At 37.2% G+C, this 107,067-nt stretch carries 90 protein-coding genes, 1 tRNA gene, 1 pseudogene and 2 riboswitches (1 of these 94 cut by a window edge); of the genes and pseudogenes, 10 read left to right on the forward strand and 82 right to left on the reverse strand.

What is annotated here, in order from left to right:
* The 4 genes from gatA to pcrA all read right to left on the reverse strand — a co-directional run.
* Positions 1 to 815, reverse strand: partial view of an Asp-tRNA(Asn)/Glu-tRNA(Gln) amidotransferase subunit GatA gene (gene gatA, locus JOD14_RS00295; protein ID WP_204652685.1) — the 5' portion only. 655 nt of this gene lie to the left of the window's left edge; 815 of the gene's 1,470 nt are visible here — the first part of the coding sequence; it begins with the start codon at positions 813 to 815; the stop codon falls past the left edge of the window.
* On the reverse strand, positions 815 to 1,120 hold the full coding sequence (gene gatC, locus JOD14_RS00300) for an Asp-tRNA(Asn)/Glu-tRNA(Gln) amidotransferase subunit GatC (protein WP_204652686.1): 306 nt from the start codon (positions 1,118 to 1,120) through the stop codon (positions 815 to 817). Before gatC ends, gatA begins: the two co-directional genes overlap by 1 nt.
* Positions 1,121 to 1,235: 115 nt before the next feature.
* Positions 1,236 to 3,251 carry an NAD-dependent DNA ligase LigA gene (gene ligA / locus JOD14_RS00305; protein WP_239576009.1) on the reverse strand — a complete coding sequence of 672 codons (2,016 nt, stop codon included), beginning with the start codon at positions 3,249 to 3,251 and terminating at the stop codon, positions 1,236 to 1,238.
* Positions 3,252 to 3,288: 37 nt separating this feature from the next.
* Positions 3,289 to 5,523: a DNA helicase PcrA gene (pcrA, locus tag JOD14_RS00310; RefSeq protein WP_204652687.1), complete on the reverse strand. Its 2,235-nt coding sequence runs from the start codon at positions 5,521 to 5,523 to the stop codon at positions 3,289 to 3,291.
* A gap of 234 nt (positions 5,524 to 5,757) precedes the next feature.
* On the opposite strand from pcrA, the gene JOD14_RS00315 reads away from it, so the two are divergent.
* From JOD14_RS00315 to JOD14_RS00325, 3 genes are read left to right on the forward strand one after another with little or no spacing between them, the layout of a single operon-like run.
* On the forward strand, positions 5,758 to 6,513 hold the full coding sequence (locus JOD14_RS00315) for a DeoR/GlpR family DNA-binding transcription regulator (RefSeq protein ID WP_204652688.1): 756 nt from the start codon (positions 5,758 to 5,760) through the stop codon (positions 6,511 to 6,513).
* A complete protein-coding gene (gene pfkB / locus JOD14_RS00320; protein WP_204652689.1) occupies positions 6,510 to 7,442 on the forward strand; it encodes a 1-phosphofructokinase in 933 nt (310 codons plus the stop codon). Before JOD14_RS00315 ends, pfkB begins: the two co-directional genes overlap by 4 nt.
* Positions 7,432 to 9,327, forward strand: a complete 1,896-nt coding sequence (locus JOD14_RS00325; protein WP_204652690.1) for a PTS fructose transporter subunit IIABC — start codon at positions 7,432 to 7,434, stop codon at positions 9,325 to 9,327. The genes pfkB and JOD14_RS00325 overlap by 11 nt, the downstream gene beginning before the upstream one ends.
* A gap of 106 nt (positions 9,328 to 9,433) precedes the next feature.
* Here the strand turns inward: JOD14_RS00325 and glmM are convergent, their stop codons facing one another.
* The 10 genes from glmM to uvrB form a co-directional block, all read right to left on the reverse strand.
* Positions 9,434 to 10,789, reverse strand: coding sequence for a phosphoglucosamine mutase (gene glmM / locus JOD14_RS00330; protein WP_204652691.1), 1,356 nt, complete (start codon positions 10,787 to 10,789; stop codon positions 9,434 to 9,436).
* Between the two features lie 33 nt (positions 10,790 to 10,822).
* Positions 10,823 to 11,905 carry a CdaR family protein gene (locus JOD14_RS00335; protein WP_204652692.1) on the reverse strand — a complete coding sequence of 361 codons (1,083 nt, stop codon included), beginning with the start codon at positions 11,903 to 11,905 and terminating at the stop codon, positions 10,823 to 10,825.
* Positions 11,905 to 12,789 carry a diadenylate cyclase CdaA gene (gene cdaA, locus JOD14_RS00340; RefSeq protein WP_204652693.1) on the reverse strand — a complete coding sequence of 295 codons (885 nt, stop codon included), beginning with the start codon at positions 12,787 to 12,789 and terminating at the stop codon, positions 11,905 to 11,907. Before cdaA ends, JOD14_RS00335 begins: the two co-directional genes overlap by 1 nt.
* Positions 12,790 to 12,967: 178 nt before the next feature.
* On the reverse strand, positions 12,968 to 13,669 hold the full coding sequence (locus JOD14_RS00345; protein ID WP_204652694.1) for an amino acid racemase: 702 nt from the start codon (positions 13,667 to 13,669) through the stop codon (positions 12,968 to 12,970).
* Between the two features lie 2 nt (positions 13,670 to 13,671).
* Positions 13,672 to 14,925, reverse strand: coding sequence for a carboxylate--amine ligase (locus tag JOD14_RS00350; protein ID WP_204652695.1), 1,254 nt, complete (start codon positions 14,923 to 14,925; stop codon positions 13,672 to 13,674).
* Between the two features lie 104 nt (positions 14,926 to 15,029).
* A complete protein-coding gene (whiA, locus tag JOD14_RS00355) occupies positions 15,030 to 15,965 on the reverse strand; it encodes a DNA-binding protein WhiA (RefSeq protein ID WP_204652696.1) in 936 nt (311 codons plus the stop codon).
* Between the two features lie 18 nt (positions 15,966 to 15,983).
* A complete protein-coding gene (locus tag JOD14_RS00360) occupies positions 15,984 to 16,985 on the reverse strand; it encodes a gluconeogenesis factor YvcK family protein (RefSeq protein ID WP_204652697.1) in 1,002 nt (333 codons plus the stop codon).
* Positions 16,982 to 17,866 carry an RNase adapter RapZ gene (gene rapZ / locus JOD14_RS00365; RefSeq protein ID WP_204652698.1) on the reverse strand — a complete coding sequence of 295 codons (885 nt, stop codon included), beginning with the start codon at positions 17,864 to 17,866 and terminating at the stop codon, positions 16,982 to 16,984. Before rapZ ends, JOD14_RS00360 begins: the two co-directional genes overlap by 4 nt.
* A gap of 187 nt (positions 17,867 to 18,053) precedes the next feature.
* Positions 18,054 to 20,879 (reverse strand): excinuclease ABC subunit UvrA, encoded by a 2,826-nt coding sequence (uvrA, locus tag JOD14_RS00370; RefSeq protein WP_204652699.1) that lies wholly within the window; start codon positions 20,877 to 20,879, stop codon positions 18,054 to 18,056.
* A 14-nt stretch (positions 20,880 to 20,893) separates the two neighbouring features.
* Positions 20,894 to 22,882: an excinuclease ABC subunit UvrB gene (gene uvrB, locus JOD14_RS00375; protein WP_239576010.1), complete on the reverse strand. Its 1,989-nt coding sequence runs from the start codon at positions 22,880 to 22,882 to the stop codon at positions 20,894 to 20,896.
* Positions 22,883 to 23,122: 240 nt separating this feature from the next.
* On the opposite strand from uvrB, the gene JOD14_RS00380 reads away from it, so the two are divergent.
* Complete coding sequence (locus JOD14_RS00380) at positions 23,123 to 25,273, forward strand: amino acid ABC transporter substrate-binding protein/permease (RefSeq protein WP_204652700.1); 2,151 nt, start codon at positions 23,123 to 23,125, stop codon at positions 25,271 to 25,273.
* Positions 25,274 to 26,011 carry an amino acid ABC transporter ATP-binding protein gene (locus tag JOD14_RS00385; protein WP_204652701.1) on the forward strand — a complete coding sequence of 246 codons (738 nt, stop codon included), beginning with the start codon at positions 25,274 to 25,276 and terminating at the stop codon, positions 26,009 to 26,011.
* Positions 26,012 to 26,131: 120 nt separating this feature from the next.
* On the opposite strand, the gene dnaJ is transcribed toward JOD14_RS00385, so the two are convergent.
* From dnaJ to JOD14_RS00475, 18 genes are all read right to left on the reverse strand, one after another.
* Positions 26,132 to 27,295: a molecular chaperone DnaJ gene (dnaJ, locus tag JOD14_RS00390; protein ID WP_204652702.1), complete on the reverse strand. Its 1,164-nt coding sequence runs from the start codon at positions 27,293 to 27,295 to the stop codon at positions 26,132 to 26,134.
* Positions 27,296 to 27,460: 165 nt separating this feature from the next.
* Positions 27,461 to 29,284, reverse strand: coding sequence for a molecular chaperone DnaK (gene dnaK / locus JOD14_RS00395; RefSeq protein WP_204652703.1), 1,824 nt, complete (start codon positions 29,282 to 29,284; stop codon positions 27,461 to 27,463).
* Between the two features lie 30 nt (positions 29,285 to 29,314).
* A complete protein-coding gene (grpE, locus tag JOD14_RS00400; protein WP_338031659.1) occupies positions 29,315 to 29,896 on the reverse strand; it encodes a nucleotide exchange factor GrpE in 582 nt (193 codons plus the stop codon).
* 2 nt (positions 29,897 to 29,898) lie between these two features.
* Positions 29,899 to 30,942 carry a heat-inducible transcriptional repressor HrcA gene (gene hrcA / locus JOD14_RS00405; protein ID WP_204652705.1) on the reverse strand — a complete coding sequence of 348 codons (1,044 nt, stop codon included), beginning with the start codon at positions 30,940 to 30,942 and terminating at the stop codon, positions 29,899 to 29,901.
* Positions 30,943 to 31,073: 131 nt separating this feature from the next.
* Positions 31,074 to 32,231: a radical SAM family heme chaperone HemW gene (hemW, locus tag JOD14_RS00410; RefSeq protein WP_455317195.1), complete on the reverse strand. Its 1,158-nt coding sequence runs from the start codon at positions 32,229 to 32,231 to the stop codon at positions 31,074 to 31,076.
* Between the two features lie 152 nt (positions 32,232 to 32,383).
* On the reverse strand, positions 32,384 to 33,067 hold the full coding sequence (locus tag JOD14_RS00415; RefSeq protein ID WP_204652706.1) for a phosphoribosylaminoimidazolesuccinocarboxamide synthase: 684 nt from the start codon (positions 33,065 to 33,067) through the stop codon (positions 32,384 to 32,386).
* A gap of 159 nt (positions 33,068 to 33,226) precedes the next feature.
* Positions 33,227 to 33,766, reverse strand: a complete 540-nt coding sequence (locus tag JOD14_RS00420) for a methylated-DNA--[protein]-cysteine S-methyltransferase (RefSeq protein ID WP_239576012.1) — start codon at positions 33,764 to 33,766, stop codon at positions 33,227 to 33,229.
* A 93-nt stretch (positions 33,767 to 33,859) separates the two neighbouring features.
* Positions 33,860 to 34,417, reverse strand: a complete 558-nt coding sequence (locus JOD14_RS00425; protein WP_204652707.1) for a DEAD/DEAH box helicase family protein — start codon at positions 34,415 to 34,417, stop codon at positions 33,860 to 33,862.
* Between the two features lie 76 nt (positions 34,418 to 34,493).
* Positions 34,494 to 35,432: a riboflavin biosynthesis protein RibF gene (gene ribF, locus JOD14_RS00430; RefSeq protein ID WP_204652708.1), complete on the reverse strand. Its 939-nt coding sequence runs from the start codon at positions 35,430 to 35,432 to the stop codon at positions 34,494 to 34,496.
* 4 nt (positions 35,433 to 35,436) lie between these two features.
* The gene (gene truB, locus JOD14_RS00435) at positions 35,437 to 36,372 is read right to left on the reverse strand and encodes a tRNA pseudouridine(55) synthase TruB (protein ID WP_204652709.1); all 936 of its coding nucleotides are present in this window, start codon (positions 36,370 to 36,372) and stop codon (positions 35,437 to 35,439) included.
* 113 nt (positions 36,373 to 36,485) lie between these two features.
* Complete coding sequence (gene rbfA, locus JOD14_RS00440) at positions 36,486 to 36,833, reverse strand: 30S ribosome-binding factor RbfA (RefSeq protein ID WP_204652710.1); 348 nt, start codon at positions 36,831 to 36,833, stop codon at positions 36,486 to 36,488.
* A 33-nt stretch (positions 36,834 to 36,866) separates the two neighbouring features.
* Complete coding sequence (gene infB, locus JOD14_RS00445; protein ID WP_204652711.1) at positions 36,867 to 39,293, reverse strand: translation initiation factor IF-2; 2,427 nt, start codon at positions 39,291 to 39,293, stop codon at positions 36,867 to 36,869.
* Positions 39,294 to 39,305: 12 nt separating this feature from the next.
* Entirely contained in the window at positions 39,306 to 39,608 is a 303-nt protein-coding gene (locus JOD14_RS00450; RefSeq protein ID WP_204652712.1) for a YlxQ-related RNA-binding protein, read from the reverse strand.
* Positions 39,601 to 39,897 carry an RNase P modulator RnpM gene (rnpM, locus tag JOD14_RS00455; RefSeq protein ID WP_204652713.1) on the reverse strand — a complete coding sequence of 99 codons (297 nt, stop codon included), beginning with the start codon at positions 39,895 to 39,897 and terminating at the stop codon, positions 39,601 to 39,603. The genes JOD14_RS00450 and rnpM overlap by 8 nt, the downstream gene beginning before the upstream one ends.
* A gap of 12 nt (positions 39,898 to 39,909) precedes the next feature.
* Positions 39,910 to 41,067 carry a transcription termination factor NusA gene (nusA, locus tag JOD14_RS00460; protein WP_204652714.1) on the reverse strand — a complete coding sequence of 386 codons (1,158 nt, stop codon included), beginning with the start codon at positions 41,065 to 41,067 and terminating at the stop codon, positions 39,910 to 39,912.
* Between the two features lie 20 nt (positions 41,068 to 41,087).
* Positions 41,088 to 41,561, reverse strand: a complete 474-nt coding sequence (gene rimP / locus JOD14_RS00465; RefSeq protein ID WP_204652715.1) for a ribosome maturation factor RimP — start codon at positions 41,559 to 41,561, stop codon at positions 41,088 to 41,090.
* Positions 41,562 to 41,814: 253 nt separating this feature from the next.
* Entirely contained in the window at positions 41,815 to 43,749 is a 1,935-nt protein-coding gene (gene thrS, locus JOD14_RS00470; protein WP_204652716.1) for a threonine--tRNA ligase, read from the reverse strand.
* A 583-nt stretch (positions 43,750 to 44,332) separates the two neighbouring features.
* On the reverse strand, positions 44,333 to 44,701 hold the full coding sequence (locus tag JOD14_RS00475) for a DUF488 domain-containing protein (RefSeq protein WP_204652717.1): 369 nt from the start codon (positions 44,699 to 44,701) through the stop codon (positions 44,333 to 44,335).
* 219 nt (positions 44,702 to 44,920) lie between these two features.
* On the opposite strand from JOD14_RS00475, the gene helD reads away from it, so the two are divergent.
* Entirely contained in the window at positions 44,921 to 47,194 is a 2,274-nt protein-coding gene (gene helD, locus JOD14_RS00480; protein WP_204652718.1) for an RNA polymerase recycling motor HelD, read from the forward strand.
* Between the two features lie 111 nt (positions 47,195 to 47,305).
* On the opposite strand, the gene cls is transcribed toward helD, so the two are convergent.
* From cls to JOD14_RS00655, 35 genes are all read right to left on the reverse strand, one after another.
* Entirely contained in the window at positions 47,306 to 48,877 is a 1,572-nt protein-coding gene (gene cls, locus JOD14_RS00485) for a cardiolipin synthase (protein WP_204652719.1), read from the reverse strand.
* A 15-nt stretch (positions 48,878 to 48,892) separates the two neighbouring features.
* Entirely contained in the window at positions 48,893 to 49,543 is a 651-nt protein-coding gene (locus JOD14_RS00490) for a hypothetical protein (protein ID WP_204652720.1), read from the reverse strand.
* A gap of 141 nt (positions 49,544 to 49,684) precedes the next feature.
* Positions 49,685 to 50,410: a YebC/PmpR family DNA-binding transcriptional regulator gene (locus JOD14_RS00495; protein WP_204652721.1), complete on the reverse strand. Its 726-nt coding sequence runs from the start codon at positions 50,408 to 50,410 to the stop codon at positions 49,685 to 49,687.
* A gap of 106 nt (positions 50,411 to 50,516) precedes the next feature.
* On the reverse strand, positions 50,517 to 51,671 hold the full coding sequence (locus tag JOD14_RS00500) for a nucleotidyltransferase (protein WP_204652722.1): 1,155 nt from the start codon (positions 51,669 to 51,671) through the stop codon (positions 50,517 to 50,519).
* A 60-nt stretch (positions 51,672 to 51,731) separates the two neighbouring features.
* The gene (locus tag JOD14_RS00505) at positions 51,732 to 52,460 is read right to left on the reverse strand and encodes a class I SAM-dependent DNA methyltransferase (RefSeq protein ID WP_204652723.1); all 729 of its coding nucleotides are present in this window, start codon (positions 52,458 to 52,460) and stop codon (positions 51,732 to 51,734) included.
* A gap of 2 nt (positions 52,461 to 52,462) precedes the next feature.
* Complete coding sequence (rsfS, locus tag JOD14_RS00510) at positions 52,463 to 52,804, reverse strand: ribosome silencing factor (RefSeq protein WP_204652775.1); 342 nt, start codon at positions 52,802 to 52,804, stop codon at positions 52,463 to 52,465.
* A 7-nt stretch (positions 52,805 to 52,811) separates the two neighbouring features.
* Entirely contained in the window at positions 52,812 to 53,423 is a 612-nt protein-coding gene (gene yqeK / locus JOD14_RS00515; protein WP_379962532.1) for a bis(5'-nucleosyl)-tetraphosphatase (symmetrical) YqeK, read from the reverse strand.
* Positions 53,410 to 54,051 carry a nicotinate-nucleotide adenylyltransferase gene (locus tag JOD14_RS00520; RefSeq protein ID WP_204652724.1) on the reverse strand — a complete coding sequence of 214 codons (642 nt, stop codon included), beginning with the start codon at positions 54,049 to 54,051 and terminating at the stop codon, positions 53,410 to 53,412. The genes yqeK and JOD14_RS00520 overlap by 14 nt, the downstream gene beginning before the upstream one ends.
* A 16-nt stretch (positions 54,052 to 54,067) precedes the next feature.
* Positions 54,068 to 54,379: a ribosome assembly RNA-binding protein YhbY gene (gene yhbY, locus JOD14_RS00525; RefSeq protein ID WP_204652725.1), complete on the reverse strand. Its 312-nt coding sequence runs from the start codon at positions 54,377 to 54,379 to the stop codon at positions 54,068 to 54,070.
* 12 nt (positions 54,380 to 54,391) lie between these two features.
* On the reverse strand, positions 54,392 to 55,501 hold the full coding sequence (yqeH, locus tag JOD14_RS00530) for a ribosome biogenesis GTPase YqeH (protein WP_204652726.1): 1,110 nt from the start codon (positions 55,499 to 55,501) through the stop codon (positions 54,392 to 54,394).
* Positions 55,498 to 56,025 (reverse strand): YqeG family HAD IIIA-type phosphatase, encoded by a 528-nt coding sequence (locus JOD14_RS00535; RefSeq protein WP_204652727.1) that lies wholly within the window; start codon positions 56,023 to 56,025, stop codon positions 55,498 to 55,500. Before JOD14_RS00535 ends, yqeH begins: the two co-directional genes overlap by 4 nt.
* A gap of 102 nt (positions 56,026 to 56,127) precedes the next feature.
* Positions 56,128 to 56,910, reverse strand: coding sequence for an inositol monophosphatase family protein (locus JOD14_RS00540; protein ID WP_204652728.1), 783 nt, complete (start codon positions 56,908 to 56,910; stop codon positions 56,128 to 56,130).
* Positions 56,911 to 56,915: 5 nt separating this feature from the next.
* Complete coding sequence (locus JOD14_RS00545; RefSeq protein ID WP_204652729.1) at positions 56,916 to 57,191, reverse strand: UPF0223 family protein; 276 nt, start codon at positions 57,189 to 57,191, stop codon at positions 56,916 to 56,918.
* Positions 57,192 to 57,307: 116 nt separating this feature from the next.
* Positions 57,308 to 58,714 (reverse strand): dihydrolipoyl dehydrogenase, encoded by a 1,407-nt coding sequence (lpdA, locus tag JOD14_RS00550; RefSeq protein ID WP_204652730.1) that lies wholly within the window; start codon positions 58,712 to 58,714, stop codon positions 57,308 to 57,310.
* Between the two features lie 7 nt (positions 58,715 to 58,721).
* Entirely contained in the window at positions 58,722 to 60,329 is a 1,608-nt protein-coding gene (locus JOD14_RS00555) for a dihydrolipoyllysine-residue acetyltransferase (protein WP_204652731.1), read from the reverse strand.
* 30 nt (positions 60,330 to 60,359) lie between these two features.
* Positions 60,360 to 61,337 carry an alpha-ketoacid dehydrogenase subunit beta gene (locus tag JOD14_RS00560; protein ID WP_204652732.1) on the reverse strand — a complete coding sequence of 326 codons (978 nt, stop codon included), beginning with the start codon at positions 61,335 to 61,337 and terminating at the stop codon, positions 60,360 to 60,362.
* Positions 61,338 to 61,340: 3 nt separating this feature from the next.
* Entirely contained in the window at positions 61,341 to 62,447 is a 1,107-nt protein-coding gene (gene pdhA / locus JOD14_RS00565) for a pyruvate dehydrogenase (acetyl-transferring) E1 component subunit alpha (protein ID WP_204652733.1), read from the reverse strand.
* 457 nt (positions 62,448 to 62,904) lie between these two features.
* Positions 62,905 to 65,499, reverse strand: a complete 2,595-nt coding sequence (gene mgtA, locus JOD14_RS00570) for a magnesium-translocating P-type ATPase (protein ID WP_204652734.1) — start codon at positions 65,497 to 65,499, stop codon at positions 62,905 to 62,907.
* Positions 65,500 to 65,663: 164 nt separating this feature from the next.
* Positions 65,664 to 65,839: riboswitch (M-box (ykoK) riboswitch) on the reverse strand.
* A gap of 187 nt (positions 65,840 to 66,026) precedes the next feature.
* Positions 66,027 to 67,004, reverse strand: a complete 978-nt coding sequence (guaC, locus tag JOD14_RS00575; protein WP_204652777.1) for a GMP reductase — start codon at positions 67,002 to 67,004, stop codon at positions 66,027 to 66,029.
* Positions 67,005 to 67,163: 159 nt separating this feature from the next.
* Complete coding sequence (locus JOD14_RS00580; protein ID WP_204652735.1) at positions 67,164 to 68,078, reverse strand: aldo/keto reductase; 915 nt, start codon at positions 68,076 to 68,078, stop codon at positions 67,164 to 67,166.
* Positions 68,079 to 68,200: 122 nt separating this feature from the next.
* Complete coding sequence (gene purD, locus JOD14_RS00585) at positions 68,201 to 69,454, reverse strand: phosphoribosylamine--glycine ligase (RefSeq protein WP_204652736.1); 1,254 nt, start codon at positions 69,452 to 69,454, stop codon at positions 68,201 to 68,203.
* Positions 69,455 to 69,486: 32 nt separating this feature from the next.
* A complete protein-coding gene (gene purH / locus JOD14_RS00590; protein ID WP_204652737.1) occupies positions 69,487 to 71,028 on the reverse strand; it encodes a bifunctional phosphoribosylaminoimidazolecarboxamide formyltransferase/IMP cyclohydrolase in 1,542 nt (513 codons plus the stop codon).
* Positions 71,025 to 71,606, reverse strand: a complete 582-nt coding sequence (purN, locus tag JOD14_RS00595) for a phosphoribosylglycinamide formyltransferase (protein WP_204652738.1) — start codon at positions 71,604 to 71,606, stop codon at positions 71,025 to 71,027. Before purN ends, purH begins: the two co-directional genes overlap by 4 nt.
* Positions 71,603 to 72,637, reverse strand: coding sequence for a phosphoribosylformylglycinamidine cyclo-ligase (purM, locus tag JOD14_RS00600; RefSeq protein WP_204652739.1), 1,035 nt, complete (start codon positions 72,635 to 72,637; stop codon positions 71,603 to 71,605). Before purM ends, purN begins: the two co-directional genes overlap by 4 nt.
* A 16-nt stretch (positions 72,638 to 72,653) precedes the next feature.
* Positions 72,654 to 74,093: an amidophosphoribosyltransferase gene (purF, locus tag JOD14_RS00605; protein ID WP_204652740.1), complete on the reverse strand. Its 1,440-nt coding sequence runs from the start codon at positions 74,091 to 74,093 to the stop codon at positions 72,654 to 72,656.
* The gene (purL, locus tag JOD14_RS00610) at positions 74,078 to 76,300 is read right to left on the reverse strand and encodes a phosphoribosylformylglycinamidine synthase subunit PurL (RefSeq protein ID WP_204652741.1); all 2,223 of its coding nucleotides are present in this window, start codon (positions 76,298 to 76,300) and stop codon (positions 74,078 to 74,080) included. The genes purF and purL overlap by 16 nt, the downstream gene beginning before the upstream one ends.
* Positions 76,301 to 76,975, reverse strand: coding sequence for a phosphoribosylformylglycinamidine synthase subunit PurQ (gene purQ / locus JOD14_RS00615; protein ID WP_204652742.1), 675 nt, complete (start codon positions 76,973 to 76,975; stop codon positions 76,301 to 76,303).
* 1 nt (position 76,976) lies between these two features.
* Positions 76,977 to 77,231, reverse strand: a complete 255-nt coding sequence (gene purS / locus JOD14_RS00620) for a phosphoribosylformylglycinamidine synthase subunit PurS (protein WP_204652743.1) — start codon at positions 77,229 to 77,231, stop codon at positions 76,977 to 76,979.
* A gap of 257 nt (positions 77,232 to 77,488) precedes the next feature.
* Positions 77,489 to 78,613 carry a 5-(carboxyamino)imidazole ribonucleotide synthase gene (gene purK / locus JOD14_RS00625; protein WP_204652744.1) on the reverse strand — a complete coding sequence of 375 codons (1,125 nt, stop codon included), beginning with the start codon at positions 78,611 to 78,613 and terminating at the stop codon, positions 77,489 to 77,491.
* Positions 78,597 to 79,085: a 5-(carboxyamino)imidazole ribonucleotide mutase gene (purE, locus tag JOD14_RS00630; protein WP_204652745.1), complete on the reverse strand. Its 489-nt coding sequence runs from the start codon at positions 79,083 to 79,085 to the stop codon at positions 78,597 to 78,599. The genes purK and purE overlap by 17 nt, the downstream gene beginning before the upstream one ends.
* A gap of 195 nt (positions 79,086 to 79,280) precedes the next feature.
* Positions 79,281 to 79,862, reverse strand: coding sequence for a xanthine phosphoribosyltransferase (locus tag JOD14_RS00635; RefSeq protein ID WP_204652746.1), 582 nt, complete (start codon positions 79,860 to 79,862; stop codon positions 79,281 to 79,283).
* 66 nt (positions 79,863 to 79,928) lie between these two features.
* Positions 79,929 to 80,025: riboswitch (purine riboswitch) on the reverse strand.
* Positions 80,026 to 80,103: 78 nt separating this feature from the next.
* Positions 80,104 to 80,805 (reverse strand): beta/alpha barrel domain-containing protein, encoded by a 702-nt coding sequence (locus JOD14_RS00640; RefSeq protein ID WP_379962533.1) that lies wholly within the window; start codon positions 80,803 to 80,805, stop codon positions 80,104 to 80,106.
* Positions 80,806 to 81,423: a glycoside hydrolase family 73 protein gene (locus JOD14_RS00645; protein WP_204652748.1), complete on the reverse strand. Its 618-nt coding sequence runs from the start codon at positions 81,421 to 81,423 to the stop codon at positions 80,806 to 80,808.
* Positions 81,420 to 82,232, reverse strand: a complete 813-nt coding sequence (locus JOD14_RS00650) for a M15 family metallopeptidase (RefSeq protein ID WP_204652749.1) — start codon at positions 82,230 to 82,232, stop codon at positions 81,420 to 81,422. The genes JOD14_RS00645 and JOD14_RS00650 overlap by 4 nt, the downstream gene beginning before the upstream one ends.
* Before the next feature lie 27 nt (positions 82,233 to 82,259).
* Positions 82,260 to 82,766, reverse strand: a complete 507-nt coding sequence (locus tag JOD14_RS00655) for a hypothetical protein (RefSeq protein ID WP_204652750.1) — start codon at positions 82,764 to 82,766, stop codon at positions 82,260 to 82,262.
* 126 nt (positions 82,767 to 82,892) lie between these two features.
* On the opposite strand from JOD14_RS00655, the gene JOD14_RS00660 reads away from it, so the two are divergent.
* A complete protein-coding gene (locus JOD14_RS00660; RefSeq protein WP_204652751.1) occupies positions 82,893 to 83,843 on the forward strand; it encodes a Gfo/Idh/MocA family protein in 951 nt (316 codons plus the stop codon).
* 63 nt (positions 83,844 to 83,906) lie between these two features.
* Here the strand turns inward: JOD14_RS00660 and JOD14_RS00665 are convergent, their stop codons facing one another.
* The gene (locus JOD14_RS00665) at positions 83,907 to 84,866 is read right to left on the reverse strand and encodes an aromatic acid exporter family protein (RefSeq protein WP_204652752.1); all 960 of its coding nucleotides are present in this window, start codon (positions 84,864 to 84,866) and stop codon (positions 83,907 to 83,909) included.
* Positions 84,867 to 84,991: 125 nt separating this feature from the next.
* Here JOD14_RS00665 and JOD14_RS00670 point away from each other — a divergent pair.
* A pseudogene (locus JOD14_RS00670) lies at positions 84,992 to 85,480 on the forward strand (FUSC family protein); the annotation flags it as partial.
* A 55-nt stretch (positions 85,481 to 85,535) separates the two neighbouring features.
* Here the strand turns inward: JOD14_RS00670 and JOD14_RS00675 are convergent.
* The 4 genes from JOD14_RS00675 to JOD14_RS00690 all read right to left on the reverse strand — a co-directional run bounded on the left by JOD14_RS00675 (position 85,536) and on the right by JOD14_RS00690 (position 91,838).
* A complete protein-coding gene (locus tag JOD14_RS00675; RefSeq protein ID WP_204652754.1) occupies positions 85,536 to 88,955 on the reverse strand; it encodes an ABC transporter permease in 3,420 nt (1,139 codons plus the stop codon).
* An 8-nt stretch (positions 88,956 to 88,963) separates the two neighbouring features.
* The gene (locus JOD14_RS00680) at positions 88,964 to 89,665 is read right to left on the reverse strand and encodes an ABC transporter ATP-binding protein (protein WP_204652755.1); all 702 of its coding nucleotides are present in this window, start codon (positions 89,663 to 89,665) and stop codon (positions 88,964 to 88,966) included.
* A 112-nt stretch (positions 89,666 to 89,777) separates the two neighbouring features.
* Positions 89,778 to 90,929, reverse strand: coding sequence for an N-acetylglucosamine-6-phosphate deacetylase (gene nagA, locus JOD14_RS00685; protein WP_204652756.1), 1,152 nt, complete (start codon positions 90,927 to 90,929; stop codon positions 89,778 to 89,780).
* A gap of 75 nt (positions 90,930 to 91,004) precedes the next feature.
* Entirely contained in the window at positions 91,005 to 91,838 is an 834-nt protein-coding gene (locus JOD14_RS00690) for a helix-turn-helix domain-containing protein (protein WP_204652757.1), read from the reverse strand.
* A gap of 121 nt (positions 91,839 to 91,959) precedes the next feature.
* Here JOD14_RS00690 and JOD14_RS00695 point away from each other — a divergent pair, with 121 nt between their 5' ends.
* A complete protein-coding gene (locus tag JOD14_RS00695; protein ID WP_204652758.1) occupies positions 91,960 to 92,139 on the forward strand; it encodes a DUF2187 domain-containing protein in 180 nt (59 codons plus the stop codon).
* A gap of 78 nt (positions 92,140 to 92,217) precedes the next feature.
* Here the strand turns inward: JOD14_RS00695 and JOD14_RS00700 are convergent.
* Positions 92,218 to 92,299 (reverse strand) — tRNA-Leu (locus JOD14_RS00700).
* Positions 92,300 to 92,529: 230 nt separating this feature from the next.
* Between JOD14_RS00700 and JOD14_RS00705 the strand changes: the two genes are divergently transcribed.
* Positions 92,530 to 93,747 (forward strand): pyridoxal phosphate-dependent aminotransferase, encoded by a 1,218-nt coding sequence (locus tag JOD14_RS00705; RefSeq protein WP_204652759.1) that lies wholly within the window; start codon positions 92,530 to 92,532, stop codon positions 93,745 to 93,747.
* A gap of 93 nt (positions 93,748 to 93,840) precedes the next feature.
* Here the strand turns inward: JOD14_RS00705 and JOD14_RS00710 are convergent, their stop codons facing one another.
* The 9 genes from JOD14_RS00710 to JOD14_RS00750 form a co-directional block, all read right to left on the reverse strand.
* Positions 93,841 to 94,566 (reverse strand): hypothetical protein, encoded by a 726-nt coding sequence (locus JOD14_RS00710; protein WP_204652760.1) that lies wholly within the window; start codon positions 94,564 to 94,566, stop codon positions 93,841 to 93,843.
* A gap of 79 nt (positions 94,567 to 94,645) precedes the next feature.
* Positions 94,646 to 96,475 (reverse strand): glycoside hydrolase family 13 protein, encoded by a 1,830-nt coding sequence (locus tag JOD14_RS00715; RefSeq protein ID WP_204652761.1) that lies wholly within the window; start codon positions 96,473 to 96,475, stop codon positions 94,646 to 94,648.
* A 12-nt stretch (positions 96,476 to 96,487) separates the two neighbouring features.
* Positions 96,488 to 98,896 carry a glycogen/starch/alpha-glucan phosphorylase gene (locus JOD14_RS00720; RefSeq protein ID WP_204652762.1) on the reverse strand — a complete coding sequence of 803 codons (2,409 nt, stop codon included), beginning with the start codon at positions 98,894 to 98,896 and terminating at the stop codon, positions 96,488 to 96,490.
* Positions 98,897 to 98,988: 92 nt separating this feature from the next.
* Complete coding sequence (gene glgA / locus JOD14_RS00725; protein ID WP_204652763.1) at positions 98,989 to 100,419, reverse strand: glycogen synthase GlgA; 1,431 nt, start codon at positions 100,417 to 100,419, stop codon at positions 98,989 to 98,991.
* A 4-nt stretch (positions 100,420 to 100,423) separates the two neighbouring features.
* Positions 100,424 to 101,569 (reverse strand): glucose-1-phosphate adenylyltransferase subunit GlgD, encoded by a 1,146-nt coding sequence (gene glgD, locus JOD14_RS00730; RefSeq protein WP_204652764.1) that lies wholly within the window; start codon positions 101,567 to 101,569, stop codon positions 100,424 to 100,426.
* Positions 101,559 to 102,701 (reverse strand): glucose-1-phosphate adenylyltransferase, encoded by a 1,143-nt coding sequence (locus JOD14_RS00735; RefSeq protein ID WP_204652778.1) that lies wholly within the window; start codon positions 102,699 to 102,701, stop codon positions 101,559 to 101,561. Before JOD14_RS00735 ends, glgD begins: the two co-directional genes overlap by 11 nt.
* Before the next feature lie 21 nt (positions 102,702 to 102,722).
* Complete coding sequence (glgB, locus tag JOD14_RS00740) at positions 102,723 to 104,639, reverse strand: 1,4-alpha-glucan branching protein GlgB (protein ID WP_204652765.1); 1,917 nt, start codon at positions 104,637 to 104,639, stop codon at positions 102,723 to 102,725.
* 325 nt (positions 104,640 to 104,964) lie between these two features.
* On the reverse strand, positions 104,965 to 105,810 hold the full coding sequence (locus JOD14_RS00745) for a DUF1803 domain-containing protein (RefSeq protein WP_204652766.1): 846 nt from the start codon (positions 105,808 to 105,810) through the stop codon (positions 104,965 to 104,967).
* Positions 105,811 to 105,861: 51 nt separating this feature from the next.
* A complete protein-coding gene (locus tag JOD14_RS00750) occupies positions 105,862 to 106,791 on the reverse strand; it encodes a manganese-dependent inorganic pyrophosphatase (protein WP_204652767.1) in 930 nt (309 codons plus the stop codon).
* Positions 106,792 to 107,067: the final 276 nt, after the last annotated feature.

Here is a 107,067-nt window from a genome sequence, read left to right on the forward strand (position 1 = left end):
TGAATGCCTTCACCTAAGTATTCTTTTGGTAAAGCAATTTTCATCCCTTTAATGTCACCCGTTAACTTTGCCGTAAAATCAGGTACACTGTGTCCTGCTGACGTACCATCTTTGGCATCAAAGCCACTAATGGCATTTAACACATGTGCATTGTCTTCAACATTACGGGTTAATGGCCCAATTTGGTCAAGAGAAGAAGCAAATGCAATGACACCATAACGAGAAACACGTCCGTACGTTGGCTTCATTCCAACAATTCCGTTAAATGCAGCTGGTTGACGAATCGAGCCACCGGTATCTGTTCCTAAAGAAACGGGAATTTGTCCAGCAGCAACCGCCGCCGCAGAACCGCCTGAAGACCCTCCCGGAACTTTGCTATGATCCCAAGCATTTTTCGTCTTCTTAAAGTAAGACGTTTCTGAACTGCCACCCATCGCAAACTCATCCATATTGAGTTTACCAACTGGAATCATGTCAGCTTGATAAATTTTATCCATTACCGTTGCATCGTAAATTGGATTAAAGTTATATAACATTTTTGAAGCTGCGGTCGTTAATAAGTCTTTCGTGACAATATTGTCTTTGATCCCGATTGGAATCCCCGCTAAAACATTACTTTCAGTTACTCCTTTTAAATCGATCGCTTTTGCTAGTTCTAAGGCTTTTTCTTCATTTAAAGTAATAAAACTATCCACTTTTGGCTCTGTGTCTTTAATTCGATTGAATGTTTCGTGTGTTAAGTCACTTGCCGTAATTTCTTTTGAAACAAGTAAGTTGTGTAACTCAACTAAACTTTTTTTATACAATTCAGTCATTAGGCGCCGGCCTCCCCATCATCCATAATTGCTGGTACCTTAATAAAGCCATCTTCTGACTCTGGTACGTTCTTCATTAATTCTGCGCGGTCCCACCCTGGTTGTGCGACGTCTTCACGCATGACGTTAATCGTTTCTACCACATTTGAAGTAAATGGAACACCCGTTGTATCCACTTCTTCTAAGGTTTCAACCATCTCAATAATTTTGCCTAATTGAGTGGTAAATTCTTGTAATTCATCTTCATTAAATGATAATTTGGCTAAGTTTGCCACGTGTTTCACTTCATTTTCAGTAATTGCCACTTTTATCCCCTCGATCCTTTCATGCCATTTGCATTTTAATTTTCAATCTATTGTATCATTATTTTAGCTATCTTTAAATGCTTAGCCCGTTTTTTATTCCTGAATCTCGGTTTACTTAACGATTTTCATTCGTTAAGGCAGCCACCAAATCATCTTCCGTCCAAATCGTAATTCCTAAACTTTGGGCTTTGGTTCGTTTGCTGCCAGCGTCTTCGCCTGCCACGACAATATCGGTTTTTTTCGACACGCTGCCGGTTACTTTCCCACCGAGGTTTTCAATTTGAGCTTTGGCTTCTTCACGATTAAAGTGCGTTAGCTTCCCAGTTAAAACAAGCGTCTTATCTTTAAAAGGTGAAACAACCGTGCTTAATTCTGCGCTTGTCTTCCCTAAATAAGCGAGATTGACTCCAGCTGTTCGTAACTCGTCCATTAGTTCATGAACCTCATGGTTACTAAAATAGGTAGTCACACTACTTGCAATGGTTTCTCCGATAGAATACAGATTGGCGATATCTTCTTTTCCAGCTTGGCTTAAAGTTGGAATGTCGCCAAAATGCTCTAATAATATTTTAGCTGCTTTCGCGCCAACATGACGAATCCCTAAACCAAATAAGAGTCGTTCTGCCGAATTGCTTTTACTCTTTTGGATAGCGGTTAAAAAGTTTTGGGCGGATTTTTCTTTCACTTTGTTTAATGTTAAAAAGTCACTTTCGGTTAAGAAATATAAGTCTGCTACGTCTTTCACTAAGCCCTTATCAAACAATTGCTCCAAAACTTTTGGTCCTAAGCCATCGATGTTCATCGCATTACGTGAAACAAAATGGTTCAAACCTTCTTTGATTTGTGCTGGGCATTTTGGATTAATACAGCGTAAGGCTACTTCCTCTTCTAAATGGACCAATTCACTGTGGCAGATGGGGCAATGCGTTGGAATCAGATAAGGTTGGCTATCTTTGGGCCTTTTGTCAAAAACGACATACGCGACTTCTGGAATGATGTCGCCGGCTTTATAAATGACGACCGTATCGTTTAAGCGAATATCTTTTAGCTCAATATAATCACGATTATGCAAACTCGCCCGGCTAACGGTCGTCCCTGCAACTTTAACAGGCTGCATAACTGCTGTTGGCGTCACGACTCCCGTGCGACCAATCGTCCATTCGATGTCTTCGATGGTTGTTTCGACTTCTTCTGGCGGGAATTTATAGGCGATCGCCCAACGTGGGGCTCTGACTGTAAAACCTAAGTCTTCTTGATATTGAAAATCATTGACTTTGATCACGACCCCGTCGATTTCATAGGGCAGCTCACTACGTCTTTCATGATAACGTTCAATATATTGCCAAACTTCCTCCATCGTCTGACACAATTGGTATTCGTGATTGACTTTAAAACCTAAGTCGGCCAATTCTTGTAGTGCGTCTTTTTGATTGGTTACGTGTAGCGTCCCAGCATCAGCCACTGTATAAAGAAAACTGCTTAAGTTTCGACTAGCGGTTACTTTTGAATCAAGTTGGCGAACGCTACCTGCTGCAGCATTTCGTGGATTGGCAAAAACATCTTGTCCGGCTTCTTCTCTTTCTTGATTTAATTTCAAAAAAGATTCTTTAGGCATATAACATTCTCCGCGGACTTCCATCGAATATGGTTGCGTCAGCGTCATTGGAATTGAGCGAACGGTTTTTAAATTTTCGGTAATATTCTCACCTTCTTCACCATTCCCTCGTGTGGCACCCCGAACAAATTGTCCTTCTTCATACCGAAGCGAAATAGATAACCCATCAATTTTCAATTCACATGTATACGCAACTGCTCGCCCTAATGCATTTGTGACGCGTTGGTCAAAAGCGAATAAATCTTCTTTACTAAAGGCATCATTCAAACTGTACAAGGGTATTTCGTGCTGGACTTTTTCAAAGCCACTGGCAATTATACCGCCGACTCTTTGGGTAGGTGAGTCGGCTGCAATGAGTTCAGGGTATTGTTTTTCTAGTTCAACCAATTCCGTATATAGGCGGTCATATACAAAATCTTCAACGGTTGGTTTATCTTGCACATAGTATTCATGGGCATATTGATTTAACTGCCTTTTTAAGTCAAAAACTCGTTGTCTTACTTCACTATTCGGCAAAAAAATCACTCCTCTTAATCTAATTTATAAAGCGAATTTAAACTTTTTCAATCGGGGCAAAGGCTGCTAATAAGCGCTTGATGCCTTGTTGGGCAAAAGCGATTGATAATTCGGTTTTTTCTCCTTGCCCACTCACTTGAACGACCGTTCCAACGCCCCAAACTTTGTGCGTGGCTTTATCTCCGACGCGCCAATCTTGGTTTTCGCCACCGGTTGCTTGTTTGTGACTAACGCCAACTTTAGTCGTTTGGTGATACTTGGGTTTTAAATACTGCGGCTGGGCAACTTTTTTAGGGGCTGTTGAATGCGCGCTTGTTTGTACCAAAAGATCTTCATCGATTTCACGGATAAAACGTGACGGTTGATTTGATTGTGCCCGGCCATATAGCATACGGTAAGAAGCATTGGTTAGATAGAGCTTTTCTTCCGCACGTGTAATCCCAACATAAGCTAAACGACGCTCTTCTTCCAAATCTTTTTCTTCAGTCAATGAACGTGAAAGCGGGAAGATATTTTCTTCCATTCCGATTAAAAAAACAATCGGAAATTCAAGACCTTTGGCTGCATGCAAAGTCATTAATGTTACTTGGGAAGTCACTTCTTCATACGAATCAATATCCGATAATAAGGCCAATTCATTTAAAAATATGACGAGTTTTTCTTCTGGTGACGCCTCATTGTCTTGTGCTTCCAATTTAAATCGTTTATCAAATTCAGTCGTTACGGTTAAGAATTCCTCTAAGTTTTCCATTCTGGTTTGCGCCTCTAACGTGTTTTGGATACGCAAATCATTCAGGTAACCACTTTTTTCTAACACTTCTTCCGTTAATTCCGTAACAGATAAATAGGGAATCATTTGAGTGAAACTTGCCATTATTTCACCGAAAGCTTTTAATTCACGACCAGCTTTACCAGAAATATTGGCAAGATCAGCATTCTGAGCTGCTTCTAATAGCGGCCATTCATGCAAAGCAGCAAAGTGGCGTAATTTTTCGACGGAGCTTGCGCCAATGCCTCTTTTGGGGACATTAACAATTCGTTCTAAACTCAAAGAATCACTTGGATTCGCAATGGCACTCAAATAAGCTAAAATATCTTTTATTTCTTTGCGGTCGTAGAACTTGTGGCCCCCAACCATTGTATAAGGCACATTGGCTCTTAAGAGCGCGTCTTCAATGGCACGCGATTGGGCATTGGTTCGATACAAAACCGCAAAATCTGAAAATTGACGATTTTGCGCTTGCATTTCTTGTCCAATTTGGCGCACGATAAATTGCCCTTCATCGCGTTCACTTTCCCCACGATAATAAGTAATTTTAGCGCCTTCCTCTTTATCGGTCCATAGTTTTTTGGCACGACGATTCCGATTGTTTTGAATGACTTGATTCGCTGCTGTTAAAATGGTTTTACTTGAGCGATAGTTTTGCTCTAACAAAATTACTTGAGCTAATGGGTAGTCTTTTTCAAAATCTAAAATATTTTGCATATCGGCCCCACGCCAACCATAAATACTTTGATCCGCATCTCCAACGACACAAAGATTACGAAAACGAGCCGCTAATAAATTGACTAATGTATATTGTGCATGGTTCGTATCTTGATACTCATCGACGTGAATATATTGAAATTTATTTTGATAATAGCCTAAAACTTCGGGTACTTCGTTAAACAAACGAATCGTATTCATAATCAAGTCATCAAAATCCATACATTGATTGAATTGCAATTCTTTTTGGTAACGTATATAACACTTCGCGACGATTTTCTCAAAAAAATCACCTTGCTGTGCTTCATATTTTTTTGGTGTTAATAAACTATTTTTTGCATTTGAAATAGCCGCTAAAATACCACGAGCTTCGTATTTTTTTGGATCAATGTTCAATTCTTTTAAAATTCTTTTCATTAATGTTAGCTGTTCAGATGAATCAATAATCGTAAAATTCCGTTCATAACCAATTCGATCAATTTCGCGCCTTAAAATGCGTACACACATTGAATGAAACGTTGAAACCCAGACATCATCGCCTTGTGCACCAAGTAATTGGCTAACTCGTTCTTTCATTTCACGAGCCGCTTTATTCGTAAAAGTAATGGCTAATATGTTCCAAGGGTTCACCATTTTTTCTTCAATTAAGTAAGCAATACGATGCGTTAACACACGCGTTTTCCCACTACCTGCTCCAGCCATGAGCAATAAAGGTCCCTCAGTCGTTTGTACTGCTTTTTTTTGTTGCTCATTCATTCCGTTTAATAATGATTTTTTGGACGACATGAAATTCCAACATCCTTTCTTTTTTCAATCTTAACAATTATAGCATTTTCTCCTTCACTCTCAAAGAGAACAACGACTGTTAGACATTGAAAATAAAAATAGCCTTTGAAACAAATCCTTTTTTTAACTAAAAGGATTGAAAATACCGCTATGATTGTTTATGATTGATTTTGGTTGTTTTTGATTGATTTATTTTTCATACCATGCTATTATACATTCGAAGGAGGGATGTAAATGCTTACAACCGAGAGGCATCTATTAATTCTTCAAATACTAGATGCACAAGAGATGGTTACTATTCATGAATTGCTCGCCACCTTAGGTATTTCTGAATCCACTTTACGAAGAGACTTGCAGACACTAGAAGATCAAGGGGCTTTAATCCGCGTTCACGGAGGTGCCCAAAGAAAAGATCCACTTACCTATGAAGCTTCTTTAAAAGAAAAGACGCAAAAAAATCACGATGAGAAACAAGCCATCGCGCAATTTGCCGCACGATTTGTTCAACCAAATGAAATTATTTATTTAGATGCCGGCTCAACAACGCTTGAAATGATCAACTACTTGCCAAAAGATGCCAATTTAAAGATTGTTACAAATGCGATTTCTCACGGTGTTCATTTAACCGAATTAGGTTTTGAAGCAATTATTCTAGGCGGAACGATTAAATCTTCCACTTTGGCAATTATCGGTGCGACAGCCTTACAACAAGTTCAAAAGATGTATTTTGATCGTGTCTTTCTAGGTACTAACGGCATTGACCTCCAAGCTGGTTTTACTACTCCTGATTCCGAAGAAGCTTACTTAAAACAAATGGCCGCTACTCAGGGTACTCATACTTATGTCTTAGCTGATTACTCAAAATTCAACCGTAGAAGTTTCGCGCAATTTCTTTCATTAGATCAAGCACACATCATCACGAATAGTTGTCCAAAAGAATTGCTGAAACCAATTGAAAAACAAACAAAAATAATGGAGGTAACAAAATGATTTACACTGTAACGTTAAATCCATCGATTGATTATATTGTGCACGCAGACCATTTGAAAATGGGCGAAGTCAATCGGATGACTAAGGATTTAAAACTACCAGGTGGTAAAGGGATTAACGTCTCAAGAATTTTACATCGTTTGCAAACGAATACGACGGCTTGGGGATTTCTTGGTGGTTTTACCGGAAATTTTATTGACGATTGGTTAAAACAAGAAGGTGTTCAAACGGACTTTACTAAAATTTCGCAAGATACGCGTATTAACGTAAAATTAAAATCCGATCTTGAAACAGAAATTAACGGACTTGGACCAACCATTAACGAAGAAGAAATTCAACGATTTTTGGAACCTTTCGATCAATTAACAAAAGAAGACTTAGTCGTTCTTGCCGGTAGTATCCCAAAAAGTCTTTCAACTGACTTTTACGAAAAACTAATAAAAAAAATTATTGAAAAAGACGCACAGTTTGTTATCGACACAACAGGAGACGCTTTACTTGCTGCCGTTCCTTACCATCCTCTTGTAATTAAACCAAATAAAGATGAGTTATCAGAAATGTACAATACAAGCATTTCTTCCATCGATGAACTTGTTTATTACGGAAAAAAACTTTTAAATGACGGCGCGCAACATGTCATTATTTCAATGGCCGGTGACGGAGCATTACTTTTTACGAATGAAGGCGTTTATCGTTCAAACGTTTTAAAGAGACCTTTAAAAAACTCTGTCGGTGCGGGCGACTCTATGATTGCTGGTTTTGTCGGGCGTTATAAACAAACGAATGATCCTATTGATGCTTTTGTTTGGGGCGTTGCTTGTGGAAGTGCTACTGCATTTTCAGATGATTTAGCAAAAGAAGATTTGATTTTAGAGTTGGTAAAAGAAGTAAAAATCACCCAAATTGAGGAGAATGAAAATGGAAATTAACGAATTATTATTAAAAGACTTAATGATTCTAGATTTAAAAGCAACAGATAAACGCGGAGCAATTGATGAAATGGTGCAAAAATTGTTTGATAAAAACATTATTTCTGACATTGACGTTTTTAAAGAAGGGATTTTAGCTAGAGAAGCACAAACTTCAACCGGGTTAGGTGACGGTGTTGCGATGCCTCACGCAAAAAATTCAGCAGTAAAACAACCCGCTGTTTTATTTGCCAAAAGTGCGCAAGGTTTAGATTATGAAGCGCTTGATGGGCAGCCAACTTTCTTATTCTTCATGATTGCTGCCCCAGAAGGAGCCAATAACACGCATTTACAAGCTTTAGCTGCTTTGTCTGGCCGTTTGATTGATCCTACTTTTATTGCTGAATTAAAAAAAGCGGCTTCTCCTGAAGAAGTTCAAGCGTTATTTAGCGAAGTCGAACAAGAAGCAGAGACAACCGAAGTAAAAGCAACACCAAGTGACACACCTCGTCCCTTTATTGTTGCAGTTACTGCTTGTCCAACTGGAATTGCCCACACTTTCATGGCCGCAGATGCCTTAAAGAAAAAAGCGGCTGAAATGGGGGTTGAAATTAAAGTCGAAACAAATGGCTCTGAAGGAATTAAAAATAAATTAACCAAAGAAGATATTGAGCGCGCTCAAGCGGTCATTGTTGCTGCCGATAAAAAAGTTGAGATGAATCGTTTTGATGGCAAACCATTAATCAATCGGCCAGTAAGCGATGGGATTCGTAAAACAGAAAGCTTGATTAACGAAGCGGTTAATGGCAACCCACCTCTTTTCCATGGTGATGGTAGTGCCGTTGAAGAAGCGTCAACGGATGAATCATTTGGCCAACAAATTTATAAAAATCTAATGAACGGCGTTTCTCATATGTTGCCTTTTGTAATTGCTGGTGGGATTTTAATCGCGATTTCATTTATGATTGACCAATTTATGGGTGTACCCGTTGACTCACTAGGACAATTAGGTTCTTATCATGCACAAGCTGCTTGGTTTAACCAAATTGGTGGGGCCGCATTTGGCTTCATGTTACCAGTCTTAGCAGGTTACATCGCGATGAGTATTAGTGATCGCCCTGGACTTGTCGCAGGTTTTGCAGCCGGCGCTTTAGCTAGTTCTGGTGGCGCTGGTTTCCTTGGTGCTCTAGTCGGTGGTTTCCTAGCTGGTTATGTCATTGTCTTCTTAAGAAAACTATTGAAAAACTTACCAAAATCACTTGATGGTATCAAAACAATTTTATTTTATCCATTCTTTGGTCTATTAATCACTGGTTTATTAATGTTATTAATTAATGTCCCTATGAAAATTATTAACGATGGTTTAAATAACTTCTTAAGTGGTATGGATGGTACCAACGCTGCTTTACTTGGTGTTTTATTAGGAATTATGATGGCTGCTGATTTAGGCGGACCGATTAATAAAGCTGCCTATGTGTTTGGTACAGGTACTTTGGCTGCTTCCGTTGCAACAGGTGGTAGTGTCGTGATGGCTTCTGTTATGGCTGCTGGAATGGTTCCTCCTCTTGCCATCTTTGTTGCTACTCGTTTATTTAAAAACAAATTCACCCAACAAGAACGTGAAGCAGGTTTAACCAATATTGTCATGGGTCTATCTTTTGTAACAGAAGGTGCCATTCCTTTTGCGGCTGCTGACCCATTACGTGCTATTCCAAGCTTTATGGCTGGTTCTGCTTTAGCGGGTGGATTAGTTGGTGCTTTTGGTATCAAGTTATTAGCGCCACATGGTGGAATTTTCGTTGTCTTGTTGTTAAGTCAACCAATTCTCTACTTAATCTTCATTTTAGCAGGAGCCGTTGTTTCAGGCGTTATTTTCGGTCTATTGAAAAAAGAATCTACAAAATAACAACAATCAAAAAACTCGGTCGTGACCTCAAGTCATTGCCGAGTTTTTTTGATTGTTTTATTTAGAGTGAAAAACAGTGAAGAATCGTAATTCCTCACTGTTTTTATTAATTTAACCCAATTTCTTGACGAACAACTGCTGCTATTTTTTCAACATAATATTCCACAAGTTCATCTGTTGGTGCTTCTGCCATGACGCGTAGTAATGGTTCGGTCCCTGAAGGACGAACTAAAATCCGGCCATTGCCAGCCATTTCTGCTTCTGCTTCTTCAATAACTGCTTTAATCGCAGGAACTTCCATCGCACCTTCTTTGTCCGAAACGCGAATATTGACTAATTTTTGAGGATAGATTGTCACTTCGCCAGCTAATTCGGATAATTTTTTACCTGTTTGTTTCATGACGTTTAACAATTGGATCCCAGATAACATCCCATCGCCAGTTGTATTAAAGTCTAAAAAGATCATATGGCCAGATTGTTCCCCACCAAAGTTATAGTCATTTTTACGCATTTCTTCAACTACATAGCGATCACCAACTTGCGTAATGACATCTTTCAAACCAATTGCTTCTACCGCTTTATGGAAACCTAAGTTACTCATCACTGTCGTAACAATCGTATCTTTTTTCAAGCGCTTTTGCTGCGCTAAATATTTAGCACAAATATACATAATTTTGTCGCCATCCACAATATTCCCTAATTCATCGACTGCAATAATCCGGTCACCATCGCCATCAAAAGCTAGTCCCACATCCGCTTGTTTTTCAACTACAAACTCAGCTAATTTTTCAGGATGAGTTGAACCAACCCCATCATTAATATTTAAACCATTAGGCGATGTCCCCATCGTATAAAACTCCGTATCCAAATCCGCAAACAAGCGATTAACGATTGGTGTCGTTGCCCCGTTTGCACCGTCAACGCATACTTTTAGACCGGCTAAATCACCTGTAATCGTCTGCGTTAAAAATTGTGAGTATTTTAATAATCCTTCTGGAAATTCTTCTACTGTCCCTAACCCTTGAGCAGATGGTCTAGGCAAGATATCTTCTTTTGCATCAATTAAGGCTTCAATTTCTAATTCTTGTTCATCAACTAATTTAAAGCCATCATTACCGAAAAATTTAATCCCGTTATCAAGAGCTGGGTTGTGTGAAGCTGAAATCATTACCCCCGCACTTGCTTTTTGTGTTCGAGTTAAGTACGCCACACCCGGAGTAGAAATCACTCCTAATTGGAATACTTCAATTCCAACCGATAGCAAACCTGCAATTAAGGCACTTTCTAATAATTGTCCTGAAATTCGAGTATCTCGCCCAACTAAAACACGTGGTCTTCTTTCACCAGTTTCATGCTGGCTCAAAACATAGCCCCCACAGCGACCTAATTTAAATGCTAATTCTGGTGTTAATTCCTTATTCGCTTCACCGCGTACACCATCTGTTCCAAAATACTTACCCATTATTTCTTTCTCCTTTGTGTTTCAAGTTTTTAGTTATGTTGAAGAGGACGTGCTTGGCTCCGTTTCTGTCAGCTTTTTTGTTTCACTGTCTTTTGAAATATCAGTCGACTCCGACGAAGCAGGTGCTTGTGTCGAGGAACTGGTGGAGTTTGCAGGTTCTTCTTGTTTAATTATATTTGGTGTAATCGTTACTTCGACTTGTTGTGGTTGAATAATCAAACCTGAAATGGCCGGCATACTTAACGTTTTCTGCGTTTTTTCCCTAATATTGGTAATATCTAATGGAATGCCCAAACTAGAATAATGATCAAGTAATTCTGAAGAGCCATATAATACGACACTTAATTGATTTAACTCATATTCAAAATCTTGCACGTCTTCAGGAACAATCCCTGTTTGCTCTATATATAAAGGTATTTCCTTACTTGGCATTTTTACATTTAATGTTACTTTGACTTTATTCGGTGATAAAACAGCATTTATAATTTCGCCTTTATCATTTAACGCATTTACGGATACTTCTTTTGTCAAACGCTTATCTAAGTCCGTTAAATTTTCTAGATTGGCTGTTACTTTTTTAATTTCTTCCATGCTTTGATCACCAGTCGTTACTTCGACTTCCATTGGCGAACTTGATATCTCCGTTAATTCATACCCTGTAGCTAAGTTTTCATCTGCAACGTGAACATCAACTGGAAATTTTTTAGTCACTAACTGTTCGATTGTAACAGTAATGCTCGTTGGGTCAATCAATGCGGTCACGCCGGTTGTTAAGTTTTGAACTTTCAAAGGAACCACATGTGTCCCTTCTGTTAAACCCGTTAAGTCAGCAACCACTCGAAAAGAGCGTGTTTCTTCATTGGCTTCACCATTTAATAAAATCCGATTCAAACTGCTTAGTCGAACCGTCGCCGTTGGTTGATAACCTTGGACAAAGTACTTTTCAGTATCATAAATCGGCTGAATAACAACATCACTTATTGTTTCTTCAAGCGTACTCGGTGACGTAATTGGATTAGAAACACTTGAACCATTTGCGTTAAAGTAAAGTAACACACTAAACAACAACGCCAAAATGCCATACAATAAGTTGGATTGCCGTTCCTTAGTAAACATTACTTATCACCTCGATTGACTTTATTAAATTCTTGCCAAATCGTAGCAAAGAAATTCTTCTTTTCTTGATCTTTTTCTTCTAGTACAAATGCTTCTTTTAGCATTAACAAATATTCTTCTTGTGATAAATTTGAATAAAGATGATTATTATAGGCGATACTTACCTCACCCGTTTCTTCTGAGACAATTAAAGTCAGCGCATCACTTACTTCTGAAACACCTACAGCCGCTCGGTGACGCGTACCAAAATGTTTTGGAATGATTAGACTTTCAGATAAAGGCAAGTACGCACACGCCACCGCAATCTTATCTTGGCGAACAATTACGGCTCCATCGTGTAATGGTGTATTTGGTATAAAAATATTAATTAATAATTCGGCTGAAATATCTGCATCTAAAGGAATCCCCGTTTCAATATACTCATCTAGCAACGTGTTTTTTTCAATTGTAATCAGTGCGCCAATTTTACGTTTTGCCATGTACTGCAAAGCTTTATCAAAAGCACTCATAATTTGTTCGCCATTGTCGCGTTTCGCCTTACTTGTTGTAAACATCGGTGTTCGGCCTAAATGTTCTAAGCCTCGGCGAATTTCTGGTTGAAAAATGACAATCCCAGCGATTACACCATAAATAATCACTTGATCCATCAACCAAGAAAGAGTATGTAAGCCAATAATTTCAGCAACCGCTCGAATTGCGATGAAGACCGCCACACCTTTTAGCAATTGGATCGCTTTTGTTTTCCTCAATAATTGAATAAGCTTATAAATAATAAACCAAACAACCAAAATGTCTAATAAATTAATAATTAGAGGACTTGATAACAGGTCTGTAGAAAAAAATTGTCGCCAATATTCAAAACTAAATATATGCAGCCAATTCATTTGAGGACCGCTCCTTCCTTTTTTGGTAATATCATTATATCATACGTAAATATAAAACTTCGTGCCTTTTTTTGTTTTTTGAATAGTAAAAATAAAAATAAGACGTTGGTTATTCACCATTACCTAAGCACTCTGGAATCAATCAGGCTTTTTATGAATGGTCAACCACGTCCTATATTTATTTTCTTAGTGCCAAAGCTTCCTCAATTGTTCGATCGACCAGGACTGATTGCGCGTCAACGACTGTATAACCATGATTTGGAAATTGCGCTTCAATCAAAGACAGTTCGGTACAACCTAAAATTGCTTGACTACAACCTGCTTTTTTTACCTCAGCTAAAATTTCAAAATACAAATCTTTATTTAAACGACTATTTTCTTTTATTTCATGATAAATTAAATAGTTGATTTTTTGTTGCAAAGAAGCATCCGGCAAATAAACTTCCAATCCAGCTTGAATTAATTCATTTTCATAGATTCCAGACTTAAGACTTCCTTCTGTTCCTAAAAAAGCAACTTTGCCAGTTTCTAACTGCTCACGAACTTTTTTTACTGCTTCTTTTGGCATATGTAAAATAGGAATAGCCGTGCGACTTTGTAGTTCTTCAAAGAAATAATGCGCGGTATTACAAGTCAAAACAATAAAAGCTGGGTTTAGTAAATTTTGTTTTTCAATATCAGCAATTAAATAAGGTAACGGGTTTGGCTGACTTGGATCAAGAATATAGGCAGTACGATCTGGAACGGTTGCATGATTAAATAAAACATAATTTAAATATTCTTGATCGCAGTGAGCGTTCACTCTTTGATTTAGCAAATGAATAAAACTTTCGGTTGCCATCGTTCCCATGCCACCTAGAATACTAAAAAAGTTTTCCATTATTAACCTTCTTTCACTTGAAAATACTTTTTGAAACGTTCATGGTAATTATAAAAAGCACGTTTCATTAATAAGTATCGGCGAAGGGATTTATCCTTTGTATAAAAAAGTGTCGTCCCAACTTTGCCAGCATCCAGTAGTGCGATGCCTCTTTTTTTATCATCATTCTCTTTTGCGTATTTCAAAAAGATTTTCTTAGGAACTCCTAACCATATTTTCGAGTCCTGTGTTTCTTTTTTCCCATAAATTGTTTGAACAAAAGGTTTATGGAAAACTAAATCATTGGTGATTGCTTCTGCTAAATTTAGACCATTTAATGTTAAGAAATAACTACTTCGACCTTGTCGTAAATTAATTTCAAAAAGTTTATACTGACCATCACGTACATCGTATTTCATATCGAAGTTCGCAAAACCAACATAGCGAATGTCTTTTAAAAACTTTTCCATTAACTGATAAAGAGCAGGATTTTCATCGGGTAAAATCACAACATAATTCCCAACCGAACCAGGAGTTGGATCTTCTAATAAAGGATGTCCTAGCCCCATCATGCGAACTTGGTGATTCTGGTCTACATACGCGTTTAACACACGCATGTAGCTATCATCGCCAGGGATAAAATCCTGAGCAATCATTTCACTTTGATAGCCAGCTTCATAAATTTTTTGAATAACTTCTTCAAACTCAGCGCGTTCTTGAATAACATACGCCTTTTTTCGTCCTTCAAATTCAATTGAAAGCCACTCAACGCTATTAGCTGGTTTTAAAGCAATGGGAAATGAAAACGGCAATTCTCCGACAAATTTCCCATTTACTAAAGACGTTTGACTAATAATCAATGTTTCAGGATACGGCAGGTCATATTGATCACAAGTTTCATAAAATGCGACTTTGTTTACTAATTGCTTAAATAAAGAAAAATCATTGGCAATAAAAGTATAATAAGGTGCTAAGATTTCTTTATTTTTTGATAATAATTCTGCATAGCCATCGCCACAAGGAATTAATAAATATTTAACTTTAGGATCTTGATAAACTGATTTAGCTAACTGAACTAAAGTATCAGTAAAGACTGGGTCTTGCGAAAAGCCTGAAATGGTGTGCACAGTCACAATCTTGCTATATTTTGTTGGTGCTAAAATATGGTCTGCATAGGCAACACTTTGAATGCCATATGCTTCATGAAAAGCCTTTGCCATTCCATAAACATTCATATCACTACCTAATAAAATAGGGATAAATTTCTTTTGTTCCATGTAAATACACTCTCTTTTTCACGATTTTTCAATAAAAATATCTTACCACAAACAAATATGGGTGCATAGTGTTCCATGATAAAACGCAAAGAAATCTTACTTTATCATTTCATACTCTCCCGTAATTTATCGGCAAATTCGTTAATTTTCCGAATTCGGTGGTTAATACCGGATTTTGAAATGGCACCAGAAGGAATCATTTCACCTAGTTCCTTCAAGCTAACTTCTGGATTTTCTAACCTTAACTCTGCAATTTCTTGTAATTTATCTGGTAATGCAGACAACCCCACTCGATTTTCGATAAATTGAATATTTTCAATCTGTCTGGAAGCCGCGTCAATCGTTTTGTTCATATTGGCATTTTCACAGTTTACAATGCGATTGACTGAATTGCGCATGTCTCGTACAATTCGAACGTCTTCAAATTTTAACATTGAATTGGTTGCTCCAATTAATGTTAAAAAATCAGCAATTTGCTCGGCCCCTTTTAAATAAGAGATATAGCCATTTCTTCGTTCTAAGGTTCGTGCATTTAAATTATAATAATTTAGCATATCACAAATATCTTGATTATGTTCTTCATAAGTTGAGTAAATTTCTAAATGGTAACGGCTTGTTTCAGGGTTATTCACGGAACCCGTTGCCATAAACGCCCCTCTTAAATACGAACGCATCTTTTGAACGTTCCCCATAATTTCATCTGAAACATGACTATGAACCATCATACCTTCTAATATTCCTAAATCATCTAAGACTTCTCTTGTTTCTTGTTTTAATCGAACAATATAGACATTATTTTTCTTTAGTTTCATTTTTCGTCGAACAAGCAATTCACTTCTAACCTGATAATGATCCTTTAATAAAGAATAAATTCGACGAGCAATCGCTGCATTTTCTGTTTGTACGTTTAATACGAGTTGTTGATTTGTAATACTAACAGAACCATTCATACGAATTAAAGCGGCTAATTCGGCTTTCGCGTGTTCACGATGCACCTCTAAAGTGGTCAGTTCTTTTTTTACTTCTGCCGCAAAAGACATTTCATCACTTCCTTTAAATCATCCTTTTGCACTAGATACTAGGCGTAGCAACTCTTCAATCACTTTATCGCCATCATGGAAGACGCCACCGTCTCTTAATTCAAGGAAATCCGTCGAAATAACGCGGCACCCCTCGTCTCTTAACCCTTGAAAATCATGCGCAACTTGAACTAAATATTCATCATAAACTTCAAAATCCATGTATCCTTCAGGAACTTTTTCTGTATTTACCAAAACGGTATCAATTACTTTTTTGTTCAAATGTTGATGCAATACTCGAACATGATCCGTATCTGTAAAGTGCTCAGTTTCCCCTTTTTGCGTCATAATATTGCAGACATAAGCGATTTCAGCTTTTGTTTCGGCTAGTGCTTCACCAATTTCAGGAATCATTAAATTTGGTAAGATACTCGTAAACAAGCTACCTGGTCCAAGCACAATTAAATCCGCTTCTAATATTGAGGAGACTACTTTACGAGAAGCTTTTGGCGGACAACCATTTTTTTGGCTCGTCACGTAGACACGGTCAATCGTTTTGCGAGCGGCAGCAATTTTAGATTCGCCCGATATGCTCGTCCCGTCTTTAAACACCGCATGTAGTACAAGTGGTTCATCACTTGATGGGTAAACATTGCCATTCACGTGCATCATCTTCGTTAATAATTGAATGGCCTCGTACGTACTTTCACGCATTTCAGCCATTGCAGCAATAATTAAATTTCCTAAAGCATGGTTAGCTAAAAACTTATCTTCTTTTTTAAAACGATATTGAAAGATATCCGAATAAAATTTAGGCATATCTGATAATGCCACCAAAACATTACGTAAATCACCAGGTGGAGCGATAGTCGTTAGAGACTCTCGCAGCTCACCGCTACTGCCACCATCATCGGCTACCGTTACAATTGCTGTAATATCTACCCCTTCATGGCGCAAGCTTTTAAGAAGAACAGGCAAACCGGTGCCACCACCAATTACAACAATTTTAGGCTTTCTAATCCGGTAGGTTTTCATTTTCATGAGCGATTAACCGTCTCTTTCCGCTTGTCTTTGTCGCGATGGGTGGTATTCACTTTGTATTTTTGTGCTAAAGACTCTTCAATCCTTTTTGTTAAAGCAACCGAGCGGTGTTGTCCACCTGTACAACCAATCGCCACGGTCAAACTACTTTTACCTTCTTTAATGTAACCAGGCATAATGCTAAGTAATAAATCATTAAATTTTTGATAAAAACTTTCTGTTTCGGGAAAACTCATCACATAATCATAGACTGGTTGATCTAAGCCGGTTTGAGGACGCAATTCTCCAATATAATGTGGGTTTGGTAAAAAACGTACGTCCATGACAATATCTGCATCAATCGGCAAACCATATTTAAATCCAAAGGAAACCATTTCAATACGAAAGCCGGTTTCTTTGGACGAACGAAATTCTTGATTAATTTGTTCTCTTAGTTGTCTTGGTGTTAAATTTGTTGTATCAATCACGATTGAGGCACGTGTTTTTAGTTCTGCTAAAATACCTCTTTCTTTGCGAATTCCTTCGGTTACTAAACCATCCATTGCCAATGGGTGCGTTCTTCTTGTTTCTTTGTAACGTGAGACCAATTCACTGTCTGATGCTTCTAAAAATAAAAGACGAGTATCAATAAAAGCTGTATTTTCAATGTCTACTAACATATTTTGGATTTCTTCAAAAAATGAACGCGAACGCAAATCAACAACTAAAGCAATTTTCGTCACCTTCCCAGATTCTCTAACTAATTCCCAAAACTTTGGTACCAAGTTAGGTGGCATATTATCAATACAAAAATAGCCCATATCCTCAAAACTTTGGATAGCAACGGTTTTTCCTGCGCCGCTCATTCCAGTGATGATGACTAATTCTAAACTTTCAGCCATTGTTATCACTCCTTCTTAATCAATTAAACCATTATAACATTCCAGGCGTATCATATCTAGTTTTTTTCTTTTTATTTAACAGTTTAGTAAAAAAAGACCATTAAAAAGACAAAGTACGATTCGATTAAAAATCGAGGTACTTTGTCCACAGTCTGAGTGACAGTAATTATGGTAACTTTTTTTCTTTTTAGGATGGATGTAATACTTTTTTTAAATATTGCCCCGTATAACTTTCTTTTACTGCGGCAATTTCTTCTGGTGTACCCGTTGCTATAATCATCCCACCTCCGTCACCACCTTCAGGGCCAATATCAATGAGGTGGTCGGCGGTTTTAATGACATCCAAATTATGTTCAATAACCAAAACAGTATTTCCTTGATCAACAAAACGTTCAAGCACCGTTAATAACTTCGCAATATCTTCTGAATGAAGGCCTGTTGTTGGTTCATCCAAAATATAAAGACTTTTTCCGTGCGATTTTTTATGTAGTTCACTGGCAAGCTTCATTCGTTGTGCTTCTCCACCTGACAAAGTCGTCGCTGGTTGCCCTAAAGTAACATACCCCAAACCTACATCAACAATCGTTTGCAGTTTTCTTTGGATTTTAGGGATTGCTTTAAAGAACTCAACGGCATCCTCAACAGTTAAAGCTAAAATCTCAGCAATATCTTTGCCCTTATAACGAACTTCTAAAGTTTCAGAATTATATCGTTTTCCTTGGCAAACTTCACAAGGAACATAGACATCTGGCAGAAAATGCATTTCTATTTTAATGATTCCGTCGCCCTTACATGCCTCACAACGGCCGCCTTTTACGTTAAAGCTAAAACGCCCTTTTTTATACCCTCGTACTTTTGCCTCATTTGTTGAAGCAAATAAATCACGGATATCATCAAAAACACTCGTATAAGTAGCGGGGTTACTTCGTGGGGTGCGTCCAATTGGGCTTTGATCAATATCAATTAAGCGCTCAATCTGTTTGTAGCCCGTTATTTTTTTAAATTTACCTGGCTTAGCAGAATTTCGATTCATCTTTTGAGCCAATGCCTTTTTTAAAATACCATTCACTAAGGTTGATTTCCCTGATCCAGAAACCCCAGTCACTGCAATGAAGGTTCCTAACGGAAATTCAACTGAGAGGTTCTTCAAATTATTTTCAGCTGCGCCAGTAATTTTAATGGCTTGTCCGTTGCCACTACGTCGTTTTTCCGGGATCGGGATTTTTCTTTTGCCCGATAAATATTGCCCGGTTATCGAATTGGGATTTTTCGCCACGTCTTCTGGTGTACCCGCTGCAACGATTTCACCGCCCGCATGTCCAGCTCCTGGCCCAATATCAATCAAATAATCGGCCGCACGCATCGTATCTTCATCATGCTCCACAACAATCAACGTGTTGCCTAGGTCACGCATTTTTTGCAATGATTGAATCAAGCGGTCATTGTCTCTTTGGTGTAGCCCGATGGAAGGCTCGTCTAAAATATATAAAACTCCCGACAGATTTGAACCAATTTGCGTTGCTAAACGAATTCGTTGTGCCTCCCCTCCCGATAAACTTCCTGAAGAACGACTCAATGTTAGATAGTCCAAGCCAACGTTTTGTAAAAAAGATAAACGGTCATGAATCTCCTTGATAATTGGGCGTGCAATTGCTGTTTCTTGCTCCGTTAATGTTAGATTCGTTATAAAATCTAACACGTGCTCAATTGATTTTGCACTAATTGCTCCTATGTGTGCCTGGTTAACTTTAACACTAAGCGCTTGTGGATTTAAACGATAACCTTGGCATGAGTGACAAGTCAATTCAGTCATATACAAACGCATTTGTTCACGTGTAAAATCGCTATTTGTTTCATGATAGCGGCGTTTAATATTCGTCATAACGCCTTCAAAAGGAACTTCTACATCACGGACGCCACCAAAATCATTCTCATAATGAAAATGGAACGTCTCCCCATTTGAGCCGTATAAAATGATTTCTTTTTGTTCTTCTGGTAAATCTTCATAGGGGGTATCCATATCAATATTAAATTCTTGGCATGCTTGTTCTAGCATCTGTGGGTAATATTGTGAGCTAATTGGGTTCCAAGGCACAATCGCTCCTTCTCTTAACGTCTTTCCTTGGTCTGGAACAACTAAATCAATATCAACTTCTAATTTTATTCCCAAACCATCACATTCAGAACAAGCACCAAATGGGGCATTAAACGAAAATAGACGCGGTTCAAGTTCGCCAACTGTAAAACCACAGTAAGGACATGCATAATGCTCGCTAAATAAGAGTTCTTCTTGCCCAATTACATCAACTAGGGCATAGCCATTTGCTAGTCGTAGTGCACTTTCTAACGAATCAAATAACCTTGAGCGAATACCTTCTTTAATCACGATTCGATCCACAACAATCCCGATATCGTGCTTTTTATTCTTATCTAACTCAGGAACCTCACTAATGTCAAACAATTCTCCGTCAACACGAACACGTACATACCCTTCTTTTTGAACCATTTCAAAAATCTTTTTATGTTGCCCTTTTTTTTGTTTAACAAGCGGTGCTAAAATTTGGATGCGGCTCTTATCGGGTAATGCTAAGACTTGATTGACCATTTGTTCTACTGTTTGACTGGATATTTCAATCCCATCATTCGGGCAAATCGGATGACCAACACGTGCGTATAACAATCGTAGATAATCGTTAATTTCAGTCACCGTTCCAACTGTTGAACGCGGGTTTTTACTTGTTGTTTTTTGATCAATTGAAATAGCGGGACTTAGACCGTCAATACTATCAACATCCGGTTTCTCCATTTGGCCTAAAAATTGACGAGCATATGCAGATAGGCTTTCGACATAACGTCTTTGCCCTTCTGCATATAAGGTGTCAAAAGCTAAAGAACTTTTTCCAGAACCCGAAAGCCCTGTAACTACAACTAACTGATCACGAGGAATGGTAACATCTATATCTTTTAAATTATGTGCACGCGCTCCACGAATAACTATTTTATCATTTGCCATGCTATTACTCCCTTTTATTTTGCCTTTAATTCTAATACAGTGTCACGCAAGGTTGCTGCTTTTTCAAAATCAAGCGCCTTAGCTGCTGCGCGCATTTCTGCTTCTAATTTTAAAATAAATAATTCTTTCTCAGCTTTTGTCAACTGATTATAATCTGTTCCAACATATTCTTCTGAGTCTTCCGCCACTTTAGAGATTTTTATCAAATCACGAATCTCTTTGATAATTGTTTTTGGAACAATTCCGTGTTCTTGATTATATGCTTCTTGTATTCCTCGACGACGAGCGGTTTCATTCATTGCTCGTTCCATTGAATCCGTGATACGATCGGCGTACATAATGACTTTCCCTTTTGAATTTCGAGCTGCTCGCCCAATTGTTTGGACTAATGAACGCTCACTTCTTAAAAAGCCTTCTTTATCTGCGTCTAAAATCGCAACCAGGGACACTTCGGGAACATCTAATCCTTCACGCAGCAAATTAATGCCAATCAAAACATCAAATTCACCTAAACGCAAATCGCGAATAATTTCCGTCCGCTCCAAAGTCTTAATATCGCTATGCAGGTATTTGACTTTGATTCCTAACTCTTTTAAATAATCGGTTAAATCTTCAGACATTTTCTTTGTCAGTGTCGTAATAAAAACTCGTTCATTTTTTTCAACACAATCATTAATTTCACCAACCAAGTCATCAATTTGTCCCATAATTGGTCGGACTTCGATAATCGGATCTAACAAACCTGTCGGACGAATGATTTGTTGAATCACGCGGTCGGTTTGTTCATATTCATATGGACCTGGCGTGGCAGAAACATAAATAATTTGATGCACATGTTGTTCAAATTCAGCCAATTGTAATGGACGGTTGTCTAGAGCAGACGGCAAGCGAAAACCATAATCGACTAACATTTGCTTTCTAGCACGGTCACCGTTGTACATCCCGCGAATTTGCGGCATCGTCACGTGCGATTCATCAATGACAATTAAGAAATCTTCTGGAAAGAAGTCGATTAACGTATAGGGTGGCTCGCCTTCTTTTCGACCATCTAAATGACGCGAGTAGTTTTCAATACCTGAAGTGTAGCCCATCTCACGCATCATTTCGATATCATAGTTTGTTCTTTGCTCCAGTCGTTGCGCCTCTAATAGTTGCTCATTTTCTCTTAAAATACTTAAACGCCATTCTAATTCTGCTTGAATAGCCGTGATGGCTGTTTCCAAATGTTCTTCATCCGTTACAAAGTGTGTGGCTGGGAAAATCGAGACATGATCGACTTCACTCATCGCTTCTCCTGTCAAAGCATTCACTTCACGAATTCGATCAATTTCATCGCCGAAAAACTCAACACGCAAAGCACGTTCATCTCTGGAAGCCGGAAAAATTTCCACAACGTCCCCACGGACACGAAATCGCCCCCGCTGAAAATCAATATCATTGCGTTCAAATTGAATTTCAATTAGCGCTTTTAAGACTTGGTCGCGGGAAATCTCCATCCCTGTCCTTAAAGAAACGACTTGTTTTTGATATTCCATTGGCGACCCTAACCCAAAAATACAAGAAACAGAAGCCACCACAATCACATCGTTTCTTTCTAACAAAGCAGAGGTGGCTGAGTGGCGTAATTTATCTATTTCATCATTAATACTTGAATCTTTTTCAATATAAGTATCACTCGATGGTACATAAGCTTCTGGTTGGTAATAATCATAATAACTAACAAAATACTCGACCGCATTTTCTGGAAAAAACTCTTTGAACTCGCTATACAATTGACCGGCCAAAGTTTTATTGTGCGCCATAATCAGTGTCGGCTTATTTACTTGCTGAATAACATTTGAAATGGTATACGTCTTACCGGTTCCAGTTGCTCCAAGTAAAATTTGTGCTTTTTCTTTATTTTGAACACCAGCTACGAGTTCTGCGATTGCTTGTGGTTGATCACCAGCTGGTTGATACTTTGATTTTAGTTGAAATTGACGAGAGATATCTTTTTCTATCATATGGTTCCCCACTTTCTGTTCAGGCTTTCAACAAAACTATTTTACCACACGAACATATTTTCGTCATTTTTTACTGATTATTTTAACGGGATCTTTTAAATTTTAATTAATGTTATATTTTATTACATCGTTTGTTACGAAAACGGAGAAAATTCTCTCATAAAAAGACGATTCTCTTGCCTAACCTCTTTTTCATACGTTATAATTCAAAAATATAGTTTATGAAGGAGGATTCATCACATGAAAAGACTTATTGCCACCCTTTCACTCTTTTCAATTTTTGTATGTGGCTTACTATTTTCCACAACCAAAGTATTGGCAGAAGATAAAATTTATCAAATCGGAACGGACGTCACTTTCGCACCGTTTGAGTTTCAAAATGAACAAAACGAATATGTCGGAATTGACATTGATTTGTTTAACGCGATTGCTAAAAATCAAGGTTTCCAAGCAGAGTTCCGCCCATTTGGTTTCAACTCTTCCATCCAAGGTGTCCAATCAAACCAACTCGATGGCATGATTGCCGGCATGAGTATTACGGAAGAACGAAAAAAAACGTTTGATTTTTCTGACCCTTATTTTGATAGCGGAATTCAAATGGCCGTCAAAACAGACGACGAGACTACTAAAAGTTATGCAGATTTAAAAGGAAAAACCGTTGGCGCTAAAGTTGGTACTGAAAGCGCGACGTTTTTAGAAGAAAACCAAGCTGAGTATGGCTATAAAATCAAAGTTTACGAAGATGCAACAGGTTTATATGGCTCTTTAAAAAACGACACATTGACTGCTATTTTTGATGATTTTCCTATTTTGGGTTACGCCATCAACCAAGGCGAAGCATTTAAATTAATTGGCCAACCTGAAAAAGGTAATTCCTATGGTTTCGCTGTTAAAAAAGGTGAAAATACTGAATTACTAACCATGTTTAACGCCGGCTTAAAAGCACTAAAAGAAAGTGGCGAATACGACAAGATCATTGATACTTATATCGTTAAAAATAACGATACGAATACACAGGATTTCAAAAAAATTACTCCTAAAAAAGAACTTTATTTGATTGCTAGTGATTCGGCTTTTGCACCATTTGAATTCAAAAATGACCAACAAGAATATGTTGGGATTGATGTCGATCTATTAAAACGAGCGGCTGAAATGCAAGGTTTTAATGTTCAATTTAATCATATTGGTTTTTCAGGTGCCGTTCAAGCCGTCGAAAGTAATCAAGCAGATGCGATGATTGCCGGTATGACGATTACCGAACAACGAAAACAAGCTTTCGATTTTTCTACTCCTTATTTTGATAGCGGGATTCAATTAGCTGTCAAAGAAGGAAATCGTTCAATTGAAAGTTACAAAGATTTAAAAAAGAAAAAAGTTGGTGCCAAAGTTGGAACTGAAAGTGCCGATTACCTGGAAGAACATAAAGACGAATATGGCTATACCATTAAATACTACGACGCCGCAGATCAATTATACGACGCTTTAAGAGTCGGTGCCATCGACGCTTTAATGGATGATTATCCAGTAATTGGCTATGCGATTGCCCAAGGTCAAAAAATAGAAACACCAATTGATCGTGTTTCAGGTGGACAATATGGGTTTGCTGTAAAAAAAGGACAAAATCCTGAATTAATTGAAATGTTCAACGAAGCAATCGCTGAAATGAAACGAACTGGTGAGTATGAAGAAATTTTAGCACGCTATATTCAAGATGGGAACCCACAAGTAAAAACCGTAGACGAATCAACTTTTTCTGGTTTACTAAAAAACAACTACAAAATTTTATTAGTTGGTCTTGGTAAAACCATGCTACTTGCACTCATTTCGTTTGCGCTAGCTTTAATTGTCGGGATTATCTTCGGCTTGATGAGTGTTTCCCCTATTAAACCTTTGCGTGTAATTGCTTCAATTTATGTCGATATCATTCGTGGAATCCCAATGATGGTCCTTGCACTTTTCATTTTCTTTGGACTTTCTGATGCAATTGGTATGACTATCCCTGATTTTACTGCAGCTATCATCACTTTAACCTTAAACGCGAGTGCTTATATTGCTGAAATCGTGCGAGGAGGAATTAACGCTGTCCCTGCTGGGCAAATGGAAGCAGCCCGCAGTCTGGGACTTCCTTACATGCGAACAATGCAAAAAATTATTTTACCACAAGCCATTAAAATCATGATTCCTTCATTTATTAACCAATTTGTTATTTCATTGAAAGATACGACGATTATTTCTGTGATTGGTGTCGTTGAATTGTTACAAACTGGTAAAATCATCGTCGCTCGTACAATGCAAACAACACACGTTTATCTGATTATTGCGATTATGTACCTTGTCGTTATTACTGCACTAACAAAACTTGCAAAAAAATTAGAAACGAAGGTGAATTAATTGACAGAAAAAATCAAAGTACAAAATTTAGTCAAAAAATACGGTGAAAATACTGTTTTAAATGATATCAACGTTTCGATTAACGAAGGAGACGTTGTGTGCATTATCGGCCCATCCGGTTCAGGAAAATCAACTTTTTTAAGATGTTTAAATCGTTTAGAAGAAATTTCAGCAGGCTCTATTTTAATTGATGGCGAAAATTTAACAGGTGAAAAGACAAATTTAAATCAAATTCGCCAACACATTGGGATGGTTTTCCAACACTTTAATCTTTTCCCCCATCTTTCTGTTTTAGAAAATATCATTCTAGCACCTATGGATTTAAAAAAAATGTCTCGTAAAGAAGCAGAAGCACTCGCTTTAAAACTTCTCGATAGCGTCGGTCTAGCCGATAAAAAAGACGTTGCTCCTGACAGCCTTTCTGGCGGGCAAAAGCAACGAGTAGCGATTGCTCGCGCTTTAGCCATGCAACCTGATATCATGCTTTTTGATGAACCGACTTCCGCTTTGGACCCAGAAATGGTCGGTGACGTTCTAAACGTAATGAAACGACTCGCCAAAGAAGGGATGACCATGGTTATCGTGACACATGAAATGGGATTTGCCAAAGAAGTAGCTAATCGCGTAATGTTCATTGATGGCGGAAACTTTTTAGAAGATGGTACACCGGAACAAATTTTTAATCACCCAACAAATGAACGAACAAAAGACTTTTTAAATAAAGTTTTAAATATTTAAGTTTTAAAAAAAGGGATCTTCACAAATTTTGTGTCGATTCCTTTTCGCTCTTCGCAAAAAGACTAAGGAAATAACGCTTTTTCCTTAGTCTTTTTTGTAATTATTCATCCTTTATTTATGCTATTTCTTTTTGCTACCGCCGAATGCATCTTTCACTTTATCAAAGAAACCTTCTTGATTTTGCTCTTGTGGCTCATGTCCACTTGCTTTTGCAAATGCACGTAACGCCTCTTTTTGACTGTCGCTTAAGTTTTTCGGTGTAATCAACTTCACGGTTACTTGTTGGTCACCTGTACCACCACCACGCAATCGTGGCGCTCCTTTGCCACGTAAACGGAATTTTGTACCTGTTTGCGTGCCTGCTGGAATTTTTAGTTTCACTTCTCCATGAACTGTCGGAACATTCACTTCATCACCTAAAGCAGCTTGAACGAAATTTAAAGGCAATTCATAATAAATCTCTGAACCTTCCCGATCAAAAATGGAACTTTCTTCGACATAAAAGACTACGTACAAGTCTCCATAAGGGCCGCCGTTTACACCCGCTTCCCCTTGGTTTGCCAAACGCATTTGTTGGCCATTTTCAACGCCTGCAGGAACATTGACTTTCACTTTATGAGTTTTCTTTTCATGACCCGTTCCATGACAAGTTGCACATGGCTCTTTAATTTCTTTTCCACTTCCATGACAAACGTCACAAGTTTGACGGCTCATCACTCGTCCTAGTGGTGTCTGACGTTCGACGTTAATCGTTCCTGAACCGTGACACTTGTGACATGTTGTCGGTTCTGTTCCCGGTTTTGCCCCGTTACCGTGGCAAGTGTGACACGTTTCTTCGCGTTTATACTGGATTTCTTTTTCTACACCAAAAATCGCTTCTTCAAAAGATAGATTAATGGTGTACTGCAAATCATCCCCTTGACGAGGTGCGTTCGGATTTACCCGTCGACCACCGCCACCACCAAAGAATGATTCAAAGATATCTTCAAAACCACCGAAGCCGCCACCACCTGAGAAGCCACCAAACCCGCCACCAAAGCCACCTGCGCCAAAGTTCGGATCTGTTCCTGCATGCCCATACTGGTCATAGGCTGCGCGTTTTTGTGCGTCACTTAAAATTTCATAAGCTTCTGTCACTTCTTTAAATTTCTCATCGGCATCCGCTTCTTTATTAATGTCCGGATGGTATTTTTTTGATAATTTTCGATAAGCTTTTTTTATCTCATCATCTGAAGCGCCTTTTTGAACTCCAAGGACTTCATAATAATCACGTTTTGTTGCCATTGGCTACCCCCACTTTTAATCTCTTATTCATCTTATGTATTCTAGCATAAATTTAGCAGTAGCAACATCATTTAATTTTTTTAATCAGAATTTGAGATGCTTGTTTTATATTTCAATAGAAAAAGCCAAAGTAAATAGACTTTGGCTCCTTCACAAGTTACATCATTAGTCGTTATCGACTTCTTCAAAATCAGCATCAACGACATCATCGGCTCCACCTTGTGCAGCTTCAGGGTCTTGTTGCGCTTGTTGTTGAGCGGCTTGTTCATACAATTTAACCGTTAAGTTTTGAACGATTTCATTCAAAGCGTCACGTTTTGCTTTCATTTCTTCAATGTTGTCTGCTTCAACTGCCGCTTTTAACTCATCACGAGCAGCTTCCGCTTTTTGAACATCTTCTGCGTCAACTTTTCCTTCTAATTCTTTCAATGTTTTATCCACAGTGAATAATAAAGAATCAACATCATTTCGTAAATCTACTTCTTCTTTACGTGCTTTATCCGCTTCTGCATTCGCTTCTGCATCCTTCACCATGCGTTCGATTTCTTCATCTGTTAAACCTGAAGATGATTTAATTGTAATTGTTTGTTCTTTTTGTGTGCCTAAATCTTTCGCTGACACGTTCACAATTCCGTTTTTATCGATATCAAACGTTACTTCAATTTGAGGAATACCACGTGGTGCTGCTGGAATATCTGTTAATTGGAAACGACCTAAAGTTTTGTTGTCTGCAGCCATTGGGCGTTCCCCTTGCAATACATGAATATCTACGGCTGGTTGGTTATCCGCAGCAGTTGAGAATACTTGTGATTTGCTTGTTGGAATCGTTGTATTACGATCGATTAAACGTGTAAATACGCCACCCATTGTTTCAATTCCTAAAGATAATGGTGTTACGTCAAGCAATACAACGTCTTTTACATCCCCACTAATTACGCCACCTTGAATCGCTGCACCCATTGCAACTACTTCATCAGGGTTTACTGATTTATTTGGTTCTTTTCCTGTTTCTTTACGAACCGCTTCAACAACTGAAGGAATACGTGTTGAACCACCAACTAAGATTACTTCATCAATTTCAGATTGAGAAATGCCAGCATCTTTCAAAGCTTGACGAACTGGAATTTTTGTTCTTTCAACTAAATCAGCTGTTAATTCGTCAAATTTCGCACGAGTTAAGTTCATTTCTAAGTGTAATGGACCTGCTGCTCCGGCTGTAATAAACGGTAAGCTAATTTGTGTGCTTGTCACGCCTGATAAGTCTTTTTTCGCTTTTTCAGCAGCATCTTTCAAACGTTGAACTGCCATTTTATCAGCAGATAAGTCAATACCATTTTCTTTTTTAAACTCTGCTACCATGTAATCAATGATTTTATTATCAAAGTCATCGCCACCTAAATGGTTATCGCCGGCTGTTGACAATACATCAAAGACACCATCGCCCAATTCAAGAATTGAAACGTCAAATGTACCACCACCAAGGTCAAATACTAAGATTTTTTCTTCGCGGTCTGTTTTATCTAAACCATAAGCTAATGCTGCTGCTGTTGGCTCGTTTACAATACGTTCAACTTCCAAACCAGCAATTCTACCTGCATCTTTTGTTGCTTGACGTTGTGCATCGTTGAAGTAAGCTGGAACAGTAATAACCGCTTTTTCAACTTTTTCACCTAAATACTCTTCTGCAAAACCTTTTAAGTATTGTAAAATCATTGCAGAAATTTCTTGTGGTGTATAAGTTTTCCCATCAACGTCTACTTTATAACCTGCTTCACCGATATGACGTTTAATTGAGGATACAGTATGCGGATTAGTTACTGCTTGGCGTTTTGCCACTTCTCCGACTTGAATCTCACCACTTTTGAATGATACAACAGATGGCGTTGTACGATTTCCTTCTGGGTTTGTAATAATTTTTGCTTCGCCGCCTTCTAAAACAGAAACAGCTGAGTTTGTTGTACCTAAGTCAATACCAATAATTTTACTCATATTAAAAATCTCCTTTAAATTTATGTATTTTTATTGTGCTACAATGACCATGCTTGCTCGTAAAACACGGTCATGCAATTTGTACCCTTTTTGCAAAACTTCAACGACCGTATCTGTCGGATAGTCTTCTGTTGCCGGAATAGTTTGAACCGCTTGATGAACATTCGGATCAAAAACTTCTCCTTTTGCCGGAATTTCTTCAATCCCTTCTTCTTTTAAAGCATGCTGGACACTTTCAAGGACCATCTCAACACCTTTTTTCAAGCTAAGGCTTTCTTCCTCGGTCACTTCCGCTGCTAGTGCACGTTCCAAATTATCAATCACTGGCAATAGGTTTTTGCCTAAATCTTGCGATCGGTAACGTTGAAGCAATTCTCGTTCGTTGCGATTGCGTTGAACAATATTTGCCATTTCAGCTGAAGCTCGTAAAAACTTATCTTCCATTTCGTCGAGTTTTTTTTGCAATTCTTCTGTTTCCGAAACAACTTCTTCTGCCAACTCTTCAATAACTTGCTCATCTGCAACTTCTTTAACGGGCGTTTCTTCTACTAATTCTTTTTCTTCTTTTTCTGACAATTGACGAACTTCCCTTCTCTTATCGAAACTTTCTATCGTTACTCACCTGTCGAGTCTAACGCTCGGTAATAGTCAGCTAACTTCATTGCTAATTCTTGACTAAAAACATCCATCAAGCCAAACATTTTTGAATAAGGCATATTGGCTGGACCCAATAGTGCAATGGTTCCTTTACCATGACCATGAATCTCATAATTGGCTTGAATTAAACTCATATTATCAAGCAACTCGTTTCCAAGTTCTGCGCCAATTTTTATTTGAATCATCGAGTGGCGTGGCGCAAGCAATTGTGTTAACTCATCGGAATTTTTCATGAAAGAATAAATGGATTCAAATTGCCCCTTATCTTGCATGGCCCCAAAATTAATTAAATTCATTCGGCCACCCACATAAATCTTCTCTTCAAATAAATGACCTAACAAGTGATTAAATAAATCCAAAATCCCTTCTGTCGTTTGAAAATATTTGTGCAAAATCATAGGGATTTCTGTACGTAAACGTTGATAAACAGTAATTAACGGCTGACCAACCAAGCGATCATTAATCATATTGACCATCTTTTGTAAATCGTCGCTATGAATGTTTGGCGGTAGTGTAAAGACTTGATTTTCAACGTTTCCTTTGTCCGTAACGATAATCGCAATAATTTGCCGATGATTCAAAGGGATAATTTTAAAACTTGTCAATTTTCTTTCACTTACATCTGGACCTAGCGATAACGCCGTATAACTGGTCAAACTCGATAAGATATCGGCAGACTCTTGAATGATCTCGTTAATTTCATGAAACTCTTGACCAAACGCTTGCCGAATCGTTTGAATCTCCGTCGGCAAAACTTGTGCTGGTTGCAACAAATGATCCACATAGTAGCGATACCCTTGCATTGATGGCACTCGACCGGAAGAAAAATGAGTTTTACTTAGTAATCCTTCTTCTTCTAATCGCTTCATTTCATTTCGAATCGTTGCCGAACTTGCTGAAATGCCATTTTCCATTAAGGTTTTTGAGCCTACTGGTTGTCCAGTTGTCGTATAGTGTTGAATAATTAACTTTAAAATATCTCCTTGTCTTTGTGTTAACAAATTTATCACCCCTTATTAGCACTCTTTTGTTTTAAGTGCTAATACGATTATAAATATATCATATTTTCAGGAGTTGTCAAGATTTTTACCTAAAAAATTAGCACTCTTTTGACAAGAGTGCTAATCCATTTTTATTCATCTGTTAACAAGAACTTTTCAAAGACTTCATTCCCAATAAATAGCCCTTTTTTGGTCAAACGAAAATACGTTTCATCCATTTCAGCTAAGCCTTGTGCAATTAATTCTGAAAGTGGCTTTTCATAAACGTTCGTCAAATCTTGTCCAAATCGCTGCTTAAATTTTTCTAAATGAACACCTTCAATTTTTCTTAAACCTAAAAACATTTCTTCTTCCATTTGATTCTTTTCAGAGATTCTTTCTGTTTCATAAATTGGCAAACGCCCTTCTCTTAGTGGTTTCAAGTAATGTTGGATAGGCCCGTAATTTTTATAACGTTCATTTCCTAGATAACCACTTGCACCGGCACCAAAACCAAAATATTGTTCATTATTCCAATAAATTAGATTATGTTGCGATTTTAGTCCACGTTTGGCAAAATTACTAATTTCGTATTGATGGTGCCCACTTTGTTCCATCGCTTCAATTGCTTCTTCAAACATTTGTGTTTCCAATTCTTGATTCGGCAAGACCATTCGCCCTTGTCGAATCCAATTCATAAACATTGTTTTATTTTCTAATATCAAAGAATAAAGGGAATAGTGAGGCAAATCAAACGCTAAAGCTTTCGTTAATGTATCGCGAAAACTTTCAATACTTTGACCAGGTAAAGCATAAATTAAATCAATACTTACATTCGTCAATTGATTTTTCTTAATCAATTCGAGTGTGTCATAGACATCTTGAGCGGAATGCTTACGACCAATTTTTTTCAAAAGGCGATCGTCAAATGTTTGCACCCCCATCGATAAACGATTAAGCTTATGATTTTTAATCACGTCTAATTTATCTTGTGTTAAGTCACCTGGGTTGGCTTCAATTGTGAATTCTTTTGTCGTCTGCGTAGGCAACACGTCATGGATGCCACTTAATAATCGATCAAGCTGCTTAGCATTTAGCGATGTTGGGGTCCCACCGCCAATATAGATGGTATCGCAAGCTGAAATGGGCTGATTCGCCAAAGTCAGTTTCATTTCTTTTAATAGCGCTTCAATATATTCATCGACTGGCTGACCTTCCAAAAAAACTTTATTAAAGTCGCAATAGTAGCAGATATGCTCACAAAACGGGATATGAATATAAGCTGAAATATTTTTAGGTGGCGTTTGTATTATTTTATTCAAATTCGTAACTCCTTGACATTCTTGCTGTAGGTCGTTCTCCAGAAAAGATTATAACACAAAACAACAAGAAGCGATGTATTTTCTCATTAAAGAGAGAAAACACATCGCTTCTTGTTGAAAACAGTGAAAATCAATCTACTTTACGCAAATAAATACTTACCAAAATCTAACGGATGAACAGGAGTGGTCCCGTCAAAAACACGCATGTTTCCACCAGAAATTTCATCAATTAAGATGACTTCTCCCGCTTTTTCACCACGGCCGAACTCGAGTTTAATATCAAATAATTCTAACCCTTTGTCAGCTAATTCTTTTTTAATAATTTCTGAAATTTTCTTTGTTTGTTCTTTAATAATTTCATATTCGCCTTCTTTTAAAATCCCCAACAAGACAAGCGCGTCTTCATTAATTGTTGGATCTTGACGCTCATCATCTTTTAGTGTGATTTCAACAAACCCACCTAAGTCAGCACCTTCTTCTACATACTGGCCATAACGACGAACAAAACTTCCTGTTGCTTTAAAGCGACAAATGACTTCGATTCCATTGCCAAAAACAACTGCTTTTTTTACATCCATTGTTTTCTCATCTAAATTGGCGCCTAAGAAATGGGTTGGAACGCCCTCTTTATTTAATCGTTCAAAAAAATGTTGGCTAACAGCAAGCCCTGAGCGACCTGACCCTTCCACTGTTAAGCCAATTTGGTTTTCACCTGGATCAAATACGCCATCTTTACCAGTCATTTCATCTTTAAAAAACAAGCGTACATTGCCATCTTCCAATAAATAAACATCTTTTGTCTTTCCTTGATAAATTCGTTCCATAACGCACCCCTTAATCATATTTGTTAATTTCTTAACAGCAATAGATTACCATATTATTATGTGAATTTAAATAGAAAATAACAGTTTTTTATTCGTTTTTTTGATAAAAAACAAATAAATGATTTTAATTACTTGTTAAAAACAGTTAAAATCCGAACATTAATCATTTTCTAACGACTTCGGCACAAAATAAGTACTCTGATCTGTTTTTTCAATATCGAGGAGGGTTAATTTACGTGAAATGCCACCACCATAACCTGTCACACTCCCGTTTTTACCAATAACACGATGACAAGGCACGATAATTGAAATGGGGTTACTTCCGACGGCCCCTCCAACTGCTTGCGCTGACATTCGTTCTTTTTTCAAATCTTGCGCTACTTCAGTTGCAATTTGTCCGTAAGTCGTTGTCTTACCATACGGAATAGCGCTAATTTTTTGCCAAACCAATTTTTGAAAGGGCGTACCGTTCGCTTTTAATGGGAAATCAATCGGTGGTTGTTTGCCATTAAAATAGTCGTCTAACCAAGCAGTTACTTTGGACAACACTTCTGTTTCTTCTTCGCTATAAATTAACGGTTCTTTTTGATTTTGCCATTCTTGTTCGCCAAAATACAAGCCGGTTAAGCTTTTCTCATCGCTGGTTAAAATCAAATCACCCAAAACTGAAGGATAGATTTTTTTATAATTTATTTGCATATTTCCCTCCTAGATCAACTTAAAAAGTATTCTTTATTTTTAATAGGTAGATGGAGCATACGAGTTCATGTTTTGATTTTGCCAAGCCGACAATCACAAATGAAATTTATCGATAATTAAGTCGGCCACTTCTTGTGCTTCTAAATGGGTGTTATTAATTCTTAAGTAATTTTTATTTTTAATTTCGCCTTCAAACGAATGCAAGCGATGGTTTTCTATCGTTTTTTTCAACTCATTTTCAGACCGTTCAATATTTCTTTTAGTTGGCTTATGCGCCAAACGATGCGGACTTTTATTTCGCTCAAGTCGTTCGGTTAAATCGGCTTCTAGTTCTACAAAATATACGGTCGCATTTTTTGACTCAAATAGCGCAGTTACTCGATTCACAAAATCCCAATCGGCTTGTAAATCAAATGCCCAGACATAAGTAAAAATCAAACCTGCCTCTTTGCTTTCAGCCATCTTTTTAAAAATTTCATATCGAAATAAATCGGATAGCTGCCACAACTCCGAGCTAAAACCAAATAAAGGTTCAAGCAATTCAATCGTCATATGGTTGTGAAATAACTTTAAACTTGTTTTTTTAGCTAATTCTTGTCCTACAGTCATTTTACCAACGGCCTGAGGACCAATAATCATTACAAATTTCATCGCTTTTTCCTTTCTCTAGCAAATATTAAATTCCATAGCTCTACAAGCCTAAATGATCATTCTGTCGTTCGGTTGGTTAACTCGAAAAATAAGCCCGCGTTTCTCTTTCGTCTTGATTAAGTTGTGCAATCAAAGCTTCAACGCCATTAAATGCAACTTGATCTCTTAAATGGTGACACCAACGAACCGTAACTTGTTCACCATAAATATCTTGATGAAAATCTAGAATATTAACTTCAACTGTAACTGGCCGATTTTTTTCAAACGTGTCATTGCGCCCAATCGAACCCATTGAGGGATACCAATGATCGCCAACTTTAATTTCGGTAATATAAACGCCTTCTTTGGGTAAACGGACGCTACTCTTCGTTTTTATGTTTGCGGTCGGAAACCCTAATGTCCGACCTCGAGCATCTCCATGAATCACGGTTCCTTCAATTTCAAAAAAATATCCGAGTAAGTTTTTTACGCATTCCATATTGCCAGCATCTAATTCTTCGCGAATTCGTGTTGAGCTTACTTTTACCCCATCAAGGGTTTCTTTTGGAACCGTCACAATTTCAAATCGTCCCTGGCTATAATTAGGTAGTTGAGCCATATTCGCAATTTCTCTAGGACCATAAGTATAGTCAAAACCAGCAACGACATACTTGGCTTGCAAACCAACAATATACTGATCGACAAAAGCTTGTGGTTTCAAACTAGCAAAATCGGAAGTAAATTCAATAATATACAAATAATCAATCGCTAATTCGGCCATCAAACGTTTTTTTTGATCCAAACTAGTTAAATAACGCATTCGTTCATTTGTTGCTTTTTGAAACACGATTGATGGATGTTGATTAAAAGTCATTAATGCTAGTTTTAACCCTTTTTCTTTTGCAATTTTCCGCCCTTCTTCGATGACCTTTTGATGCCCTTTATGAACGCCATCAAAAAAACCTAAAACTAAAACCACTGGCTCATTCGGGATTTCAGATATATGATATGGATGACGAATTTCAATAATATCCATTGACTTACTCCTCTTCTTCTAACGCTGTACGTAAAACTTTTAAAGGTTTTAATACGCCATTTTTGCTTGGATGTTTTTCATAAATGCTCACCAAATAGTCTTTATAAAAAACAGCCAGATGTGCACTCGGCATTGCAAGCAACCCTAACTCTTGATACATCAGGCGAGCGCCATTTTTTACTTTTACCCATTGGCCTTCTGATAAATCAACTCGTTGGAAATCTTTTACTACAAATTCTATCGGTAATAACGCTTGATCCATTTGATTTTTTTCCATTAACTGTGCCACTTGATCTAAAGTGAGTGCTTGTTTTTTTGAAAATCCACCACTCGCTAAACGTGTTAAATCAGACATATGTGCTGGGACTCCAAGTACTTTACCTGTATCAACCGATAATGTCCGGACATAAGTCCCTTTCCCACATTCGACTTCAAAGCGCCATTTTTGCGTTTTCTTTTCCGCATCCCAAATCGGTTCGCTCGTTCGTTGAAAAGAAGTGATGAACGCTTGACGTTGTGGGCGTTCTACTTCTTCATTATTTCTAGCATATTCATACAATCTTTTCCCATTAACTTTAACGGCTGAATACATTGGTGGGATCTGAGTAATTTCCCCCGTTAAACGTTGCATCGCTGCATCAATTTCTTCATTTGAAAAAGGCTTTTCTAGTGACATTTGTTCGACGATTTCGCCAGAAGCATCTTCCGTCGTCGTGCTATAGCCAAGCGTAATTTCCCCAGCATAAATTTTTCCAGAATCGGATAAAAACTCAATTACTTTGGTTCCTTTGCCAATACAAATTGGTAAAACGCCATCTACATCAGGATCAAGGGTACCCCCATGCCCCACTTTTTTTGTACGCAAGATTTTTCTTAGTTTAAATACGCAATCATGACTAGTCATGCCACGTTCTTTCCATAATGGTAAGATTCCATCCATTTTTTTCACACCTTTACAATACTTTCAACTGAACTATTATAGCATGTTTTTCAGTAAATTTTCTAAAAAAAGAAACAGTCACCAGCGCCAAGGCTGAAACTGTTTCTTTTTCATTAATCTTTATGTAAGTTCCGAATCATTTCATCAATTTTATTTCCATATTCAACCGATTCATCAATTTCAAAAATTAATTCAGGTGTTTTGTAAATTGATAACGCACTCCCTAATTCTCGGCGAATTAAGCCGGTTGCTTTTTCTAAACCGGTTTGAGCCGCTTTTTTATCTGAAGCTAAATCGGATAAAATACTGTAATAAATCGTCGCTTGTTGTAAGTCACCAGTGACATGAACATCGGTAATATTTACATTTTCGACGCGAGGATCTCGAACTTTCTTTCGAAGAATTTGGTTTACTTCTTTTAAAATTTCTTGCGCGACACGGCGATCACGGTAATTAGCCATCGAAAAAACCTCCTCTAATGTTCTTTTTATGCATTATTTTTGTTTGATTTCTTCCATAATGAAACCTTCAATTACATCGTCAACTTTCAAGTCATTGAATTTTTCAATCATTGCCCCACATTCAAAACCTAATTTAACTTCTTTGGCATCATCTTTAAAGCGTTTCAAGCTAGCTAACTGGCCTTCAAAGATTACAATGCCTTCACGAATCACACGAACACCACTATCACGACGAATAAAGCCTTCTGTCACGTAACACCCAGCAATGGTGCCCACTTTTGAAACTTTATAAGTTTCACGAACAAGCATTTGTCCTGTAATTTTTTCTTCAAATTCAGGATCAAGCATCCCCTTCATGGCTGTTTCAATTTCTTCAATCGCTTTATAAATGATACGGTGTAAACGAATATCTACTTTTTCTGCTTCAGCTTGTTGTCTTGCTTGCGGTGTTGGTCGCACGTTAAAGCCAATAATAATTGCATTACTTGCTGCGGCTAATGTCACGTCACTTTCATTGATTGCCCCTACTGCTGAATGGACAATATTTACACGAACACCTTCGACATCAATTTTTTGTAAAGAAGCAGCTAAAGCTTCTGCTGTTCCTTGCACGTCTGCCTTAATAATAACGTTAACGTCTTTAATTTCACCATCTTTTAAGCTAGCAAAGAGGTTATCTAAGGTTACACGAGTATTGCTACCGCGTTGTTCCAGTAACGCACGTTTGGCACGCTCTTCACCTGCTGCACGAGCTGTTTTCTCATCTTCAAAAGTAACAAAACGATCACCTGCTTGTGGCACATCATTTAATCCTGTAATTTCAACTGGTGTCGCTGGTCCAGCTTCTTTGTCACGACGACCTAAATCGTTCGTCATCACGCGGACACGACCAAACGTGTTCCCCACAACAATTGGGTCACCAATTTTTAACGTTCCTTGTTGAACAAGTAAAGTGGCAACCGGCCCTTTACCTTTATCTAAACGAGCTTCAATCACTGTTCCGATTGCGCGTTGTGTTGGGTCTGCTTTTAAATCTTCTACTTCTGCTACTAATAAGACCATTTCAAGCAACTCTTCGATATTTTGTCCAAATTTCGCAGAGATTTCAACAAAAATGGTATCGCCACCCCATGCTTCAGGAATCAAGCCATGTTCACTTAACTCTTGCATGACATGTTGCGGATTCGCTGCTGGTTTGTCGATTTTGTTTACTGCAACAATAATTGGAACGTGCGCCGCTTTCGCATGGTTAATCGCTTCGATTGTTTGAGGCATTACTCCATCATCTGCTGCAACGACTAGAATTGTAATATCGGTAATACTCGCCCCTCGAGCACGCATACTTGTAAAGGCCGCGTGTCCTGGCGTGTCCAAGAATGTAATTGGTTTACCATCAATATCAATTTGATACGCCCCAATATGTTGCGTAATTCCACCAGCTTCTCCGCTTGTAACGCGTGATTTTCTTAGTGTATCAAGTAACGTTGTTTTCCCGTGGTCTACATGCCCCATAATTGTTACAACTGGAGGACGAGACACCAGTGCTTCTTCGTTTGCTTCTTCTGGCTCAAAAAACTTATCAATATCTGCAATATCAATTTGAACTTTTTCTTGCGCTTCAATTCCATAATCCGTTGTTAATAATTCAATCGTTTCTTTATCTAATGGTTGGTTTTGATTCACCATCACACCTAATAAGAATAGCTTTTTAATGATTTCTGCTGGCTCGCGATAAATTTTCTTCGCAATATCAGCAACGTTCATTCCATCGGTGTACTCCAAAACTTCTGGTAATTCACGGAATTTACGTGCAGGTACAGCTGGTTTTGGTGCTTGTTGTTGCTGTTGACGTCCTTTTTTCCCTTTTTTATTATAACGGGAATTTTGATTACGATTACCAAATCCTGTATTGCCACCTTGGTTACCGCGATTTTGGTTTGAACGATTTTGGTTGTTACTACGCTCTTGTGTTGTCCCTTGCGCCGTCCCTTGTGTTGGTCGATTCTCACGGTTTTGGTTAGTGGTTTGGTTATTATTTCGTTTTTGTCCTTGATTTGTGTTCTGGTTAGCCGAACGATTGGCTCCTTGCGTGTTCCCTTGATTTGTCGGGCGATTTCCGCCTTGCGTATTAGGACGGTTGCCTTGTTGTTGGTTTCCGCCACGTTGCTCATTATTTTTTGGTGCGTCGTTTCTAGCACCTGCGTGATTTGAGTTACTTGGTTTTGCCCGATTTTGGAAATTAGGGTTATTTCTTTGTGTTTGGTATTTCTTTTCTTGTGGTTTTCTTTGAGTATCATTGCCTTTACTTGTAAAAGCTTGGCGCAAGACTCTTTCTTGTGATTCTGAAACAACACCCATATGGTTTTTCACATCAATTCCCAAAGTGTGCGCTTTATCAATAATATCCTTACTTGATTTGTTTAATTCTTTTGCAATTTCATAGACTCTTTTATTCGTCATGCAATCACCTTCCTAACCTAATAATAGTTCCTTCATCTTCTTGGCAAAGCCGGGATCTTTCACTCCCACAACCATTCGATTTTTTCCAATTGCTTGACTCAATTCAGCTGACGTAAAGCAAGCAAAGCAAGGAACTTCGTAATATAAACTTTTATCTTTAATCTTTTTTTGTGTATTTTCACTGGCATCATTGGCAACAAAAACCAATTGGACTTTTTGAACACGAATGTCTTTTAGAGTTAACTCTTCACCTGTTATTAATTTACCCGCTCGCATCGCCAGACCGAGCAAATTCAACGCTTTTTCTTTATTCATTGGCAAATAACTCGCGACGAGCTTTTTGATGAGAAACATATGCCAATAGTTCTTCATAAAAAGCATCTGTAATTTTTGTTTCTAGTACGCGATCCAAGATTTTTTTATCCCAAGCTTGTTGTGCTTCAGTTGGTTCAATCGCAATATACGCGCCTCGACCAGGTGCTTTTCCAGTTGGATCAATCGAAACAACACCTTCTTTTGACTTTGCAATTCTTAGTAAATCTTTTTTAGGGAACATTTCACCGGAAACAACCGATTTTCTTAAAGGAATTTTTCTTTTTTTCATTCAAGCTTCCCCCTAGTTTTGTTCTTCATCAAAAGCGACATTTTCATAATCATCTGCCGTCATGTTTACTTCTTCCATAATCAATTCATCATCTGTTTCATTTGCTTCTTCTTGCTCTAATTGCGCATAAAAATCTTTCATATCAGATTCTGATTTAATGTCGATTTTAAAGCTCGTTAATTTTGCAGCTAAACGTGCATTTTGACCACGTTTTCCAATTGCAAGAGACAATTGATAATCTGGCACAACAACGGTGCAAGCTTTTGGATTACTTGTATCAAAAATAACATCTGTAACTTCAGCAGGGTTCAAAGCATTCGCAATGTAGATAGCTGGGTCTTCATTCCATTCTACAATATCCATGTTTTCGCCTTTTAGTTCATTCACTAATGCTTGAACACGTTGGCCTTTTGGTCCAACACAAGTTCCTACAGGATCAATATTAGGGTCAAAAGAGCGAACGGCGACTTTCGAACGATCACCCGCTTCACGAGCAATGCTAACAATTTCAACCGTGCCATCATAGACTTCAGGTACTTCTTGTTCAAATAAACGACGCAACAAATCTGGGTGACTGCGACTAACAAAAACTTGTGGGCCTTTTGATGTATTTTCTACTTTTGAAACATAAACTTTAATACGGTCATGCGGTTGATAAAATTCATTGGCCATTTGGTCTTGTTTTGATAACACTGCTTCAATTTTACCTAAGTTGACATAAATATAACGATTGTCCTGACGTTCCACAATCCCTTGCATAATGTCGTTTTCATACGCACTAAATTCATTGTAAATGATATTGCGTTCTGCTTCACGAACACGTTGTAAAATAACTTGTTTGGCTGTTTGAGCCGCAATTCGACCAAAATCTTTTGGCGTTACTTCAAAACGGATTTTATCACCAATTTCATAAGCTGGATTCAATAAAATCGCGTCTTTTAAAGAGACTTCTAATTGCGAATCCATCACTTCTTCCGTGACTTCTTTTACCGCATAAACATGAATGTTGCCTTTTTTCTGATCAAAAACAACTTCAACGTTTTGTGATTGACCATAGTGACGTTTATAAGCTGAGATTAAAGCCGCTTCCAATGCTTCAATCACGATTTCTTTGGCAATCCCTTTTTCTGCTTCTAAAGCATCTAAAGCATTTAACATTTCTTTACTCATTTTCTTGATTTCCTCCGTGATTAAAATTGAATGGCTAAGCGTGCAAGCGCAATATTTTTTCGATCAAATGTGATTTCTTTTTCTCTAGTTTTAATGCGAACTTTCAGTACCAGTTCTTCTGTGTCAAAAGACTGTAAAAAACCTTCGTATTGTTTTTCGCCATCAACACCTTGATATAAAGAAACATGAATGTAATTTCCAATTGCTTTTTCATAATCTGTTTCTTTTTTCAAAGGACGTTCCGCACCTGGAGAAGAAACCTCAAGAAAATAGGCTTGTGGAATTGGATCAGGTTCAATTGTATCCAGTTTTTCACTCAAACGTTCGCTCACAAAGGCGCATTCTTCAATATCAATACCCTCTTCTTTATCAATGAACACACGTAAAAACCAGTTCTTACCTTCTTTTACAAACTCTACCTCAACTAATTCAAAATTTTCCGCCTCTAAAATAGGTGTTACTAATGCTGTAACAGTTTCCACAACCGTACTCAAATTGTGATCCCTCCTCTAATTCTTGTAACGAGATTCTTGTTTCATGCCATAAAAAGAGTGAGGGAAAAACAACCCTCACTCACCTCTAGTATCATTACAATAAGAAATATAGCATATTTTTTCAGAAAACTCAAGTCATTCACTTTTTTTAGCCTTTCTCTAATGGAATTCTTTCCCTACTTGTAAACTTTTACCTTTAAAATGAACAAAAAAGCTTGAAGGTCGGTCTAATTCCTTCCTTCAAGCTTTTTTATTAGCGACTAAAATTAGCAATATCAGCGACAATCGCATCAATAAACATGTCTAAAGACTCTACGCGCGTTTCTTTTGAACCATAGCGACGAATATTAACCGTTGCTTCTTCGACTTCTTTATCTCCTACCACAATTTGGTAAGGAATCTTTTGCATTTGAGAAGCACGAATTTTATAGCCCATTTTTTCATTACGATCATCAAGCTCTACACGAATCCCTTTTGCTTGCAAACGTTCTTTAACAACCGAAGCATAATCGTAGTGTGCATCCACTGATACTGGAATGATTGTTGCTTGAATTGGTGCTAACCACGTTGGGAACGCGCCTTTGTAAACTTCGGTTAAATAAGCCACGAAACGCTCCATTGTTGACACAATCCCACGGTGAATAACAACTGGACGATGCGTATTTTCACCATCTTCACCAACATAAGTTAAGTCAAAGCGTTCTGGTAATAAGAAATCAAGTTGAATGGTCGATAATGTTTCTTCGTTACCTAATGCGGTTTTTACTTGTACATCAAGTTTTGGCCCGTAAAACGCCGCTTCTCCTTCTGCTTCAAAGTATTCTAATCCAATTTCATCCATTGCTTCTTTCAGAACTTTTTGGGCATGATTCCACATTGCATCATCATCAAAATATTTTTCGGTGTTATTTGGGTCACGATAGCTTAAACGTAAACGATAATCAGTAATATTGAAATCGGCATAAACCGAAGTCATTAAATCTAAGGTGCGTTTAAATTCCTCTTTGATTTGATCCGGACGAACAAAGGTATGGCCGTCGTTTAATGTCATTTCGCGAACACGTTGTAGACCAGATAATGCCCCCGATTTTTCATAACGATGCATTTGGCCTAATTCGGCAATTCGAATTGGCAATTCACGATAAGAGTGAATATCGTTTTTATAAATCATCATATGATGTGGGCAGTTCATTGGGCGTAAGACAAGCATCTCGCCATCTCCCATATCCATTGGTGGAAACATATCTTCATGGTAATGTGCCCAGTGACCAGAAGTTTTATAAAATTCAACGTTGGCCATAATTGGTGTGTACACATGTTGATAGCCTAGATTAATTTCTTTATCCGTAATATAACGTTCAATCGTACGACGAATTGTCGCGCCTTTTGGTAGCCAAAATGGTAGTCCCGCACCAACTTCTGGCGACAGCATAAACAAATCTAATTCTTTTCCTAATTTACGGTGATCGCGTTCTTTCGCTTCTTCACGCGCCTTAATAAATGCTTTCAGGTCTTTCTTGTCAAAAAAGGCTGTACCATAAACACGTTGCATCATATGGTTATCGGAATTCCCACGCCAATACGCACCGGCAACCGAAAGTAATTGGAAAATTTGAATGCGACCGGTGGATGGGACGTGCGGACCACGACATAAATCAACAAAGTCCCCTTGTTCATAAACCGTAATTACTTCGTCAGCTGGTAAATCATTGATTAACTCTTCTTTGTAAGGGTCGCCAGCAAATAACTCTAATGCGGCATCTTTGGATAAGACACGACGAGTAATTGGGTGGTTTTCTTTCACGATTTTCATCATTTCTGCTTCAATGGCGGCCAAATCTTCCGCTGTTACTGGATTTTCGCCATTATCGGTATCATAATAAAAACCAGAATCAATTGCAGGACCGACACCAAAATGAATTTCAGGGTATAAATGACGCATTGCATGTGCCATTAAATGCGCGGCTGAATGGCGTAGTAAACCTAAAGCTGCTTCATGGTCAGGCGTAACAATTTCAATTGCGCCATCCTCTTCTAACTCGCGCTCTAAATCAATTAATTCCCCATTGAATTTTCCAGCAAGGGCTTTTTTGGCTAAACCTTTTGAAATGCCCTCAGCAATTTCTTTGGTTGTGATTCCAGCTTGGTATTCGCGAATCGCGCCATCTGGAAATGTAACTTTAATCATTTAAAATTCCTCCTTAGATTTTGACGGTTGACTCCTCTTTACTTTAGATGACAGGGCCTGTTTGCGTGATTGTTCTTGTCACAAATTCCTGTTTTGCTAGAAGCAATTTTGCAACAAAAAAAGTCCTAATGTCAAATAATCGACATTAGGACGTATCATCGTGGTTCCACCTAAATTCAAATACAAAAAATGTATTCCTTCCATGCGTTAACGGGCTACCCGCCTTTGTTTCAACAAAGGTTTGAAAAAGTGGTCATTCTTTGGTTTTCTTCTGGAAAAGTCTCAGCCTAGCTTTCCCTCTCTGATTGAAGACTCTCAAATGCAGGTGTCTTTTTCATAAATCAACTATGGCTTTATTTAAGCACCTCTTTTGAAAAAATGCAAGTCTTTTTTTATTAAAAGGCAAATATATCGATGGTCAGGATTCCTCTTTTATTTTAGTAATAAGAAAACTCGTTATTTAATGCGATATTCTTGCTTTTCATAATTAAAAGACGATTAAAACAAACGGCGTAGCTTACGATAGGACGCATTTACAAAAAATAGAATTATAACAAATTATTTTTATAAAAGTCGCTAGCTCTTACTTTTCAAACATTTCTTCGAGGCACTCTTTAAGCACCACCGCTTGGTTATGTACTTCATCTTTTGCACCATAAATTAAAATGACATCGGCTGTTTCCAACCACGACTGTACTTGTTTAATAAATGCTGGCAATGCAGGGTTATTTTTCAACTCTTGACGGTATTCTTTTTTAAACCATTCATACTTTTCAGGAATATGGTTAAATTCATGGCGCAACGCATTCGTAGGCGCTAGTTCTTTTTCCCACAAATCTAGAGCCAGCGTTTCTTTTTTTATGCCGCGTGGCCAAAGCCGATCCACTAATACACGGTAACCTTGTTCATTTGACAAATCGGTGTAGGCTCGTTTTAATTTTATAACTCCCATCTTCAATCGCTCCTTTTCTTTCATTGTCTTGTTGTCTTTTCTTTAGTTTACGCCGTTTTCTTTTAAAAAGATATCATTTTGCTCTGTGAACAGAACCCTATTCAAAATTTCTCTTTCAGCGTAATTCTCATGACGATTTAAGAATCTTTTGTTTTTTTATCTTTTTTAATTTTTCTATGCTATAATTTTAAAGTCTAATTTTTAGAGGGGGCCGATCAGATGACTACTCGCGATTATGAAAAAAAACAACTACAAAAAAACATTCAACGAATCCGCAATGAAAAAGAAATGCTTGAAGCACAACAGCAACAAGGTTCACAAGATTTGCAAGAACAGCTAAAAGAAGTGGCTGAAAAACGGATTAATGCTGGCTCTGAAGAAGCTTTTTATGAATCCGTTGTAGAATATCAACAACATCAACAAGATTTAATGATTCGTTATCAAACGACCGAAGCACAAGCAAAGCGAATTCACGCACTAACCGTGATGGAAAAGACACCTTATTTTGGTCGAATTGATTTTAAAGAAGGCATCGAAAATCCAGAAACACTTTATTTAGGGATTGCCTCATTAAGAGACAAAAAAGAAGAAACGATTATTATTGACTGGCGTGCACCCATTGCAAACTTGTATTACGAAGGAGAAATTGGTCCGGCTTTTTATGCAACGGATACGGACCAGTTTGAAGTCGAATTACTTGGTAAACGTCAATTTAAAATTCAAGATGGTGAACTTGTTTCAATGGCTGATACTTCGGAAGTTATCAATGATGATTTCTTATTAGAAATTTTAGATGAAGCTTCTTCTGGCCAAATGAAAAATATTGTGTCGACGATCCAAAAAGCACAAAATGCGATTATTCGTGACACAACAAATCGATACTTGTTAATTGAAGGAATTGCCGGGAGTGGAAAAACATCCGCTTTGTTACAACGGATTGCCTTCTTAATGTATCGAAACCGAAAATGGTTAGAAGACGATCAAATTTTACTGTTTTCACCTAACCATTTATTTTCTGATTATATTGCACAAGTTTTACCATCTCTGGGAGAAAGCGAAGTACCAACTCGAACCTTCCATGACTTTTTGCAACAGCTATTACCAGCCTATCAAGTTCAAAAAGAAGTCGCAGAAGAAGCACACTTTTTAACTGGTACTGACGACCGGATTCAACGCCTAAAAAATAGTTTGGCTCTCGTTCATTTACTACCAAATTACATTGAAAAAATCACTGCTTTTGGACCATTATTTAGAGATTTAAAAATTAAAGGAACGACTTATATTAGTAAGGAACAAATTCGTAATTGGTACCAAGAAACAAATCCTAATCTACCTTTATATCAAAGAAGTCAACTACTTCAAACAAAGCTCCTAAAAAAAATTGGGGGACTTGAAAAAGACGAACTTAGAAAGGCTTGGGTAAAAGAAGAAGCAGAAGAATTACTTCACCAGTTATTTGAAGAAGATCCTCATCAAGAGTCAAGCGAAGAAAATGAAAGACGCTTATTAAAGAAGTTCCGTCAACAAATTGTTCGAAAAAAATTCCGCAGCTTAACAATTGGTGTGAAAAGATATCGTTTTATCAATCGACCAAAGCAATATCTACACTTCTTATCTCAAGTTTCTGAGCAAAAGCTAGCTGACTTTGACTTAGATTGTACAACGTGGAATGAGCACTTGGCCAACTTAAAAAGTGATTTACGGCAAAAAGAGCTTCGTCAAGAAGATGGCTTGCTATTCTTTTTATTAACACAAAGTCTTTTTCCAGTGAATATCCAACAAAAGGCGCGTTTTATTTTTATTGATGAAATGCAAGATTTTCCGCCAGCTCAAGTTGCTTTACTACGCACACTTTATCCAAAAGCTGGCATAAGTCTGTGTGGCGATTTAAATCAAAAAGTCTTTGGAAATGAAACGATTGTTCAATCACTAGACCAACTTTTCCCAAATGAAGAAGTCGCACGCTACCAGTTAACAACTAGTTACCGTTCGACAAAAGAAATTACCGATTTTGCGAATCATTTCTTATCTCAGGAAGAACAAGTTCGAACAACCGCACGAAACGGGAAAAAACCAACGATTTATCAAGCAAACAATCAAAAAGAGCGAATTCGCTTACTATTAAATGAAATTGAAATCACTCGTAAAAATCATCCCTATTGGCGTTTAGCGATTATTGGAAAAACGAGTGCCGAGTGTCAAGCTTTATACGACGCTCTCGATGAAAAGAGTCAAGAAAAAATTCAATTAATTACGTCTGAAGAAGATTATATGAAACGACCAGTCATGATCATACCGGCTTTCTTAGCCAAAGGATTAGAGTTTGATAGTGTTTTCGCCTGGGACATTGGCTATAACTTCTCCACTCCTCAAGATCGCTTGATTTTATATACCATTGCCACCCGCGCGATGCATGAATTGACCGTTTTTGTCCCTGAGCAAAAGAGCCCTTTTTTAAAGAACTTAACCACGGAAATGGCTGATTATAAATAATCTGAAACAATCTATTAAGAAGCTTGCACACGTTCTTTATCTGGGGCTTAATAAATATGAATAAAAACTCGTTTCACTTTTACACAGTGTGTTCAAGTGAAACGAGTTTTTTTACATGAGTGGCGCAAATATTTTCAAAAACCAGCCTAATAAACGAGTACTTTTCTTTTCACGATAAACATCTTCTAGCGTCACCTGTTGACTTAATGCTCGGGTTTGATTAAAATCTTTGACCATCTCACCAATAGCAGGAACATCTTCTAAATAAACGCCACATTCAAAATGATGATAAAAACTTCGATAATCTAAATTAATTGTACCAATTGTCCCTTTATAGCCGTCAACTACAAAACTTTTGGCGTGGACAAATCCAGGTGTATACTCGTAAATTTCAACGCCGGCTTGAATCAAGGTGGCATAATGACTTTTGGCTAAAGCAAAGGCATATTTTTTATCAGGAATATGTGGTAAAATAATTTGAACTTTTACGCCTCTTTTAGCCGCAAAAGTCAATGCGGTCTCCATCTCACCATCTAGTATTAAATAAGGAGTCATGATTTGCACAAACGATTGGGCTTTGTTTAACAAATCAAAATAAACCATCTCACCCACGCGCTCTCCGTCAAGCGGCGAATCGCCATAGGGTAGGACAAAACCCTTCCCATGAGCTTTTATTCCTTCTTGTTCAGACAATTTTAACCACTTTTCAAAGTCTGTCGTATTACTATCTAACGCCCACATTTGCAAAAACATCAGTGTAAAACTTTGAGCGGCACCTCCGCGAATTTTTACGGCTGTATCCTTCCAGTGACCGAAACGTTCAATTTTATTAATATATTCATCGGCTAAATTTACACCACCCGTATAAGCGACTTGTCCATCAATGACACAAATTTTACGATGATCTCGAAAATTATAAACTGTTGAGATAAAAGGTTGAATTGGAGCAAACACTTTACATTTAATGCCGTATTTGGCTAATTCTTTCGAGTACGAACGAGGAAGTAAAGAGAATTCACAAAAGCCGTCATACATAAAACGCACTTCAACACCTTCTTGCGCTTTCTCAATTAAAATTTCTAAAATTTGTCCCCACATTTCGCCCTTTGCTACAATAAAGTATTCCATAAAAATAAAATGTTTTGCCGCTTTTAATTCTTGTAATAAATCCGCAAATTTTTCTTCTCCCAAAGAAAAATAAGTCACTTCACCATTATGGTAAACGGGACAATTCCCTGCTTGGTTTATGAAAGTTGCTAGTCCTTTTAAATCTGGTCGTTCCTCTAGCTCTTTTTTCACTTCTTCTTTTGTCTTAATTAATTCTCTAGACGCTTCTTTTATTTGAATTAAACGACTACTTTCAAGACGGTGCCCAAAATCTAAACGGGTATAAAAATAAAATAAAATACCTATAACCGGTAATAAAGTAAAAATTAACATCCAAGTCAATTTTACACTGTTATCACTTTTGCTATTAAATAAAATTAAATAGCCTACTATCGAAAAGACAATAAAACTATAATAAAATAAATGCGCATAATTGACGGTAATGTACTGATACAAACCAAATATCAGCCAAACTTGAACAAGTAACAAAAATAAAACAATCCCAAAGCGACTGAAAACAAGTTGTAAGAAGCCTTGCTTACTTCTTTCAAACAAATCATTTTCTTCTGATTTCATAAGCATGCTCCTTTTTTAAGCCAACGATGCTAAAGTCGTTGGGTATTTTAATTGAATTATCTTTAAAATAACGGCTAATTCTGACATATTTTGCTGATTTTCCTCATCAAAAATACGACTATGACGTCCAATCCCGCCATTATCAATTAAGCGATTGACTCGATTCCAATCCACAAATTCTTCTAATCGTGTAAATTTACTCAACGGAAAGCCCGCACCATCTAAAATTTCAGCCAAACGAAACGTTAAAAAGGCGGTATCGATTATTTTTTCACGAGTGCTTGTTAAACGATTGGTACTTTGCGTATCTTTTACAAGAATCGCTGCTGGACGATTGGCTAAAAACCAATCCAATAAGTAGAAGAAGCCTTCTAAACGTAAGCTTTCTTCAAACAAACGAAACGTGTCTTCTGATTGGCGAAAAACTAAAGGAATTAAATATTTATCGCGATAGATTAGCATCGGTGCTTGTGTTACCGAGCAATTCAAATAACGATTTAAATAGGTAACTCCGCGAAAATCACCTAAACGATACCCTTGTACTCCTAAGTGTTGATATCGTTGGCACAACTTCGAGCAATCATTAATTGAAACTGAAATTTCCGTAATTTTATCGTAACCACTTAATATACGATCAAATGGAATTAATATGGTCCCTTCGCTCATCTTATTCCTCCTTACCGTTTTTATTGATGCTTTATTATAACATATCTCATTGCATTATCCCTTAATAAAAAAACGCTTTCTTTTAATTGTTACAATTAAAAAAGAGGCGGCTTTTGCCCAACCTCTTTCAACTTTTTTGATTTACGCTTCATCTTCCAAAGAAACGTTATGAAAAACCATCTGCACATCTTCTAAGTCTTCTAACGCGTCAATCATTTTCTCAAACTTAACTAAGTCGTCTCCTGTTAGCGTAACTTCATTTTGCGGAATCATTTGCATTTCTGCTACTGAAAAATCTTCAATTCCTTTTTCTTTTAACGCTTCTTGAATCGCATGAAAATCTTCAGGCTCTCCGTGAACAATGATTTGACCTTCTTCTTCTTCAACATCACGCACGTCAATTTCTTTTTCCATTAAATATTCTAAAATTTCATCTGCATCTTCACCGGCAAACCCGAATAAAGCAGTATTATCAAACAAATAAGCAACAGAACCAGAAACACCCATGTTCCCCCCGTTTTTACCATATGCAGCCCGTACATCAGCGGCTGTTCGGTTAACGTTATTTGTTAAGGTGTCAACAATTACCATTGAACCGTTCGGACCAAATCCTTCGTAACGTAACTCAGAGAATTGTTCGTCACTTGAGCCCTTTGCTTTTTCAATTGCACGGTCAATAATGTGTTTTGGCACGTTATAGGTTTTTGCACGATCAATAACAAATTTCAACTTTTGATTACTATGGGGATCAGGGTCACCTGATTTTGCTGCCGCATAAATTTCAATTCCAAATTTTGCGTATACTTTACTATTGTTTGCATCTTTTGCCGTTTTTTTAGCGACAATATTTGCCCATTTTCGTCCCATGATTCATTCTCCTTTTTTTCTTGTCTAAGTAAACCAATTTGGTCAAACTTCCTTTGTTATTATACTCGTCTAAAGCCAATCTGTGAAGTATTTTTCAGCAAAAATATTACTGGATTGGAAATCGTCCGAAAATTTGTTCAGGGATGTTCGAATGCCCCATTTGGTAAATTTGGTTACTTCGAATCATCAAAGGGTAGTTTTCAACGATTTTTGCATCAACTTTTGAAATAATCGGCAAGGAAGACTCCTTTTTAATTGTTTTTAAATATTTTTTTCCCGCTGGTGTAAAACCAAGTAATTGAATCGACTTTTGTTGCCAAGCTTGTGTCATTTCGGTTGTTTTAATATTTAAAAGTACGTAACACAATAGGCGTTGAATACGCGTTTTTGTGTATCGTTTTGTTTGAAGCAAAGACAAATAATGACTCCAGCTCGTCGCTTCAAGAATATATTTTTTCAATCGATATTCGAGTCCTTCTGTCATTTGATACATTTCTTTTAATTCACTTATTGAACTACTTATAATTTTATATCGTAAAATGGTCCAATAATCTGACCAGTCAACCGTATAGTCCTTTATTGCTTTTTGTGTTGCAGCTGGAACTACCTGACTCACATCCAAACCTTGACGAAGACCTTGGCGAATGGCTGTCGCACTAGCAATATCACCTACCATTTCCAATGAATGGTATTGACTATTTTTTCGTGGCAAAGCAATAAGTTCCATTGGTTTAGTTAAATGAGCATTTTGGTACGCATAACTCATCCCTAAAATATGATTTGGTGAAAATTTTCCTGTCCCTAATTGAGGGAAAAAAACTGGTAGAATTTGCGCCATTTTTTGCGAATAAGATAAATTTTTTGAATCAGTTTGTTTAAACATGGCATCAATTTTTTCTTTTTGCGCATGATATTGTTCACCAAATTCGTTGTAATTAAATGAACTCGTGGCATCTGTTCCAAAACACACCGACTGACAACCGAGGGCACTTAATATTTGAATACCGCCATATGCAAAATAATCGGCTGCTTGCACGGCCCATTCTACTGGTAATTCAACAACTAAATCGACCCCATTTGCTAAAGCAGCTTGCACTCGTTGCCACTTGTCGATCATCGCCGGTTCCCCTCTTTGTAGAAAATTACCACTCATGATTGCTACGATAATTTCTGCTTGTGAAAGTTCACGCGCTTTTTGTACATGGTATAAATGCCCATTATGAAACGGATTATATTCAACGATTAAGCCGCAAGCTTTCATTTTTTTCACCTTCTAACAAAAAAGAGATAAAAGAGGACTTCACTTTTATCTCCTTGAATCTTATTTTTGACAAACAAAGAACCAGCGACGACTTTTTTCGTTTGGTTCGCTATCAATAAAATCAGCATAGGTTGCGATCTTTTGAAACCCTGCATTTTCTAGCATCATTTGATAGGTAGCTAGGGGATACGTTTTTTCTTGATGCAATTCATCTTCTCGAATAAAAAGACCTTCTTCATTTTCGACAAAAAAAGTGAGAAAATGTTCGATGCTGTATTTTTCTTTGCCTTGATAACTATCCCATAAAAAAGCAAAATCATCTGTTTGATAATGATAACTATAATTAGGGAAAACTTCCGTCATCTGATAAGTTGAGTGCACATCAAATACGAAAATCCCATTTTCTTCTAGTAATTTATAAACGCCATCAAAAACCTCTTGCACTTGGATTTCATCTTCCATATAACAAATTGAGTCTGAAAAACAAGTGACGGCTTCATAAGTCCCTACCTCAGCTAAATCAAGCATATCACCGATAACAAATTGAATCTCTACTTCGCTTTCTTGGGCACGCTCACTTGCAATCATTAACATTTCTTCTGATAAATCAAGTGCGGTTACCTCAAAACCTTCTTTTGCAAACGCCACCGCTAAAGCTCCAGTCCCACAAGCAAGTTCTAATACTTGTTTTTTATCTTGCAGGTGTCTGATTGAAAAATCAAGCCAACGTTGATAAAGACTTGTATCCATGACTTCATCGTATACAAAAGCAAATGTTTCATACGCCATAATTAATCAACAATCCATTCGGTTAATGATACGAATGGTGCATCTGACCATAACTTCTCTAAGTTGTAAAAAGCACGTTCATTTGTATTAAATACATGAACAATCACTTCACCTAGATCAATCAAGATCCATTTACCACCATCTTTTCCTTCAATTCGTTTCACTTCAACTTGCGCTTTTTCTTCTTGCTCTATAATTTCATCGACAATGGCTGAAATTTGGCGATCCGTATTGGCGGAACAAATCATGAAATAATCGGCTAGTAATGAAATTTCTTTCACTTCTAACGCTATAATATCTTCAGCACGCTTACTATCAGCTGCTTTTACTGCTATTTCTAAAATCTTTTGACTATCTATGAGAATCTCCTCCTTGAAATTTGGCGACCCAACGATTATAGGTCTCGATTGTTTTTGGGTAAATTACTTGTTCTTTTTCAATTAAATGTTTCAAAGTTTGTTTGGTTGCAAATGCTACCGCTTGGTCTAAATCAATTTCTGCAAGTTGTCGTGCCTCGTTCACACCAGGAAAATCGCGTCCTGGCTCAATGTAATCCGCCACATAAATGATTTTATCAAGCAAGGACATTTTAGCTGCTCCAGTTGTATGGTAGGCAACTGCTTGTAAAATTTCTTTATCCGAAATCCCTAACTCTTTTTCAATGAAATACGTGCCAACTACTCCATGCCAAATTGCATTGTTCCAATTTAGTAATTCCAAATCAAAATTCTGAGTTCGTATGATTTGCCGAAACTCTTCGTCGCTACGTTCTTTCGCATAGTCATGCACAAGTGCGGCTATGCGTGCTTTTAAAAGGTCTCCTTGAAACCGTTTAGCCAAAGCAACTGCTGTTTCTTCGACTCCTAGAACATGGTTAAACCTTTTTTCACTCATATTTTTTTTGATTTTTTGAAGTAACGTAGCTCGTTCGGAAAATATTTGTCCTTCTTTACTTTGTTCCAAGATACAACCCTTCTTCCTTGATATAGTTTATCACTTGATCAGGTAGGAAGTAATTCACTGAACAGCCCTCTTGAACTTTGTTACGAATCATGGTTGAACTCAAATCAAGCCAAGGAATGTCGACCCAAATGACTGGATAATTCGTTTCAACAGGGTATCCCGGCCTTTTTACACCAACAAATTGAACTAGAGTAAACAATTCCTCTAAACGATACCAAGTTGGCAGATAATCAACCATATCACCACCAATAATAAAATAATAATCGGTATCAGGGTTTTGGTCAACTAAAGCAACCATTGTATCGTAAGTATAACTTTTTCCTTGTCTTTGTAACTCAATGGTTTCAACATGAAGCAAAGGATTATCTTGAATCGCTAATTCAATCATTTTTAAACGATGAGTCGCATCAATGGTTTCTTTTTCATCCACATGTGGAGATGAAAAAGAAGGCATTAAACGAACTTCATCTAAACCAAGCGCTTGACCAACTTGATCAGCAACAATTAAGTGGGCAACATGAATTGGGTTAAAGTTCCCACCTAAAATTCCAACTTGTTTTCTTTTAAACGATTTTATTGGCATTTTTTGCTCTTTTGTCTCAATAAATTGATCCTTCTGTGTTTTCATGAACCACACCTACAATTTAAATTCCACGAACTTGAGTGGAAATATTTTGAAACTTCTCTTTTGACGACGGCTTATATACGACTAGAATTTTCCCAATAATTTGAACAACTTGACAAGCTAATTGCTTTTCTAAAACAGTTGCAACCTCTTCTGGCACTTCGTCGGTATTTTGTAATAAAGTCACTTTAATCAATTCACGTTTTTCTAACGCTTCGCCAATTTGGTGAATCATCGCATCATTTAATCCGCCTTTACCAATTTGAAAGATTGGTTTCAAATGATGTGCTTCACTTCTTAAAAAACGCTTTTGTTTTCCTCTTAGTTCCATTTTTTATACCCCTTAAATTAATGCTTTTCTTTTTAATACGGCAACCCCTTTTGGAGCCCACCCTGCGACAACGCATGGATTTGTAATTGTAATCCAGCCTAAGCCAGAAAACACGATATCGGTTTTTTCCTTAATTGAAAACTCATAGCGGACCAATTCCGGAAACGCTTTGACCTCTTCTGGACGAGGCGGCTGCAATAATCCGCCCACATGCTTATCGTAAAAATCCGTCGCTTTTGCTAACTTTGTCCGATGGATTTCTAAATCATTTGATAAGTAGGCAACGAACGGGCTTCTTTCACCTTGGATAAAATCAAACCTGGCCAAGCCACCTAAAAACAGTGTCTGTTCAGCATTTAATTGGTATGTTTTTGGTTTAATCTCTTTATGTGGCGCAACAATTTTTAAGTCTTTGTCACCTAAGTAATGCGCCATTTGATGTCGGTGGATAATTCCTGGCGTATCAATTAAAAAATGCCCATCATCTAATGGAATTTCAATTTTATCTAGCGTTGTCCCTGGAAAGCGTGAAGTCGTAATCAATTCTTGAACACCCGCTGTTTGTTTAATAATTTGATTAATTAAAGTAGACTTTCCTACGTTTGTTACACCCACGACATAAACATCTTTGCCTTGTCGATGTTTTTCAATTGCATCCAGTAAACTAGCTAATTCATTCGTTTTTTTAGCACTTGTTAATAAGACATCGACTGGGCGCAAACCCGCTTCATGTGCACGCTCTTTCATCCATTGTGTCAATTTTGAAGCTTTTAACGACTTAGGTAAAATATCGACTTTGTTGCCAACTAATAAAACAGGATTATTGCCCACAAAACGATGTAAGCCTGGAATCAGTGAACCATTGAAGTCAAAAATATCAACGACGTTCACAATTAGAGCTTCTTTTTCACCAATTTCATTTAATAAACGTAAAAAATCATCATCCGTTAACGAAACATCTTGAATTTCATTGTAGTGACGCAAGCGAAAACATCTTTGACAATAGACTTCTCCTGACTCAAGGCCTTTTTCTAGCGCTGATTTTGGTGTAAAACCAAGTTTATTTTTATCTTCTGTTTGAATCGTTACGCCACAGCCGATACATTGAATTTTCTCCGTCATTTTAATTCTCCTTGCCATTTCATTTCAGGATTATTTGCGAGTAAATGTTTCATAATTTTTCTTTCCATAAAACGGTTAAATTTCGTATTCCAAGCATCGGTTGTCACAATTGGTTTTACTAAAACACTTTTAACACCTGCACTGTTTGCTGCTTTAATATCCGTCATAATTTGATCACCAATCATCATTACTTCTGTTGGCTTTAAGTCTAATTTTTTTAGCGCTTGATGAATCCCTCTTGGAAATGGTTTTAACGCGCGCGAGATAAAATCAAGTTGCAAAGATTGCAAAGCTTTCTTAACTCGGGCATGGCTGTTATTTGAAATTACAATTACAGGAATTTCAGCCTCTTTCATTGTTTGTAACCACTGCTTTAACTCTTTCGTTCCATCAGGATTATTCCAAGCAATCAGCGTATTATCAAGATCGACAAAGACCGCTTTGATTCCTTGTTCTTTGAATTGATCTGGCGTGATTTGATAAATCGCTTCAATCATCCAAGTTGGTTTGTATTTTAAAAACATACTTTCTCCTTTGATTAAAAAATCAAGGAGCACGAATTTGTACTCCTCAACCGATTATTATACAACAATTCTGATACAAAAAAAAGTTATTGATCCAAATATTTAGTAGCCTTCTTTATTTTCTAACGATAGCTTTAAAATTTGTGTATAAGCTGCGGGTCCAGCAGCGACACAAAATTCTCTTTCATCGAGATTTAAAGATTCGCCATCAAATTTCGTTACCGTCATCCCTAGTGTTTCAACCAGAATTTGCCCTGCTGCATAATCCCAAGGTGCAAGATTTGAAATATAGCCGGCACGACGTCCTAAAGCCAGATGAATAAATTCGACTCCCGCACAGCCACACATCCGAATCCCCATCGAAACATCACCAATTGCTTGTAAATTACCAATATTATGAGTATACATTTTAGCATTTACGCCAAGTAAGCCTTCTTCTAAAGAAAGATATTTGGTTTGTTGAACACGCTCTTCATTAACGTAAACACCAATTGAAGGTCCGCCCCAAAGGAACTCATTTTTCATTACATCATAAATAAAACCTAAAACCCCTTTCCCTTCTTCATAGATGGCAACCATAATACAGAAATTTTCGCCTTCTAAAACAAAATTCATCGTTCCATCAATCGGATCAATCACAAAAACACGTCCTGAAAAATCTTCAAGTTTATCTTGCCCATTTTCCTCACCTAAAATCTTAGCTTTTGGATCAAAGGTCATAATCTTACCTACTAGAAAGTCTTGAATTTCTTTGTCTAAGTTCGTCACTAAATCGGTCCGACTCAGTTTTGTATCGACTTGTAATTTTTCGTCTAACAAAGCTTCTTTTAAGCGTTCACCCGCTTCAAGTAGCCAGCTTTTCACTTCACTAATTAAAATTTGCACTTTTCTCAACCTTTCATTTTTAAAATCTTCTTTTCATTTTTCTTGGCATTTTGAAGTGTTTGGTATAAAGAATACCCTGCTGTTTCTTCAAACTCACGACCCAGTCGGCGTTCTTCTCCAATGCTACGAACCACTTTTTTAAATGCTTGATATTTTTCTAAAAATTGTTGATTGTCAATTCCTTTTTCATAAGCTTGTTCCAGTGCTTGCCAAAGCGCCATTACTTGAACCATTTCCTCGGTTGACCACTCTAAGTCAAGGGGGTACTGATAATCTTTCATTTTATTCATACGTCCTTTTTAGTATTTACTACTTTTAGTTTATCATACTTTTATCGTAAAAAAAATAAAAGACGCCTCCTCCCAAAAGGAAAACGTCTTTTATAAGTTCATTTATCTTAAGCGTGAATTGGCAGACCTAAAGCTAGTTCCGCTGCGTCCATCACGATTTCACCTAATGATGGGTGTGGATGGATCGTTAAGGCGATATCTTCTGCGTTCATACCAGATTCAATGGCTAGCGCTAATTCAGAAATAATATCTGAAGCACCAACACCTGCAACTTGCGCCCCAACGATGACATGATCTTCAATTGTTGTAACTAGGCGAACAAATCCTTCTGTCTTACCTAATGACAACGCACGGCCATTACCAGCAAATGGGAATTTAATTGCTTTCGCTTCAATTCCTTGGTCTTTTGCTTCAGCAATTGTAAGGCCTACAGAGGCAAGCTCAGGGTCTGTAAAGGCAACAGCAGGCATTGCTTTGTAGTCTACCTCAACTTTTTTACCAGAAATTGCTTCTGCCGCAACTTTTGCTTCATAACTTGCTTTATGAGCAAGAGCAGCACCTGGAACAATATCCCCAATCGCATAAATATTTGAAACATTTGTACGACCTTGTTTGTCTACTGGAATCAAGCCGCGTTCACCAATTGTAACACCTGCTTGTTCTAGACCCATATCATCCGTATTCGGACGGCGACCAACTGTAACCATTACGTAATCAGCCGTGATACTTTCTTGTTTACCATCAACTTCATAGTTAACCGTTACGCTATCACCATTGTCAATTGCTTCTTTAGCCATCGCTTTTGTCACGATTGTTACTGCTTTTTTAGCAAAGTCTTCTTCAACGATTTTCACCATGTCTTTTTCATAAGTTGGTAAAATTTGTGGAGAACCTTCTAAAATCGTCACTTCTGCTCCTAGGTTTGCATACGCACCACCTAGTTCTGCACCAATTACACCGCCACCAATAATGACTAATTTTTTAGGCACTTCTTTTAAGTTTAAACCGCCTGTTGAATCAAGTACGCGTCCAGCAAATTTAAATCCAGGAATTTCAATTGGACGAGAACCAGTCGCAATAATAGCGTTATTGAACTCATAAGTTTGAGCAGAATCTTCTTTAATTACACGTAAAGTACGATCATCTACAAAGAATGCTTCCCCTTCAATGACTTCAACTTTATTTTTTTTCAATAAGAAGCTAATACCTGATGTTAATTTATTAACAACGCCATTATCTTTCCAATCTTGTGTTTGTGCAAAATCAAGTGTCACGTTATCAGCTGTCACACCAAACATTTGTGAGTGTAACGCTTCTTGATAATGGTGACCAGCTGCAATTAGAGCTTTCGATGGAATACAACCAACGTTTAAACAAACGCCACCGATGTATTCACGTTCAATAATTGCTACTTTTTGTCCCATTTGAGCAGCACGGATGGCAGCTACATAGCCACCAGGTCCTGCTCCGATTACAACTGTATCTAATTCTAAGGCGAAATCTCCAACTACCATTTGTTTATCATCCTTCCATCAATAGTAACTCTGGATCTGCTAACAGACGTTTAATGTTGTTCATTGCTTTTTGAGCAGTCGCTCCATCAACAATGCGGTGGTCAAAGCTTAATGATAATTTCATTACGCGACCAACAACGATTTCGCCCTCTGCATTGACTACTGGTTGTTGTGCAATTGTACCGACACCTAAAATCGCTACTTCTGGGTAGTTGATTACTGGTGTGAACCATGCGCCACCAACAGAACCAATATTCGTAATTGTAACAGTACCGTTACGCATATCTTCTGCTACTAATTTACCTTCATGTGCTAAAGCAGCTTTTCCGTTAATTTCATCCGCAATTGCAAATAATCCTTTACGGTCAGCGTCTTTCACGTTTGGTACGTATAAGCCGTGATCAGTATCTGTTGCAATACCAATGTTATAGTAATTTTTATAAACAATTTCTTGCGTTGCATCATCAATTGACGCATTCATCACTGGGAATTTTTTCATTGTTGCCGTTAAAGCTTTTACAACATATGGTAAGAAAGTAAGTTTTGTGCCGTTTGCTGCAGCAATGTCTTTAAATTTCTTACGTTGATCCCAAAGGTTTGAAACTTCCACTTCATCATGTAACGTAACATGTGGTGCGGTGTGTTTGCTGTTAACCATCGCTTTAGCAATTGCTTTACGTGTTGGTGTCATTTTTTCGCGTGTTTCTAATTCCGCAACATTTGACACGAATGGTTTTGGTGCTGCTTTTGGTGCCGCTGTTTCTTGAACTGGTGCTGCCGCCACTTCAGCTGCTGCTTCTGGAGCAGACGCTGTTGGAGCTGCAACAGGTGCGCCACCTGCTAAGAATGTTTCGATATCCGCTTTTGTTACACGGCCACCTTTACCAGTTGGCGTTACCAAAGTAATGTCAACTTCTTTTTCACGCGCAAATTGACGAACTGAAGGCATCGCTAAAACGCGCTTGCTTGGGACACCCGTTGGAGCGGCTGGTGCTGCGGCTGTTACTGGTGTTGATGCTGCTGACGCTTGTGCTACAGGTGCAGCTGGTGCGCTAGCCGGTGCGGAATTATGGCCTGGTGCATCAATTTCAACTAAAACATCACCAACGTTCGCTACAACGCCTTCTGCAACTAAAATACTTTTCACTGTTCCAGTAACTGGAGATGGAATTTCTTCTACTGATTTGTCATTTTGCACTTCTAATAATGTGTCATCTTCATTAATTGTATCGCCTGCTTTAACAAACCATTTAACGATTTCGCCTTCTGCAATTCCTTCACCAATATCTGGTAATTTAAATTGGAAGACCCCTTCGCCACTTGCCTCTACTACTGGTGCAGCAGGTGCAGCAGCTGCTGGAGCGTCATCTTCATGGCCTGGTGCGTCAATTTCAACTAGAACATCACCAACGTTCGCTACAACGCCTTCACTTACTAAAATATTTTTAACTACCCCAGTAACTGGAGATGGAATTTCTTCTACTGATTTGTCATTTTGTACTTCTAATAATGTATCATCTTCATTGATTGTATCGCCTACTTTGACGAACCATTTAACGATTTCGCCTTCTGCAATCCCTTCACCAATATCTGGTAATTTAAATTGAAATGCCATGTTTAATATCTCCCTTTCTCGCTTCTTTGATTAGAAGTTTGCGATTTCTCTTACTTTTTCTTCGATGTCTTTTGCATTCGGTAACCATGCACCTTCTGCTTGACCAAATGGGAAAACAGTATCTGGAGCAGAAACACGACCAATTGGTGCTTCTAATGAAAGAATTGAGCGTTCAGCAATTTCAGCTGCAACTTGTGCGCCAACGCCAGCTTGTTTTTGAGCTTCTTGTACAACAACAACACGGCCTGTTTTCTCAACAGAAGCAATAATTGTTGCAATGTCTAATGGAGCAACTGTACGTAAGTCAATAATCTCAACATCAATATTTTCTTTTGCTAATACATCGGCTGCTTTGATTGCTTCACGAACCATTGCACCATAAGTAATAATTGAAACATCTTTTCCTTCACGTGTAATTCCAGCTTTGTCTAATGGAACAACGTAAGATTCTTCTGGCACTTCCTCACGGAAAGAACGGTATAATTTCATATGTTCTAAGAAAACAACTGGGTCATTACTTCTAATTGAAGCAATTAACAATCCTTTTGCATCATATGGATTTGATGGGATAACAACACGGATACCTGGTGATTGAGCAATTAAGCCTTCCAAGTTATCTGAGTGTAATTCTGGTGTATGAACCCCACCACCAAATGGTGAACGAATCGTAATTGGTAATTGACGAGTGCCACCCATGCGGTAACGAGTACGCGCCATTTGTGCAACTACTTCATCCATTGCTTCAAAAACGAAACCAAAGAATTGTAGTTCAGGAACTGGACGGTAACCTTCTAATGCTAAACCAAACGCTAAACCAGCGATCCCTGATTCTGCTAATGGTGTATCAAATACGCGGTCTTCACCAAATTTTTCTTGTAAGCCTTCAGTAGCACGGAAAACCCCACCGTTTTTACCTACGTCTTCACCGAACATAATTACATTTTTATCATCAGCTAATTCACAAGCAAGTGCATCGGTAATTGCTTGAATCATCGTTTTTTGTGCCATGTTTTATTTCGACTCCTTCGCTTCAAAAATTTCAATTTGCTCTTTAATGCTTTGTGGTTGTACTTCAAACATTGATTTTAAGAAATCAGAAACTTTTTGTTTTGGTTGCTTGTCTGCTTCAGCAATCGCTACTTTAATTTCTTCACGTGTTGCTTCAATAACTGCTTCTTCTTTTGCTTCATTCCATAATCCTTTTGCTTCTAAATATTTACGGAAGCGAATTAATGGATCTTTTGCTACCCATTCATCGTCCATATCTTTTGAACGGTAACGAGTTGGGTCATCCCCTGATAATGTATGTGGACCATAACGGTAAGTCATTGTTTCAATTAAAACAGGACCATTTCCTGCAATTGACCAATCACGTGCCATTTTAGTTACTGTATAGATTGCTAGTGGATCCATTCCATCTACTTGAATTCCTGGAATACCTGCAGCAACTGCTTTTTGTGCTAAAGTAACAGCAGCAGATTGTTTTTCACGAGGAGTTGAAATCGCAAAACCATTATTTTGAATAAAGAACACTGCATTTGCTTTATATGCTCCAGCAAAGTTAATTCCTTCGTAGAAATCCCCTTGTGAAGAACCACCGTCACCTGTATAAGTGAAGACAACGTTTGGTTTATTGCGCATTTTAAGTCCTAAAGCAACGCCCGCTGCTTGAACGTATTGTGCTCCAATAATAATTTGTGGTGGTAAAGCTTGTAATGTTTCAGGGTAAAGGTTACCTGCAACGTGACCACGTGACCACAAGAACGCTTGTGATAATGGTAGGCCATGTTTAATTAATTGTGGTACATCACGATATCCTGGTAATAATACGTCTTCTTTTTCAAAAGCAAAATGACTTGCTAATTGACTTGCTTCTTGCCCAGCAGTTGGTGCAAAGAAACCTAAGCGACCTTGGCGGTTTAAAGCAGTTGAACGTTGGTCAAGTACACGTGACCATACCATACGAGTCATCAACTCTACTAATTCTTCGTCTGTTAAATCTGGAACTAATGCTTCGTTTACAACGTTCCCATCTTTATCTAATGCTTGATACATTGGAAAATCCGAATGTGCCTTGTCAAGTAACGCTTGGAAGTCAATTGTTTTTTTCTTTGCCATCTTGTCACACTTTCCTCTCTTAATTCAATTCTTTCTAGTTGGTAAATTGCAACAGCGACTTATTCTGTATCACTGTTATTGCCAATCACAATATTAAATTATCACTTTTATTCGATAAAGACAAGTAATAAGTTTCAAAGTTATAACTTATTTCATTTAAAAAAAGGTTGATACGTAAAAGGTTCGTTAGTGAAATGCATCACATTTTATAAATCGTTTTCATTTTTAACCTAAAATAATAATACAGAATGGCTAGCCAATCATACACAGAGCGTTAAACTTGCTGTTTTTGTCGACGAACAATCTCATGTGAAAACCCTATCGATGACTAAAGTTTTCGAAAAACTACAACAGATAAAATAAAAAAAGGAACAGATTTTCTTTTTTAAAAAAAGTAATCTGCTCCTTTTATTTAATAAAAGAATGATTTCGTAAAAGCTGTTTTATCTTTTATTGATTATAACCATTCACCAGTTACACGAATATAAATTCGTTTTGCCCCTTCTAAAGCCAATAAGTAAGCTATTACGATTCCAACAAACCAGAACCAATAGCTTGTTGGTAATGAGGTAAATTCAAAAAAGTTCGCTAATGGTGTACTTACGATCGTAAACCCAACCAGAACAACAGCAAGGCTTGCTAACACAACTGGCATTGATGGGCGACTTTGGATAAATGGAATTTTTCTTGTCCGAACCATCGGAACAACTAAAGTTTGAGTCACTAATCCAACCATAAACCACCCTGTCTGGAAAAGAGCTTGTTCTGCAATTGTATTCGCAGAAAATACATTCCACATCACAATAAAGGTTATAATATCAAAAATACTACTCACTGGACCGATAAAAATGGTAAATTTAAGTAATCCTCTAATCCGCCACTTAACGGGTGTTGCTAATTCTTCCTCATCAACGTTATCCCACGGTATCGTTAGTTGAGCCATGTCATAGACTAAGTTTTGAATTAACAATTGAATCGAAAGCATTGGTAAGAACGGTAAAAAAGCACTCGCCGCCAAAATCGCAAAGACGTTACCGAAGTTTGAACTGATGGTGATTTTAATATATTTCATCATATTACTAAATACTTTTCGACCTTCAACAACCCCATGGTCTAAAACATTTAAGCTTTTTTCCAAAAGAATGATTGAACTGGCATCTTTTGTAATATCAGCTGCTGTATCAACTGAAATCCCTACGTCAGCAGTGCGGAGTGCCGGAGCATCATTAATCCCATCACCCATAAAACCGACTGTATGGCCTTTTGACTGTAAAGATTCGATAATACGTGATTTTTGCATCGGATTTAATTTTGCAAACAAGTGAATTTGTTCAACTTGATTTTTTAACTCTTCGTCTGTTAACGCATCAATTTGTGTACCTAACAAGTATTCGTTGACTTCGATTCCAACATCATTACATACTTTTTTTGCTACAATTTCATTATCGCCAGTCAATACTTTGACTGTTACCCCATGTTGATGCAAGGAATGAATCGCTGTTTTAGCAGAGGCTTTCGCTGGATCTAAGAAGCCCATAAAGCCAATAATTGTCATTTCATTTTCGTCTGCAACTGAATAGACTGCATCACTGTGCGCATCTTTTTTTACCGCTACCGTCAAAACGCGCATCCCTTGTTCGTTTAATACTCTATTCACTTTGCGCATTTGCTCGCGTAGTAAATCAGTAATTGGTTGAACGACGCCATCAATTTCTACATAAGAACACACCGCTTCCATTTCCTCAACGGCTCCTTTAGTAATCATCAATTGATGCTCGTCTGCTTTTACAACGACTGTCAATCTTCTTCTTGAGAAATCAAAAGGGATTTCATCAATTTTTTGGATTTCTTTAAAAGGCAAGGCTCTTTCATTTTCTTCATAATAATTAATTACGGCAATATCCATTAAGTTTTTCCAACCCGTCTGATAAGAAGAGTTTAGGAACGTGTAATCTAGTACATCTTGATTATTTTCTCCTAAAGGATTTAAGTGTTGCACTAAAACAACGCGATCTTCAGTAATCGTACCTGTTTTGTCTGTACAAAGAACATCCATACTACCTAAATTTTGAATCGAAGGTAATTCTTTTACAATAACTTTTTGTTTTGATAATGCAATCGCACCTTTAGCTAAGTTACTTGTTACAATCATCGGTAACATTTCAGGAGTCAACCCTACTGCAACGGCAATCGCAAAGAAAAATGCTGCCGTCCAATCGCCTTTGGTTAAGCCGTTTAATAAAAAAACAATTGGAAATAAGACAACAACCATTCGCAAGAGTAACTTACTCACTTTAATCAACCCTTGATCAAAAGAAGTTTTCCCACGACTTTTGGTTGCGTTTTTAGCAATATCTCCAAAAAAGGTATTTTGTCCTGTTTTTAAAATAATTGCTTTACCTTGACCACTCAAAACATCCGTTCCCATAAATACCAAATCTTGCATATCGATTGCTGAAATGTTTTGATCGTTTTTTTCAATCCCCGCTTCAACGAATTTCTCAACAGGCATTGATTCACCCGTTAAAGACGATTGGTTAATAAAGAGGTCATTCGTCCAAATCAAAACGGCATCTGCTGGGATCATATCTCCTGTAGCGAGTGTTACGATGTCTCCTGGTACCACTTCATCCATCGGAATTTCTTCAGTAATACCATTTCTAGTAACGGCACACGTATTCTCAATTAATTCTTTTAACGCCTCGCTCGCTTGCTGTGAGCGGTACTCTTGAATAAAAGTGATAATAACACTCGCTAAAATCATCAAACTCATAACGATTGCTGCTTCATAGTCTTTCGTTAAAGCTGAAACAAGCATTAAACCAAGCAACACTAAAACAAAGGGGTCTTTAAATGCTGATAGAAAAATTAACCATGGTGGGGTTGGTTTTTCTGCATCTACTTTATTGGGACCAAATTCTTCTAAACGTTCTAAGGCATCTTCTTTTGAAAGTCCTTGTGCCGACGTTCTTAGTTCCATATACAACTCACGCTCAGAAAGAAGCGCTAATTTTTTTAACTCTTGTTCTTTAAAATCTGTCTTTTTCATCATGTTCATTCCTCCTCGAATTTATGCTAGGAATGAAAGTTGACATCCTCCTAGCATTTGGGTCATTTTTTTATTTATCTGGGGACTGGGACAATCCATTTGTTTACCGCCTTTCTGGTTTTGCTCAACAAAAAAACGCACACTCAACAATGAGTATGCGTCAAACAATCCATAGTCATCGTTGAGCTTTAGCACTATAAAGCGTAGACAAACAACTTATTGTTCATCAGCTACATTATGAATAACCTTCGCGATTATTCCTGTTCAACCAACTAAGAGTCTCTCGATTCTTTCGCGGCAGCAGCTTATTTCTTTATAGGAGCCTCACCTAACAATTATTTAATTCATCTATTACTATAGACTTCTTTCTAGCCGATGTCAACTTATTGAAAAAAACATAATTTATGCAAACAAGAATAAAGCTAATTTACATAATCTAGATACTGGCAACTTATAGCAGATAAATGAAAAGCAATATTCCTTTAAAAAAAAGCTAGAAAAGGCAATCTATCCTTTTCTAGCTTTTTTAGTTAAATTGTATCACCATTAAAAATTGAATTTTTCACAATTACATAATCTACTTTACGAATCGCTTCTAAGTCGTTCCCACCTGCATAAGAAATGGAAGATTGTAAGTCTTGTTGCATTTCAACCAAGGTATCTTTTAAAGAACCTTTGTGTGTTACCCAAATCTTCTTACCTTCAACATTTTTCTTTTCACCTTTTTGGAATTCAGAAGCTGAACCAAAGTACTCCTTATAAACAACACCATTTTCAACTTTTGTTTCGCCTGGTGATTCTTCGTGACCTGCAAATAGCGAACCGACCATAACCATTGACGCACCAAATCGAACCGATTTCGCGATATCACCATGGTTACGAATACCACCATCCGCAATAATTGGTTTACGAGCTGCTTTGGCACACCATCTTAAAGCAGCTAATTGCCAACCACCTGTTCCAAATCCTGTTTTTAGTTTCGTAATACAAACTTTACCTGGGCCAATACCGACTTTCGTAGCATCCGCACCAGCATTTTCTAATTCGCGAACCGCTTCTGGCGTGCCAACATTTCCAGCAATGACAAATGTTTCAGGAATTACTTTTTTAATGTGTTGAATCATACGAATTACTGAATTTGAATGCCCATGAGCAATGTCTATTGTAATATAATCAGGAATCACGTTTTCTGATGCTAATTGTTCAACGAAACCATATTCATAATCTTTTACACCTACACTGATTGAAGAAATGTAACCTTTTTCTTTCATTCTTTTAATAAAAGGAATGCGACTTTCTTCATCGAAACGGTGCATGATATAGAAATAACCGTTTTCAGCTAAAAATTCTGCAATTGATTCATCAACAATCGTTTGCATATTGGCAGGAACCACTGGCATTTTAAAAGAATGTTTCCCTAAAGTGACAGTCGTATCACACTCCGAACGGCTATTCACAATACACTTATTAGGAACCAACTGAATATCCTCATAATCAAAAACTTGCATATCAAACATCAAAAAACATCCTCTCAGATTTCTTATTAAAGATATTTAAGCGTTTTTCAACGCCCAAACTACTTTAGACGATTTACAAGAAAAAAGCAACTAAAATAAAGATAATTCAAAACATAACCACTCGAATGTTCGTGTTTTATTATTTCACCCTTATGGTAATTGGTTTCCTGCTGCTAAATAAATCGCATACCAATCCTCACGCGACAAAACAATTTCAGAAGCTTTCGCCACTTCTATCATTCGATTTTTATTCATCGTCCCTAAAATAACTTGCATTTGAGCGGGGTGGCGTAAAATCCAAGCAGATGCTAGTCCTGTTGGTGTTGTATTGTATTTTTCTGCAAGTATTTTCAACGTTTTGTTTAACTCTGGAAATTTAAGTGAGTCAATAAAAACACCTTCAAAAAAACCATATTGATAAGGCGACCATGCTTGAATCGTCATCTTATTTAGACGTGAGTATTCTAAAATGCCCCCGTCTCGATCGATTGCAAACCCATCATTCATATTCACGTGCAACCCTTGATCAATCATTTCTGTGTGCTTAATACCAAATTGTAATTGATTAGCAACTAACGGCTGACTAACCGCTGATTTCAACAAATTAATTTGACCTGGATTTTGGTTACTTACACCAAAGTATTTTACTTTTCCTTGTTTTTCTAACAGATAGAAGGCTTCTGCGACTTCTTCTGGTTCAAAAAGAGTATCGGGACGATGCAATAATAAGGCATCTAAATAATCCGTTTGCAAGCGAGCTAAGCTTCCTTCAACAGATTCAATAATATGTTCTTTAGAAAAATCATACATTTTACCTGGTACAATACCACATTTTGATTGAATAAATAAATCATTTCTATTTAAAGTAGATTTCTGTAAAGCGCTACCAAAGATTTCTTCACAAAGTCCTTCACCATAAATATCAGCATGATCAAAAAAAGTAATTCCTTGATCAACACTTGTTTCAATTATTTCTTGCGCATTATCAGCGGAACGAATGCGCATACAACCCAAAACAACAGCCGGTACTTCTTGCGCTGTTGGGCCAAATTTAATTTTTTTCATTTTTTCATCGTCCTTTCTTATTCGATAGATTTATTTTACCACAGTCCGAATAAAACATTCATTTTTTAAACTAAAAAAACTTCGCCAAAGAAGGAGTCTTTCGCGAAGTTTTATTTAAATAACTAACTCAAGGCTTTTGATCCAATATCTTGACGGAAATGAAGAGAAGCGTTTTGAGCAACTTTTAATGCTTCATAAACTTTTTGCTGTGCTTCAACAATCGTTGGTGCACTCGCTTCAACTAGAAAAATCCGGCCACCGTTCCCAACTAGTTGCTGATTTTTTTCTGCTACGCCAGCGTAAAAAACTTGCACCGTTTCATCTGTTATTTCAGGTAGAACCATGTTTTTTTCATAAGCTTCAGGATAACCTTTCGCTGCAACAACCACGCCGACACTCGCTTGGTTATTCCAAACAATTGTTGGTTCTTCATGATGAATTAAAGCCGTAATAATATCGGCTAGACTACTATCTAAGCGTGATAAAACGACCTGTGTTTCTGGATCGCCAAAACGAGCATTAAATTCAATGACTTTTGGTCCTTCCTTAGTTGCAATTAAACCTGCATATAAAATGCCGCGGTAAGGTGTTCCTTGGGCAATCATCCCTTGAATCGTCGGATACAAAACTTTTTCAACCGACTCATCGACCATACTTTGAGGAATTTGTGGAACAGGTGTATAAGCGCCCATTCCGCCTGTATTTGGTCCTAAATCGCCATCAAATACTCGTTTATGATCTTGAGCAATCACCATTGGGTACAAGCGATCACCATCCACAAAGGCTAACAAAGAAAATTCTTCGCCGTCTAAAAACTCTTCAATCACGACACGCGCGCCACTTTCACCAAATTTATTTTCCTCTAGCATTTCGCGTAAAGCTTGGACTGCTTCTTCGACCGTTTGTGCAACCACGACACCTTTTCCAGCCGCTAACCCATCAGCTTTGATCACAATTGGTGCGCCTTTTTCTAATACATAGGCTTTTGCAGCTTCAAAGTCCGAAAATGAAGCATAATCGGCTGTTGGGATTGCCATTTTCACCATTAATTCTTTAGCAAATTCTTTTGATCCTTCAATCATAGCCGCTGCTTTGTTGGGACCAAATATTTTAAGGCCAGCTGCTTCAAAGTCATCAACAATGCCATTTAACAATGGAATTTCTGGGCCAACAAAAGTCCACTCAATCGCGTTTTCTTTTGCAAAACGAATCAAATTTTCATGATCATCTTCGGCAATATCTACTGTTACTACACCATCGCGTTTCATTCCAGGGTTGCCCTTGGCACAAAAAACTTGTTCGACTTTTGGATCTTCTAAAAGTTTTTTAGCTAACGCGTGTTCTCGACCACCGCTACCGATTACCAATAATTTCATATGAATCTCCCTTTTAAAAAAACTTTTACTTTTTAGTGTTTAAAATGACGAATGTTTGTAAAGAGCATTGTCACGCCATACTTATCAGCCATCGCTATTGAATCTTGGTCTTTAATGCTTCCGCCAGGTTGGATGATGGCTTTAATACCATGTTCAGCTGCGTATTTAACACTATCATCCATCGGGAAAAAGGCATCACTGGCTAAAACAGCACCAGCGATTTTGCCAGCTGCTTCGGCTTGTTCAATCGCAATCTTTACAGAGCCTACCCGATTCATTTGACCTGCACCAATTCCAACTGTTTCGCTTTGGTTTGCTAGTAAAATCGCATTTGATTTCACATGTTTGACTGCTTTCCAAGCAAACGTTAAGGCATCCAATTCTTCTGCTGTTGGCTGTCTTTTTGTTACAACTTGCCAGTCTTGTGTTTCTTCAGCCACGTTATCGATATCTTGTACCAATAGCCCACCTAATACTGAAACGGTCTCTTTTTTCACTTGATTGGCTCCAGCAAAGTCTAACGTTAATAAACGAAGGTTTTGTTTTTTAGCTAATAACGCAAAGGCATCTTCATCAAAAGCTGGCGCTATAATAATTTCTAAGAAGATTTTTTTCATTTCTTCCGCTGTAGCTAAATCGACTGGACGATTTAAAGCAACGATACCACCAAAAATTGAAACCGGATCTGCTTCATACGCACCTAAGTAAGCATCTAAAGCGGTCGCTCCTTTACCTAAACCACAAGGGTTCATATGCTTCACCGCAACCGCCGTTGGGTGCTCGTATTCACGAACAATACGAATTGCCGCATCGGCATCGCGAATATTGTTATAAGATAATTCTTTACCGTGTAATTGTTTCGCTTGGGCAATCGAAAATCCACTAGGTAAAGCATCTTGGTAAAACGACGCATTTTGATGACTATTTTCGCCATAGCGTAACGTTTGTTTTAACTCATACGTCAAGGTTAACTTTTCTGGTTCTGCTTCCTCTACAAATTCAGTTAAATAATTGGCAATTAAAGCATCATAAGCCGCCGTATGACGAAAAACTTTAGCGGCTAAACGTTGGCGAGTAGTAATATTTGTCGCTTGTTGTTCTTGATATTCTGACAAAACAAGGTCATAATCACTTGGGTCAACGACGACTGTTACAAATGCATGATTTTTTGCAGCTGAACGTAACATACTTGGGCCACCAATATCAATATTTTCAATTGCTTCTTCGTGCGTTACATCTGGCTTTAAAATCGTTTCTTTAAACGGGTATAAATTGACAACAACTAAATCGATTGGCACAATGTCATGTTCGGTCATCGCATTCATATGCGTTGGTAGATCACGTCTACCTAAAAGTCCTCCATGAATTTTTGGATGAAGTGTTTTTACTCGCCCGTCCATCATTTCGGGGAATTGCGTCACTTCTTCAATTCCAACTGTTTGAATTCCTGCTGCTTCTAAAGCAACCTTCGTGCCTCCAGTTGATACAATTTCAAAGTTTAAATCAATTAATTTTTGAGCAAAGGCAACGATGCCTGTTTTATCTGAAACACTAATTAAAGCGCGTTTAGTCATTTTCGGTCAGACTCCTTTTTTCGGGTAATATCAGCTAGTACTTTTGGATACCAGTGGTGTTCAAGTTGATGAATTTTCTCTTCTAAAGATTCAAGCGTATCTTCTGGTAAAATCGGTGTGGCTGCTTGTGCGATAATTGGTCCCGTATCAACTCCTGCATCAATATAATGGATCGTAATCCCTGTAATTTTCACACCATAATCATAGGCATCTTTAATCCCATGCAAACCAGGAAAACTCGGGAGTAAAGACGGATGAATGTTAATTATTCGATTGGGAAAAGCATCCAGTAATGTCGGTCCAATAATACGCATATAACCCGCTAAAACAATTAAATCAATTTGATGTTCTAGCATTATTTTAGTTAATTCTTTTTCATATTCTGTTTTATTATTAAAATCTTTAGGAGAAAAACAGAGCGTTTTTACGTCATGTTTTTCTCCTCGGTTTAAAACAAATGCTTTTGGATTATCACAAAATAACAAGGTTAACTCTGCTTCAATTTGACCGGCAGCAACTGCTTGCGCAATCACTTCAAAATTACTTCCATTCCCTGAAGCAAAAACCGCTATTTTCATAATGTTTCCTCAACAAATGCAATCGCTTCTTCTGCTTTTTCAACCACTTGTCCAATGATATAAGCTTCCTCATTTAATAGCGCTTGAACTTGAGCCACTTGTTCGGGGGCAACAGCTAAAATCATACCAATTCCCATATTAAAGATTTCATACATTTCTAATTTTGGAATTTCACCATAAGCTTCTAAATCTTTAAAAATCGGTAATACTGGCCAAGAACCTAATTGAATTTTAGCACTTAAGCCTTCTGGTAGCATGCGAGGAACGTTCTCAACAAAACCACCACCAGTAATGTGCGCAATCCCATTCACTAAGCCGGCTTTTACTAGTGGCATCAATTCTTTCACATAAATCTTAGTTGGCACAAGTAAAGCTTCGTGAACACTAAGATTGGTTTCTTTTAAAAGATCCTCACCAGTTAGACCGTGTTTTTCAAAGAAGATTTTGCGGACTAGTGAGTAACCATTTGAGTGAATTCCTGAAGAAGGTAAACCAATCAGAACATCGCCTGGGCGGATTTTTTCGCCGGTAACTAGTTGACTTTTTTCAGCAATACCTACAGCAAAACCTGCTAAATCATAATCATCTTCTCCGTACATTCCTGGCATTTCAGCTGTTTCGCCACCAATTAAGGCGGCACCTGCTTGTAAACAACCTTCTGCGACACCGGCCACTACGGCTTCTAAGCGTGTCGGGATGTTTTTTCCTGTTGCGATATAATCTAAAAAGTAAAGTGGTTCTGCTCCTTGAGCGATAATATCATTCACACACATTGCAACACAATCAATCCCAATCGTATCGTGTTTATCAGCCTGGATTGCGACCATTAACTTAGTTCCAACACCATCTGTTCCAGAAACAAGGACCGGCTCTTTGACGTCAAGTAAACTTAGATCAAAACAACCACCAAAACCACCTAATGCTCCCATTACTCCTAATCGTTCTGTTTTTTTAACGTGTTTTTTAATGCGTTCAACAACTTCATAACCAGCTTCTACGTCAACGCCTGCTTTGGCATATGCATTTGGCACTTATGATTCCTCCAATTTAAAAACGTGATTTTTTGTCTAATAATGAGGCCTGATAATTGGCTTCATAATCGTATAAGGGGGTGGGAAAATCGCCATTGAAATAAGCCATACAAAGGCCTGTATATGGCGCGTCAAATTTCAAACCGATTGCATCAATCAAACCTTCTTCACTTAAAAAAGCCAATGAATCTGCTCCTATACGCTCGCGCATTTCTTCAATTGATAAATCAGCTGCAATTAATTCTTTGCGCGTTTGAATATCAATTCCATAAAAACAAGGGTATTTTAATGGCGGTGAAGCAATGCGCAAGTGCACTTCCTTCGCACCGGCCTCTTTTAGTAATTGAACAATTCTTTTACTTGTTGTTCCACGAACGATGGAATCATCCACTAAGATTACTTTCTTTCCTTCAACGACCCCTCGTACAGCTGAAAGTTTCATTCGGACACCTTGCTCGCGAAGTTCTTGTGTCGGTTGAATAAAAGTTCGAGCAACATATTGGTTTTTTACTAAGCCTAATTCATATGGAATTCCCGAATATTCTGCGTAGCCACTGGCTGCTGAAAGCGAGGAGTTAGGCACTCCAATGACCATATCCGCTTCAATTGCCGCTTCTTTAGCTAAACGTCTGCCCATGTTCTTACGAGCCGTATGAACATTGACACCGGCAATATTAGAATCTGGGCGGGCAAAGTAAATGTACTCCATTGAACAAATCGCATGCTGAGTTTCAGTTGTAAAGGTATCAACTTTCAACCCCTCATCATTAATCATTACCACTTCACCAGGTTGCACATCACGAACAAAAGCTGCCCCAATGGCCTCTAATGCGCACGTCTCAGAAGCAATTACGTAAGCGCCATTTTTCATTAAACCAATAGACAATGGTCGAAAACCATTTGGATCTAGCGCCCCATATAAAGCATCTTCCGTCATTAAAATATACGCAAAACCACCATGAACTTGTTTTAGACTCGCTTTTAGGCTTTCTAAAAAAGTTGGCGCTTGGTTTTTACGAATTAGATGCATTAAAATTTCTGTATCCGAATTCGAATGGAAAATCGCACCATTTTCTTCTAATTCACGACGCAACGTTTTCGCATTCGTTAAGTTCCCGTTATGAGCAAGGCCAACTTGCCCATCAAAAAAGCGAAATAAAAAAGGTTGAATATTATCGACATGTCCATTGCCTGAAGTAGCGTAACGAACATGACCAATCGCTGCATTCCCTTTTAATTTATTAATTTTTTTCTCATCGGCAAAAACTTCAGAGAGTAAGCCTAAACCACGGTATCCTCTAAGGTAGCCTTCTTCATTTGAGACAATCCCAGCACCTTCTTGACCACGGTGTTGTAAATTATGTAGACCAAAGTAGGTGACGTGGGAGGCTTCACTATGCCCCCACACCCCAAAAATCCCACATTCTTCATTTAAACTTCTTACTTCAGTAGGCATGCAATTGCGCCCTCCCATAGTTGTTTCGCCGTTTGTGTCTTAGTTTGAATTACGCCATCTTTTGCTTGAATGTTTAGTTCACCGCTGGCAGTAACTTCACCCACTTTTGTTGCAAAATCTCCTGCTAAAGCTTCAAAAGCAACTTGATTTTCTGGTTTTACACTAAGTACAAAACGTGATTGTGTTTCTGAAAACAGTTCTTCTTTAGGTAAATCAAAAGTTACGTTAACACCTAAGTCTTTACCAAAAGCACTTTCTGTCACCGCGACTGCTAGACCACCTTCTGCACAATCATGCGCACTAGCAATCAAACCTTTTTGGATTGCATCTAAGACAAAAGCTTGATTTTTCTTTTCTGTTGCTAAATCAAAGTCCATTAATTTCCCTTCAATTTTACCAATTTGCATTTTTTGCAACTCGCTACCGTTAAAGTCTGCTTTTGTTTCTCCGACAACATAAATCAAATCACCTGGCGCTTTAAAGTCTTGCGTTGTAATATGGGCAAGGTCTTCAATTAAACCGACCATACCTATCACAGGTGTTGGGTAAACCGCTTGTCCATCGGTTTCGTTATACATGGAAACATTTCCTGAAATGACTGGTGTATCTAATACACGACATGCTTCAGCAATCCCATCTGCAGAAGTCCACAGCTCCCAGAAAACTTCTGGTTTATCTGGTGAACCATAGTTCAAACAGTCGGTAATCGCTAGTGGACGACCACCAGAAGCGACAATATTACGAGCTGCTTCAGACACTGCAATTTGACCACCGATTTCTGGATTTAAAAACAAATAACGACTATTACAATCAGTTGTCATTGCTAATGCTTTATTTGTACCACGAACACGCAAGACAGCCGCATCACTACCTGGGCGAACAACTGTATTTGTTCGCACTTGACTATCATAAGTTTCATAAACCACTTTTTTCGAAGCGATTGTTGGTTGTTGTAGCAAATCAATTAAAGTTTGTGTCGCATCCGTCACTTCTGGAACAAAATTAGCCATCTCCGCAAATTCTTTGATTCGAGCAGGCTCTTCGTAAGGTTTGTAATAGGTTGGTGCATCTTCTGCTAAAGCATCAACTGGTAAGTTCGCTACTTCTTGTCCGCGATGGTATAGACGATACAAACCGTCGTCGGTTACTTCACCAATGGTTACGGCATCCAATTCATATTTTTCAAATAAATCAACGACTTCTTGTTCGCGACCTTTATGCACACAAATTAGCATCCGTTCTTGTGATTCAGAAAGCATCATTTCATAAGGGGTCATATTCGTTTCGCGTTGTGGCACGTCATCTAGATAAAGTTTTAAACCAGAACCTGCTTTTGAAGCCATTTCTGAACTTGATGAAACAAGGCCGGCCGCTCCCATATCTTGAATCCCAACTAATAAATCACTGTAATCTAAAATCAGCTCTAAACAAGCTTCCATTAATAGTTTTTCCATAAATGGATCGCCCACTTGAACCGCTGAACGTTGTTGTTCTTCACCTTCAGTAAATTCTTCTGAAGAAAAAGTCGCTCCGTGGATACCATCGCGTCCTGTTTTGGCTCCAACATACATAATTGAGTTACCGACACCTTTGGCTTGACCTTTTTGGATATCTTTATGGTCAATTAAACCAACACACATTGCATTAACTAATGGATTTTTTTCATAGCAAGGATCAAATTGAATTTCACCGCCGACCGTTGGAATACCGATACAGTTCCCATAGCCACCAATTCCGGCAACGATTTCTTCAAATAAATATTTTGTTCGATCGTTGTCTAATTCACCAAAACGTAAAGAATTTAACATCGCAATCGGACGGGCTCCCATACTAAAAATATCACGGATAATTCCCCCAACACCCGTTGCAGCGCCTTCGTAAGGTTCAACCGCAGATGGATGGTTATGACTTTCAGCTTTAAATACAACCGCTTGTCCGTCACCAATATCAACAATCCCAGCGCCTTCTCCCGGTCCTTGTAAGACTTGTGGGCCAGTAATTGGAAACTTTCTTAAAACTGGTTTTGAATTTTTATAAGAACAATGCTCACTCCACATGACAGAAAAAAGACCCGTTTCTGTATAATTTGGTAAGCGACCTAAAATATCTTCTGAAATCATACGGTATTCTTCGTCTGTTAGGCCCCATTCCGCATAAATTCGTTTTTCTTTAATTTCTTGAGGAGTTGGCTCCATTACTTTCATCATCTATTCCGTCACCTTTCCAAAATTCTTCAGCATCGAAGCAAAGAAACGCTTGCCATCAACTGATCCTAATAATTCTTCCATCGCACGCTCTGGGTGAGGCATCATGCCTAAAACATTGCCTGCTTTATTCGTAATCCCCGCAATGTTTTCTAAACTACCATTGACATTTTCAACATATTTAAAAACAATTTGATTATTTTCTTTTAATTCAGCTAATGTTGTTTCATCGCAGTAGTAACTACCCTCGCCATGCGCGATTGGCAATTGAATGATTTCATTTTCTGCATATTCTGTTGTAAAACGTGTTTGATTGTTCACGACTTGAATCGGTGTTGTCTTACACATAAAATGAAGAGAGTCATTTCTTTTTAACACGCCTGGTAAAAGACCCGCTTCTGTTAAGATTTGGAAACCATTACATGTACCAAATACCGGCTTCCCTTCTTCAGCAAAACGAATCACTTCATTCATAATATTTGAAAAACGAGCAATCGCACCACAACGTAAGTAATCACCATATGAGAAGCCTCCTGGAAGAAGTACCCCATCAAATCCCGCTAAACTAGTTGCATCATGACGAACATATTCTGCTTCTGCGCCCATCACATCTTTGATCGCCCATAGTAAATCAAGGTCACAATTCGAACCTGGAAAAACAATGACAGCAAATTTCATGTTAAGCTTCCTCCATTTTTTGAATTTCATAGCGATACGTTTCCATATTGACATTCGCTAATAACTTGTCACATACTTCTTCAACCATTGCTTCGACTGGCTTATCACTTGCAGCAACCTTCATCTCAAAATATTTACCAATCCGGATTTCTTCTACTTCTGTGTAACCTAAACGATGAACCGCCCCTTTAACTGCTTCTCCTTGAGGATCCAATACTGATTCTTTATACGTTACATATACTTTAACAAAATGCATTTTCCATTCTCCTTCATAAATAAATATTTTATCAGTGATGTTTAATCAAGTTGATTGTAACAACTAATTTTTTTATTCACAATTAAATATTTACATTTTAATCAAATTCTCTTATTAATGTTCGTGTTTAAGTGGATATAGTTTGTTATATTCACTTATAACCTTAGAAATAAGATATAAACCCTAAAAAAACAAAAAAACAATTAGTAAGTAATTTTATTTACTTACTAATTGTTTTTAGGAAATTAGTATTTGTTTTACCAAATTTTTGTTGCTTTAATTTCTTGTAATGTTTGCTCGATGTTCTCACTCGTAATCGTAATGTGCCCCATTTTTCGACCAACTTTACTTTCTGACTTACCGTAGTAATGGAATTGCCAAGCTGGCTTTTCAGCAATTAAAGCATACGTCTGCTCTAATTCTTCCCCTAAAATATTAACCATTACAGCACTTGATAACAAATGGGCATCCGTCAGTGGCCAACCACAAATACCACGAATGTGCGCGTCAAACTGACTCAGATTACACGCTTCAATTGAATAGTGACCTGAATTATGCGGTCTTGGTGCTAACTCATTAACATAAATGCTACCAGATTCTGTCAAAAACATTTCAATGGCAAGCACCCCATGGAGATTTAAGGCCTGAGCGATAACTTTAGCGATCCGATCAATTTCTGTTGCTACTTCCTGTGAAATTTTAGCAGGAGCAAGCGTCATTTGTAAAATATTATTTTTATGAATATTTTCAACAATTGGAAACGTCGAGAATTCACGACCATTCCCCGCCACAATAATTGATAATTCTTTTGTAAATGGAATCCAAGCTTCTAATTCACAAGTTCCTTCACGTAACAAATTCATAGAAGGTGCTAAGTCAGACATCGTTTTTAAGACATACTGCCCTTTGCCATCATAGCCCCCACGAGTTGTTTTCAAGACACATGGGTAACCAATACTCTCAATTGCATCTTGAATATCCGTTGGGCTAATAATCGTTGCGTAAGGTGCTATCACAATATTATTATTTTCTAGAAATGATTTTTCTAACAGGCGATCTTGGGTAATCGCTAATAAATCTGTCCCTTGTGGAACGGGAACAAGATTAGCAATCGCATTTAAAGCTTCGACGTTGACATTTTCAAACTCATAAGTAATCACATCGCATCTTTTAGCCATTTCTTCTAAAGCAAGCACATCATTATAATCTGCTAGAATATGCCAATCCGCAATTTGACTCGTTGGGCAGTCTTGAGCAGGATCTAAAACCCCCACACGAAAACCCATCTTCTTAGCACTTATCGTCATCATTTTACCTAATTGTCCCCCACCGATAATTCCAATGGTTGCACCTGGCATTAATGGTTTATTCAAATTGATCACTACTTTCTAAAACAGTTTCAGCCATTTTTTGACGTTTTTCTGCTATTTTATCCGCGAGATTTAAATCGTTCATGGAAAGCATTTGTGCCGCTAAAATACCGGCATTGCTTGCGCCCGCCTTACCTATTGCGACCGTTGCAACAGGAATTCCAGCTGGCATTTGAACAATTGATAATAACGAATCTAGTCCACTTAAAGCTTTTGATTGAACGGGTACACCAATTACAGGTAACGTCGTTTTTGCTGCAACCATTCCAGGTAAATGTGCTGCACCTCCTGCTCCTGCAATAATGACTTTAATGCCACGATCGCGTGCTTCTTGCGCAAAAGTAAACATCAAATCTGGTGTACGATGGGCCGAAACAACTTTTTTTTCATAAGGAACGCCTAATTCCTCTAATTGTAAACAAGCTTCTTTCATTGTTTCCCAATCGGAAATGCTTCCCATAATTACAGCAACTAATGGTTTCATGATAATCTCCTTTTCATTCAGTAATTACATATTAGCAACTTCTATCAAGCTAGTCAAAACAAAATTCGAATAATTATTTAATATTTGATTATAATGTTCGCTTATTATAAAAAAGCAAGCGACTCCCCCTTCTTTTCAGGAAATTCGCTTGCGTCTTTTCATTTATTCAAAATAAAAACAACTAATTTTAAACTTTTAAGCATCCGCCTCTAAAAAAGTTACTTCGCCTTCTTTTAGTGATGCAATTCTAGCTAAAGAAACCACTTCTAAGCCCATTTCTTCTAGCAGTTGGCGCCCATCTTGGAATGATTTTTCAATTAAAATTCCAATTCCCTCAACACTTGCTCCTGCTTGTTGGCAAAGTTCAATCAAGCCTTTTGCCGCTTGACCATTTGCTAAGAAATCGTCAATAATTAACACGCGATCTGATTCATTTAAAAATTTTCGTGAAATCGAAATCGTACTCGTTACTTGCTTTGTAAAAGAATAAACAGAAGCAGTCAGCAACTCCTCATTCATTGTCAAACTCTTTGATTTTCGTGCAAAAATCATTGGTACACCTAATTGACGTGCGCAAAAAATCGCAGGTGCAATTCCAGAAGACTCAATTGTGACCACCTTTGTAATTTTACGATTGGCAAACACTTCAGCAAAAAGATGCCCCATTTTCTCCATCAGTTCGGGATCCACTTGATGGTTAATTAAACTATCAACCTTTAGGACGCCATCTCCTAACACGTCCCCATCTTGCTGAATTCGTTTGACTAACTCTTCCATTATAATAACGACTCCTTTATCTCAATATATAAAAAATACCTTTTTGCGCTATAGCAAAAAGGCGTTTGAAACACATTTTTAACTTATAGTCCAATATTTACGGTATTGGGTAGAAACGGCCGACCAATTACGGCATTATATAAGCAATGACTAATTATGAAAAACACACAGTTAATTATGCGCTTTTATTATTAAAAAAACAAGCTTTTAGAGCAATTCTCCCCTGTTTTTCATCAAAATATTATTTTTCAAATTCTAGTCGTTCTTTTTCTCGATAGACTTCCATTTTTTTACTAAACAATTTCCCATTTGATGGTGGAGTAAAGGTAATGGCATTTGCTCCTGCTTCAATCACAGCTAAGATTGTTTCATCTGTCGGTCCACCTGTTGCAATAATTGGCAATTCTGGATAATTTTGGCGAAAATGTCGAACAACTTCAGCCGTTTCTTTTCCAGCACTAATATTAATTATTTTTACGCCACAGTTAATTTTTTCGTCAATCGGAGTATACTTACTTGTAACCGTACTAACAACAGGAATATCAACAACTTGACACACTTCGCAAATAGTCTCTACCGGGGTTGGTGCATTTAATACGACCCCAATTGAGCCTTGGGCTTCTGCAAATAGACTCATGTACGCCGCTCGACTTCCTTGTGTTAAACCACCGCCAACACCAGAAAACACAGGAATATCTGCTGCCTCAATAATACTCTTTGTAATCGCAGGATGCGGTGTAAAGGGATACACTGCAATGACCGCGTTGGCATTCGTATTACGGATAATGGCAATATCCGTTGTAAAAATAATTGAACGAATCTTTTTACCAAAAATAATAATCCCACTTGCTTGATTAATTACTTCAGGCACTTTAACAATATCTTTACGTAACTCGGTAGTAATATTAGGGATAAAATCTGAACTCAAAAAAAACACTCCCATCTAATCATATTGATATAATTGATATGTCTCAATTACGTGAATTACTTTTTCGGCATAATTCGGGTCCGTCGCATAACCTGCTAATTGTAGCGCATGAGCGGCCTCTTGATAATTCGTCGCTGTTAAAACACCCGCATATTTATTTGGGTCCCAATCTACCCCATTAATAAATAATTTTGTATGATCATCCATTGACTCTTCCCACGAATCATACACACGAAAGTCACCTTGAATCACAACCCATTGTTCGTTGAAGAATTCCTGGGTGTCCAAGGTCACTTTTCTTGCATCACCATACGCTTTAATTCCAAATAAATTAAAATAGTGACTGGCTAATTGACTCGTACCCCAGTTAGACTCTAAAATAGCTTGACCAATAATAATACTCGGCAGCACGCCATAACCTGCTTGTAACTCTTGTGCATGGGGAAGTAATCGCGAAATAAACTCCTCTTCTGAGTAACTACTTGCTACTTGTTGCCCATAAGCATTGTCTGGGCTTCTTTGGTCTGACAATGCACGCAAAGACAGTACGAAGGAAAAAGAAATTAGTAAAAGACCACTGATTATAAAAGGAATTTGGCGATTTCTTTTCATTCTTTTCTTTTTTTTCTTCATTCTATCCCTACTTTTTCTATTTCTTTTAATTGTTGAAGATATTCTTCTAAAGTTAAATGGTGTTCTTCGATATATTTCGCATTTCCCACGCCTACATAACGAAAATGCCAAGGTTCATAAGTAATTTTAGTCATACTTTCTTTTTCTTTTGGATAGCGTAAAATAAAACCATATTCTCTTGCATGTTCCGCTAACCATTGCCCTCCTGCTGTCTCACCGAATTTTGTTGATAATGGCTGATCTGTGTAATTATTATTCCAGTTTTGGTCAATCACATCAAAGGCCAATCCCGTATGGTGCTCACTATAACCAGGTTCTGTAGATGTTTCTTTCACTTGTTCAATTGCTTCTGCTTCACTAACGCCTTGACTCGTCAAGTCGTTTACATACCCTTGAAAAATTTCTTCTTGGTAAGAAATTGAACGATATGCTGAAATTAAAACAAGTGGAAAACCCGCCTGTTCCGCTGCTTGCGTGAGTTCCTGGTACGCGTCTATTATTTTTTGGTGTAACAACATCCCATTTTCTAAAGTGATCAATTCACTCGCTGGCACTTCTGCTGCTAACTTGTGCTCTGGCCCAACTAGAACAAGTGACCAATCTGTCGTTTTTACGGCAGGTAGCGATGGTGTACTCGTTTTTTCCTCATTGCTTACTTGCGCTGACTTCGTCTTATCACCGTTAACTTTGGCTTGTTGCGTCACATCTTTTGCCTGTGCACCTTGATAAGGTTGTGTAACAAACAAATTAATTCGATACACAACAAAAATTGCTAAGATTGATGCAAAACTTATTTTTAATACTTTCATCAAACGACCTCTTACTTATTTATAGATTTATACATAATTTTCTGCTAACTCTTGATTAATCCAATCTAATAATGCCACTTCTTGACGAACTATTTGATTTTGGATTTCTGCTGGTAACCTAAAATTTAAAACATCGTCAAAACCCCATTCGCCATATTCCAAACTAACCCTTAAATCAATAAAAGCTTCTTCAGGAGAATCATTTAATTGCTTTATTTCAACAACTCCACCACTTGAGTTCAACCATTTTTTTGCGATTTTTATTTTCATTTTTTTATACTCTAAAACCGCCACTTGTCGTTTTTCAGGATAAATAATTGTTTGACGCAATATTTTTTGTAATAGCATCCACTCATAGTCACTAAATATATTTTTTACTTTTTGGTTTTCTTCAGCTGATAATTGGGTTTTCCCTTTTTTCCAGTTATCCCAACGTTCTTTAGAGATTCCCAATTGTTGTTCGTAAAACTCTGCTTCTGACTGGTAAATTTCTCTCAATCCACCTAAAATCAAAGTGATATAAATTTCATGCATAAAAAAAATACCTCCTATTTAATGTAATTGATTTTTGACCAAAGAAGAAGTCTTCTATTCAAATATTGACCAAAACTTAACTTCTTTTGTTATACTATAATATATTATAACCTAGGAGGCTTCATTATGGAAAAATATAATTGGGGAATTGTCGGGACTGGAGACATCGCCGAACAATTTGCACATCAATTTAATCAAACGGATAGCCATTTATACGCTGTCAGTGCACGCGATTTTGAAAAAACAAAAAGATTCGCCAATAAACATCAGATACCACATGTGTTTTCAGATTTTGAAGCGATGCTTGAAGACCCTGCATTACAGATTGTTTATGTCGCTGTTCCGAATCAATTACACTACAGCTACATCAAAAAAGCCTTACTGGCAAATAAACATGTCCTATGTGAAAAAGCAATGACATTAAATTACCAAGAGTTAATGGAATTAGTTCAAATTGCCAATGAGAAAAAACTTATCTTGCAAGAAGCAATGACTATTTTTAATATGCCTTTATACGCTCACTTAAAAGAGCGAGCAGCTGCCAACGAATTTGGGCGTCTGAAAATGATTCAAGCTCCTTTTGGTAGTTACAAAGAGCCTGACCCAACCAATCGGTTTTTTAATCCTGATTTAGCTGGCGGCGCGTTACTAGACATTGGAACGTATGCCGTTTCATTTGCACGTTATTTTATGTCGACAACGCCAAAAGTACTTTTCAGCGAGATGTTACCATTTGAAACAGGTGTGGATGAGCAGTCTATTACTGTTTTAAAAAACACCCAAGATGAAATGGCCACCGTCGCTTTAACTTTCCAAGCAAAAATGCCAAAAACGGGTATTGTTGCCTATGAAAAAGCTTATTTAACCATTCCTGAATACCCTCGCAGTGATTTTGCAACGATTACCTATTTAGATGGGAAGGTCGAATCTGTCCAGCTAGGCGAAACCGAGCAAGCCCTTAATTATGAAATCGAACAAATGGTCAAAAGCATCCAATCAACGCATAATTCCACACTGCCACTGACCATTGACGTAATAAAAATCCTTGATACCATGCAAACTTTATGGGCCAAATAACACACGATAAAAAAACAAACCTAGTAAAATTTGACTCTAGGTTTGCTTTTTTTGCTATAAGGGTTAATCGCCATGGTACTTTATATTTGAAAATTCTGTCTTAATTTCAATGAAGTTTTTATACGTTTGTAGAAATTGAAATAAACGGGCACGGTTTTCAAACTCCAATCGATTACTAGGCATCGGCTTTAGTCGATAGCTTTCCAAAACCCAAGAAATTTCTTTTAAAATTTGGCGTCCATCATTTTCTTCTGATAAAGTTTGACTCGTGTTGCTTAGCAAAATCCGCAAATCTTCGACTAATTCTTCTTTTGTTTGGATTTTTTCAAGCAAGGCTACCATCTCTTCAATCAACCTTAACTGAGACTTACGCATTAGGAAATAATTTTCATAATAATAATTTGATCTTAACCAATGATTTTCTTGGTGAACCATGGCTTCATTTAAGCCAAATTGAATCGCCTTGGATAATTGATCGGTTCGTTCAAGTAAGTCTTTTTGTGATTTTTTATTTAAAGAGTTCGACATCTCTTGAAAAACTTGACGAAAGCCTTCTTCAATTTCATCTTGTGCTCTTTTTAATTTTTCTTCTAAATTCGGCATATACAAGTTCAAAAGCAAAGACATCCCTACTCCAATTGTCATCAATAAAAACTCGTTTAAAATTAACCATCCTGAAAAATGTTTTTCAAGCATATAATGCGTAACTAAAACCGACGTTACAACAATGCCATCTGTTAGTGAAAATTTTACTGTAAGAGGGATAAATAGTAGTAAGAATAAGGCAAAACCATAAGCATTAAAACCTAATAAGCCAAAAGTAAGAAACGAAAGGATCGTTGCTAAGATTAACGCAAAAAAACGTGCTAAACCGACACTAAGGGATTTCTTTTTTGTGTTTCCAAGACTTAAAATTGCAATAATCCCAGCGGAAGGGGCATAAATTAAATTAAGGTGACTCGCTAATAACATCGCCAGTAAACAAGCAACGACTGTTTTTAACGTGCGCAAACCAATTTTCATAAAAATTTACTCTCTTTCTTTTTTTATCTTTGTCTAGTAACCAAACCTTGTGGTAACATAATAACTAATTATTCATTGTGAAGCTAGTCTATCAAAAAGAAATATAGGAACGGGGGATTTTACGAATGCGCTTTGGGAATTTTCGTTTTGGGATGCGTACTTTTAAATCAGCACTTGCTGTTATGCTGTGTATTTTAATTTTTCATCTAACTAATCGCGGGGAACCCATGATTGCGGCCTTGTCTGCTGTTTTTTCAATGCGCCAAGACTTACCAACAACTTTAAGTTTTGGGAAATCTCGTATTTTGAGCAATTCACTTGGCGGGAGCCTGGCAATTATTTATATTTTGATTCAAAACCAATTTCAGTTTCAGTTTGCTTTTGAATTAATTTTGGTCCCGGTTTTTGTTGCACTTGTGATTATTATCTCAGACGGCATAAAGAATCAAGCAGGAATTATTTCTGGCGTCTCAACTTTGCTTTTGATTACTTTAAGTATGCGTGGTGAAGAGTCATTATCTTACGCTATTGCGCGGGTCATTGACACTTTCATTGGGACTATGATTGCGGTTGGTTTAAACTACTTCATTCCTTTAAAAAACACGACCAAAGAAAATTAAAGAAACAAGCCAAGCACAACGATGGCATCATTTTTGTGCTTGGCTTGTTTTATTCATTTGATTTTAACGCTTCAATCATGTCGACATTTTTTAACTTATAATACATTACAATTCCTACCACGATGGTAAAGAAGATCGTAATTAAACTTGCGAAAACATAACTAGTGAGATGAATGGTAGGCGAAAACATTAGCATATCTAATTCTACCGTCTGTAACACGTATCGGTGAAGAATCTTCCCAAAAAACAAGCCAAAGCCAATTCCAAAAATCGTCAAGATGATGTTCTCACGGTAAATATACATCGTCACTTCTTTGTTATAAAAACCTAACACTTTAATGGTCGATAATTCACGAATTCTTTCAGAAATATTAATATTGTTCAAATTATATAAAACAATAAACGCTAATAAACCTGCTGAAATAATTAAAACCCAAACGACAATATTTAAAACATTCGTTGTATCGTCTAGAGCAGTCGAGGAGTCCGATAAGAAAGTGACATTCACGACTTTATCTAACGCCATCAACGAATTAGCCACCTTTTTTTCTTCAGATTTGGTTAACGATTCTTCAAATAGTAATAGTTCGCTATTATATTGTGGCGCTTTGCCAAAAATAGTTTCATAAGACTTCGGCGTTAAGTATGCAAAGTGCCCGACATAGTTCTCGACAATAGCAGCAACTTTTATTTTAAATACTTCTTTATCCGCATTTTTCAACTCAATGGACTGGCCGATCGAAACATTTAATATTTTGGCTAGCTTTTCATTGATGACAGCCCCCTCATCCGTCAATTCATAAGTATTACCGGACTTACGGTCGTTCATTAAGAAAAATTGCGGTAATATTGCGGTGTTTTCAGGGACATAAACCGTCACGTCTTGCATATTTTGCCCTTTTTTTTCAGCAGTAAAGACTTCTGAAGCTAACGCTAATGTCGCTTCTAAGTGACTAAATTTTTCAAGTGTCGTTTGATAAGCTCTTGTTTGTTCTTCGGTTGCTTCTTTGTCAAAGCTTACAATCCCTTGATATGTCCATATTTGACTAAATTGAATTGGAACAATGTCGCCAATGGAGTTTTTCAAACCATAACCCGTCAAAATCATGGCCATACAGCCGGCAATACCAAAGATTGTCATTAACATACGTGCTTTATAGCGAAATAAATTCCGCATCGTCACTTTTTGATTAAAATTCAAACGTCGCCAGATAAACGTTATCCGTTCAATTAAAATTCTTTTACCTGCTTTAGGTGCTTTGGGGCGAAGTAGCGTTGTAGGCGTGCTTCTTAAATCAACTCGTAAAACAATCAAAGAAATACCAACTGTACAAAATAATCCGACCACTAACCCAATTAGTGAGTACGACCAATACCATGGAGTGGAAAATTCTGTAATACTGTAAAGTTGTCCATAAGCATTAATAATAATCATGGGAAATATATAAAACCCAAAAGCGAGCCCTAAAAAGGTACCTGACACTCCAGCTGCAAGTGCGTAAATTAAGAACTTCAAGGCCACTTCACGATTACGATACCCTAAAGCCTTATACGTCCCAATTTCAACACGTTTTTCTTCAATCATCCGACTCATTGTTGTCAAACTAACCAAAGCGGCAATCAAAAAGAAAATCGTTGGAAAGACCGTCGCAATCGAAGTAATTCGATTGGCGTTTTGTTTATACTCAATATAACCAGGATTACTATCGCGGTTGACAAGAGTATACTCTGCAGCTTTTAATGCCATTACTTTCTCGCGTTCTTGATTTAATTTCTTTTGCGCTTTTTTTAACTCAGGCAATTTCTCATTTTTTAATTTTTCAAATTCGGCTAAGTTGGTCTCATAAAGTGCCCGGCCCTCCGCTAAGTCACTTTTAGCAGTTGTTAATTGCTGTTGTCCCTTTTGTTTTTCAAGTGCTAAGTCAAGTTTCCCTTGAGCTAGTTGTGTTTGTCCAGACTTGATTTGGGCTTGGGCCGTCTCTAATTCTACTCGACCCGCATCAATTTGAGCCTGTCCTGCCGCAAGTGTCTCTTTTGCATTTGCTAACTCATTCATCTGGACTTCTAATTGGGATATCGTCGTTTGCGCTTGAATATACTGTTCATTCATTAATTTTTCTAATTGCTTTAACTGTTCTATCGCCAAATCAAGATTTTCAACCGTTAAGCCGTCAAGTAAAAGAGTGATTAAATTTTGTAATTCCGAAGTTGTTGGTAACGTTTGACCAAGTAGCACTAAGTAACTTTTTAAGCCTTCAAGCGCAACGACTTTTTCTTCTGGACTTAAATTTGCCAGTTGATTCGCATATTGCATCATCTCTTGATAGAGAACCATTGATTCTTGTAGCTGTTGTACAACGGCTTCTAGCTGTTCTTTTTGTAAATTTAGCTGGGTAAGTTGTTCCGTTAAGGCCTCGACTTTTCCTTTATTTACATCCAATTCACGTTGTTTTTCTTCCAACATTTTTTTTTGTTGGTCAAGTTCTTCTTGCGCTAAAATCAATTGTTTTTCTTGCGAGGAGATTTCCGTTTGTGCACGCTCAATTTCCAAATCAAACTTGCTTTGATTGGTGGCAAGTTCTACTTCACCGGATTCTAATTGTTCTTTTGCATCAGCTAGTTGCTTGCTTCCATCTGTAATTTGTTCGTTCGCGTCATCTATTTTTTTTTGATTTGCGAGAAGCTCCTTCATGGCTTTTTCTTGAATTTCTTTTAATCGCTCTTTTTTACGCGGTGCTAAGAGTTGTTTTAATTGTGTTTCATTTTTAACCATTAACTCATCATACGTTGTCGTGTAAGCTACTTGGTCATTTAAATTACGAAATCGAATAAGCATCCGACCGTATGCATCCATATTAAAAGCTTCCGTCGGTAAAAAAGCAAAATAATCAATTGAACCATTCCCAACATTGGTGTTTCCTCGTTTTGTTTGATCGATAAATTCAGAGGTGTTGACAAAACCAACAATTTTGAAGCGATGTTCTTTTAATTGTTCATCAGGATCATCTTTTAATAAAATATCAAATGAATCCCCTATTTTATATTTTTGCCCAATTGCTGCATTATTATCTAGAAGTATCTCGTTTTTTTCTTGGGGGAATTTTCCATCGATGAGTGTTAGCTGGTTTGATGGATTGTTTGATTCATAATTCATTAAACGAAAAACTTGATTTTTATCACTTAAATAAATATCAAATAAATATTGTAAAGTTGCAGATTCTACAAAATCAGCTTTTTCTGTTAACTTTTGATCTTCTTTTGAGAAGCCCAAAGAAGAGTAGAGCGTCAAATCCGCTAATTGGGTTTCTTCATAATAGTTATTTGAAGCCCGTAACATATCTGGTCCAGTTGCCCCAATGCCAACAAAAAAGGCTACTCCTAAAAAAATAATGCCTAAGATTGATAAAAATCTACCTGGCGAATTTTTAATTTCCCGTATACTTGTTTTTAATAATGCTTTTTTTTGCATTTAATCACCTACCATTCAATCGCAGAAATAGGCGTTGGATTTTCGTTTATTTCGATACTGCGAACTTTTGCATCATTAATCCGAATCACTCGATTAGCCATCGGTGCAATTTGGGAATTATGGGTAATAATCACAACGGTTGTACCCGATTTATGAGCTGCCTCTTCTAAAATTTGCAATATCTGTTTTCCCGTTTCATAATCAAGTGCTCCTGTGGGTTCATCACAAAGTAACAGCTTCGGTTTTTTTGCCAATGCTCGAGCAATCGTTACGCGTTGCTGTTCCCCACCTGAAAGTTGGGCAGGAAAATTGTTCATTCGATGACCCAAACCCACGTCAAATAAGACAGATTCCGGGTTTAAAGCATCTGGCACAATTTGAGAAGCTAGTTCAACATTTTCACGTGCCGTTAGATTAGGAACCAAATTATAAAACTGAAAAACAAAGCCAACATCGGTACGCCGATACCCTGTAAGTTGTTGATCACTAAAATCAGCAATATCCGTCCCATCAACAATAATTTGTCCACTATCACAACTATCCATTCCACCTAAAATATTTAAAACAGTCGATTTCCCTGCACCACTTGGTCCTAGAATAACCGCAATTTCCCCTTTTTCAACTTCAAAGGTTACATGGTCATTTGCAATAATTTCAGTGTCACCCATTTGATATTTTTTTACTACGTCATTTACTTGTATATAACTCATGTTCTCAAACGCTCCTTGTTATGCTTTCACTTCTTATTGTATCATTGCAAGGACTTTTTTCCTAAATAAAAAAAGAAGAATTCAAATGCCTTCTTCCTTTTTTATCGAATTATTAAGCTTTAAAACGTTCAACACCATCTAAATAAGTAGCTGCTAAAGTCATATCCGGATTTAAAACAATGAAATCGGCTGCTCGACCAGCTTTGATCATGCCACAAGTATCCTCAATTTTACAACTCAGAGCCGGAACATAACTTGCCATTAAAATTGCTTGTTCGGGCGTTGCGAGTCCCCAATCAACGACATTTTTTATCGCTTCTTTTAATTTTAAAATACTGCCTGCAAGATTTCCTTCAGCCATTCTTGCTGTGCCTTCTTTTACAACGACTGGAAACTCACCTAATATGTAATCTCCATCAGGCATGCCACCGGCCATCATACAATCGGTAATAAGTGCTACGTGGTCATGTCCTGCTTTTTCAATTAAGACTTCTGCTGCATGTGGGTGCACATGATGCCCATCACAAATTAATTCTGAAAAGACGTCATTTAAAGTTAACAGTGCGCCTACCATCCCTGGTTCGCGGTGGTTTAGACCACGCATCCCATTAAACGCATGCACAAAAACGCTAGCACCGGCTTCAACAGCTACACGTGCTTCTTCTAACGTCGCATTGCTGTGACCTAAAGAAACAACGACCCCTTCTTTCGTGACTGCCTCAACAAATTCCTTCACTCCTTTTCTTTCTGGAGCTAAAGCAATTTTCTTGATTATTCCACCTGAAGCGTTTTGCCACTCATTGAATGTTTCTAGGTCTGGGTCACCAAAATAGATTGGGTTTTGCGCCCCCTTGTGTTCTTCTGTAAAGAAAGGTCCTTCGAAGTAGATTCCTTGAATTTTTGCACCAGTCACTTGCTCTTTGACTTCACCAATTGTTGTAGCAACCTTGGTTAATAACTCTTTACTTGAAGTTAATGTCGTCGGTAAAAATGACGTAACGCCACAAGCCAATAATGCGTCAGACATTACTTTGATTCCGTTTGCATCATTGTCCATTACATCATGGTTCATATAACCATGAATATGCGTGTCAACTAAACCCGGCGCAATCCATTGGCCGCTATAGTCAAGGACATTGATTTCACTTTCTTCAGGTAAAGTGTGCGTATAATCCCCGAATTTTCCATCAATAATTTCTAAATAGCCTTTTTCTTTTGTTGCTGCTTTAAAAAAGAATTTATCTGCGAATACAAATGTTCTCATCTTTAATAATCGCTCCTTATCTACTAATCTACATGTAAAATTACTCCTAATAGCAAGTAAAGTCAAGTTGGTTTCTTAACCGTTTTCAATCTTTTTAATCATTTCAGCTAATTCAAAGTATTCAGAAGCCTCAAGCATTTTTTCTTTTTTTTGTAAAATCAATCCCTTTAATAAAAATAATTCTTTTAAATAGTAATAACTGCTGAACTGCTGACCTAAGAGGAATCCTTCTTCGATTGCTTCCAAAGCCAAATCCAACTCTTTTAATTGAAATAAAATATCTGCATAGTTATAAGCAACTTTCACAAGTTCAAATGTTTTTCGCTCGTTTGGCATTTCTTTAAGGCAGTTGTAACAATAGCGCGTGCACTTCAACGCTTCTTCTAATTGCCCACTTTCACCATAAACACGGCCCAAGCAACTAATCATTTGAATTTCAATTGTTGAAATATTGCTCTTATTTTGACCATAAGTATACAATATTCCACGTTTTAAAGACTCAATTGCAAATTGATTTTGGTTTTTAGCATAATATTGACAACTTCCTAAATAATAGTAGTAACGTTGTAAATCAACCTCTAACTGTAGTTGGTTAATAAAATTTTCATCATGGATTAATGTATAGACTTTTTCATAATTCGTTTGAATAAAATGCGTATGAATCTCATCAAATTTACGATTAAGCTCTGTAATTTCTTCAACTTGAGACAACATCAACTGATCCATGGTTACTTCTAGTCGTTGACATATTTGCTGCAAAACCAACGCATTTGGTAACTCCTCATCATTTTCAACTCGACTAATCAGACTTTGAGCACAAATCCCTTCTGCAAGCATTTTTTGTGTTAATTTTCTTTGTTTCCTTAACGTCTTTAATGTTTGACCAAACGTCTGTACCGATTCTTCCATAAATCCTCCAAATATGCGAATTTGCATTTTCCATTTCACTTATTTTAGCACATAATAACAAAAAAGGTTATTTATCAATAAAATACTTGGTTATTCAGTCAAATGATTAGGAGCGATGTAAATGGAAGCGCAAACAAAGGTTATTTTTAAATGGAACAACTACACGTATTTCGGTATCATTGAAAGGGAATATGAAAACTCCGTATTAGTTCAAGTCAACGAACCTTCTGCTGAAATGATGGAAAAATATAATGGCCGAATGGTTATTAGTAAGAAAATTTGTGAATCGGTGAATCAATAAAATCATTTACTTAAATTTTTTATTTTTAACAAAAAAAGTTGAGGAAGAGACGTAACAGACTCTTCCTCAACTTTTTTATGCAGACGATGGGATTTGAACCCACACGAGCCTAGCTCACACGCCCCTCAAGCGTGCGTGTCTGCCGTTCCACCACGTCTGCGTTTATAACATAACAAATGAATTTTACCGACAATTGCGAGTAAAGTCAATATAAAAAAATAAATTTCTATCCATAATTAAATGCCCTCTTCTATTTCGCTAAAAAAAGATAAGGAATTGTTAGAAAATTACTTTTTTATACGTATGAAGTCGTTTTATTTGGTATAATTAACAATCATTTATAACTAATAAATTGGATATTCAATCATAACGCAAGAAAGAGGATGGCCTATGAAAAAGTTCGAAAAATCAAGCAAACTTGAAGGAGTTAGCTATGACGTCCGTGGACCTGTTTTAGAAGAAGCTGAAAAAATGCAAGATGAAGGGATTAGCATTTTAAAATTAAATACAGGCAATCCAGCTACGTTTGGTTTTGAAGCGCCAAATGAAATTGTCCGGGACTTAATTTTAAATGTTCGTGACTCTGAAGGATACTCTGACTCAAAAGGAATTTTTTCAGCCAGAAAGGCCATTGAACAATATTATCAACTAAAAAACTTCCCTAACTTATCTATAAACGATATTTATACAGGTAATGGTGTGAGCGAGTTAATCACAATGTCTATGCAAGGTTTATGTAATAATGGGGATGAAGTTTTAGTGCCCATGCCCGATTATCCACTTTGGACAGCTTCTATTTCACTAGCCGGGGGAAAAGCCGTTCATTACATTTGTGATGAAGAAAGTGAATGGAATCCTGATATTGCTGATATTCGTGCAAAAGTCACTTCAAAAACAAAAGCAATTGTTTTAATTAATCCCAATAACCCCACTGGCGCTGTCTATCCAAAAGAAATTTTAGAAGAAATTGTTAAAATTGCACGCGAGTTTGATTTAATTATTTTTTCTGATGAAATTTATGATCGCTTAGTTATGGATGGACATCAACATTATCATATTGCGACGCTAGCACCTGATCGGCCGGTGATTACGTTTAGCGGTTTGTCAAAATCTCACCGTGTTGCTGGTTTTCGTGTGGGATGGATGGCAATTAGTGGTAATAAGAAAAACATTAAAGGCTATATCGAAGGATTAAATATGCTATCTTCTATGCGCTTATGCTCTAACGTACTATCGCAACAAATTGTTCAAACAGCTCTAGGAGGCTATCAAAGTATTGATGAACTTTTACTACCTGGGGGAAGAGTTTATGAACAAAGAGAATTCATTTATAACGCAATCAATGATATCCCGGGATTGTCAGCCGTAAAACCTAAAGCAGCCTTTTACATCTTCCCTAAAATTGATACAAAGCGTTTCAACATTTTAGATGATGAGCAATTTGTTTTAGATTTCCTACATGAAAAACACGTTTTATTAGTTCATGGCGGAGGCTTTAATTGGCATAGTCCTGATCATTTTCGAATTGTTTATTTACCTAATTTAGAACAATTAAAAATGACTAGCCAACGGATGCGCGATTTTCTTTCTAGTTATCGCCAAAAATAAAAAATTATTTTTCTAAAATCTAAATACACCAATCACGCAAGAATCGATTGCATGATTGGTGTATTTTTATTGATTTGACCACCTAGAAGTTCGCTATAACGACTTAAAATACGATTTTTCGGCAGTTGCACTTTGTTCGGTTTCAATTAAATTTTCTAAAGAGTGGTCAAGAACCGTTCTTTTTTTTTCAGTCGGAGCAGAAGATACTTCATTTCCGTAAAATTTCCTAACACTTGGGTCTTGCTCTTTTTTTTCTTGATAAGCAGCCATTCCATGATCAAAAAGCATATAACTTTCCTTGCTTTTCTCCATGGAAGCCATTAGTTCATTTTCACTAATTGTTGTTTTTTCTTCATCTGGAATAATCGAAGCTGGCACATATTTCGGTGTAAAACGTGCACGCCCTGAAAAATCTTTTCTAGGAGTAGCAATTGTTTCTGCTTTTTTCTCCTTGACTTGGTAAGAAGCTTGACGTGTCGTTTCACCAAAAAGTTGTCTTTTTCCTGTATCCGTTAATTCGAACGTCCCTCTTTTAGAATAATCCGGTAAATTTAACCGATGGCGTTTTAATTCTTCTTTTTGCTCAATTGATTGTCCGGTTTTCGCAGCCGCAACTCGCGGAGAACGACGCAGTTCTTTTTTTTGTTCAGTTGCTGTTTTCTTTGAATAATAAGGTGTTTCAGACAGATTAGTGATAATCCAATCCTCGTCATCTGAGAAAGGTTTTCTTTTTTTCGAGGAAGTTATTTTCACCCCTTGATCGTCTGAAAAAGCTGGAAAACGAGCATGTTTTCGTTTAATGTTTTGATTATCTATCATTATGATTCATCCTTTAATACAAGATTTCTTCCATAGTAACACAATTTACACCAAAACAAATAGCAATTAAAAAAGATTATTAGATGTTTACACTTTTTCCATTTACAAGGAACAAAAAATCATTGTCTAAGATTCGCTGATTCAATAGTCTTTGATTTAAATCCTCGCTTATTTTAGTTTCTTCTGCGATAAAGGTTAATGGTTCTTCAATCAAAAAGGCGTTGCTATTTGGATTAATAACTAGTGCAACATACTCTCCTTGATATGAACGTAAAATACCAAATAAAGAATCATTATAAAAGAGACTTAAATCACCATAAATAAGTGGCAGATGGTTTTTCCGCGTGTGAATCCATTTTTGACATAAATCATAAATTTCTTGTTGCCCATTTTCCCAAGGATGAAAGCGGCGATTATCGGGATCTTTCCCACCGAGTACTCCTGATTCGTCACCATAATAAATACAAGGCGAACCTAAAAAACTCATTAAAAAGCCAAAAGCAAGGTTTAATTTTTTTGTTTGTTGGTTTAAAACCGTTAAAATCCGTTCAGTATCATGCGTGCCGATGTTGTTAAAGCTATTCATAAATACTTCTTTGGGATAATTTTCGTAAAGCTTCATTAAAGATTTGGCAATTTTCTCTGGGGGCAACTCATTGTTTAATAAACTAATAATCGCATTGCGCAAAGGATAATTCATCACACCGTGCAAGTGATCACCAAATATATAATTACGCCGAATGCGATATGAAATTTTATTTGACGCATCTTCCCAGACTTCGCCAATCAGAACTTTTTCTTTTGAATAATCCAATGTCTTTCGAATCCCTTGAATAAAATCATCTGGCAACTCATCGGCTACATCTAAACGCCAACCGTCTACCCCCATTTGGGTCCATTTTGAAATGACACTATCTTTTTCCCCATAAATAAAAGCACGATAGCTTTCGTTTGCCTTATCAATCGTTGGGAGGTCTTTAATCCCCCACCAAGAATCATACTTATCAGGATAATCGGTAAACTTAAACCATGAATAGTAGGGGCTATGGATATTTTGATAAGCTCCTTCTTGTTCACCGTAGCTACCATCAACGTTAAAATAACGGCTCCTTTGTCCGACATGACTGAAGACGCCATCTAAAACAAGGCGCATGTCATTTTTATGCAGCTCATCAATCAATGCTTGAAAATCCGCTTCTGTTCCTAACACAGAATCGATTTTCAAAAAATCCCCTGTATCATACCGGTGATTACTCGCTGCTTCAAAAATCGGATTTAAATATAACGCCGTAATTCCTAATTTCTTTAAATAAGGTATTTTAGCTTGAATTCCTTTTAAGTTTCCCCCAAAGAAATCCCAACGTAAAATTTCCCCCTGATTATCTTTAATATAAAGTGGTAAATCAGATTTTGTCCCATATAAAAAAGAATTTTTTTTAGGATGATTAACAACTTCATTTGGATTACCATTATAAAAACGATCAGGGAAAATTTGGTAAAATACGCTTTCACGATACCAATCTGGTGCCGTTTCTTCTTTTTCATAACAGGTAATTTGAAAGTCCCAAGTCAATGTCTCTGAGGAATAAAAAACTCCCGCACCGCCATCTTCGGAAGCGCCAAAAAATTCATTAATTATTTGATCCCCAATAAATGATTGAATTTCAAAATGATAAAAATACAATCCTTTTCCCTGATTGAGAAAATATTCATATGTATAGAAATGACCTTCTCCATTTTCCATTTTTATTTTTTGTGTTTCTTGAAAATCTTTATGAATAACCAAATAAACTTCTTTATTAAATTCAGAAACAACCTCGATTGATAAGTGAACGAGGCTATTAACAAGGAGTGCACCAAAAGGTTTTTTATGATTACTCTGCCATGGATTAAAGCGAACAAATGTCATCCTATCACCTTCTTATTTTCTTTTACGCGCAAATAATGGTTCGATTTGCCAAATATCTTCTGCATATTGTTTAACGGTTGTGTCAGCTGAGAAATGGCCAGCATTCGCGATATTAATTAAACTAATTTTTTCCCAACGTTTACGATCTTTATAAGCCAAATCAATTTTAGTCTGTGCTTCACAATAAGAGTTAAAATCGCGTAATAAGAAATACTCATCATTATAAAGAATTAGAGAATCAAAAATCTCACGGCCCTCTTTTCCAATATTTGGAATTGTCCCGTCAATTAAAGTATCTAATATGCGTTTAATCACTGGATCATTTTCATAAATTTGATTAGAAGAGTAATTTTTGTTTTCATAATAAGCATACACTTCTGCTTCTGTTAAACCAAATATATCAATATTATCATCGCCAACAGCATCGCGAATTTCAACATTCGCACCATCTAAAGTAGCAATCGTTATCGCTCCATTTAGCATTAACTTCATATTACTCGTTCCCGAAGCTTCTTTTGAGGCTAAAGAAATTTGCTCACTCACGTCAGCTGCTGGAATAATAATTTCTGCTAACGTTACGTTGTAGTTTGCTAAAAAGACAATTTTTAATTTATCTTGAATTCGTTCGTCATGATTAATTAACTGGGCAACCTCATTAATCACTTTAATAATTGACTTCGCATACGTGTAACTAGGGGCAGCTTTTGCACCAAAAATAAAGACACGAGGCTCAATGTCCAGTTTTGGATTTTCTAGTAAGTCTAAATAAAGTTTTATAATGTGTAGTAAATTCAATAGTTGACGTTTATAAGCATGCAGGCGTTTGATTTGTACATCAAAAATTGCCTCAGGATTTATGACAATTCCGGTTGTTTCTTCTACGTATTGTGCGAGTGCGATTTTTTTAGTCTTTTTCGCTTCAAAAAGTCGCTTCAACACCGCTTCGTCATCTTGATAATTTATCAGTAATTTTAAATCCGCAGGGTCTTTGCGCCAAGTTTTACCGATTGTCTCATCTAGTACTTGGCTAAGTTCCTCATTGGCAATTTGCAACCAACGTCTTTGCGCAATCCCATTCGTTTTATTATTAAAACGTTCTGGATAGATTATATAAAAATCATGTAAAACAACTGATTTTAATAAATCGGAGTGTAGTTTTGCGACACCGTTTGTGCTATGACTGCCAATAATAGCTAAATTCGCCATATGAACATATTCGCCCTGAATAATTCGCGTCCGTTCGATTAAATCATTTGGATGAATATTTTGCATCGATAAGACATACCGACGATCGATTTCTTGAATAATTTGATACATCCGTGGGACCACGCGTTCCAATAAGTAAATCGGCCATTTTTCTAGCGCTTCTGCTAAAATAGTATGGTTTGTATAACTCATAACTTTTACAGTAAGATCCCATGCTAATTCCCAATTTAGATCACACTCATCTAATAAGATTCGCATTAGTTCTGGAACACAAAGCGCCGGGTGCGTATCATTGATGTGGATAGCGACTTTCTCACTTAAATCGTGCCAAGGACGATTTAGCTTGCGATAATAGCGAATAATGCTCTGGATTCCCGCTGAAACAAAAAAGTATTCTTGCGCTAAACGAATTAAACGCCCGGTTTCATTTGAATCATCTGGGTACAAAACAGCTGTTAGATCTTCAAACACGCGACGTTCTTCAATTGTTCGATACTTACCTTCTTGAGAAACTGGAATTTCAACGCCCCATAGACGCATTGTATTCACAATACCATTTTGGTAACCAACCATTCCGGTATCATATGGCACGGCTTTTAAAACAATTTCATTTTCATAAATTGGTTTTAGCTGGCCATTGGCTTGTTTTTCCATATAAACTTTGCCACCATAATGCACATTCACCGCCTTACTTTCGCGACGAATCTCCCAAACATTGCCATCTTGCAGCCATTCATCAGGCAATTCAACTTGATAACCATCAACAAATTGTTGTTTAAATAGGCCGTAATCATAACGAATACCATTCCCATTTCCGGGTAAACCACACGAAGCTAAGGAATCCATAAAGCAAGACGCTAAACGACCTAAACCACCATTTCCTAAAGCCATATCTTTTTCAACAGCTGCCACATCTTCTAAATCAATGTTGTAATCATTTAATGCTTCACGAACGATTTCAAGGAGACCTAAATTTAGTAGATTGCTCTTTAACATTTTCCCAGGCAAAAATTCTATCGAAAAATAGTAGACTTGCTTTTGCTCTTCTATAATATAATCCTTCCAAGTTTTTTGCCAATCTTGGTTATATATCGCTTTAATTGTTTTACCTAAGCTATAAAAGATTTCTTGCGGTGTCGCATCTTCTAATTCCATTGCATAACTTTGTTGAATATTCCTTTTTAACTCTTTCACTATTTGTTTTTTTGTAACCATTGAGACTCCCCCTTTTTTTAATAACAACAATATTCCTATATAAACAAACAGACTGAAACAAGCCTTACTCGTCCCAGTCGATTGTTTAATATTTATTTTATTTGCTCATATAAATCAAGATACCCTTGACAACAAGTCTGCCAGCTAAAATCTCGACTCATTGCATTCTTTTGGATTTTTAACCACGTGTTAGGGTTGGACTCATAAAGTTCAATACCTGCTTTGATTGCTTGCATCATATCAAAACCTGTAAAGTTTACAAAACCAAAGCCTGTCCCGGTTTCTTCATAGAGATTAAATGGTTCCACCGTATCCCTTAATCCTCCGACTTCGTGAACGATCGGCAAGGTGCCATAACGCATGGCAATCATTTGCGAAAGTCCGCATGGTTCAAAAGCAGACGGCATCAAGAACAAATCTGAACCTGCATAAATTTTTTGAGCTAATTTAACATCAAAGCCAATTTGAATCGCGCATTTTTCTGGGTATTGATGCGCTATTTTTCTAAAGCCTTCTTCAAACAATGGATCGCCTGTTCCAAGTAAGGCAAATTGGACATTAAATTGTAAAAGATTTTCCAATTCTGCTAGAAGTAGATGAAACCCTTTTTGATAAGTTAGGCGGCTAACAACTGAAATAAGCGGAACATCTGCTATTTGGGGCAAGCCCATTAAACGTTGCAGTTCCTGTTTATTCTCTTTTTTGCCATCAAGATTATCAACTGAATAATGACTAACTAGAATTGGATCGGTCGCTGGATTATTAATCGCATAATCAATTCCGTTTAAAATACCGACTAATTTTTGACTTTCCATCTGTAAAACAATTTCCAAGCCCGAACCAAAGGCGGTTGTTTTAATTTCTTCTGCATAAGATGGACTTACTGTGTTTACTCGGGTCGCATACAAAATACCTGTTTTCAAGAAATTTAAAGCTTCATTCCATCGAACCGTGCCATCTTCGTACCGTTCTGTGCCCATTCCAAATAAATCAGGTAAAACACTTGCGGCATATTGTCCTTGGAACTCAATGTTATGAATCGTTAAAACGGTTTGGATTTTTTCGTAAGCTTGTATCCAACGGTATTTTTCTTTAAGTAAAAAAGGAATCATCGCCGTGTGATAATCATTTGCATGAATAATCTCTGGAATGAAGTTGATTTTCTCCATCATTTCAATGATTGCCATTTGAAAAAAGGCAAAACGTTCCCCATCGTCATAGTAACCATATAAGTCTTCTCGGTCAAAATAGTATAAATTGTCGATAAAGTAGTAAGTCACTTGATTTAAAACAAGACGTTTAATTCCACAGTATTGTTGACGCCAGCCTACATGAACTGTAAATGAAAAGAGGTCCTCACACTGTTCTTTGTATTCATCAGCCATTTTTGTAAAATAGGGTAAGACTACTACCGTTTCAATTCCACGGTTGGCAAGTTCTTTTGGTAAAGCACCTGCAACATCACCTAATCCGCCTGTTTTAAAAAATGGTGCACATTCTGCCGCAGCAAATAAAACTTTCATGCTATTATCCCCCAATCACATCTGAGGTCACGTGCGCAGATTTTTCAATAACTACCGGATGATCAGGTGTTCCTTCAATACGGACGCCTTCACCGACAATCACATTTTTATCTAAAATAGCATAACGAACACTTGCCCCTGCTTTAATTTCACAACTTGCAAATACTAATGAGTCTTGAACGCTGGCTGCTTGTTCAATGATCGTTCCCCGACTAACGAGAGAATTTGCTACAGTTCCTTCAACGATACAGCCCGTTGCAAATTGGCTATTTTTCACGTCTGAAGTTTCAGTATAGTAAGTTGGCACTTCATCTTTCATCTTTGTATAAACTTTTTGGCTAGAATATAACAATGAATTGAATTTTTTAACATCTAACATATCCATGTTGGCTTCATAATATGATTTTGTATCAAAAATATTATTTAAATAACCCGTATATTCATAGGCAGTCGTATTAATGCCTGATGCGATATAATCTCTAAGTAAACTTTCGATATTTGCCGCAATACCAGCCGCTTGTTTTTGCTTTAACAATTCAATTAAAGTTTCTGTTTTAATAATAAAGATATCCGTACATAAATTGACTAACTCTGTCGGCTCAACATCACAAACAGAAGCTTTTTCCACAACGATATTTTCATCGTCTAATTTTAATAAAATATCAGATGGGTGTAACTTATCTTTTGGCATACGTTTGTAGACAACCGTTAAATTGGCTTTTTTTGTTCGATGAATTTGTAATACCGCTCGTAAATCAATGTTACATAAGAACTTACTGCCCATTAAAACAGCATAATCTGATTTTGATTTCGTTAAAAAATCAATGATTAAATCATAATAGCTCCGATTATTATCCGCACGACGAATATAATCTTGATAAATATGAATGAAGAATCGGTTTTGAACACCATCTAAATTCCATTCTTTCCCCCCACCAATATGATCAAATACGGAGCGTGTTTCACCTTCATTAAACACCATGAAAAGTTGTTTAATATTTGCATTGGCTACATTCGATAAATTAAAGTCAATTAAACGATATTTACTATCAAACGGCAAAGTGGCCAATGGACGAATATCAGTTAAAGGAGATAATTCGTCAAAGCGATGCGTATTTCCAATTAAAGCACACATTTTATTAGTCTTCATCTATCGTCACTCCAATCACTTCAGAATAACCCACTACGGCAATTTCATCGGTACCATTTAATTCAACATTATCTCCAATTACAGCGCCTTCTCCGACAATCACTCGATTCAATTGAACGTTTTTTCCAATTGTTGCTCCAGACATAATCACACTATCAACAATTCTAGTCCCTTCTTTTACTTGAACGGCATCTGACAAAATGCTGTGGTGAACTTCGCCTGCCACATAACAGCCATCAGAAATTAAAGCCCGTTCTGCTGATCCTGTTGCCGCAATAAAGTGAGGAGGTGCGATACGGTTTTTCGAGTAAATTCGCCAACCTTTGTCTCGAATATCCAATTCCATTTCAGGATCTAAAAATTCCATATTCGCTTCCCAAAGAGAGTCGATTGTGCCAACGTCTTTCCAGTACCCATCAAAGCGATAGGCAACAACATTTTCTCCACTGTCAAGATACGCTGGAATAACGTGTTTCCCAAAGTCATTCATTGATCCTTCTTTTGCGTAGTTGCTAGTCAAAACAGCTCGCAGGCGTGCCCAGTTAAAAATGTAAATCCCCATTGAAGCTAAATTATTTTTAGGTTCTTCAGGTTTTTCTTCAAACTCAATAATTCGATCATTATCATCCGTATTCATAATTCCAAAACGTGAAGCTTCTTTCATCGGGACTTCAATTACGGCAACTGATAATGAGGCATTTTTTTCTTTATGGTTGTGTAACATTTCTTCATAATCCATTTTATAAATATGGTCACCTGATAAAATTAAAACATATTGAGGATTTTGTTGATCAATATAATCAATATTTTGGTATATTGCATGGGCAGTTCCCTCGAACCATTTTGTTCCTTCCGAGCTAGAATAAGGTTGAAGAATGGTTACGCCTGAATCAATACCATTTAAACCCCAGTTGGCGCCATTTCCAATATGTGAGTTTAAAGCTAACGGTTGGTACTGGGTAACGACACCAACATTCGTAATACCTGAGTTTGAACAGTTACTTAAAGTAAAATCAATAATACGATAACGACCGCCAAATGGAACAGCTGGCTTAGCGATGTTCTTGGTCAACTTACCCAATCGGGTACCTTGTCCTCCTGCTAAAATCATTGCAATCATTTCATTTCTCATCACTTTGGGATTGAGCGCGTGTCACAATCCCTTCCCTCCCTTCACTACTCTTTTTTTCACCTTTATTTTCGTGGGTTTAAGTATCAATACACCCAAAGCTGGCACAATTGTCTGAATTTGATAATCAAACGCTTTAAAAGGAATGGCTAAGGTTTTTTGATTCGGATTATTTTCTACCCATGTTCCACCAAATTCTTCTAGTTCGGTATTGAAAATCTCTTGATACTCTCCTTCATAAGGAACACCAATTGCAAATTTTTCCCTTTCAACCGGAGCTAAGTTCACAACTACAATAACAAAGTCTTTACGTGTTTTTCCTTTTCGCATAAACGTTAAAATCGAATCTTGCTTATTATCTGCATCAATCCATTCAATCGTTTCCGGCAAGTAATCTAACTCCCATAATGATCGTTCCGTTTTGTATAATTCGTTTAAAGTTTGGGTAAAATGTTGCATTTTTAAGTTCATTGAATCATCTAAATCTACCCACTCTAACCCGTGGTCATACTTCCACTCTAAAAATTGTCCCCATTCGCTTCCCATAAATAATAGTTTCTTACCAGGGTGTGCAGTCATAAAAGCATATAGATTTCTAAGATGAGCAAACTGTTTATACCGATCTCCCCACATTTTATGCATTAAACTTTTCTTACCATGAACCACTTCGTCATGGGATAAAGCCAATAAGTAGTTTTCATTAAACATATACATGAATGAAAAAGTAATTAAATTAAAATGGTCTTTTCGGTAGAGAGGATCCATTTCATAAAAACGTAAAATGTCATTCATCCAACCCATGTTCCATTTATAATCAAAACCAAGAGCTCCAGTTTCAATTGGACCAGTGATTTGCGTTTGGGAAGTGCTCTCTTCTGCCATCATAATCACTTCTGGATGTGCTAGTTTGATTACCGCATTTAGCTTTTGTAAAAAATAATAACCTTCATAATTTCGATTGCCACCTTCATGATTTGGTGTCCATGGCCCATCATCGTAATCTAAATAAAGGACACTCGAAACAGCATCTACCCGAATCCCATCAATATGGAAAAACTCAATCCAATGTAACGCACTTGAGATTAGGAAACTTTGAACTTGCGGCTTACCAAGATCAAAATGCAGCGTTCCCCAACGGTTATTTACCGCTCGATTGCGATCTGCGTATTCAAAAGTTGGTGTCCCGTCGTAGTAAGGAAGCGTGTCTTCATTTGCACAATAATGACCTGGAACCCAATCGACAAAAACGCCAATATTCGCTAGATGACAAGCTTCCACAAAGTCTTGAAGTTCTTCTGGTGTACCATAGTAAGAAGCTAAAGCAAAAAAACCAGTTAATTGATAACCCCAAGAGGCACCTAGAGGGTGTTCCATTAAAGGCATAAATTCAACGTGTGTATAATTCATTTTCTTTAAATAAGGAATTAATTCTTCTTTTAAATCGCCAAAAGTATAGGGACGACCATCTGAGTGGTGTTTCCATGAGCTAGCATGTACTTCATAAATACTCATCGGACGATTAAAGTGATTGCTACGTTTTTGGCGTCCTCGCCATAATCCGTCTTTCCACTTTTTTTGTTGAACCGTATGAATAACGGCTGCTGTTCCAGGGCGTGCTTCAAAACGTATCGCAAAAGGATCAATTTTCATAATTTCTTTGCCATCTGCTTGTTTTACTTTGAACTTATAAAATTGCCCTTCTTGCGGGAGCTTGGTCTTTACTTCCCAGACACCTGAAATTTCACGTCTTGTCATAGGTAATGAATCATCCCATTGATTAAAATCACCGACCAACCAAACTTGTTGCGCATTTGGTGCCCAGACTCGAAAGACATAATTGTCGGTTTCTTTTTGTACACCTAGGAAGTGTTGGACATAAAAGTTCTCGCCCGTCAAAAATCTTTCTTCTGCTGTAAAAGTTTTTTCTAACTTCCCTACCATAACAACCCCCCCTAGTTTTCATTCTATAACTTTTTTATCATTTAAGATTAATTTAATTATAGCATAATTTTAATAATAAGAAATCAAGTTCCTAGAGATTATCTTTTAATCAGTTTATATTTTTTCTTGATTTCACAAACTTTTAAAGAATTTATGCGATTTTCCGCTTACAATTTAGATAACAACAAACGGCAAACGTTTACAATGTATTAAATGCAAAAAATTATTGTTAGGCAAAGTTATCATCCTATTTTTCTATGGGGAAAAGGATTGAAAAATAACAACAGGAATGATACTCTGCCTACTTTTAAGACATTCTATTAATTTAAATCTTCTCATGATAAAGTTGAAGCAATGTTGCATCCGTTAAGTTCAACCGGTCTAAAATTTCTCCGATAATTCTTCGTTGCATATAATAATCTAATTTTGAAAACAAATAGGGGATATCGGGATTTAACCAACTACTCGTTAAATCATTCACGATTGGCACCTTGATTTGCCACTCTTCTTTTTCCTCAATGACGCCTGCTATTTTCAGTGACTCCACAAAAATACTTGAACGAATTCGACGTCTTTTAGCTAAAATTTTATCTAACACAACAAAAGCTTGGTCAATATAATAATCCGGATCAACATCGCCAATCAAGCGTTGAAGTTGCGGAAATTGGGTTTGTGTGTGGGCTTGACGTTGTAACAAAAAATAATTTGGTAAATTGCAACTATTTTCGTCTAAACCTATTGAATAAAACACGCCTAAATCGTTACCTACTTGGTGTGAAAAAGCAAACGTTACTTCTTCAGGTAAAAGAAATGGCGAAAATCCTTGTGGGTTTTGTAACAATAAAATCAAATGAGTTAATTGCACTTGAATTGGTTGTTCACGCAGTTCAACGATTAACCGATCGACCCACTGTGCAAGCATTTCATGGTCTTCTGTTAAACTTGGATTCGCTAACTTTAGAGTGTATCGACGATCTTGACGTTGAATAATTTGTTGCTTAATTAGATATTCTAGTTGCGTTTCTATTTTTTCTTCTTTTGTAAAATGTTCTTTCAGCTCTCTTAAAATGTAGGTTTCTTTTCTTGAAAAAAGGGCACACAATTTTAAGAAAACGGGACCGTTTAATTTTTTTTCTAACGTTTCATTTTCTTTATTATAAATAATCTTCATTTTGTCTCCTAAAAAACGCTTATTGAACGGTTCAATAAGCGTTTATTTTTTTTAATTATTAAAGCTTTCAGTTAACTGTGGAACCACTTGTTTTTTTCTTGAAACAACGCCTGGCAAGAATGCACGGTTGTTTTCAAGAGTTGTTTCAAATGCTTTTTCAACTTTATCAAGGTCTGATCCAACTGCTAATAACGAAGAATCGCTTGCTAGAATATCTGTTACAATTAAAACAAACAAATCATATTGGTTTGTTTGATTTTCACTAGCCATTGCTGCTTCCAATTCTGCTTGACGCGCAAATACTTCTTTTATATCAACGGTGTTCACTTGCGCTACCCGAACCGTTTTTTCTCCCATTGTAAAGCTTTTTGCATCAAGATCAAGTAATGTCTCAACAGATTTATCACTTAAATTCGTTCCTGCTTTTAGCATTGCTAACCCATATTCTTCCAAATCTACTTGAGCAATTTGAGCTAGTTCTTTGGCTGCCGTTACATCCTCTGCTGTGCAAGTCGGTGATTTAAATAATAAGGTATCTGAAACAATCGCAGATAACATCATTCCGGCAATCGCGCGTGGCACTTCAATTTGAGCTTCTTTATATAACTTTAAAATAATCGTGCTTGTACAACCAACTGGTTCCGCACGATAATATAAAGGGTTCGCTGTTTCAAAATTTGCAATTCGGTGGTGATCAATGACTGCTAAAATATTTAAATCCGCAATGTCACTGATACTTTGTTGAAATTCATTATGATCGACCAAAACAACATCTGATACTTCTGTTTTTGCTTCACTTACAACACGAGGTGCAGAAATTTCAAAATAATCTAAAGCGTATTGTGTTTCTTCACTTGGCGTACCTAACGCAACGGCTTCAATTTCTTTTCCTAAAGTTTGTTGTAAGTTAGCATAGGCTAAGGCTGCTCCAATTGCATCAGTATCAGGATTTTGGTGTCCAAAAACTAAAATTTTCGACATATTGTTCGCTCCATTCATTAAATTCAAATTTTATGATAGCAAATTCTTTGGTAAATTACTATCATTTATCAAAAAAAGCAGTGACTTTTATTTCGGGGTCTATAATATTTGGTGTTGTTACTAAGAAATTGGTAAGAACACCCTTTTTCTTTCTATAACAAAAAAGCATCTGTTTCCCTTATAATTAAGTTAGACACAAAATTCAAGGAGGAAAACAAATGCTCTGCTATAAAGATATCAAAATCAAGGATGAAAAGCTAGACCAAACATTTAAAC

The organism is Enterococcus lemanii (assembly GCF_016909125.1).
GTDB classification, from domain to species: Bacteria; Bacillota; Bacilli; order Lactobacillales; family Enterococcaceae; genus Enterococcus_I; species Enterococcus_I lemanii.

Excerpts from the sequence above, each read along its gene's own strand:
- JOD14_RS00495 (WP_204652721.1), bottom strand. The coding sequence starts at position 50,410 with ATGGGACGAAAATGGGCAAATATTGTCGCTAAAAAAACGGCAAAAGAT.
- purN (WP_204652738.1), bottom strand. The coding sequence starts at position 71,606 with ATGAAAATAGCGGTTTTTGCTTCAGGGAATGGAAGTAATTTTGAAGTG.
- infB (WP_204652711.1), bottom strand. The coding sequence starts at position 39,293 with ATGACGAATAAAAGAGTCTATGAAATTGCAAAAGAATTAAACAAATCA.
- JOD14_RS00735 (WP_204652778.1), bottom strand. The coding sequence starts at position 102,701 with ATGAGAAATGAAATGATTGCAATGATTTTAGCAGGAGGACAAGGTACC.
- rapZ (WP_204652698.1), bottom strand. The coding sequence starts at position 17,866 with ATGGCTGAAAGTTTAGAATTAGTCATCATCACTGGAATGAGCGGCGCA.
- nusA (WP_204652714.1), bottom strand. The coding sequence starts at position 41,067 with ATGAGTAAAGAAATGTTAAATGCTTTAGATGCTTTAGAAGCAGAAAAA.
- purQ (WP_204652742.1), bottom strand. The coding sequence starts at position 76,975 with ATGAAATTTGCTGTCATTGTTTTTCCAGGTTCGAATTGTGACCTTGAT.
- uvrA (WP_204652699.1), bottom strand. The coding sequence starts at position 20,879 with ATGGCAAATGATAAAATAGTTATTCGTGGAGCGCGTGCACATAATTTA.
- JOD14_RS00635 (WP_204652746.1), bottom strand. The coding sequence starts at position 79,862 with ATGGAAGAGTTAGTCAAACGAATTCAGCAAGATGGGGACGTGTTAGGA.
- JOD14_RS00500 (WP_204652722.1), bottom strand. The coding sequence starts at position 51,671 with ATGAAAGCTTGCGGCTTAATCGTTGAATATAATCCGTTTCATAATGGG.
- nagA (WP_204652756.1), bottom strand. The coding sequence starts at position 90,929 with ATGAGAACATTTGTATTCGCAGATAAATTCTTTTTTAAAGCAGCAACA.
- JOD14_RS00640 (WP_379962533.1), bottom strand. The coding sequence starts at position 80,805 with ATGGGAGTGTTTTTTTTGAGTTCAGATTTTATCCCTAATATTACTACC.
- JOD14_RS00710 (WP_204652760.1), bottom strand. The coding sequence starts at position 94,566 with ATGATAGATAATCAAAACATTAAACGAAAACATGCTCGTTTTCCAGCT.
- JOD14_RS00715 (WP_204652761.1), bottom strand. The coding sequence starts at position 96,475 with ATGACATTTGTTCGCTTTAATCCATGGCAGAGTAATCATAAAAAACCT.
- JOD14_RS00560 (WP_204652732.1), bottom strand. The coding sequence starts at position 61,337 with ATGGCACAAAAAACGATGATTCAAGCAATTACCGATGCACTTGCTTGT.
- JOD14_RS00675 (WP_204652754.1), bottom strand. The coding sequence starts at position 88,955 with ATGCAAAAAAAAGCATTATTAAAAACAAGTATACGGGAAATTAAAAAT.
- JOD14_RS00335 (WP_204652692.1), bottom strand. The coding sequence starts at position 11,905 with ATGTTTACTAAGGAACGGCAATCCAACTTATTGTATGGCATTTTGGCG.
- JOD14_RS00345 (WP_204652694.1), bottom strand. The coding sequence starts at position 13,669 with ATGGAAAACTTTTTTAGTATTCTAGGTGGCATGGGAACGATGGCAACC.
- purL (WP_204652741.1), bottom strand. The coding sequence starts at position 76,300 with ATGATGAAAGTAATGGAGCCAACTCCTCAAGAAATTAAAGAAAAACGA.
- JOD14_RS00425 (WP_204652707.1), bottom strand. The coding sequence starts at position 34,417 with ATGAAATTTGTAATGATTATTGGTCCTCAGGCCGTTGGTAAAATGACT.
- rnpM (WP_204652713.1), bottom strand. The coding sequence starts at position 39,897 with ATGAAAAAAAGAAAAATTCCTTTAAGAAAATCGGTTGTTTCCGGTGAA.
- JOD14_RS00695 (WP_204652758.1), top strand. The coding sequence starts at position 91,960 with ATGGAAGCGCAAACAAAGGTTATTTTTAAATGGAACAACTACACGTAT.
- JOD14_RS00450 (WP_204652712.1), bottom strand. The coding sequence starts at position 39,608 with ATGAATAAAGAAAAAGCGTTGAATTTGCTCGGTCTGGCGATGCGAGCG.
- JOD14_RS00325 (WP_204652690.1), top strand. The coding sequence starts at position 7,432 with ATGGAAATTAACGAATTATTATTAAAAGACTTAATGATTCTAGATTTA.
- JOD14_RS00750 (WP_204652767.1), bottom strand. The coding sequence starts at position 106,791 with ATGTCGAAAATTTTAGTTTTTGGACACCAAAATCCTGATACTGATGCA.
- yqeH (WP_204652726.1), bottom strand. The coding sequence starts at position 55,501 with ATGACGGAGAAAATTCAATGTATCGGCTGTGGCGTAACGATTCAAACA.
- yhbY (WP_204652725.1), bottom strand. The coding sequence starts at position 54,379 with ATGGAACTAAGAGGAAAACAAAAGCGTTTTTTAAGAAGTGAAGCACAT.
- JOD14_RS00555 (WP_204652731.1), bottom strand. The coding sequence starts at position 60,329 with ATGGCATTTCAATTTAAATTACCAGATATTGGTGAAGGGATTGCAGAA.
- JOD14_RS00680 (WP_204652755.1), bottom strand. The coding sequence starts at position 89,665 with ATGAGTTATATACAAGTAAATGACGTAGTAAAAAAATATCAAATGGGT.
- JOD14_RS00580 (WP_204652735.1), bottom strand. The coding sequence starts at position 68,078 with ATGAAAAAAATTAAATTTGGCCCAACAGCGCAAGAAGTACCGGCTGTT.
- purH (WP_204652737.1), bottom strand. The coding sequence starts at position 71,028 with ATGACTAAACGCGCTTTAATTAGTGTTTCAGATAAAACAGGCATCGTT.
- guaC (WP_204652777.1), bottom strand. The coding sequence starts at position 67,004 with ATGCAAGTTTTTGATTATGAGGATATTCAGTTGGTTCCTAATAAGTGT.
- purF (WP_204652740.1), bottom strand. The coding sequence starts at position 74,093 with ATGCCTACTGAAGTAAGAAGTTTAAATGAAGAATGTGGGATTTTTGGG.
- JOD14_RS00655 (WP_204652750.1), bottom strand. The coding sequence starts at position 82,766 with ATGCATGAAATTTATATCACTTTGATTTTAGGTGGATTGAGAGAAATT.
- purE (WP_204652745.1), bottom strand. The coding sequence starts at position 79,085 with ATGAAACCATTAGTTGCTGTAATTATGGGAAGCATTTCCGATTGGGAA.
- thrS (WP_204652716.1), bottom strand. The coding sequence starts at position 43,749 with ATGATTAAAGTTACATTTCCAGATGGCGCGATTCGCGAATACCAAGCT.
- pdhA (WP_204652733.1), bottom strand. The coding sequence starts at position 62,447 with ATGGCAAAGAAAAAAACAATTGACTTCCAAGCGTTACTTGACAAGGCA.
- helD (WP_204652718.1), top strand. The coding sequence starts at position 44,921 with ATGACTACTCGCGATTATGAAAAAAAACAACTACAAAAAAACATTCAA.
- JOD14_RS00535 (WP_204652727.1), bottom strand. The coding sequence starts at position 56,025 with ATGTTTTTAAAATACAAACCAACTTGGATGATTGAAGCGATTTATCAA.
- purD (WP_204652736.1), bottom strand. The coding sequence starts at position 69,454 with ATGAAATTATTGGTAATCGGTAGCGGTGGTCGAGAACACGCGTTAGCT.
- lpdA (WP_204652730.1), bottom strand. The coding sequence starts at position 58,714 with ATGGTAGTTGGAGATTTCGCCTTAGAATTAGATACAGTTGTAATCGGA.
- JOD14_RS00360 (WP_204652697.1), bottom strand. The coding sequence starts at position 16,985 with ATGAAAATGAAAACCTACCGGATTAGAAAGCCTAAAATTGTTGTAATT.
- glgA (WP_204652763.1), bottom strand. The coding sequence starts at position 100,419 with ATGAAAGTTTTATTTGCTGCGGCAGAATGTGCACCATTTTTTAAAACA.
- uvrB (WP_239576010.1), bottom strand. The coding sequence starts at position 22,882 with ATGATAGAAAAAGATATCTCTCGTCAATTTCAACTAAAATCAAAGTAT.
- JOD14_RS00315 (WP_204652688.1), top strand. The coding sequence starts at position 5,758 with ATGCTTACAACCGAGAGGCATCTATTAATTCTTCAAATACTAGATGCA.
- purS (WP_204652743.1), bottom strand. The coding sequence starts at position 77,231 with ATGCATTTTGTTAAAGTATATGTAACGTATAAAGAATCAGTATTGGAT.
- JOD14_RS00650 (WP_204652749.1), bottom strand. The coding sequence starts at position 82,232 with ATGAAAGTATTAAAAATAAGTTTTGCATCAATCTTAGCAATTTTTGTT.
- JOD14_RS00505 (WP_204652723.1), bottom strand. The coding sequence starts at position 52,460 with ATGGCGTATGAAACATTTGCTTTTGTATACGATGAAGTCATGGATACA.
- pcrA (WP_204652687.1), bottom strand. The coding sequence starts at position 5,523 with ATGTCGTCCAAAAAATCATTATTAAACGGAATGAATGAGCAACAAAAA.
- JOD14_RS00475 (WP_204652717.1), bottom strand. The coding sequence starts at position 44,701 with ATGGGAGTTATAAAATTAAAACGAGCCTACACCGATTTGTCAAATGAA.
- whiA (WP_204652696.1), bottom strand. The coding sequence starts at position 15,965 with ATGTCTTTTGCGGCAGAAGTAAAAAAAGAACTGACCACTTTAGAGGTG.
- rbfA (WP_204652710.1), bottom strand. The coding sequence starts at position 36,833 with ATGGCTAATTACCGTGATCGCCGTGTCGCGCAAGAAATTTTAAAAGAA.
- JOD14_RS00690 (WP_204652757.1), bottom strand. The coding sequence starts at position 91,838 with ATGGAAGAATCGGTACAGACGTTTGGTCAAACATTAAAGACGTTAAGG.
- JOD14_RS00720 (WP_204652762.1), bottom strand. The coding sequence starts at position 98,896 with ATGGTTACAAAAAAACAAATAGTGAAAGAGTTAAAAAGGAATATTCAA.
- ribF (WP_204652708.1), bottom strand. The coding sequence starts at position 35,432 with ATGGATATTATTGAAATTCGTCATCCATATCATATATCTGAAATCCCG.
- JOD14_RS00380 (WP_204652700.1), top strand. The coding sequence starts at position 23,123 with ATGAAAAGACTTATTGCCACCCTTTCACTCTTTTCAATTTTTGTATGT.
- JOD14_RS00420 (WP_239576012.1), bottom strand. The coding sequence starts at position 33,766 with ATGCAAATAAATTATAAAAAAATCTATCCTTCAGTTTTGGGTGATTTG.
- JOD14_RS00705 (WP_204652759.1), top strand. The coding sequence starts at position 92,530 with ATGAAAAAGTTCGAAAAATCAAGCAAACTTGAAGGAGTTAGCTATGAC.
- glgB (WP_204652765.1), bottom strand. The coding sequence starts at position 104,639 with ATGGTAGGGAAGTTAGAAAAAACTTTTACAGCAGAAGAAAGATTTTTG.
- JOD14_RS00520 (WP_204652724.1), bottom strand. The coding sequence starts at position 54,051 with ATGAAAACACAGAAGGATCAATTTATTGAGACAAAAGAGCAAAAAATG.
- JOD14_RS00745 (WP_204652766.1), bottom strand. The coding sequence starts at position 105,810 with ATGAAGATTATTTATAATAAAGAAAATGAAACGTTAGAAAAAAAATTA.
- JOD14_RS00350 (WP_204652695.1), bottom strand. The coding sequence starts at position 14,925 with ATGGAACAAAAGAAATTTATCCCTATTTTATTAGGTAGTGATATGAAT.
- pfkB (WP_204652689.1), top strand. The coding sequence starts at position 6,510 with ATGATTTACACTGTAACGTTAAATCCATCGATTGATTATATTGTGCAC.
- JOD14_RS00665 (WP_204652752.1), bottom strand. The coding sequence starts at position 84,866 with ATGAAAATTGGTTTGCGCACGTTAAAAACAGTCGTTGCTTGTTTACTG.
- JOD14_RS00645 (WP_204652748.1), bottom strand. The coding sequence starts at position 81,423 with ATGAAGAAAAAAAAGAAAAGAATGAAAAGAAATCGCCAAATTCCTTTT.
- JOD14_RS00415 (WP_204652706.1), bottom strand. The coding sequence starts at position 33,067 with ATGGAACGAATTTATCAAGGAAAGACAAAAGATGTTTATTTATTGGAA.
- JOD14_RS00660 (WP_204652751.1), top strand. The coding sequence starts at position 82,893 with ATGGAAAAATATAATTGGGGAATTGTCGGGACTGGAGACATCGCCGAA.
- glgD (WP_204652764.1), bottom strand. The coding sequence starts at position 101,569 with ATGAAGACTAATAAAATGTGTGCTTTAATTGGAAATACGCATCGCTTT.
- JOD14_RS00490 (WP_204652720.1), bottom strand. The coding sequence starts at position 49,543 with ATGAGCGAAGGGACCATATTAATTCCATTTGATCGTATATTAAGTGGT.
- truB (WP_204652709.1), bottom strand. The coding sequence starts at position 36,372 with ATGGATGGAATCTTACCATTATGGAAAGAACGTGGCATGACTAGTCAT.
- cdaA (WP_204652693.1), bottom strand. The coding sequence starts at position 12,789 with ATGAATTGGCTGCATATATTTAGTTTTGAATATTGGCGACAATTTTTT.
- dnaK (WP_204652703.1), bottom strand. The coding sequence starts at position 29,284 with ATGAGTAAAATTATTGGTATTGACTTAGGTACAACAAACTCAGCTGTT.
- cls (WP_204652719.1), bottom strand. The coding sequence starts at position 48,877 with ATGAAATCAGAAGAAAATGATTTGTTTGAAAGAAGTAAGCAAGGCTTC.
- dnaJ (WP_204652702.1), bottom strand. The coding sequence starts at position 27,295 with ATGGCAACAAAACGTGATTATTATGAAGTCCTTGGAGTTCAAAAAGGC.
- mgtA (WP_204652734.1), bottom strand. The coding sequence starts at position 65,499 with ATGATGAAAAAGACAGATTTTAAAGAACAAGAGTTAAAAAAATTAGCG.
- JOD14_RS00545 (WP_204652729.1), bottom strand. The coding sequence starts at position 57,191 with ATGAAAGATTATCAGTACCCCCTTGACTTAGAGTGGTCAACCGAGGAA.
- glmM (WP_204652691.1), bottom strand. The coding sequence starts at position 10,789 with ATGGGTAAGTATTTTGGAACAGATGGTGTACGCGGTGAAGCGAATAAG.